86 protein-coding genes, 2 tRNA genes, 1 other RNA gene and 1 pseudogene (1 of these 90 cut by a window edge) are annotated in these 103,075 nt (G+C 40.7%); 40 read left to right on the top strand and 50 right to left on the bottom strand.

Annotation, left to right across the window (positions count from 1 at the left end; translation table 11 throughout):
* Nucleotides 1-573 precede the first annotated feature (573 nt).
* From ABDW32_RS17525 to ABDW32_RS17490, 8 genes are all read right to left on the bottom strand, one after another.
* Nucleotides 574-2,103 (bottom strand): peptide MFS transporter, encoded by a 1,530-nt coding sequence (locus ABDW32_RS17525; protein WP_343564706.1) that lies wholly within the window; start codon nt 2,101-2,103, stop codon nt 574-576.
* Between the two features lie 56 nt (nt 2,104-2,159).
* Complete coding sequence (locus ABDW32_RS17520; RefSeq protein WP_343564704.1) at nt 2,160-3,935, bottom strand: peptide MFS transporter; 1,776 nt, start codon at nt 3,933-3,935, stop codon at nt 2,160-2,162.
* 135 nt (nt 3,936-4,070) lie between these two features.
* Nucleotides 4,071-4,400 carry a helix-turn-helix transcriptional regulator gene (locus ABDW32_RS17515; RefSeq protein ID WP_070566095.1) on the bottom strand — a complete coding sequence of 110 codons (330 nt, stop codon included), beginning with the start codon at nt 4,398-4,400 and terminating at the stop codon, nt 4,071-4,073.
* A 65-nt stretch (nt 4,401-4,465) separates the two neighbouring features.
* Complete coding sequence (locus ABDW32_RS17510) at nt 4,466-5,836, bottom strand: Mur ligase domain-containing protein (RefSeq protein WP_343564702.1); 1,371 nt, start codon at nt 5,834-5,836, stop codon at nt 4,466-4,468.
* 7 nt (nt 5,837-5,843) lie between these two features.
* Nucleotides 5,844-6,683 (bottom strand): 50S ribosomal protein L11 methyltransferase, encoded by an 840-nt coding sequence (gene prmA / locus ABDW32_RS17505; protein ID WP_343564700.1) that lies wholly within the window; start codon nt 6,681-6,683, stop codon nt 5,844-5,846.
* 9 nt (nt 6,684-6,692) lie between these two features.
* A complete protein-coding gene (gene tpiA, locus ABDW32_RS17500) occupies nt 6,693-7,460 on the bottom strand; it encodes a triose-phosphate isomerase (RefSeq protein ID WP_077437476.1) in 768 nt (255 codons plus the stop codon).
* Nucleotides 7,461-7,472: 12 nt separating this feature from the next.
* Nucleotides 7,473-8,639 (bottom strand): putative sugar nucleotidyl transferase, encoded by a 1,167-nt coding sequence (locus ABDW32_RS17495; RefSeq protein WP_343564697.1) that lies wholly within the window; start codon nt 8,637-8,639, stop codon nt 7,473-7,475.
* A gap of 78 nt (nt 8,640-8,717) precedes the next feature.
* Nucleotides 8,718-8,966 (bottom strand): type B 50S ribosomal protein L31, encoded by a 249-nt coding sequence (locus tag ABDW32_RS17490; RefSeq protein ID WP_077437478.1) that lies wholly within the window; start codon nt 8,964-8,966, stop codon nt 8,718-8,720.
* Between the two features lie 227 nt (nt 8,967-9,193).
* Here ABDW32_RS17490 and ABDW32_RS17485 point away from each other — a divergent pair, with 227 nt between their 5' ends.
* Entirely contained in the window at nt 9,194-9,532 is a 339-nt protein-coding gene (locus ABDW32_RS17485) for a DUF2853 family protein (protein WP_077437479.1), read from the top strand.
* A gap of 26 nt (nt 9,533-9,558) precedes the next feature.
* Here ABDW32_RS17485 and ABDW32_RS17480 read toward each other — a convergent pair whose 3' ends face one another.
* Nucleotides 9,559-10,206, bottom strand: coding sequence for a carbohydrate-binding family 9-like protein (locus tag ABDW32_RS17480; RefSeq protein ID WP_343564694.1), 648 nt, complete (start codon nt 10,204-10,206; stop codon nt 9,559-9,561).
* Between the two features lie 73 nt (nt 10,207-10,279).
* On the bottom strand, nt 10,280-11,386 hold the full coding sequence (locus tag ABDW32_RS17475; RefSeq protein ID WP_077437481.1) for an aminoglycoside phosphotransferase family protein: 1,107 nt from the start codon (nt 11,384-11,386) through the stop codon (nt 10,280-10,282).
* Nucleotides 11,387-11,616: 230 nt separating this feature from the next.
* Between ABDW32_RS17475 and ABDW32_RS17470 the strand changes: the two genes are divergently transcribed.
* Both ABDW32_RS17470 and ABDW32_RS17465 read left to right on the top strand, forming a co-directional pair.
* Nucleotides 11,617-12,963, top strand: coding sequence for a Gfo/Idh/MocA family oxidoreductase (locus ABDW32_RS17470; protein WP_077437482.1), 1,347 nt, complete (start codon nt 11,617-11,619; stop codon nt 12,961-12,963).
* Between the two features lie 145 nt (nt 12,964-13,108).
* Nucleotides 13,109-14,401 carry a hemolysin family protein gene (locus ABDW32_RS17465; protein ID WP_343564688.1) on the top strand — a complete coding sequence of 431 codons (1,293 nt, stop codon included), beginning with the start codon at nt 13,109-13,111 and terminating at the stop codon, nt 14,399-14,401.
* Between the two features lie 86 nt (nt 14,402-14,487).
* Here ABDW32_RS17465 and ABDW32_RS17460 read toward each other — a convergent pair whose 3' ends face one another.
* The 8 genes from ABDW32_RS17460 to ABDW32_RS17425 all read right to left on the bottom strand — a co-directional run bounded on the left by ABDW32_RS17460 (nt 14,488) and on the right by ABDW32_RS17425 (nt 27,423).
* Complete coding sequence (locus tag ABDW32_RS17460) at nt 14,488-16,077, bottom strand: peptide MFS transporter (RefSeq protein WP_343564686.1); 1,590 nt, start codon at nt 16,075-16,077, stop codon at nt 14,488-14,490.
* An 83-nt stretch (nt 16,078-16,160) separates the two neighbouring features.
* Complete coding sequence (locus tag ABDW32_RS17455; RefSeq protein ID WP_343564684.1) at nt 16,161-17,735, bottom strand: peptide MFS transporter; 1,575 nt, start codon at nt 17,733-17,735, stop codon at nt 16,161-16,163.
* Between the two features lie 245 nt (nt 17,736-17,980).
* Nucleotides 17,981-18,871, bottom strand: coding sequence for a TIM barrel protein (locus ABDW32_RS17450; RefSeq protein WP_343564682.1), 891 nt, complete (start codon nt 18,869-18,871; stop codon nt 17,981-17,983).
* 23 nt (nt 18,872-18,894) lie between these two features.
* Nucleotides 18,895-19,623 (bottom strand): (Fe-S)-binding protein, encoded by a 729-nt coding sequence (locus ABDW32_RS17445; RefSeq protein ID WP_343564680.1) that lies wholly within the window; start codon nt 19,621-19,623, stop codon nt 18,895-18,897.
* A 20-nt stretch (nt 19,624-19,643) separates the two neighbouring features.
* Complete coding sequence (locus tag ABDW32_RS17440) at nt 19,644-20,942, bottom strand: MFS transporter (RefSeq protein ID WP_343564678.1); 1,299 nt, start codon at nt 20,940-20,942, stop codon at nt 19,644-19,646.
* Nucleotides 20,943-20,952: 10 nt separating this feature from the next.
* Nucleotides 20,953-22,272, bottom strand: coding sequence for a D-alanyl-D-alanine carboxypeptidase (locus ABDW32_RS17435; RefSeq protein ID WP_343564676.1), 1,320 nt, complete (start codon nt 22,270-22,272; stop codon nt 20,953-20,955).
* A gap of 123 nt (nt 22,273-22,395) precedes the next feature.
* Nucleotides 22,396-24,132, bottom strand: a complete 1,737-nt coding sequence (locus ABDW32_RS17430) for a RagB/SusD family nutrient uptake outer membrane protein (RefSeq protein ID WP_343564674.1) — start codon at nt 24,130-24,132, stop codon at nt 22,396-22,398.
* 21 nt (nt 24,133-24,153) lie between these two features.
* Nucleotides 24,154-27,423, bottom strand: a complete 3,270-nt coding sequence (locus ABDW32_RS17425; protein WP_343564672.1) for a TonB-dependent receptor — start codon at nt 27,421-27,423, stop codon at nt 24,154-24,156.
* Nucleotides 27,424-27,838: 415 nt separating this feature from the next.
* Here ABDW32_RS17425 and mqnC point away from each other — a divergent pair, with 415 nt between their 5' ends.
* The 3 genes from mqnC (at nt 27,839) to ABDW32_RS17410 (ending at nt 29,842) form a co-directional block, all read left to right on the top strand.
* Complete coding sequence (gene mqnC, locus ABDW32_RS17420; RefSeq protein WP_343564670.1) at nt 27,839-28,963, top strand: cyclic dehypoxanthinyl futalosine synthase; 1,125 nt, start codon at nt 27,839-27,841, stop codon at nt 28,961-28,963.
* 9 nt (nt 28,964-28,972) lie between these two features.
* Complete coding sequence (gene scpB / locus ABDW32_RS17415; protein WP_343564668.1) at nt 28,973-29,533, top strand: SMC-Scp complex subunit ScpB; 561 nt, start codon at nt 28,973-28,975, stop codon at nt 29,531-29,533.
* A 153-nt stretch (nt 29,534-29,686) separates the two neighbouring features.
* Complete coding sequence (locus ABDW32_RS17410; protein WP_175992081.1) at nt 29,687-29,842, top strand: hypothetical protein; 156 nt, start codon at nt 29,687-29,689, stop codon at nt 29,840-29,842.
* 96 nt (nt 29,843-29,938) lie between these two features.
* Here the strand turns inward: ABDW32_RS17410 and trxA are convergent, their stop codons facing one another.
* The 3 genes from trxA to ABDW32_RS17395 are packed head-to-tail and all read right to left on the bottom strand — an operon-like array spanning nt 29,939 to nt 31,824.
* Entirely contained in the window at nt 29,939-30,235 is a 297-nt protein-coding gene (gene trxA, locus ABDW32_RS17405) for a thioredoxin (protein WP_077437493.1), read from the bottom strand.
* A gap of 3 nt (nt 30,236-30,238) precedes the next feature.
* On the bottom strand, nt 30,239-30,967 hold the full coding sequence (locus ABDW32_RS17400) for a rhodanese-like domain-containing protein (RefSeq protein ID WP_343564664.1): 729 nt from the start codon (nt 30,965-30,967) through the stop codon (nt 30,239-30,241).
* Nucleotides 30,968-30,975: 8 nt separating this feature from the next.
* Nucleotides 30,976-31,824, bottom strand: coding sequence for a glycoside hydrolase family 25 protein (locus tag ABDW32_RS17395; protein ID WP_343564662.1), 849 nt, complete (start codon nt 31,822-31,824; stop codon nt 30,976-30,978).
* A 67-nt stretch (nt 31,825-31,891) separates the two neighbouring features.
* Between ABDW32_RS17395 and ABDW32_RS17390 the strand changes: the two genes are divergently transcribed.
* Both ABDW32_RS17390 and ABDW32_RS17385 read left to right on the top strand, forming a co-directional pair.
* Nucleotides 31,892-32,776, top strand: coding sequence for a bestrophin family ion channel (locus ABDW32_RS17390; RefSeq protein ID WP_343564661.1), 885 nt, complete (start codon nt 31,892-31,894; stop codon nt 32,774-32,776).
* Between the two features lie 93 nt (nt 32,777-32,869).
* Nucleotides 32,870-32,954, top strand: a tRNA-Ser gene (locus tag ABDW32_RS17385).
* A gap of 72 nt (nt 32,955-33,026) precedes the next feature.
* Here ABDW32_RS17385 and ABDW32_RS17380 read toward each other — a convergent pair.
* Nucleotides 33,027-33,389, bottom strand: coding sequence for a hypothetical protein (locus tag ABDW32_RS17380; RefSeq protein ID WP_343564659.1), 363 nt, complete (start codon nt 33,387-33,389; stop codon nt 33,027-33,029).
* Nucleotides 33,390-33,549: 160 nt separating this feature from the next.
* Between ABDW32_RS17380 and ABDW32_RS17375 the strand changes: the two genes are divergently transcribed.
* Together ABDW32_RS17375 and ABDW32_RS17370 are read left to right on the top strand one after the other, a co-directional pair.
* Nucleotides 33,550-33,634: transfer RNA gene (locus ABDW32_RS17375), tRNA-Ser, on the top strand.
* 209 nt (nt 33,635-33,843) lie between these two features.
* Complete coding sequence (locus ABDW32_RS17370) at nt 33,844-34,623, top strand: LuxR C-terminal-related transcriptional regulator (protein ID WP_343564657.1); 780 nt, start codon at nt 33,844-33,846, stop codon at nt 34,621-34,623.
* Between the two features lie 14 nt (nt 34,624-34,637).
* On the opposite strand, the pseudogene ABDW32_RS17365 reads toward ABDW32_RS17370, so the two are convergent.
* Nucleotides 34,638-35,153: pseudogene (locus ABDW32_RS17365) on the bottom strand (methylated-DNA--[protein]-cysteine S-methyltransferase).
* 381 nt (nt 35,154-35,534) lie between these two features.
* Here ABDW32_RS17365 and ABDW32_RS17360 point away from each other — a divergent pair.
* The gene (locus ABDW32_RS17360) at nt 35,535-36,071 is read left to right on the top strand and encodes a biopolymer transporter ExbD (RefSeq protein ID WP_343564655.1); all 537 of its coding nucleotides are present in this window, start codon (nt 35,535-35,537) and stop codon (nt 36,069-36,071) included.
* 240 nt (nt 36,072-36,311) lie between these two features.
* Here ABDW32_RS17360 and ABDW32_RS17355 read toward each other — a convergent pair whose 3' ends face one another.
* A complete protein-coding gene (locus tag ABDW32_RS17355) occupies nt 36,312-36,878 on the bottom strand; it encodes a hypothetical protein (protein ID WP_343564653.1) in 567 nt (188 codons plus the stop codon).
* 183 nt (nt 36,879-37,061) lie between these two features.
* Here ABDW32_RS17355 and ABDW32_RS17350 point away from each other — a divergent pair, with 183 nt between their 5' ends.
* From ABDW32_RS17350 to ABDW32_RS17340, 3 genes are all read left to right on the top strand, one after another.
* The gene (locus ABDW32_RS17350) at nt 37,062-37,454 is read left to right on the top strand and encodes a group III truncated hemoglobin (RefSeq protein ID WP_343564651.1); all 393 of its coding nucleotides are present in this window, start codon (nt 37,062-37,064) and stop codon (nt 37,452-37,454) included.
* 173 nt (nt 37,455-37,627) lie between these two features.
* The gene (locus ABDW32_RS17345; protein WP_343564649.1) at nt 37,628-38,002 is read left to right on the top strand and encodes a BlaI/MecI/CopY family transcriptional regulator; all 375 of its coding nucleotides are present in this window, start codon (nt 37,628-37,630) and stop codon (nt 38,000-38,002) included.
* Nucleotides 37,999-39,555, top strand: coding sequence for a M56 family metallopeptidase (locus tag ABDW32_RS17340; RefSeq protein ID WP_343564647.1), 1,557 nt, complete (start codon nt 37,999-38,001; stop codon nt 39,553-39,555). The genes ABDW32_RS17345 and ABDW32_RS17340 overlap by 4 nt, the downstream gene beginning before the upstream one ends.
* Nucleotides 39,556-39,781: 226 nt before the next feature.
* On the opposite strand, the gene ABDW32_RS17335 is transcribed toward ABDW32_RS17340, so the two are convergent.
* The 3 genes from ABDW32_RS17335 to ABDW32_RS17325 all read right to left on the bottom strand — a co-directional run bounded on the left by ABDW32_RS17335 (nt 39,782) and on the right by ABDW32_RS17325 (nt 45,026).
* Nucleotides 39,782-40,564 carry a LuxR C-terminal-related transcriptional regulator gene (locus ABDW32_RS17335; RefSeq protein WP_343564645.1) on the bottom strand — a complete coding sequence of 261 codons (783 nt, stop codon included), beginning with the start codon at nt 40,562-40,564 and terminating at the stop codon, nt 39,782-39,784.
* 613 nt (nt 40,565-41,177) lie between these two features.
* Nucleotides 41,178-43,712, bottom strand: a complete 2,535-nt coding sequence (locus ABDW32_RS17330; RefSeq protein WP_343564643.1) for a glycoside hydrolase family 95 protein — start codon at nt 43,710-43,712, stop codon at nt 41,178-41,180.
* A gap of 102 nt (nt 43,713-43,814) precedes the next feature.
* Nucleotides 43,815-45,026 carry an aminotransferase class I/II-fold pyridoxal phosphate-dependent enzyme gene (locus ABDW32_RS17325; RefSeq protein ID WP_343564641.1) on the bottom strand — a complete coding sequence of 404 codons (1,212 nt, stop codon included), beginning with the start codon at nt 45,024-45,026 and terminating at the stop codon, nt 43,815-43,817.
* Nucleotides 45,027-45,264: 238 nt separating this feature from the next.
* Between ABDW32_RS17325 and ABDW32_RS17320 the strand changes: the two genes are divergently transcribed.
* The gene (locus ABDW32_RS17320) at nt 45,265-45,723 is read left to right on the top strand and encodes an Lrp/AsnC family transcriptional regulator (RefSeq protein ID WP_343564639.1); all 459 of its coding nucleotides are present in this window, start codon (nt 45,265-45,267) and stop codon (nt 45,721-45,723) included.
* A 6-nt stretch (nt 45,724-45,729) separates the two neighbouring features.
* Here ABDW32_RS17320 and ABDW32_RS17315 read toward each other — a convergent pair whose 3' ends face one another.
* The 5 genes from ABDW32_RS17315 to fbaA form a co-directional block, all read right to left on the bottom strand.
* Nucleotides 45,730-46,752, bottom strand: a complete 1,023-nt coding sequence (locus tag ABDW32_RS17315; protein WP_343564638.1) for a bestrophin family ion channel — start codon at nt 46,750-46,752, stop codon at nt 45,730-45,732.
* Between the two features lie 534 nt (nt 46,753-47,286).
* Nucleotides 47,287-47,553: a PqqD family protein gene (locus ABDW32_RS17310; RefSeq protein WP_343564637.1), complete on the bottom strand. Its 267-nt coding sequence runs from the start codon at nt 47,551-47,553 to the stop codon at nt 47,287-47,289.
* Between the two features lie 640 nt (nt 47,554-48,193).
* Nucleotides 48,194-48,862, bottom strand: coding sequence for a sterol desaturase family protein (locus ABDW32_RS17305; RefSeq protein ID WP_343564636.1), 669 nt, complete (start codon nt 48,860-48,862; stop codon nt 48,194-48,196).
* 233 nt (nt 48,863-49,095) lie between these two features.
* On the bottom strand, nt 49,096-49,773 hold the full coding sequence (locus ABDW32_RS17300; RefSeq protein ID WP_343564634.1) for a head GIN domain-containing protein: 678 nt from the start codon (nt 49,771-49,773) through the stop codon (nt 49,096-49,098).
* Between the two features lie 216 nt (nt 49,774-49,989).
* Nucleotides 49,990-51,069 (bottom strand): class II fructose-bisphosphate aldolase, encoded by a 1,080-nt coding sequence (gene fbaA, locus ABDW32_RS17295; RefSeq protein WP_343564632.1) that lies wholly within the window; start codon nt 51,067-51,069, stop codon nt 49,990-49,992.
* Between the two features lie 378 nt (nt 51,070-51,447).
* On the opposite strand from fbaA, the gene ABDW32_RS17290 reads away from it, so the two are divergent.
* The 6 genes from ABDW32_RS17290 to ABDW32_RS17265 all read left to right on the top strand — a co-directional run bounded on the left by ABDW32_RS17290 (nt 51,448) and on the right by ABDW32_RS17265 (nt 57,480).
* Nucleotides 51,448-51,795, top strand: coding sequence for an ArsC family reductase (locus ABDW32_RS17290; RefSeq protein ID WP_343564630.1), 348 nt, complete (start codon nt 51,448-51,450; stop codon nt 51,793-51,795).
* Nucleotides 51,796-51,890: 95 nt separating this feature from the next.
* Complete coding sequence (locus ABDW32_RS17285) at nt 51,891-53,837, top strand: M1 family metallopeptidase (RefSeq protein ID WP_343564628.1); 1,947 nt, start codon at nt 51,891-51,893, stop codon at nt 53,835-53,837.
* 144 nt (nt 53,838-53,981) lie between these two features.
* Nucleotides 53,982-54,668: a hypothetical protein gene (locus ABDW32_RS17280; RefSeq protein ID WP_343564626.1), complete on the top strand. Its 687-nt coding sequence runs from the start codon at nt 53,982-53,984 to the stop codon at nt 54,666-54,668.
* A 116-nt stretch (nt 54,669-54,784) separates the two neighbouring features.
* The gene (locus ABDW32_RS17275; protein WP_343564625.1) at nt 54,785-55,198 is read left to right on the top strand and encodes an Rrf2 family transcriptional regulator; all 414 of its coding nucleotides are present in this window, start codon (nt 54,785-54,787) and stop codon (nt 55,196-55,198) included.
* Nucleotides 55,199-55,204: 6 nt separating this feature from the next.
* Nucleotides 55,205-55,852 carry an NAD(P)H-binding protein gene (locus ABDW32_RS17270; RefSeq protein ID WP_343564623.1) on the top strand — a complete coding sequence of 216 codons (648 nt, stop codon included), beginning with the start codon at nt 55,205-55,207 and terminating at the stop codon, nt 55,850-55,852.
* Between the two features lie 143 nt (nt 55,853-55,995).
* The gene (locus ABDW32_RS17265; protein WP_343564621.1) at nt 55,996-57,480 is read left to right on the top strand and encodes an amino acid permease; all 1,485 of its coding nucleotides are present in this window, start codon (nt 55,996-55,998) and stop codon (nt 57,478-57,480) included.
* A gap of 129 nt (nt 57,481-57,609) precedes the next feature.
* Here ABDW32_RS17265 and ABDW32_RS17260 read toward each other — a convergent pair whose 3' ends face one another.
* Nucleotides 57,610-58,152 carry a DUF1543 domain-containing protein gene (locus tag ABDW32_RS17260; protein WP_343564619.1) on the bottom strand — a complete coding sequence of 181 codons (543 nt, stop codon included), beginning with the start codon at nt 58,150-58,152 and terminating at the stop codon, nt 57,610-57,612.
* A gap of 244 nt (nt 58,153-58,396) precedes the next feature.
* Here ABDW32_RS17260 and ABDW32_RS17255 point away from each other — a divergent pair, with 244 nt between their 5' ends.
* Nucleotides 58,397-59,269, top strand: coding sequence for a serine hydrolase (locus tag ABDW32_RS17255; protein ID WP_343564617.1), 873 nt, complete (start codon nt 58,397-58,399; stop codon nt 59,267-59,269).
* A 325-nt stretch (nt 59,270-59,594) separates the two neighbouring features.
* On the opposite strand, the gene ABDW32_RS17250 is transcribed toward ABDW32_RS17255, so the two are convergent.
* The 4 genes from ABDW32_RS17250 to ABDW32_RS17235 all read right to left on the bottom strand — a co-directional run bounded on the left by ABDW32_RS17250 (nt 59,595) and on the right by ABDW32_RS17235 (nt 64,140).
* Nucleotides 59,595-60,104, bottom strand: coding sequence for a hypothetical protein (locus ABDW32_RS17250; protein ID WP_343564615.1), 510 nt, complete (start codon nt 60,102-60,104; stop codon nt 59,595-59,597).
* A gap of 150 nt (nt 60,105-60,254) precedes the next feature.
* Complete coding sequence (locus ABDW32_RS17245) at nt 60,255-61,142, bottom strand: tetrahydrofolate dehydrogenase/cyclohydrolase catalytic domain-containing protein (RefSeq protein ID WP_343564613.1); 888 nt, start codon at nt 61,140-61,142, stop codon at nt 60,255-60,257.
* Nucleotides 61,143-61,211: 69 nt separating this feature from the next.
* Nucleotides 61,212-63,002 carry a translation elongation factor 4 gene (gene lepA, locus ABDW32_RS17240; RefSeq protein WP_343564611.1) on the bottom strand — a complete coding sequence of 597 codons (1,791 nt, stop codon included), beginning with the start codon at nt 63,000-63,002 and terminating at the stop codon, nt 61,212-61,214.
* A 148-nt stretch (nt 63,003-63,150) separates the two neighbouring features.
* Nucleotides 63,151-64,140, bottom strand: a complete 990-nt coding sequence (locus tag ABDW32_RS17235; protein WP_343564609.1) for a cation diffusion facilitator family transporter — start codon at nt 64,138-64,140, stop codon at nt 63,151-63,153.
* A 212-nt stretch (nt 64,141-64,352) separates the two neighbouring features.
* Here ABDW32_RS17235 and ABDW32_RS17230 point away from each other — a divergent pair, with 212 nt between their 5' ends.
* Nucleotides 64,353-65,558 (top strand): pyridoxal phosphate-dependent aminotransferase, encoded by a 1,206-nt coding sequence (locus tag ABDW32_RS17230; RefSeq protein ID WP_343564607.1) that lies wholly within the window; start codon nt 64,353-64,355, stop codon nt 65,556-65,558.
* A gap of 110 nt (nt 65,559-65,668) precedes the next feature.
* Here the strand turns inward: ABDW32_RS17230 and ABDW32_RS17225 are convergent, their stop codons facing one another.
* Nucleotides 65,669-66,193: a hypothetical protein gene (locus tag ABDW32_RS17225; protein WP_343564605.1), complete on the bottom strand. Its 525-nt coding sequence runs from the start codon at nt 66,191-66,193 to the stop codon at nt 65,669-65,671.
* A 95-nt stretch (nt 66,194-66,288) separates the two neighbouring features.
* On the opposite strand from ABDW32_RS17225, the gene ABDW32_RS17220 reads away from it, so the two are divergent.
* Nucleotides 66,289-68,319: a M3 family metallopeptidase gene (locus tag ABDW32_RS17220; RefSeq protein ID WP_343564603.1), complete on the top strand. Its 2,031-nt coding sequence runs from the start codon at nt 66,289-66,291 to the stop codon at nt 68,317-68,319.
* Nucleotides 68,320-68,477: 158 nt separating this feature from the next.
* Nucleotides 68,478-68,845, top strand: a transfer-messenger RNA (tmRNA) gene (gene ssrA / locus ABDW32_RS17215).
* Between the two features lie 252 nt (nt 68,846-69,097).
* Here the strand turns inward: ssrA and ABDW32_RS17210 are convergent.
* The 3 genes from ABDW32_RS17210 to ABDW32_RS17200 form a co-directional block, all read right to left on the bottom strand.
* Nucleotides 69,098-69,523: a hypothetical protein gene (locus ABDW32_RS17210; protein WP_343564601.1), complete on the bottom strand. Its 426-nt coding sequence runs from the start codon at nt 69,521-69,523 to the stop codon at nt 69,098-69,100.
* Between the two features lie 19 nt (nt 69,524-69,542).
* Nucleotides 69,543-71,798 (bottom strand): hypothetical protein, encoded by a 2,256-nt coding sequence (locus tag ABDW32_RS17205; protein ID WP_343564599.1) that lies wholly within the window; start codon nt 71,796-71,798, stop codon nt 69,543-69,545.
* Between the two features lie 653 nt (nt 71,799-72,451).
* On the bottom strand, nt 72,452-73,300 hold the full coding sequence (locus ABDW32_RS17200; RefSeq protein ID WP_343564597.1) for an AraC family transcriptional regulator: 849 nt from the start codon (nt 73,298-73,300) through the stop codon (nt 72,452-72,454).
* A gap of 234 nt (nt 73,301-73,534) precedes the next feature.
* On the opposite strand from ABDW32_RS17200, the gene ABDW32_RS17195 reads away from it, so the two are divergent.
* The 4 genes from ABDW32_RS17195 (at nt 73,535) to ABDW32_RS17180 (ending at nt 78,083) form a co-directional block, all read left to right on the top strand.
* The gene (locus ABDW32_RS17195) at nt 73,535-75,214 is read left to right on the top strand and encodes a GMC family oxidoreductase (RefSeq protein WP_343564595.1); all 1,680 of its coding nucleotides are present in this window, start codon (nt 73,535-73,537) and stop codon (nt 75,212-75,214) included.
* Nucleotides 75,215-75,218: 4 nt separating this feature from the next.
* Nucleotides 75,219-75,785, top strand: coding sequence for a gluconate 2-dehydrogenase subunit 3 family protein (locus tag ABDW32_RS17190; protein ID WP_343564593.1), 567 nt, complete (start codon nt 75,219-75,221; stop codon nt 75,783-75,785).
* A 63-nt stretch (nt 75,786-75,848) separates the two neighbouring features.
* A complete protein-coding gene (locus tag ABDW32_RS17185) occupies nt 75,849-76,910 on the top strand; it encodes a sugar phosphate isomerase/epimerase (protein ID WP_343564591.1) in 1,062 nt (353 codons plus the stop codon).
* A 21-nt stretch (nt 76,911-76,931) separates the two neighbouring features.
* Nucleotides 76,932-78,083, top strand: coding sequence for a Gfo/Idh/MocA family oxidoreductase (locus tag ABDW32_RS17180; RefSeq protein ID WP_343564588.1), 1,152 nt, complete (start codon nt 76,932-76,934; stop codon nt 78,081-78,083).
* A 125-nt stretch (nt 78,084-78,208) separates the two neighbouring features.
* On the opposite strand, the gene ABDW32_RS17175 is transcribed toward ABDW32_RS17180, so the two are convergent.
* Both ABDW32_RS17175 and ABDW32_RS17170 read right to left on the bottom strand, forming a co-directional pair.
* On the bottom strand, nt 78,209-79,255 hold the full coding sequence (locus ABDW32_RS17175; RefSeq protein WP_343564586.1) for a glycoside hydrolase family 18 protein: 1,047 nt from the start codon (nt 79,253-79,255) through the stop codon (nt 78,209-78,211).
* Between the two features lie 106 nt (nt 79,256-79,361).
* Nucleotides 79,362-80,555 (bottom strand): DUF5009 domain-containing protein, encoded by a 1,194-nt coding sequence (locus tag ABDW32_RS17170; protein ID WP_343564584.1) that lies wholly within the window; start codon nt 80,553-80,555, stop codon nt 79,362-79,364.
* Nucleotides 80,556-80,915: 360 nt separating this feature from the next.
* On the opposite strand from ABDW32_RS17170, the gene ABDW32_RS17165 reads away from it, so the two are divergent.
* On the top strand, nt 80,916-81,431 hold the full coding sequence (locus ABDW32_RS17165) for an N-acetyltransferase family protein (RefSeq protein ID WP_343564582.1): 516 nt from the start codon (nt 80,916-80,918) through the stop codon (nt 81,429-81,431).
* A gap of 164 nt (nt 81,432-81,595) precedes the next feature.
* Here ABDW32_RS17165 and ABDW32_RS17160 read toward each other — a convergent pair whose 3' ends face one another.
* The gene (locus ABDW32_RS17160) at nt 81,596-82,414 is read right to left on the bottom strand and encodes a universal stress protein (protein ID WP_343564580.1); all 819 of its coding nucleotides are present in this window, start codon (nt 82,412-82,414) and stop codon (nt 81,596-81,598) included.
* Nucleotides 82,415-82,532: 118 nt separating this feature from the next.
* Nucleotides 82,533-83,420 (bottom strand): sugar phosphate isomerase/epimerase, encoded by an 888-nt coding sequence (locus tag ABDW32_RS17155; RefSeq protein ID WP_343564578.1) that lies wholly within the window; start codon nt 83,418-83,420, stop codon nt 82,533-82,535.
* A gap of 258 nt (nt 83,421-83,678) precedes the next feature.
* Between ABDW32_RS17155 and ABDW32_RS17150 the strand changes: the two genes are divergently transcribed.
* Nucleotides 83,679-83,861: a hypothetical protein gene (locus ABDW32_RS17150; RefSeq protein WP_343564576.1), complete on the top strand. Its 183-nt coding sequence runs from the start codon at nt 83,679-83,681 to the stop codon at nt 83,859-83,861.
* An 88-nt stretch (nt 83,862-83,949) separates the two neighbouring features.
* Here ABDW32_RS17150 and ABDW32_RS17145 read toward each other — a convergent pair whose 3' ends face one another.
* Together ABDW32_RS17145 and ABDW32_RS17140 are read right to left on the bottom strand one after the other, a co-directional pair.
* Complete coding sequence (locus ABDW32_RS17145; protein ID WP_343564574.1) at nt 83,950-85,044, bottom strand: hypothetical protein; 1,095 nt, start codon at nt 85,042-85,044, stop codon at nt 83,950-83,952.
* A gap of 17 nt (nt 85,045-85,061) precedes the next feature.
* Nucleotides 85,062-85,874: a hypothetical protein gene (locus ABDW32_RS17140; protein WP_343564572.1), complete on the bottom strand. Its 813-nt coding sequence runs from the start codon at nt 85,872-85,874 to the stop codon at nt 85,062-85,064.
* A gap of 2,004 nt (nt 85,875-87,878) precedes the next feature.
* Here ABDW32_RS17140 and ABDW32_RS17135 point away from each other — a divergent pair.
* Entirely contained in the window at nt 87,879-88,379 is a 501-nt protein-coding gene (locus tag ABDW32_RS17135; RefSeq protein ID WP_343564570.1) for a helix-turn-helix transcriptional regulator, read from the top strand.
* Here ABDW32_RS17135 and ABDW32_RS17130 read toward each other — a convergent pair.
* Nucleotides 88,351-89,397 (bottom strand): fatty acid desaturase, encoded by a 1,047-nt coding sequence (locus tag ABDW32_RS17130; protein ID WP_343564568.1) that lies wholly within the window; start codon nt 89,395-89,397, stop codon nt 88,351-88,353. The two genes, ABDW32_RS17135 and ABDW32_RS17130, sit on opposite strands and share 29 nt — an antisense overlap.
* A 184-nt stretch (nt 89,398-89,581) precedes the next feature.
* Here ABDW32_RS17130 and ABDW32_RS17125 point away from each other — a divergent pair, with 184 nt between their 5' ends.
* From ABDW32_RS17125 to ABDW32_RS17095, 7 genes are all read left to right on the top strand, one after another.
* Entirely contained in the window at nt 89,582-90,076 is a 495-nt protein-coding gene (locus ABDW32_RS17125) for a hypothetical protein (RefSeq protein ID WP_343564565.1), read from the top strand.
* Nucleotides 90,077-90,396: 320 nt separating this feature from the next.
* A complete protein-coding gene (locus tag ABDW32_RS17120; protein WP_343564563.1) occupies nt 90,397-90,933 on the top strand; it encodes an RNA polymerase sigma-70 factor in 537 nt (178 codons plus the stop codon).
* Between the two features lie 63 nt (nt 90,934-90,996).
* The gene (locus ABDW32_RS17115) at nt 90,997-92,169 is read left to right on the top strand and encodes a FecR domain-containing protein (RefSeq protein ID WP_343564561.1); all 1,173 of its coding nucleotides are present in this window, start codon (nt 90,997-90,999) and stop codon (nt 92,167-92,169) included.
* Nucleotides 92,170-92,375: 206 nt separating this feature from the next.
* Nucleotides 92,376-95,789, top strand: coding sequence for a TonB-dependent receptor (locus tag ABDW32_RS17110; protein WP_343564559.1), 3,414 nt, complete (start codon nt 92,376-92,378; stop codon nt 95,787-95,789).
* Between the two features lie 2 nt (nt 95,790-95,791).
* Nucleotides 95,792-97,486, top strand: coding sequence for a RagB/SusD family nutrient uptake outer membrane protein (locus ABDW32_RS17105; protein WP_343564557.1), 1,695 nt, complete (start codon nt 95,792-95,794; stop codon nt 97,484-97,486).
* 46 nt (nt 97,487-97,532) lie between these two features.
* Nucleotides 97,533-99,425 carry an alpha-L-fucosidase gene (locus ABDW32_RS17100; RefSeq protein ID WP_343564555.1) on the top strand — a complete coding sequence of 631 codons (1,893 nt, stop codon included), beginning with the start codon at nt 97,533-97,535 and terminating at the stop codon, nt 99,423-99,425.
* 347 nt (nt 99,426-99,772) lie between these two features.
* Nucleotides 99,773-100,435: a DUF6266 family protein gene (locus ABDW32_RS17095; RefSeq protein ID WP_343564553.1), complete on the top strand. Its 663-nt coding sequence runs from the start codon at nt 99,773-99,775 to the stop codon at nt 100,433-100,435.
* A gap of 70 nt (nt 100,436-100,505) precedes the next feature.
* Here the strand turns inward: ABDW32_RS17095 and ABDW32_RS17090 are convergent, their stop codons facing one another.
* Complete coding sequence (locus ABDW32_RS17090; RefSeq protein WP_343564551.1) at nt 100,506-101,243, bottom strand: hypothetical protein; 738 nt, start codon at nt 101,241-101,243, stop codon at nt 100,506-100,508.
* 81 nt (nt 101,244-101,324) lie between these two features.
* Nucleotides 101,325-102,644, bottom strand: a complete 1,320-nt coding sequence (locus ABDW32_RS17085) for a hypothetical protein (RefSeq protein WP_343564549.1) — start codon at nt 102,642-102,644, stop codon at nt 101,325-101,327.
* A 229-nt stretch (nt 102,645-102,873) separates the two neighbouring features.
* On the opposite strand from ABDW32_RS17085, the gene ABDW32_RS17080 reads away from it, so the two are divergent.
* Nucleotides 102,874-103,075, top strand: partial view of a PstS family phosphate ABC transporter substrate-binding protein gene (locus ABDW32_RS17080; protein ID WP_343564547.1) — the start only. The gene runs 650 nt beyond the window's last position; the window shows 202 of its 852 coding nt (coding positions 1-202); the start codon lies at nt 102,874-102,876; its stop codon lies beyond the right edge, outside the window.

The raw sequence follows: 103,075 nt of genomic DNA, 5'->3' as shown, positions 1-103,075 counted from the left end.
TTTATGATATATAAATAAAATACATTATTAAATTAAATAATAACATATAATCTGATATTAAAAACATCTATATTTATTTTCAGAACGGAGTCCGAGTATAATAGGAAATTCAGTTATCCTTCGCCTATCTAATGGTATCGTTTCGCCCCTTATTCGACCCTGAGAGCAGGTAAGAGCAGTATGCCGCCGGTATGTTTACACAGTAAGTCCGTGTTTGACTCGGACTCACCACGGACTCATGCTGCTCTCACCGTGGATGCATTTCGAAGCTGATACGATCATGTCCCGAAGCAGCTGCGGACAAGTAGCCTAGCCGCAGCGGACACCAAATGTTTGCATATACCTGTCGTTATCACTTTTCTCAGCGACCTACAAAGTATATCAAATCCCGGAAAGCCATAATGAAAAATTTGTTTACAGCAAGTCGTATAAAAAATGTACAAGCGTAACTTTAAAAAAAAGACGCAGATTCCTGATGAATCTGCGTCTTTTTTATTGCCCTTACTATAAAGGCTGGCTCAAACTGTAAAAACGCGCTATAAGATGCGTCTTCGGGGAATATTGTGTCAGGGATTATTTTACATTTCCCATTAATTTCCGAACAACTGGAGACAATGCGATAAGTACGACACCGGCAATTAAAGAATACAGTCCCAATTGCTTATAACTTTCTGTATAAGTCATTAAGTTATCCGCTAATGAGCTTCCCGCTTTTGCTTCAGCCATACTCGCACCGATCAAACCTGCAACATATTGTCCATACGCGCTTGCCAGGAACCACATTCCCATCATAATACCCTGCAACCTTGCCGGGGATAGTTTCGTCATGATGGAGAGTCCGATTGGAGAAAGGCACAATTCCCCAATGGTAATAACCAACAGTGCAAGCGTAAAGATATCCAATGAGGTCATGCCATCGTGGGAAAACAGGCGTGTAGCAAAAAGTACGTAATAACCTAAGCCCAGAAAAACAAAGCCCAGGCCAAACTTGATAATGGTATTCGGTTCAAGCTTACGTCTTCCAAGCCAGATCCAGAATAGACCGAATAATGGCGCCAGCGCGATAATAAATAATGCACCGCCAGAATTATTCACGCCATTAGGATCGAGCGTCATTACACCAAGTAGAGAATCATTCAGGTGCTCGGCAGCGAAGATACTCAGCGAACCGCCGCTTTGTTCATATATACCCCAAAAGATAATGGAAAATAGGATGAATACCAGCGCAGCAATTAATTTGTTGCGTTCTTCCTTGGTCACTCTTGACATTTCATAGAAAAGATATAAGAGTGTCAAGGGTCCTATGGTATACATAAAGTAGTCCGTATATTGCGTTTTGGAGACCATGATCTGAATGACAGGTATGAAGATCAGGGTCAGCGCATATACAGCATATTCAACCCATTTCGGCAGAGCTTTCGTCTTTACAATAGCATCCGGATGCCCGGGCTGAAGTCCGATAGGTCCCAAATGTCTTTTGGTAAAGTGAAAATTGATCAAACTTGCCAACATCCCTATTGCGGCTAATCCAAAAGCAACATTCCAGCGGTGAGGCTCGGAGATAAACGAACTCAGCATATAACCTTTACCAATGGCGACACAAACATATCCCCCCAAAAATGCACCTAGGTTAATTCCGGCATAGAATAAGGAAAAACCACCGTCACGACGGCTATCCCCATCCCGGTAAAGCTCTCCCACCATTGTAGAAATATTGGGTTTAAAGAAACCCGTACCAATAATAATAAATGAGAGGCCAAAAAAGAAATACTGATGTGGATCTGCTGCGAGGAAAAGACTCCCTACAATCATCAATAAACCACCCCAAAAAAGTGATTTTCTAAAACCTAAAATTTTATCGGCAAAAAGTCCGCCGATAAATGTAAACGCATAGACAAATGCCTGGGTAGCGCCATATTGTAAATTAGCCTCTTTCTTTGCAAAGTCTAGCTCATTAATCATAAAGAACACCAACATGCCCCGCATGCCATAAAAGCAAAACCGTTCCCACATTTCCGAGAAAAATAAGCTCCAGATCTGCCTTGGGTACTTTCCCTTAAAATTTTGAATCTCCTCTAACGATTCGCGTGTACTCGCCTCCATACTGTATTTATTATTAATCAAAAAAGCTTCTTTCGTAAAAGAAGCTTATATAGTTATTATTTAATTCCGTGCATCAATCTTTTGATCAGAGGATTGAATAGTATCACTAACAATCCCGCGAAAGCTGGAATAGCTGTAAATAAAAAGAAAAAATGGCTCAATGAATATTCCTGCTGAATTGTTTCCACCTGCCCTCCCAATACCGCAGCAACCTTTTGCGCGATAGCAATAGCCAGATACCAGATACCGAACATAAAAGCCAACATCCGTGCCGGCACTAGTTTAGAAACATAAGATAAGCCAACTGGCGAGATAAACAATTCCCCCAGTGTATGAAATAGGTAAGTCAAAACAAGAAATACCATGGAGATCTTCACACCCGGCGCTACTCCCCATGAGCCCAGTCCGATAATCAGGAATCCGATCGCAACTAAGATCAACCCAAATCCATATTTAAATGCAGCCGAGGGATTATATTTAGACTCCCATATCTTAGATACGGTAGATGCCAGCGCAATGATAAAAAATGAATTGAGAATTGAAAACCAGGATACTTTGATTTCCGAAGCTTCTTTATTAAATTCCTGATAAAGCATCCAAATTGCCGCACCCCAGATCAGTCCAAAACAGACAAACAATACGATGTTGGAAATAGCAATCTTGTCCCAGGTTACTTTGGCCAGTTTTATTAGAACCCAGCTGATAATTGATAAAGGAACAACCGTTAATAAACCATTGACCACATTAAATGTTGTCAATGCCGTGCCTGTAAGTGCTCTATCGATATTATCACGTGCCACAATCACCAAGGAAGTCGCTCCCTGTTCGAAACTCATGAAAAAGAAGATAAGGAAAAACGCCAAAAGCATTACGGCAAACATTCTGTCCCTAACGGTTTTGTCGTAACGCAAAATCCGCGAAACAATGAGATAAATAAATAGGATCAATGCAATAATGACCATAATATACTGCCCTCTCAAAAAAGATGTATCCAGTCTGGCAAAGACATCGATAATCCCATTTTTCGACAATGGATCATTAAAGGCATATACAAAACCTATTATCGATACAATACCGATCAGCACATAGTCCTTTATCGTAAATGGATTTTTGGTATCCGTATCGGTCACGGTGGCTGCTTTCTTTTCGCCTACAACAGACTTGTCCAAAATACCGAGGTTGCCCATAAGCGGTTTTGCGAAAACAAACTGTAATGTCCCGAGCAGCATAAAGATACCCGCCAGGCCAAATCCCCAATGCCAACCATAGGTTTCGGCAATATAACCGCAGAGCATCATTCCGAAGAAAGCCCCCGCATTGACGCCCATATAAAATATGGTGTATGCGCCATCCTTCTTTTCAGGAAGGTCTTTATACATTTCGCCAAGGATTGAAGGCATGTTTGGTTTGAAAAAACCTGTTCCGATCACCAGGCAGATCAATCCCAAGAAAAACATGATTGCCGTATCAAAAGCCATTGCAGCATGTCCCAATGTCATGATTGCCGAACCGATAATAACCGCTTTTCGGGATCCAATGTATTTATCGGCAATGATCCCACCAAGTATGGGAGTCAGATAGAGCATCATGGCGTATGTCCCATACAAGGCCCCAGCTTGTTGTGCTGTCCAGGCCCAACCAGAGAATGGGCTTCCCTGTATGACCGCTGCAGTTAAAAATTGCATCAATAGGACACGCATTCCATAGAATGAGAAGCGTTCCCACATCTCCGTAAAGAAAAGTACAAACAGCCCTGAGCGCTGCCCCAGTACATTTGATTTAAAAAAATCATTCGACGGGCTAGTAGTTATATCCCCGTTTAATCTCCCCATAAGTAATCAACCTTTATTTTTATAAAATACTTACAAAGAAACAAAAACAAAATCACTTTTGGCCAAAATAAAGTTGCATAAACAAAAAAAGACAATCCCTTTGGATTGCCTTTTCAGTAACATTTTTAATATGCCCTATCTTTTGTGCAATTGTTCGTAAAGATCAATGACCTTTTTCTGAAGTTCGATCACTTCGCCATCACGTTGTTGCAGCTTTTGCGTTAACGCATTGACTTCATTGACATACTCTTTATCTTCTTCTGAATCCGAAGTAGATAATAGTTGAACAACTGTCAAATTGAATAATTTTGAGATTTGATTCAGGCGTGACAGATTCACATCTGTAATTCCTGTTTCAATTTTTGAAAATGCTGGGATTGAGATATCCAATCGTTTTGCAACATCCTCTTGACTCCACCCCTTTTGGTGTCTAAGTAATCTAATTTTTTTTCCTAATGCATTCATCTGGTAGATATTTTAAACAAAAATAGCAAATAAAAATTAATTTACATTAAATTATAATATTTTCTTTAAAAATCCCTAAAAAAACGATCAGCAAGCACCGAGAGATTAACCCCATTATAATTATTTAAACTCATAAGTAGTAAATTATAACCCCTGGACTTAACCCCATCTAAAAATGAATACAGCCCATCCAAACTCACAACAACCTCTAAATCAGGGTTATTAAAGCTCCGTTTGATATTCTCAGGAACGCGTTCAATATCCTTGTTCATTTCCTTACATGAATTGATATTCACGTAGACTACAGAGACATCCGATTCCCGCATGGAGTCCGCATATTGTAACAAAAAGGATGAATCTAAGCTATCATACGAGTTTAATTCAATAATTGTGACCAATTTCTGATTAGGAAATTGTTCTTTTACGGCATGAATACTTGACCTGACTTTATCTGCATTGCAGGCATAATCCTGATAGACCACCGATCCTTCCGAACTTGCCACAAACTCGAGATAACGAATAGAAGTATTGAAACTCTTTATGGCATCAAAGAAATCTTTCTTTTTGATTCCCAACCATTCACAGACCGTATAAGCACCTGCAATATTGGACAGATTATGTTTTCCAAATACCTGCAAAGGAACATCTCCATCAGCAGTATTCAGATAGGTAACTCCTTTATTGATTGTATATTCGGGAATTTTATAACCATGTCTGTTGATCTTACAATCTTTGGTATCCTGCAAAACCTTTTGGAGAACGGCATCTTCTTTATTATAGATCAGTGTTCCTTTGGGAGGTATGGAATCAATAAAATCTTCAAATTGTTTAATATATTCCTCTTGAGATATTTTGGAATTAAATTCATTCCATACGATACCCGAGATTAGCGCAATATTGGGTTTATAATACAAGAATTTGGACTTGGAATCAATTTTGGACGAAACATATTCATCTCCCTCGATAATAATAATCTTATTATGCTTGGTAATATCCACAAGTTTATCAAAGCCTCTTAATTGCGCCCCGACCAGGTAATCAAAATCTTTACCTAAGAAGCGCATGACGTGCATGACCATACTCGTAATCGTGGTTTTCCCATAGCTACCTGCAATAACCACACGGATTTTATCCTGTGAAAGTTCTTGTATAAACTCAGGAAAAGAATAGATTTTCAGGCCTAATTCCTGCGCCCTTTTTAATTCGGGATTGTCTGCTTGCGCATGTGCTCCTAAAATAACCGCATCAATATCTTCTGTCACCTTATCCGCAAACCATCCCAATTGATCTGGCAATAATCCAGCTTCGATAAGATGGGAACGGGAGGGCTCCACAATCTGATCATCAGATCCAGTAATCTGGTGCCCCTGCTTTGCCAAAGAAATGGCAAGGTTGTGCATCACACTACCACCTATCGCTATAAAATGAATACGCATCGCTCTATTACCGTTTCACAAACTTGGCTGCACACCAATTATTTAAAACTTTATTGGAGATAAATTCAAAACCTAAAGACTCAGCTGTATCACGTAACATCGCCAAATCTTCCTGTTCATAGAATCCGCTTAAGTACAACTCTCCATTTATATTGATACTTAAAGCGTATTGGGGCAGTTGTTCCAATAGAATATTCCGATTGATATTTGCTAAGATAGTATCAAAAACACGGCCTTTTAAAACCTCAAAAGAGCCACAGATAGCCTCGATATTGGTTACTGTATTAAGCGCGCTATTTTCGATCACACTGTCCACGCAGATTTCATCGTAATCTACTGCCAATAAAGCATCAGCCCCTTTTTTTGAAGCCAGGATCGCCAGGATCCCCGTACCACAGCCCATGTCCAGGACCTGTTTACCCTCAAAATCATTTTCCAGAATATACTGTAGCATCATCGATGTCGTCTGATGGTGCCCTGTACCGAAGGACATTTTGGGGTCAATGATTATTTCATAGGGAAAATCAGGCCTTGCCTCATGAAATGTAGCACGAACATAGCATTGTCCACCGACTTCGATGGGATTAAAATTACTCTCCCAGAGCTTATTCCAATTCTGATTTTCAATTTCCTGGACTTTATAGCTTACTTCAAGTCCTTCATCAAGATGTAGCATTAATGTTTCTAATGCCTGCAAATCTAGATTTGCAGCTGGAATATAAGCTGCAAATCCAGATTCGGTATCTTCAAACGTATCAAAGCCGATGTCTGCCAAATCAGATACCAATAGATCTTTTTGCCATTCCTCGCCCGATAGCATTTGAAAGATAACCTCTATGTATTTCATTTCTAAAAATTAGCCGTTAAACACTTTGGCAATATCAATAAAATCTCTCGATTTCAAAGAAGCTCCTCCAATCAAACCACCATCGATATCTGCTTGTGCAAACAGATCTTTTGCATTACCCGGATTACAAGAACCACCATACAGAATACTTGTGTTATCCGCTGTTTCCTGGCCATATTTCTCTGCGACAACCTGACGGATAAATTGATGAACTTCCTGTGCCTGCTCCGGACTAGCCGTAAGACCCGTGCCGATCGCCCAAACTGGCTCATAAGCCAATACCACTGTAGCGAAAGCTTCATTGGACAGATGGAACAATCCAGCAGTCAATTGTGTTTTAATTATTTCAAAGAAATCACCGGACTCGCGCTCTTCTTTGGTTTCTCCAATACAAAATATCGGCGTCAGGCCATGTTTCAAAGCGATATCTACTTTCGCAGCCAACAAAGCGTCTGTTTCTCCAAAATAAGCACGTCTTTCAGAGTGACCTAAGATCACATGTGAAGCACCGACCGATTTTACCTGTCCTGCTGAAATCTCACCAGTGTAAGCTCCAGACTCCGCCTGATGAATATTTTGTGCACCGATATTCACGTTAGCCACATTCTTGGAAAGTTGCCCAAGACTTGACAAGTGAATGAAAGGGCTGCAAACAACCAGTTCCTGATTTCCAATAACTTCATCTTTGGCCATATTGATAATTTCAGAGAATAAACTTAATCCGGATTGATAGTCTAAATTCATTTTCCAATTACCAGCTACGATTTTCTTACGCATGATTTTTACGATTTAATTATATTTTTTGTTAAGTTGATTCAATTCCCTTGTGAGCCTTTCCGGCAGTTCCTCATTTTTGGACATATATAGCGTTTCCAGGTACTCCATAAACTTGTCAAAGTTATAGATCTGTGTATCCCCATTGAACAGCCAGGCAAACGACGGTACAAATTTAGCATAAAAACTTGTATCTGCCAGCATACTTGCAATTCCAATTACGGTTCCGGTATTAAAAGACGAGTTAATCCCCGTCCTTGTATAGTCACCTATAAAAACACCACACTTTAATAAGCCTGTATCCCTAAAGTCTTCGAGGCTATAATCATAAATTGATACCGTTTTTAGATTGTTTTTAAGATTCGAATTGGAGGTCCCGGCACCAAGATTACACCAGTCCCCTATGACCGAGCAGCCAAGATAACCATGATGTCCTTTTGCGGAAAAGTCCCCGATAACGGAATTTCCGACCTCACCTCCGACAACACTTTGTTTTCCCACGGACACATTGCCATAGATCGTTGCACCCATTTTTACGACAGCTCCTTTTCCCAGATAGAGTGGCCCCCGCAGATGAGCCCCCTCCATAATCGTGGCTCCCTCGTCAATGTAAATAGGACCAGTAGTCGAGTTGAGTGTCGCACATTCCATCGAGACCTGTTCAGCGACGTAAATATCTGTCCCCAGCAACTGGTTTGTGGGAGAGATAGCCTCAACGGCTGTCTTTTTTGCCAACAGGTTGAAATCATGTACAATTTCCGCTCCCGTTAATACAAAAAGATCCTCCACGCCTTTCAACAAAGAGATGCTATCATCTGCATCCTTTGACTTCAAAGCCCCCGCTGTATGATACCGCCAGGCAATGATCATTTCACCCTGTCGCAGGATATCGCCTTCCTCCATCGCCAATACAGCCTGTAACAGCAGCTCAGAAGGTACAACATGCTTGGTCACCCAAACAGCTCCTTCCTCACAACTATTGCCCTCGGCAAGCTCCAGATTGAACGCGGAAGCCAACCTATGCCATTTCTCCCTTAAGGTGAGAATACCGACACGTAAGTCTAGACAGGATTTAACGAAGGTAAAAGGATATAAACTCTTTTTATCAAAAGAAGTCAGCGGGAAAGTGAGCGTATCCAACGATCGGATAGCATCAAAACAATCTACAAAAAAGATTTTCACAAAATAAAAATAACAAAAAAAACCCGACAAATAACATTTATCGAGTTCTTAATATTGTAATATACAGATCTGCTACAATTATTTTTTGTTGTAACGGCTACGGAATTTGTCGATACGTCCAGCAGTATCAACCAATTTCATTTTACCTGTATAGAAAGGGTGTGATGTATGAGAAATCTCTAATTTTACAACTGGGTACTCATTACCATCTTCCCACTGAATAGTCTCTTTCGTGTCAACACAAGATTTAGTAATAAAAGCATAGTCGTTTGACATATCTTTAAATACAACTAATCTGTAATTTGAAGGATGCAAATCTTTTTTCATTATTATTATGATTACGTATATTCAATTATTGAGGTGCAAAGATAATTTATAAAAATGTAATTTGCAACAATTGCAAAGAATAATTCACTGAATTTTTCCACACTTTCAGTTATCGGCACTTAAACATTTACAAATGTAACAATCTTTATTTATCCCCCAAGAATTATTTTGTTTTCCAACTTTTTTCGCTTAACTTAACTTACTACAATTAAATCATTTACATAATTATGAGCAAATTAGATGAAAAAATTGCTGCATATACTGCAGAATCAAAAAAACTAGGGTTATCACTCGATGATGCGTTTATTGCAAAAGTGACAAAAGGGATGGGACCATCCATTTACAATGCAGATTCAGAAACTATTGCAGCGTCAGATCCCGAAGAGCTTAAACGTGTCAAGCAAAATTTTCTGATCAAAAAATTAGGGCTCAAAGATGGTCCTGATTTAGACAAAGCATTAGAAGAAGTTATTACCACTATTGGTAAATCCAATAAAAATAAATACCGTGTTTTGGTGTATGCTTTATTGGCAAAAAAATTCAAAAAAGAATCTGTTTACCAATAAGCAACAACATTTTATTAATCCAACTTCTATCCAAAAATCAGTTCGCCAAAAAACTGAGGTAAATGGAAATTAGGAGTTGGATTATCTACTTTACTCCAGGAGAGAAAATGGGGATTTTTTAGGTTATCTCCGCACTTGTAAAAGTTTCCATGTATTTTCTTCCCTTTCAGCTCACTTGTATCATTAAATTTAAAGACTGCCAATGGAATCACCTGGATCATGTTCCAGCGTCTGTCTGTACCACTATGCCGTTCGATCATGGAAAATACCTGTACCGTTTCAATCTCTGCTGCACTGAGTCTATTTCGCGTTGCTTTATCCGGTGATCCATAACCGATCAGTCCAGTCCCTATCAAATTAAACTCAATATTATAATAATGCTTAGGATCATCAAACGAAACGAAAAACTCTACGCAACTATCCTCCCAAACATTTTGATTCGTTTCCGCGTAATTTCCACGCAATTGCTCCTCAGCGACATCAAACTGTAACAACAAAGCATTTTGAGTGTAACCAATTTTAAATTGCACCTGCGGCTTATAAGGATACGACTCGCTCCAGTTACTATGCTCCAATATATTCCACTCCAAATCTTTTAAAAGATCCGAAAGCTGATTAAAATTGTGACTGCCGGTTAAATCTGATGCAATGGGCAGAATGGTTAGTTTATTCATATACAGTAAAGTTAAGAAAAAGAAGCTTCATCATCAGATGGAAGCTTCTCAACATATTAAAGGTATAAAATCGTTAAATACAATCAAAAATTACCTTTCGCATAAATTCTTCATTCTTTTCCATCTCTTCCACCAATTTTAGCTGCGTATTGGTACGTACCAAATTATGTTCGTCATATTTGGTTTTATAGTAATGGTCTCCCTCAATGTAATCGGTCAGGAAGCGTACACCTTGCATATAAGGTAATAAAAATGCGCCATCGACCAGCGTTTCTTTTTCCGCTGTGGTCAAAAACTCGTTTGCTTCTTCCAGATAGCCTTCTGCATAGGCCTTGTACAATGATAGGTTCAGCACGATTTTCGATATATCCTTTTCATCTTCGGCTACGGGATTAATAATGGTACGTATGGCATCTCCAAAATCATAGGCAACGTACCCTGGCATAACAGTATCCAGGTCGATCACACATTGCATTTTATCATGGACATCAAGTAATACATTATTAAATTTTGTATCGTTATGTGTGATACGCAAGGGCAATGCACCTTTATTTCCCAAATCCAGGATTGTCTTCATACGGTCTTCACGGCTAAAGATAAAATCCAGTTTATCCTTTACCTGTTCCACACGTTGGCAGACGTCTTGCGCAATCGCTTTTCGAAGATTATTAAGTCGGAATTCTACGTTATGAAAATTAGGCAGTACTTCAACAATACGGGAAGCATCCAGGTCAGAAAGCTGTTTCTGGAACAGTCCAAAAGCACGTCCACCTTCTGCCGCCTGCACTTCTGTTTCCACAATATCATAACTCTTTGTATCCTCAATCAGGATAAACATACGCCAGTAATTCCCCTCGCTGTCCTTCGTATATAACTTGCCTTCCAGTGTAGGAATAATCGTCAGGACATGGTCACTGACCCGCTTGCCTTCGGCAACTTTTACTTTTTTACTGAGATGTTTTGTTACGATTTCAATATTATGCATCAAGCCTTCAACATTTGGAAATACATGATGGTTAATGCGTTGCAATAAATGCGATATCCCGCTATTTATGGAGGTAGTTACACGATAAGTATCATTGATATGACCAGAACCAAAAGGCTGCACTGAAATGATATCTCCTTCTAATGTGAATTGTTTTGCTGCGTTCTCTACTACTAATTGGTTAAAATCAGACATTAAACTATGTTTTTAAATCATCAATGTGCTTGCAATATCACAAATTGAATTAATAAATGATAATTTTTATTTCAATCAAACGTTTGCATGAAATTTAATAAATTTAAACAATCGTTTGCACTTTCTTTTATAGCAAATGAAATAATATATTTGTTGATAAGAGCCAGCCACATAGCTGATTCTTCACTAAGATAAATAACTAATATACAAACTCCTCATATCTCAAAACAATGGATAGAAGAAATTTCATTAAGTCAACTGCCATCACTACCGCTGGACTAGGCGTTCTTTCAAGTACTGACTTATTCGCCCAAACAAACGGGAAAATCAAAATCGGCTTTATCGGGGTAGGTCTTCGTGGACGGAATCACGTTCAGATCGCCTTAAACAGAGACGATCTAGAAATTGTGGCCGTATGTGATACACAAGAAGAATCACTTGCGCAATGCCGTAAACAGTTCAATGCGAAAGGCACCAAACTTCCGAAAGAGTATACAGGAGGTGTCGATGCTTACAAAAAAATGTTGAGCAGCGAAAAATTAGATGCTGTTATCATCGCAACACCTTGGCAATTTCACAAAGACCAAGCTATTGATGCCATGAAAGCAGGTTTATATGTAGGCTGTGAAGTTATCGCCGGCTTAACCGTACAAGATCACTGGGATGTGGTAAAGGCTTCTGAAGAAACCGGAAAACCTTACATGACATTGGAAAATGTTGCTTTCCGCCGCGACGTACTTGCTGTACTAAATATGCACAGACAAGGTTTATTCGGTGAATTATTACACCTTGAAGGTGGTTACCAACATGATTTACGTGAAGTTTTATTCAATGATGGCAAGAGTTACTATGGCCATGGTGTTGAATACGGGCCTAAAGCCCTTTCTGAGGCGCAATGGCGTACACAGTTCAACATTGACCAGGATGGTGACCTTTATCCGACCCACGGCTTAGGCCCGATCATGCAGTTTGTTGATATCAACAAAGGCAATAGATTTACGCATATTACATCTTACTCAAGTAAAGCGCGTGGCCTAGCGGCTTATGTCAACAAAGTATCGCCTGGACACCCAAACAGTAAGTTAAACTATAAAAACGGGGATATCACTCAAACCATGCTGCAATGTGCAAATGGTGAAACCATGTTGTTAACACACGATACGCATTTGCCAAGACCCTATTCGATCGGTTTCCGTGTACAGGGAACGGAAGGTATCTGGATGGATGTCGCTAAAGGTATCCACATCGAAGGAAAATCAAAACCACATACATGGGATCCAGCAGACGAATGGGTTAAAAAATATGATCACCCGATCTGGAAAAAATACGAAGAATTAGCGACAGGTTCAGGCCACGGTGGTATGGACTGGTTTGTATTCAATGCATTTATCCAAGCTGTAAAACAAAAAGTTCAAACGCCAATTGACGTTTATGACTCAGTAACGATGAGTGCGGTATTCCCACTTTCTACGGAATCGATCAAAAAAGGTAATAAAACTTTGGAGTTTCCGGATTTCACAAAAGGAAAATGGAAAACAAAGAAAAACACCTTCATGCTTGACGATAGCGGCATGTAATCATAAAAAAGTATAAACCAAAGAAGCTGTATCCCGAAAAGATACAGCTTTTTTCGTTAGGCCATTTAATATAATCCCAATAGTTCTACCATTTAGGCCACCTTTTTCTTAAATTAGCTTTCACAAACAATTTTTCCATAACGTTATGCTCACCGAAGCAATTATAATCTTAGTACTCATCATCTTAAATGGAATCCTTTCTGCTTCCGAAATTTCAATCGTTTCCAGTAGAAAAGCCCGCTTACAGGCCGAGAGCGACAAGGACAATCCTGCCGCCAAGATTGCATTACATCTCAAAGAATCACCCAATAGTTTTCTATCGACCGTACAGATAGGCATCACCTTAATTGGCATCTTAACAGGTTTCTTTTCAGGCGGCAGCATTTCAACTTATCTGATTGAGGTTTTTAATCAATCGAGTATACTCGCCCCCTATAGCCAGCAGTTGGCCGTCATTTTGGTGGTATTCATCATAACTTATTTCTCGTTGGTTCTTGGCGAACTGGTACCAAAACGCATCGGAATGGCTATTCCCGAAAAATATGCCATGCTCATTGCTTACCCAATGAATTTGCTCAGCAAGATTGTCAGACCGTTTGTCTGGCTATTGAGTGCTTCTACAGAATTTATTGTCAAGATACTCAATATCAAAAGCACGGGAAACAGTGTAACCGAAGAAGAGATCAAGGCATTAGTGGATGAGGGGGTAGATAGTGGTGTGATTGAAGGCATTGAACATGATATCGTGGATCGTCTCCTCAGTCTGGGCGACAAGAAAGCCATCAATCTGATGACCCACCGCAAGAATATTGTTTTTCTTGATCTGGAAGACAGTTTTGAGGAAAATAGGCAGATTATCCTGGACAATGATCATTCCATTTACCCCGTCTGCGAAGGTGGGCTCGACAATATCAAAGGTGTAGTCCATGTCAAATCCTTGCTCAGACAATGTTTTGAAAACAAACCTTTCGACCTTCGGAAGCTCCTACTTCCGATCAAATTTGTCAATGAATTCAGCTCTTCCTATAGCATTATGAATACATTGCGAACATCTCAGGTACATCAGGCGGTTGTCATCGACGAATACGGCTCCCCACAGGGTATAATAACATTGCGTGATATTGTAGGCGATTTAGTTGGTAATATTACCGAAAGCGATATTAGCATACGTCCAACAATCCGTCAACTGGAAAGTGGCGATTATATTGTCGATGGGCAGTATCAGATCGAGGATCTTCTGGATGAATTTGAAATAGGCCTTTCGGAAGAAGACGAGGACGACATCAACAATGTCACGACTGTAGGTGGATTGGTTTTCTTACTCTTGGACCACGTCCCAGAGGAGGGCGAACGTGTACGCTTCAAAAACATGGTTTTTGAAGTATTGGATATGGATGGTAATCGTATTGATAAGCTTTTATTAAAAATAGAGGAATAAAAGAATGTTATCCGATTTCAGTTATACACAAAGGGCCGATCAGTACTGATCGGCCCTTTGTGTATAATTATTTTAGATGAGTTTATCTAATTGATACCATGCATCATCTTTTTCAAGATTGGATTGAAAACAATCAATAATAGTGCGGTCACGCCTGGAACAATGGCAAAAATCATAAAGAAATAAGCCATCGAGTGCTCAGCAGTAATTTTATCGATATACGAACCTAAAAATCCACCAATGAAATTAGCGATAGCTGAGGCACAAAACCAACAGCCAAAAAGCAAGCCTAAAAACTTCTTTGGCGAGAGTTTACTGACATAGGAAAGTCCTACCGGAGATAGACAAAGTTCTCCAGCTGAGTGGAAAAAATAGGCGATAACAAGCCAGATCATGCTAACTGAGGCAGTTTTCGCTCCCTGTGGAATATCACTTGCGCCATAAGCCAACGCAGCGAAGCCAATTCCGACCAAGATCAGGCCCAAAGCAAACTTCACCGGTCCTGAAGGGTTCCAGATTTTTTCCCAGAATTTACTGAAGGATGAGGCCAACGAAATAATAAAAAATGCATTCAATATCTGGAACCAGGAAGCGCCAACTTCGGAACCGGTTATACCAATCTCACGAAACACTTTCCACAGTCCCAAGCCCCAAATAATTCCAAAGGAAATCGCTGTGAACAAAATGGTCAAACGAAATTGTTTATAAATCTTTCTCGCAAGCGCGGTCAATACTATGGTTACAATAATAATGGGAGCGATCGTTAATATTGTATCTATCCATTTAAAGGCAACAGCTGAATCCCCCGACAACACACGTTGTGTATAATCTTTGGCAAAAATAGACATCGACCCTCCTGCCTGCTCAAAAGACAAAAAGAATACGATACTAGCGAGCATGAAAATTGTAACGACAACAAGACGGTCTCTCACAACATTTCTAGGGATAATCTCATCAACTTCCTCATTATTTTTAACCTTTGCGTCGTGATGCGCCTGTAGAGCCTTAGGTGTGTCGCCAATAATTCCAAATATTTTTTGACCAAAGTAGAATTGTAACATTCCAAAGAACATAAATACCCCCGCTAATCCAAATCCATAGTGCCAACCGATCTTCTCCCCAATATAACCGCACAAAAGCATCCCTAGAAATGAGCCAGCGTTAATACCCATATAGAAAATAGTATAACCCGCATCTTTCTTCGCACTTTTATCGGGGTATAAGTTTCCAACCATAGAAGAAATATTCGGTTTAAACATTCCATTTCCCAAGATCATCAAAAGCAGACCTAAGAAGAAGAAGCCTGAATTGACAGCCTCAAATGCCATAGATAAGTGACCTAGCGTCATAATTAAAGCACCGATCAGAATAGCCTTTTTAAAACCGGTCAATTTATCCGCAATCATACCACCGATCAACGGAGTCAAATAAACAAAACCTGTATATGCGCCATACAATTTCATGGCGCGTTCATTGCTCCATTCCCAGCCTCCGTCAGCGATCGTACTGATTAAGAACAACGTCAGCAACGCACGCATACCGTAATAGCTAAAACGCTCCCACATCTCCGTAAAGAATAGCACAAATAATCCGGCAGGATGCCCATTTACCATCTTGTCATCTATCCCCTGCTTGGCCAGATGTGCTACAAGAACTTGATCTTTTTCTTGATTCATATAATTTCAATAATTGTTTTATAACTCAGGTTTTGTTTTTAATTTGATAAAAATCGCTTGAAGATACACTATTTTTCTATGAATTAGTCAATACCATGCATCATCTTTTTTATTTTTTTATTTCCCAGCAGTAGAAATACAGCCGCTATCATAGGTATGATCGTAAACACGGCAAAGAAAAACGACATGGAATGTGATTCGGTGATCTTATCGATGTATGAGCCAATAAATCCACCAATAAAATTAGCGATGGCATTGGCACAAAACCAAAAGCCAAATAGCAGGCCCAGGAATTTCTTTGGCGACAATTTACTCACATACGATAAACCTACCGGACCAATACACAACTCTCCCACCGTATGGAAAAAGTAAGCTAAAACCAACCAGATCATACTGACCGAAGCGGTCTTCGCTCCCGTTGGAATCTCAGCACTACCTATTGCCAGGGCAGCAAAACCAACACCAACCAACGTTAGGCCCATCGCAAACTTAATCGGACCGGAAGGATTCCATACACGCTCCCAGATCTTGCTGAAAGAAGTGGCCAGTGTAATGATAAAGAACGAATTGAGCATTGGGAACCAAGAAACGGTCACTTCCGAATTCATACCATGATATTCACGGTAAACCTTCCATAAACACAAAGACCAGATCATCACAAATGAGATACTGGAGCAGAGTATGATCATAGGATACTTTCGGACTATTTTTTTCGCCAAGACAAATAACACGGCGGTAATCACAACAATAGGCACAATCGTTAACGCAGAATCTGCCCATTTGAAAATGGTCGCAGCCTCACCGCTTAATACGCGTTGGGTATAGTTTTTGGCAAATATGGTCATCGAACCTCCAGCCTGCTCAAAAGCCAAATGGAATACAATACTTGAAAACATAAAGATCGCGATAACCAATAGCCGGTCACGAACGATATGCTTTGGATGTTCGTCTTCCTGTCCCTGCTCCGCCAAAACTATATTTTCCTTTTCTGGTGTATTGCCTATTTTTCCGAAGATGCGTTGGGCAAAATAAAATTGCAACATCCCTAAAAACATAAATATACCCGCAAGTCCAAAACCATAGTGCCATCCGATTTTCTCACCGATGTAACCGCATAACATCATACCCAAGAAGGCTCCACCGTTGATCCCCATGTAAAAAATCGTATATCCAGCATCTTTTTTGCCACCTTTATCGGGATACAATTTCCCCACCATCGAAGAGATATTGGGTTTAAAAAGGCCATTTCCCAGAACAATAAGCACAAGTCCCCCGAGAAAGAAGTTTTTATTGAACCCCTCCATAGCCATAGCAATATGGCCTAAGGTCATAATGATCGCTCCCACCATAATGGACTTCTTATAGCCTGTCAGACGATCCGCAATAATTCCGCCGAATAAAGGTGTCAAAAAGACCATCCCTGTATAAAGCCCATACAACTTCATGGCCTCCGAATTTGTCCAGCCCCAGCCATGCTGCGCAATTGTCGAAACCAAGAAGTTTACCAATAATGCACGCATGCCATAGTAACTAAAGCGTTCCCACATCTCGGTAAAAAACAAGACAAATAACCCAGCGGGATGCCCTTTCACCAATACTCGTTCAGCGCCCACCTGGTTTAAGTGCGCTTCCAGAACAGCATCTTTTTCAAAATTCATGTTTTTCTAATCGTTATTTTTCAATATCAGGTAGTGTGATTTCAATTTATCCATTGTTTATCCAGACCAGATCGTCCTATGTTCATAGTTCGATAACGTAGATACTGCAATCAAATCGGTTGACAAAATAATATGGACAAAATTTAGATTTACCTCAATAGGATATCGCCTATCGATTAAATTTTCGGTTAAAAACAAAGTTCTTCCCAATAGCATGAAAAGAACTTTGTTGATATCCTCTTATATTAGATCAAGGGACGCAAGCGTTCCAATAATTTTTTGGTTGCGAAGATTCCTTCCTCTTCGCTCAGTTTACTTCCTTCGTATTCAATCCCAACATAACCTTTGAATTTCGCCTTTTTCACGATTTTTAACATGCGTTCGTAGTCAATCTGGGTTTCATTACCATTCGCATCAAAATCATGTGTTTTGGCACTTACACCATGCGCATAAGGCATCAGGTCTGTTACCCCCTGATAGCGGTCATATTCATAGAAATTACCCAGATCAGGTAAGCTACCACAATATTTACTTCCTACGGCTTTCAGTGTCTTGGCCAACCAGTCACCGTGGGAGGAAATACCACCATGGTTTTCGACAATGATACTGATACCTGCTTTCTTTCCAATATCGGCTAAAGTTGTTAAGCTCTCTACTACACGTTTGCTCACTTCATCAGGTGTACCTTTACCTGCCGCATTTACACGGATAGCATGGCAACCCAAAAAATTAGCGGCTGAAATCCACTTATAGTGGTTCTGTACAGCCTGTTTTCTTTTGGTTTCATCTTCGTCACCAAGATTTCCTTCACCATCAACCATAATTAACACATTCCTTACACCATTATCTTTTGCACGCATGTTCAATTCAGTCAGGTAATTGTTGTCGTTAGCTTTATCTTTGAAGAATTGATTTACATACTCTACGCCATAGATACCATATTTTTTGGCAGCTACAACCGGGAAATCCAAATTGTTCAGATCACCTTTAAACAAAGTTTTATGCAATGACCATTCCGCAAGGGAAATGTCAAACCAGTCTTTCTTTGCTGCTGCAAAGCTCTCCAACGAGGGGGCCAATGCTATACCGGCAGAGGCTAATGCAAGGTTTTTAAGAAAATCTCTTCTAGAATTCATGTGTTTAGATTTAAGTGTGTTATTTATATATTTCCCCATCCGGTAGTCAGTACATCCACGAGATGCATGGTCTGGATAGGTAATTTATGTTTATCAATATAAGCCTGCAACTGCAATAAACAGGACGAATCTGTCGAAATAATATAGTCAGCATTCAAAGCCATGGCATTTCGGACTTTCTGTTCCGCCATAGCGGCCGATATCCCTTCAAACTTAACGGCAAAACTTCCGCCAAAACCGCAACAGGTTTCGCTGTCTTTTACTTCCACCATTTCCAATCCCAGTACTTTGCTGAGCAGTTTTCTCGGTTCATCTTTGATCTTGCACTCACGCAGGGCTGAACAAGAGTCATGATATACCCCAACACCTTCCAATTCAGCGCCAAAATAATCCTTTTTCAATACATTGACCAAGAAATCGGAAATCTCCATCACCTGTTGTTGTATTTTATGACATTGATGAGAATCTGCAGAATTTGCGAACAGGTCGCTATAACTATTTCTGACCATACCGGTACAGGAGGCCGAAGGAGAGATAATGACCTGATCTCCGGAAAAATCTTCTAAAAACTTCTTTCCTACCTGCTTCGCATCGTCCCAAAACCCGGCATTGTAGGCCGGTTGCCCACAACAGGTCTGATTGGGATTATAACTCACCTCACACCCGACCTTCTCCAGTAAACGAATCGTGTTAAAAGCGGTCTCCGGATAAAGCTGATCTATAAAACAAGGAACAAAAAGTTCTACCTTCATATTTAATTCAATCAATAAAATTAAGATTTATTGGATACTAATATCCGCACCAAAAGTAACAATCCAATTACAAAAAATAAAGAGAGTACCAAGGCAGAATAGCGGATATTATGCGTGATCTGTTCTATCAGACCAAAGGAGAACAAGCCGATTACAATAGCTATTTTTTCTGTAACATCATAAAAAGAGAAAAAAGCCGTCGTATCCTTGATATCCGTTGGAATCAATTTGGAATAAGTTGATCTCGATAAGGACTGAATTCCGCCCATGACCAAGCCGACCAATGCGGCAATAATATAAAACTGCATCGGCGTGGATAGATAAAATGCGGCAATACAGATGGATATCCAGATCATGACCACCACGATCAGCACCTTAATATTGCCAAAAATCTTAGAGAGGGATGACATCAAAAATGCCCCTAAGATCGCCACAAGCTGGATTAAAAGAATTGTTGCAATCAGCCGCTCAGCGCCCAGATGGAGTATTTTCTCACCAAATGAAGAGGCCACGATCATTAGCGTCTGTACGCCGATGGCGTAGAAGAAAAAGGCCGGTAGAAACTGTTTTATCTCAGGTATACCTTTAATTTTATGGATTACATGGCTAAACTCATCGCGTACATTCTGCACAAAACTTTTGCCGATATTATTACCCGTGGCTTCAATTTTAGGTAAATATTTAAATGGAATCATGGAGAATCCCAACCACCAGAGTCCCACCATCAGAAAAGATATGCGGGCAGGTAGCGATGGATCTGTGATGCCAAACCAGTCCGGTTTCAACACCACAATAAAACAAAGTATCTGTAAAGTAACACAACCAATATAACCAAAAGCAAATCCCTGGGCGCTCACCCGGTCCTGTTGATCTACAGTCGCTAACAAGGGTAAATAGGAATTGTTGAACAAAACACCACCGATATATCCCATTGCTGCCAAAGCAAAACAGATAATACCAATCTCCAGTGTTTCGAGTTTAAAGAAAAACAGGCACATGCATGAAATTGCCCCCACATAGGTAAAAAATTTCATGATCTGCTTCTTTAGGCCTTTTGCATCTGCATAGGACGAGATAAAGGGCAAAGAAAATGACATCAACAAATAAGCGACAGCCAGTGCAAAATTAGAAAGCGCAGTATTGACAATCTTCAAACCAAAAAAATTAACAACGTCACCATGTTCCTTTGTCGTAGTAATTGCAGTATAATATACCGGGAATATGGTTGAGGTGATCACAAGGTTGTAAGCGGAATTGGCCCAATCAAACATCGCCCATGAGCGAATGAGTTTTTTATTGTTTTTTACAATTGCTTCCATTTAAATTGGCTTAATAAGTTTGACGAATATAAGTAATTATTTTAGCCATTTCTTTACGAATTTCACTTGCGCGATCGTCGATATAATTATTGTTCATAAAAGAGAAAGCGAGCCGTCTTCCCGACCTCGTAACCAGATAACCGCTCTGGTTATATACCGAAGTAATTGTCCCTGTTTTTGCAAAAACAAAAGCTTCGCCCAGATCTTTACTATAGGTTCTTTTTAATGTACCATCCACTCCACCAGCGGGAAATAGCCGAAAACGTACACGCTCATCCGGTATCTTATTTCTCAGAAGCACCAGCAGGTCAACATTATTTTGTGGTGTGACTTTGTTATAGGAAGACAGTCCCGAACCGTCAAAAATGGCCACCTCGCTCGAAAAAAATTTATAAACCTTATTTTTCATCCAGTCCCGAACCAGGTAGGTGTCAAATTGACCAAACTGCTTCCATGAGCACATCATTAAGAATTGTTCAGCGATAAAATTATCGCTGGGCAGCATCATTTCCCGAAGAAGGTTTTTGGTTTCTCCTGAATATAATATCTTGGTATCATTGGGCTTTTTATAGGTCGTCAGATTTACTTTTTTGCCCAGTGTGTCGGACAGCAACTTCACAAACAGACTATCAGAATAAATAAAGGGCACCTCATTGACATAATCGTTTGGTACTGGTCGTTTTGACATCCAAAAAACATTATTTCGAAATGAGCGTGAGAGCTCAAAATCGCCTACTTTGGGTTCAGGTAGAAAATCCAGGTCTTTTTGAAAAATCCCGGGAGAAGTATTTAAATGATTGTATCCTCTTTGACGGAAAGTGACCACATTGCCATAGATCGGAAAAGTGCTGATTTCGGGCTGATAGTATGCTTCGAAGTCTTCTATTGCCCAACCGTGGGCATAGAACTTATTTTTCATTGTTCCCGGCACAACGTAAATCGTTTTGTTCGTCCGTTTCAGAAAGTTGTAGACCACCCTGGTATCGAGTCTGTTATGCAAGAAAGTAGGGTCTCCCGTTCCCCAAATTAATAGGGAATCTCCCCTTTCGACATACTCCAGGCCTGGGATAGAATCTCCCAGCAGCTCCAGTGTAGCATAGGTTGTATACATTTTGGTATTCGAAGCTGGTGTAAAATGTTTATTGCCATTGATATCCAGTACAAACTTATTTGCGTTTAAATCATACAGTGAAAATCCGTAGAAATGATCATTTAATATTTTGGATTCCTGAAGCATCCGATAGACGTCTTCAAAATCCTGTGACTTAACAATAAGGGTAGAAAATGGGATAAGCCAAAGCAGGAATATCGTGCGCAAGAAATTTTTCATTGGTTCAAACATACAAAAAAGAGCAATAACTCCTTTTCTCTTATTGCCAAAATTCAGATACAAACTATTTAAAACGGCAAAAGGAGGACATTCATCCTCCTTTTGCTGTCTTTATATCAACGATTAATAACCTTGATTTTGTGTTAGGCTACCATTGCTTTTATTGATTTCTTCTTGTGGAATTGGGAAATAAGCATTTTTATCCGTGTATGCTTTGCTCTTAAAGACAGGGAGAATACCGCCCTCAAACTTTGCATAATTTGCGATAACCTCTTTTGCTATCCCCCAGCGTACCAAGTCAAAGAAACGGTGACCTTCCATAGCAAGTTCCAATCTTCGTTCAAAACGAACAGCTTTACGCGCCTGATCTGGGCTTGTGAATGCTAGATAAGGTTTAACCTCATATTTCGCTGCAGCAACTCCACCTCCGGTAGTCTTTGTGGGCAATTTTGCTGCGCGTAACCGAATAGAATTAACATATTTTAAAGCATTTGGGAGATTGCCAAGTTCGACCTCACACTCTGCTGCCATCAAAATTACATCCGCCAATCGAATAATATTCACATCCAAATCGGTCACATACGCCGCACCCGATTGTGTGTGTGAAGCATGCTGGCTTTTTGGAATCATGGTTTTAATACCTGTAAATGGGCCTCCATGTGGGCGGCTACCTTCTTCAGGACGCAACCAAGCATCACCAGGAAACTCTCCATAATCCAAGAAATTAACACCTCGACGTCCTACGGTGTAATCAAGGCGTGGATCAAATCTCAAATTCACATCCAATTTATAGTTCGCAATAGCAGTCTTGTCCGTCAACAAGATATCAGATGTATAAGGGTTAGTACGATAGGAATCATCTAACATTGGAAGTCCGTTTGCGTCTACCTTATAAGCGTTAACAAGATCTATGGACGGTTGATAGAAACCACAACAACCAACAGGGTTCGTGCCATTCAATCCGCTCAACATATCGCCGACATTGGCATTATCACCACCGCCGTCAGGATTTATAGCATGTTTCGCCACCAAAAGTGCCTCCGGACCATTTTCCTTATTCACATCGTAATTATCTTGGAAAGGCATTGTCGTGATATCTCGACTTCCAATGACGTCCTTAAATAAAACCAATGCTTCAGCATATTTTTTCTGATAAAGATATAGTTTTCCTAAATAGGCTTTTGCAATACGCTGATCCATACGTCCACCTTCACCATTGATCTTTTTATCTGGTAGATTTGCTATAGCAATCTTTAGATCGCTTTCGATCATCGGTTGTACATCCTTGTCATTTTTGACAACCTTTGCATCATCGATGCTTGTATTTTCATCTACATATGGAATATTTTTAAATATACGCCACAAAAAGAAGTAATAGTGGGCTCTTAACATTTTCGCTTCACCTTCAATTTCTTTTGCGCGTTCGGCTTTAATCGTTTTGCCACCATCTTGATCCTTCTTCAATAAGCGGAGCGTTGTATTTGCCCGAAGTATACCTTCATAATATACCTGCCACATTGTACTCAGATTGTCGTTGGAGGAAATCGTAGTAAAAGACTCGATCATATTCATGTTCGGCTGATCGGTGATGACCGATCCCTTGTGCGCATTGTCAGATGTAATCTCTCCGAAAATCCATTGGCTCGGTGCCGAACCATAGTTCCCCCAAGTACCACTGATATTACCGTTCATAATTCCATACGCACCGATCAAGGTAGCTTCTACCCCTTTCTTTCCCTCAATTTGTTCTTCAATCAATTCGCCTTGGGGATTCTTTTCTAAAAACCCTTTACTGCATCCAAACATGCTTAAAGTTGTCAGCCCCAGCAGGCTGTATAGTAGAATATTTTTCTTTTTCATTTTAATTGCTTTATAATTCCGTTAAAAACCTAAACTTACCCCCAACATATATTGTCTGGCTTGAGGATATACCCCAAAATCAACGCCCAATGCGGGATAATCCGATGGTGTTGCCGACACCTCCGGATCAAGACCCTCATATTTTGTAATTGTAAATAGATTTGTCACTCCGATATAGGCTCTTAATTTTTTCACGCCTGTATTCGTACCAAAGAGTTTGTCTGTAGAAAAATTATAACCAATTTGTAAATTCTTCATCTTGAAAAAACTCGCGTCCTGTACGAAATAGCTTGAAGAAGCATATTCATTGGCCGAAACTTCCTCTTTCGTTTGAGAAGGAATTAAACTACCTCTGTTATCAGGGCTCCAAGCATCTAGCACACGGACGCTCTTTTGGCCATCAAATACACCAAAATCCGTAAAGTATCGTGTTGCTTCATAGTTTTTGTTTCCTTCCGAACCATAGAAGTACATCATGAGGTCGAAGTTTCTGTAATTAGCATTGATATTAAGCGAATACGTAAAATCCGGATGTGGACTTCCGATTACAGTATTATCTTTCGCATCTATTATTCCATCACCATTTACATCTTCAAACCTAAAACCTCCCACACGGGCTTTTTCATACGAGGGATATTGCTTCAATTCGGCTTCGTTTTGATAAATTCCGGCAACTTTGAACCCATAAAAAGCACCGAAAGGCTGTCCTGTTCTCAGGATAGAAGTTTCCATACTTCTAAATGCGCCATAGACGACATCGTTAATACCCGGCGCTAAGGCAACAATAGTATTTTTGTTCCTTGAAATATTTGCTCCAATATCAAAGTTGAATTTGTTCGGATCACTCTCTTTATGGTGGTAATTCAGCGAGAACTCCACCCCTTTATTTTGCATATCTCCAATATTTACATAAGGAGAAGCCGCCCGGCCAACAGCTGTTGCTGGCAGTGGCAATGCAAATAACATGTCTGAAGTTTTCTTATTATACCAGTCAAAAGCACCATCAATCTTTCCTCCCAAAATAGAGAAGTCCAATCCAAGGTTTAATGAAGCAACCTGTTCCCATTTTACGTTCTCGTTTTGATAATCACTGATCCACAAACCGCTTACTAAATCACTATTTATTGGATAGGAAGCCGAATTAATAGAGGTTGCGTAACGTTTTAAATATTGATAAGATGGAATACGCTGATTACCTGTAATACCGTAACCCGCTCTCAATTTCAGGTCATTTAACCAGCTTACACCCTTCATAAACTCCTCTTGGGATACCCGCCATGCGCCACTCACCCCTGGAAAAGTACCATACTTGTTTTTGGAACCAAAATTTGATGAGCCATCCCTTCGGACTGTTCCACTTAAGATATAACGATCTTTATAGGAATAATCTACTTTTCCAAAAATGGAGAACAACGATCCCAGAGCACCTTCACTTGCTGCCGAATTTTTTGAAGCCTGACTGACATAAAAGAAATCCGTAGAATTTGTAATGAAGTAACCATTTCCATTCCCTTGAACCTGACGATACGTATTGTCAATGGCTTCCGTTCCTAATAATACATTCAAACTATGGGCATCATTAAAGTTAGCCTTATAGTTCAATGTATTTGTCCAGGTCCATTCTGTGTTATAACCGGAGGTTTCTGACGATGCGCTGTTTGCGCTACCCTCTGTAAACTCAAGGTTAGGATAGGTATAACTTAAATTGTAATAATTCTCATATTTGATACCAAAGCTTGTTCTAAATGTTAATCCTTTTAATATATCATATTCCCCAAAAGCATTACCGAAGAAGAAATTGCTTTTGTTCACATTATCTTTAGCGCGGTAAGCAATCGCTACGGGATTCTCACCATTTCCCCAGCCGCCTCTAGAGCCTGCAAAATTACCACCTTCATCATATACCGGAATAATATTCTTGATACGATACGCGAATCCAATCGCACTACCTTCTCCGATATAGTCACCAGCGGTATTTGTATTTACACCGATACCATGCCCTTTGGTCATGCTATACTGCATATTTTCACCAAAACGCAATTTTTTATTAAAAGCGGAAAAATTTGTATTTGAACGAACATTAAAACGCTCGAATCCCGTATGAATTACTGTTCCTTTTTGGCCTAAATATCCTCCTGAGACAGCATAAGATGCATTTTCACCTCCGCCTACAGCATTTAATTGGTAAGACTGTGTTGGCGCGTTCTGGCTCAGTTCTTTAAACCAGTCGGTACCAGCTTTATTCGCTTTGGTAATTTGATAAAATTCCTCTTTGTTATCCGCATAATTATATTTGGACATATCCGCATCGGCTGGTGTCACTTTGTTACCCGATACAGCGCCAGCCAACAGATAATCAGGTAGCGGATCTTTATTGCCATTTAGGTCATAAATCTGCTGTGGACTTAACATTTTTGGAAAACGGCCACTATTAGGAACTTGTACGCCATAGTAAGCATCAAAGTTAATTTGGGGTTTTCCAGACTTACCGGATTTGGTTGTAATAATAACAACACCATTATTTGCCCGTGAACCATAGATTGAAGCTGCCGATGCGTCTTTCAGCACTTGCATTGTTTCAATATCGTTCTGGTTCAACCAGCTCAATTTACCTTCAAATGGCACCCCGTCGATCACATAAAGCGGTTCGTTGTTATTAATTGTACTATAACCACGGATTTTAATCTGTGGTGTGGAACCCGGAGCACCATCTGTTACAACTTGTACCCCTGTTGCGCGACCTTGTAAAGACTCGACAGCACTTGCCGCTGGTGTTGTTTTCAATTGGTCTGTATTGACGACCGCAACAGATCCGGTCAAATCTTTCTTCCGTTGAGTAGAATAACCCGTTACAACAACTTCTTCTAAAGCGCCTTCGGTAGCATTTAATGAAATCGTTAGGTCAGCTTTTCCAGTGACTGTGACTTCGGAACTCGCGTAACCGATATAACTCACAATCAATACATCGCCGACTTTTCCCTGAACCGTAAATGCCCCATCAGCATCTGTTGAGGTACCTTTACTTGTGCCTTTGATTTTAACCGATACCCCGCTAATCACCTGGCCTGTCGCAGCATCTTTTACTACCCCCTTAATAGGTATCTCCTGTAAACCTTTCGTTTTCACTAGTGAAACGACTTCAACTCGGCCATGAGCGATAGCCCCTTTGGCAGACAGCTGAGCAGTCATTCCGCCTGCGATGAGAAGAGAACTCATCAGCAAGAACCTCTTATTGAACTTTTGGCCCAATATGAGATCAAAACAGCAATTTTTGTCCGTTTTTTTCATCATAATTTTAAATAGGTGGTTTAAAAAATTTATGTTTATTTATCTGTTTGTCTATGTTGGTAATGGTTATTTTAAGTTTTGGTCGCTTAGCTCTAGCAGAAACAACACGCGTTGCTACTGATTATGAGCCTTTTTGGTTATCATTTTCAATTTTTTTGGTTATTTACAGAAATGTTAAAATCTGTTAAATAAATGTAAAGAATAAAAAATATAAAAAAAAGAAAATTTACACTTTATATCACAAGAAACTATAAATCAGGTTATTGTAATTCATACACTAAGCCTATCATCTATACTTTTGTTACAAAAATAAAGTTTAGCGAATTGATGTTATTTACTTTTCACTCCTATGAAGCCAGAATGTCAAATATTCGCCAAATACATTTAAATACGCTAAAAGGTACTTATATTTGTTTTGATGAATGTAAGTAGTTTATTAGAACGGGCGCTCCGATTTGAGTTCCTTTCCAAGGAAGAGGGTGTTTTTTTATATCAAAATGCACCTACAGCTGATTTGACTTTCGTAGCCAATGAATTGCGCAAGATACAAGTACCACATGGTAAGGTAACCTGGCAGATTGACAGAAATGTCAATACCACCAATGTTTGTGTCGCAAACTGCAAGTTCTGTAATTTTTTTCGTCGTCCCGGTCATGAAGACAGTTACATCACTGATATCGAGAGTTATAAACAAAAGATCGAAGAGACCTTTAAATATGGTGGCGATCAACTTTTATTACAAGGAGGTCACCATCCAGATTTAGGTATTGAATTCTACAAAAACCTATACAAACAATTAAAGGAGCTTTACCCTACACTGAAACTCCACTCACTCGGTCCACCGGAAATTGCCCATATTTCGAAACTGGAAAATATGAGCCATATCGATGTACTGACCCAGCTGAAAGAAGCGGGGCTGGATTCCCTGCCGGGAGCCGGAGCTGAGATCCTTAATGATCGCGTGCGGCGTTTGATATCCAAAGGAAAATGTGGTGGTAAGGAATGGCTTGATGTCATGCGTGCGGCACATAAGATCAATTTGCCGACTTCGGCCACGATGATGTTCGGTCATATCGAAACCATAGAAGAGCGTTTCGAACATCTGGTTTGGATCAGAGAAGTACAAAATGAAAAACCCAAAGATGCTTATGGTTTTATTGCCTTTATTCCCTGGCCTTTCCAGGATGATGGCACACTATTAAAAAGACTTCGCGGCATCACCAACGACGTAACCAGTGAAGAATATATCCGTATGATTGCGCTAAGCCGGATCATGCTACCGAATATCAAAAATATCCAGGCCTCTTGGCTTACGGTTGGAAAACGTACTGCCCAGCTATGTTTGCACGCTGGAGCAAACGATTTTGGATCTATTATGATCGAAGAAAATGTCGTTTCGGCGGCGGGGGCGCCCCATAGGTTCACTTCCCGATCCATACAGGAAGCTATTTTAGAAGCTGGTTTCGAACCGCAGTTGAGAACACAAAAATATGATTTTAGAGAACTGCCTGCTCACATGATCGAACAGGTCATTAACTATTAATACCCTACATTGAAAGACGTCATTAGAAATATTGAAGCAATTATTTTTGCTTCTGCAGAAGGAATAGATCTTGCCGACATCAAACAGATTCTACAGGAGGCTTTGGCTATTGAAGTATCGAAAGAAGAGCTACGTGAATTGATTAAAAAGATAGAAGACAAATATCAGGATGAAGATCATGTATTGGAACTTCGGTATATCAATAATTCGTATCAGTTTCTGACCAAAGCGGTCTATCACGAGGCAATACAGCAATTACAAAATCATAACAACAAACGCAAGCTCAGTCAATCGGCCTTGGAAACACTTGCCATCATTGCCTATAGACAGCCAATTACCAAGCTGGAAGTCGAACAGATCAGAGGTGTCAGCTGTGATTATTCTATTCAGAGACTATTGGAAAAGAAATTGATCAAAATAGCCGGAAAGGCCGATAGCATAGGTAAACCACTGCTGTATGCGACCAGTCAACAATTTATGGATCACTTTGGAATTAACGGTGTTCGAGACCTTCCGCAACTAAAAGATATCGTTACGGAAGACAACGCAATTGGTGAAACAAATGAGTAAATAAAATAAAATAAATTTTTATTTTCAAAAAACAGTTCAACATATTGATTAGCAGAAAAATAAAGGGCAATATTTTTTTTAAAAAAAGTTTTAAAAAATAGTTTTCTTCTCTAATTTTACAACATTGAATAAAAAACAATAAAGCATTATTTTATGAACACGGCAATATTAGCTAACGAAGATCTTGAAGAAGTAAAATTCGCGTCTTTCAATGGACCTGATGACGATGATGATGATTTCGATAACGATGATTTCGAAATCTCGGAAATTGAAGGATTAGATGACTTCGATGATGACGATGAATTTTAATATTTGGTGCATATAACACTACCTATTAAATCCAGAGAATCATTAAAACAATAAGGCGTTCAATTTGATTGAACGCCTTATTGTTTTACCATCGCTTTACTTCGCTTGGTCTATCAGTTTATGCAGTTCCATCTTGGGGATCATCCCACTCTGACGCCATAGCTGCTGCCCATTTTTAAATAAAATAAAAGTAGGTACCCCACTCACTTTATAAATGGAGGCTATTTTTGGATTCTTATCCACATCTATTTTGATAATAGATAGATCCTCCTGATAAAATTCCTTTACCTCCTGTAACACCGGCGCCATCGTTTGGCATGGACCGCACCACGTTGCAAAAAAATCCACTAAAACCAGCGAATTTGATTGAATAATCTGGTCAAAAGTTGCCATTACTTAATTCTCCTTTATATCCTCTTTCAATGCCTTATATCCACCCTGAATATTGCATATATTTTTAAACCCCTTTGCACGCAAAATAGAAACAGCGACCGCGCTACGATATCCCGATTGACAATGTACATAAAGCGGCTTATTATCTTTTTCTAGCGTGTTACCAAAATTAGCGAAATCTACCAACGGAATGTTCATTGCATTGTCAATATGTCCTTTATCAAATTCTTTCACTGTCCTCACATCCACAATATGACCTGAACCTGATTTTTCTACAAATTTTCCTGCGCTCAGATTTGTGATTGAATCGGTAACTTCCTGTTTCTTCCAACCGTCTATCCCGCCAACCAATATTCCCATTGCACCGGTATATCCCAACTGCGATAAACGCTCAGCCACTGCGGAGCGATCCTGTTCCTCGGCAACAATGAGGAGCTTTTGTTTTTTATCAGGGAGAACCTGTTCCAAAAAAGTATCAAATGGCCCCTTAAAGCCGATATTGATAGACCCTGGAATAAAACCTTGTAGGAATTCATCCCCCGAACGTGTATCCAAAACAAGTACAGAATGCTGTTTGCGCAGTGTTTTAAATTGCTTTAAAGCAAGTAAGGGCAATTCAACCATGTTGTGATGTGCCTCTAGCCGCTTAATATTGAACTCTGCATTCGCTGGTAGAGCACCGGGACCTATCAACATCGCCCCTAGCAATACGGCTACTAAAATCCTATTCATCTTATTTACTATTTAAAGGGGATTAGCAATTTTTCCAATTCCACTATCTTTCCATTGTAGATATTTAAATCGACATTTCCACGGATACCGGTTACCGTGCCTTTCTCTGAGAACTGCCAAAATGCCCAATGTTCTTTCGGGTTTTCGATCCAAAAATTATAGTTCGCGATCCAGAGGGTATAGTTCGCGAATTCCTTTTCCAAAAAATCACTGTAGAATTTATCTCCGGAGTACAGAATGGGCTTGACTTTATAATGTGCTTCCACTTCATCGAGCCAGCGTTTTAATCCCACTTTCAAACTATCCATGGATTGCTGTTTCGGATGCTCCTCTATATCTAATACTGGGGGAAGATCACCCGGATGGAGCTGCACCTTACGGATAAAATTTTTGGCCTGCCTGACCGAATTTTCATTTGGTCGGAAATAATGGTAGGCGCCCCGTAAAATCGCCCGATTATGTATTTTGGACCAATTGCGGCTAAATTTATCATCTACCCCTTTCTCCCCCATTGTCGCTCGGATAAATACAAAATCGATAGGAAATTGGTCGTTGATCGTATTCACTTTCTGCCAGTCAATATCTTCCTGATAAGTCGAGACATCGATACCAAAGACCTTATCATCATGCTTACTCATAATTTCAATGTTTCGGATATCGTATTTAGCCTCCTTCGCCAGCGTTTTATTTTTAGATGTTGCTACACGGAAGTAGTAGATAATTCCAGCTTTATAATGCCAGGCAACAAGACCTAAGAAAAACACAAGCATTCCCACGATCATCCAGATCCATCTGGTCTCCTGAGGTTGCTGTTTCTTCCTAGGGGTTTTCGTTCGTTTCGATTGTTGTTGCGCCATACAGTGATGAAGTTACGGGAATCACAATTAACTCGCAAAATTTTCGTAACAATTTATATTTTTGTATATGATCGTATACAACCCTAAAGACTGGCTTTCAGCAACTTTCAAATTACATAAATCAGACACGTTTAAAAAGCTGTTACCGTTTCTTATTTTAATCGCTATCTACTCATGGGGTATTGCGTACCTTGAGCTGGAATACCTCAAATTAAGTGAACGGAGCTGGGTCAAGAATATTACGATTGTCCATAATCTATTGGGTTTCGTCATCTCTTTATTATTAGTCTTTAGGACCAACACGGCTTATGACCGTTGGTGGGAAGCCCGCAAGCAATGGGGCACGTTAACCAATGTCAGTCGGGCTTTTGCGTATAAGCTCAACGCCATTCTTCATGAAGAAGACAAGGTCAACCGCAGCTTCTTTCGAAAAAGTATCCCACTCTTCGCCGAAACCCTCTACGATTTTTTGCGATCTGACTACACCAAATTTATGCTCGATGAAAATGAGCATCCCGAACTTAAATCATTGGACAACAAGAAACATGGTCCGAATCAGGTTTCCAATATGATTTTTCAGAAGATAAACCAGCTCTATAAGGAAGGTATAGTCAGTGGAGACCAATTGATCATACTCAATGAAGAGATGGTGTCCATGACCAATGTTTGTGGCGCCTGTGAGCGGATTAAGAATACGCCAATACCATTAGCATATAGTGCATTTATTAAGAAGTTCATCATCTTCTATACAATGACACTTCCCGTAGGCTATGTTTTTTCGATCGGATATTTTGTTGTTGTTGCCGTTCCGTTTATCCTATATGTATTAGCTTCACTTGAACTGATCGGAGAATCCATCGAGGAGCCCTTTGGTATAGACCAGGACGATCTACCTATCGATAAAATAGCGGCGAATATCAAAAAACACTGCCATGAAATTATCCCGGCGTAATATTTTTAAAATAATCTAGCTCATTTTCAAACCATAAGAGATCGCCACAAAAATAAGTTTTGCAAATCTATTCAGAATTTCTACTTTTGTCGCGGAGAGTTGGCAGAGTGGTCGAATGCGGCGGTCTTGAAAACCGTTAACTGTCACAGGTTCGGGGGTTCGAATCCCTCACTCTCCGCAGAAAAAGCCTTTCAGCAATGAAAGGCTTTTTTCGTTGTTTTTGGATTCGAACATCTATCATCCGCACTTCTTATTCATAATCCGATATATTTTTCCCTAAGGTAATATCGCGCTTAGTTAGTTGTATCCCCGCTTCTACTAAGGGCTGTACGATCCCTGGACCTCCACGATCTTCTAAGGCCTTGCGTGGCTCAGTAGTCAGCAGTGCATCATCATCAAAAAAATACTCATCAAGATAATACCCGTTCTTATCAGGTTCCTTAATGGTTATATGAATATGCTCAGGTTCTCCCTTATCCGAATAGGCGGCAGGTCGAAAAGTATAAACGGTATACTTACCATCTTTTCCGGCTTTCACCCAACCTCTATATATACCATGTCGCTTTGCCCAACCAGTCGCACTGCTATTGGTCTCGTAAATCTCTAATATCAACTGCCATGCTCACTATACCCAACTATACCAAAAAGCTATCAGGTTATAAAAACCTGATAGCCAGAAACATTTTCAATGCATATCGTCCCAAGGCTACATTAAACAAAGAAAAATGTAAAATAAGTTTTGTAAATCTGTGCAGAATTTCTACTTTTGTCGCGGAGAGTTGGCAGAGTGGTCGAATGCGGCGGTCTTGAAAACCGTTAACTGTCACAGGTTCGGGGGTTCGAATCCCTCACTCTCCGCAGAACAAGCCTTTCAGCAATGAAAGGCTTTTTTCGTTGCATCCGGATTCGAACCAGAAGCGCTGGCAGGGGTTCGAACGTTATCATCGCAGATTATTGCATGGAGATGTGGGAAGCAATAACTCCCTTTTTTAAAAAAAAATCAGCGTTTTTCCCTTTAGGTATTCTTGTACTTTTTGTAGTTTTATGCCATTAACCGATTAACTTTTATGGAATCATCCCAGTCCAAATATTACCTGACCGCAAAGAAGTTCTGGAAGACAGTTGTGGACATCGAGAAAACAGCAGATACCTCACAATTACAACAGCAAATCGAATTTCATAAACGCTTATTAAATATATTTCAAGCGGGTAGCTTCTATTATTTAGTATTCAATATGTATACAGGGGAGGTGGAGTTAATAAGCGAAGAATGTGAAAACCTGATCGGGTATAAACCCGATGAACTTTCCATTCCATTCCTTATGGAGCGTATCCATCCTGACGACAAACCTTACTTTCTCAACTTTGAGTATAAAGTTGTAGCGTTTTTTAAGAGTTTACCTTATGAAAAAATAAAAAGCTATAAGGTCCAGTACGACTTCAGGTTCAAAAGAAAAGATGGACATTATATCAGGATCCTGCATCAAGCTATTCAGATAGATTATGACGAAAATAACTTCTACCGTACCCTCTCGCTGCATACTGACATATCCCATATAAAACAAGAAGGAAAACCATGCTTCTCGCTTATTGGGCTTGACGACGAACCCTCTTTTTTCAATATTCAACTCGATCAAGCATTCACAAAATCCTATGATATATTTACAAGGCGAGAACGGGAAATTTTAAAATGTATTGTTGAGGGCAAGATGAGCAAATCTATCGCTGACGAACTATGCATAAGTCTTCACACCGTGAATTCTCATCGGAAAAATATTCTTGCAAAAGCTGGAGTAAAGACACCTGTAGATCTGATAGCCAAGGCAATAAAGGAAGGCTGGCTTTAGACAGAGGACTACCTTCAGTCAAACAGTGTCGGAGCTCGATCTTTCATTTCTAGGTCAAGGAGGATGGACTTATTGTTCAGTCCTCCGGCAAAACCGACAAGTTTACCAGATCCCCCGATGATCCGATGACAGGGTACAATAATGGATATCGGGTTCTTGTTCAATGCCCCACCTACTGCCCGGACAGCTTTTATGTCACCTAGTTAACGTGCCAGATCGCCATAGGTTTTTGTATGGCCGTAAGGAATAGTTAACAAGGCTTCCCATACTTTAAGTTGGAAAGGGGTTCCCTGCATATCCAGCGGCAGATCAAACACTGTACGCTTGCGATCGAAATACTCCAAAAGTTGCTGTTGCGCGAGTAAAAGTAAAGGTGCTTGATCATCTCTATCCGGCATGGACAACTTTGTACGGGTATAGCCCTCACCTTTCCACAGTACGGCCGCAAGACCGCGTGTAGTTGCCACAAGCCTGATATTGCCTACTGCTGATACAATATCGGTATAAACAAGTCCATTATCCTGCGTCATGTTTTTTATTGGCAAGTTACTAATCTTTTTGATTTCTTTTCCCGCACCGAAAACATGTTTCTAGCCAAGCTGCCACAGCTACCTGTCCGCATTACATAACAACTACAATGATTTGATCATTGCCTCAACTTTTTGTGATATCCGCACTAGAGAAGGTAAATTACCAACTATAGTAGGTGCTATCATTATAAAACGGTTACCACCAGCGGATTTTAGTCTTTCGTCTTCTATTAGACAATTCTTTAACCTATTGTAATTGAACGCTCTGAAAGAAATCAAAGAAAAAATGGTTCCTATTGTCAAAAAAACTATGGAATAGTTCTCTCTCCGGCATCATATCAATGAGTATGAACGAGAGTTATAACCTAGAAACAAAACATCATGGCAGAACTAAATCAAAAAACACAAGACAGCGGAAAGAAAAAAATTAGAACCCGTAAAATGGCTCCGAAGGTAGATCTGACAGCGATGGTAGACCTTGCTTTTCTTTTGATTACCTTTTTCATGCTGACCACGACCCTAAACAAACCGGCAGCAATGGATATTGCCATGCCAGACAAAACAAAGGGCGAGGCTACTCCACCAGTACTTATCGACGAAAACCGGACAGCGACGTTGATCCTTGGAGATGGAAAATTTATGTGGTACCACGGCGATTTCAAGAAGCCGATTGCCTTTTCGGAAAAACCAGGTGATATAGAAAAAACATTGTCACAGGTTATCGCCCAGTTGAAAACCAAGATCAGTCTCATGCCCAATAGCAAAGATATGATTGTACTGATCAAGCCCAGCAAAGAAGCCCGGACAAAAGACCTGATACGTACAATTGACGAACTCAAACATCAAAATATCACACGCTATGTTATCGGCAAAACACAGGATGAAGAAGAAAAACAACTATTGGCCTCCATCCGCTAAAATGCCTAAGCGTAAAAATAGGTCATAAAATAAAACAAGTACTACCACAATTTTACAGTCAGAAGAGGAAGAAGGCTATTAAAAAATGAAAGGAAGTTTAGTTGCTAAGCAATAAAAGCAGTACTTCGGCTTTAATACTAAAAATAAGAATAGGAAAAGACATATCACCCCATAAAAGGAAATAGAGACAATTCAGTCTTTCGATCGTCACTATTTCCTTTTATGTAAGGTGATAATCTATTATCTTTTGTCCAGGTTTTCCCAATACCTTTCCACATTTTCTTTTACCTCCGCAGGCAAAGAAGCATAGTTGTCTGAATAGGAAGTCTTTTTATACCCGTCCTCCGCTTCCGCACGCATCCGATAAAATTGTCCCTTATATAAAATCAACGCAATACAGCTCAATTGTTTTTCGACATCCGCTTTGGGATGTCTGGAATAAATAAACAGCGCATCCAATTTTCCATCTTTATCCGCATCAAAAAAGGCTTTCCGCGATTCCCAGACCGAAGTAATAATTCCGTCTTCTTGAATAGTTTCTTCTACTATTGGTACCCACATACCATCTCTTCGCTGAAATTGCTGTACATACAGTTTGTCCGGATCTGCTCCGCGCTCCTCTTTGGAAAAAATGATATAATTATCTTCCTTTGCAGTCTGAATATGTTCAACCTGCAGAACCCGTTTACCTTTAAACGGAAAGCCCGAAGATTGAAAGTTTTCTTTATTGACTGAAATATCGGTGATCTGTGCCTGTGCAATGGAACATCCCATCAGAAACAGGATAAAAAGTGTGTATTTTCCCATGTGTTCTCCCTAAATTATGTAATCAAATTACTGACAATAAAAGAAAAATACAACAATTTCAACCCGCATCTTTACACCAACCTGATTCTATTCTCCATTATTCTCACTAAATTTATACGATTATTCAAACTGAAGCGGCTTCCGATCAGGTAGCTGTTTCACAAAAAATAGGCAGACAATCCGATGAAGCAGGACATCCAAACCATTGCGGATATTAAAATATTAGTTGATCAGTTTTACACTACTGTTCGCGCAGATAGTCTCATTGGCCCCATTTTTCGAGAGCGTATCCAGGACAATTGGAGCGTACATTTGGAAAAGATGTATCGCTTTTGGCAGACTATTCTATTGGATGAACATACTTATTTCGGCAGCCCGTTTCCTCCTCATATCCCCCTTGCCATCGAGGCAAAACATTTTGACCAATGGCTCCTGCTATTTGAAGCTACAGTCGATCGCTTATATAAAGGCGAAAAAGCAGAGGAAGCCAAATGGCGTGCGCAAAAAATGGCGCAAATGTTCCAGTTTAAAAAAGAATATTTCAACGCCAACCCTAAAAAGAAACCTTTAATATAAAAAACGCATTCAATAGCATTTCCGTTCCCCCTCTTTTTTATTTTGTATTCAAGCTTATTTCACGCAAGCTGCAAACACAAAGTAAAAAACTGCAAATCAACACAATACATTAGAATAACAAATTTTAACATTTCGTATTCTACATTATGTAGAATATATTCTATATTTGTAGTATGAATAAATTATCAGCGACTGAAGAACAATTGATGGGGTACATCTGGGACATGAAAAAGGCCTTTATGAAAGATATTATGGACGCTTATCCTGAACCCAAACCTGCTCCGACGACCATTGCGACCTTACTAAAACGGATGACCGAAAAAGGTGCCATATCGTATGTATTATATGGTAATTCGCGGGAGTATTACCCTTTGTTCGACAAAGACAATTATTATCTCGCACACGTCAATGATATTGTTGAAACATATTTTGATAATTCAGCTTTAAAATTTGCTTCTTTTTTCACAAAGCAATCGCAGTTGACCAAAGAGCAATTGGAGGAACTGAAAAAAATAATTGATTCAGAAATTAAAAACAAAGCGACATGATTATCTATTTGGGAAAATTGATCGCCTGTTCGGGCTTACTGTATCTCGTATACATTTTTCTTCTACAACAGCAAAAGCTTCTGGTCTTTAACCGATTTTATTTGCTTACCATTATCCCGATCGCACTTTTTGCACCATTGCTGCAAACTGCCTTACCATCTTTTATTCCTGATTTTTTTTATTTTAATGGCCTACGGCCAGAAGTAGTTCCAGAGAATTCGGAGGCCGCCATCACAGCTCCTGCTGCCGTTCCACAACAACCGATAATATCGACCTACACGGTTATTTTCCTTGTTTATCTATCGATCACGATTGTACTTTTGATTAAGTATATCTTGAGCTATAAAAAGTTCTTAACTTATATTGACCGCGCAACTGTAACTGACAATCCTTCAATTTATAGCATTCATGGCCTCAAAACACCCTTCTCATTTTTAAGCCGGATCTATGTTCCCCGTAGAGCGTATTTACAAGGTGAGATTGAGGCTTCGATTATTGCGCACGAGCAGGCACATGTAGACCAGCGGCATTCCATAGATGTGGTGGTCATGCAGTTCATACGTGTTATCCTATGGTTTAATCCCTTAGTTTACCTGATTGACAGAGCCGTCCGACAAAACCACGAGTACTTGGCAGACGATGCCGTCGTACAGGTTTATGAACGTACCAGTTACCAACATCTGATTATCCAGTGGAGCTTGGTCTCCCCCGATATAAACGCATTACCGGCCAGTAATTTTAATTATTTAACAACAAAAAAACGATTAATTATGTTACAGAAAAGAACCAACAGCGGTAAGCTCTTGCTGATGCCTGCGCTTACCCTCTTGCTGACAACAGCAATCAGTCTGCTGTTTTCGACTCCTGTCGAAGCGCAGAAAACAACTCCGGCCAAAACAGAAAAAACTGAACCGGCAAAACCGGCGATGACTCCACCTGCTACCAGACAACCTGGTGCGCCAAAAGCAGTATCCAAAAGACCTGATCCTCCAAAAGCAGAACGACTGCCAGCTGCTGAACCCATGAAAAATGCTGCTCAAAAAAAAGAAACAATACACTTCCAAGAGCCCAAAAAGACAGGTAGAAATGGTAAGAAAACAATGAAAAATAGGCCGCCGATGCTCGAAGAAGTAAAAGTTGCCCCTAAAATCGAAGAAGTGGTTTTGGAAGATGTGCAAATTAAGGAACCTAAGCGGATCAATGTAAACGGAAATAAGAATGGAAATTCAATCGGAAATGGCAATGCAAACGAAAACGTAAAATTTAAGGAAGCTAAAAAGGTATCTTCTCATGTGGACTTCGCAACATCTGTGAAAGCAAACAATGTCCAAGTAAATAATCCTAAAACTGTTTCGATCGTAAGAACGGGAACAGCTACACCTGGATCGGCAAAGGTATCAGAAATTAGGTCGACAGAACCAAATACGATAACAAATGTAAACGTGAGTTCTGCTAGTACCATCGGTTCTGAAGCAAAGGGAAACAGTGGGAAGCGCGCTGCTAAAATTGTACTTAGAGGTCAGCCCGCAAAAAAAGAGGTTACTTCGAACTAAGTAGGATTTACGTCAATTGACATCGAAATTCCATCTCAAATCAAAAAACCGGAGGAAAGACTACTCCTCCGGTTTTCCAGCCAAGCTAACATACGAAAAAATCACTTAATCCCTGTACTGTCATACCATTTCAAAATCTATTGCATCCGTACTGCTTAAATCACTTTTGGCGCAGCTGTCAGGTAGTTCCTAAAGCCTTCTTATCATCTTTTACCGCTTTACCGCGCTAAACCCAACCTTCCTCAATTGTTTTTTTGATCAACTGTAAGGGAGTCTTAACTCCCGCCTTCACTAAGATATTTTTACGATGCGTATTGATTGTATGAATACTTAGGTACAAACGGTCGGCGATCTCCTGACTATTCATGCCCTCAACTATTCCTTTGAGCACCTCTGTTTCCCGCTCAGTGAAAAGCTTCGTCCCAACAGATACAGCTATTGCATCGGGAATATTATACAATGAGGGCTCTCCATATAATCCGATGATCGAACAAGTTGGTTTGCCCCGCTTTTGCAAATGTGTGATGTCTGTATGCACATGCAAACTATGGTAAAGATTATTCTCATCGTAGTCGATGATCACATATTGAAGTAAAATACGGAGATAATTACCATCCTTTTTCTTTATTCGCAAGTCATACTGGAATTTATAATGAGTTATTTTTTCCATTGGAACAGTATTGAGGAATGAGGTAATGTACTGTTCGAAATTCATAAAATAAGGCATGTCAGCTGGATGAATACTATCCATAAAAAGGCGTAAATCCATCTCTTCGGGGCTATACCCCAGCATCGCACTCATTTCGGGCCCCGCCTCGGCAATGTCTCCATTATAAATATCGAAGAGCAAAAAATAATAATCTCCGGCCTGAAATATATTGAACAGCTTTCTATAAACCTCCAGCTGCTGGTGAAGTGTTAAAGGATCAATAGTTTTCCCCTGCTGGGCGACAGTCTTCCAGTATTTTCGCACCTCTAGATAGAAAGGCGCATTAAAATCAGTTTTCATAGTTCAGTTGTATATGGTTGTTTTTTTCGGTAGCTCTACGTTTCCAAGAGAAAATCGTTATTTCGGCTTTATTTCTGATTAACAAATAGGCTATTCAATTGTTTAGCCTATTTTTTCCGATTTTACACCCCATCGCATTATTTATTTATTAGCAATTTAAGAATGATAAACCCGAAAAAATACGCTATCATAAACTTCGTTATTTCTTTGTTTTATCACAAATCATTTATTTAAAATTGTGTGAATGTACAGTTGCTATCCCACAGATATTTTTGTGGTTTTAAGCATACATTAGTGAAAGTTTATCGGGAGCGAGATGGATCAAGAAAGCCGTACAAACGGGAATTTGCTGCGGCTTCACACTAACCTATAAAAAACATTTACTTTATGAAAAGTACCTATATATGACGGTTGAGGAAAAATGCACTACGTGCTGACTAACAAAATAGGCCGCCAGTATATCGGATACGCTGCGGCCTAAAACATCAATTAATACGAATAAGAATTTATATCGTGTATCCCCTCCATTAAACTTCGATACACTACTTAATAAGACGCCCCCGCGAACAAATAGTCCCAATAGAAAAACAAAAAAATCATAACTAGCTGGCTATTAAAATAAATCAGCGCCAATATTGATCTGACCTTTGCCATCCGATTTGAGCTGGATCGTCTTATCGCGATAACGAACTACAACATTTCCGTTATATTTCGGTTTTAAGACAGCCTGCTTTAGCTGACCATTTTCCCAAGTGATATCCACTTCTACATTTCCCCTGGCCTTCAATCCTTTTATCATTCCGTCGGGCATTTTATTTCCCAGTGCAGGCAACAGTTCAATAATATAATTTCCTTCCTTATCCTTCACATGACTCTGCAGGAACATTTCCGCGAGCGCAGCCGTAGCACCAAAATTGCCATCAATCTGAAATGGTGGATGATTGTCAAAAAGATTAGGCAATGTCTTGTCACTGATCAGATGCTGAAAAAGCAGATACGAATGATTGCCATCATGCAGCCTGTTCCACATATTTATCTTCCAGGCCAAGCTCCATCCTGTCGCGCCATCGCCTCGGCTCACAAGGGTCTTCTTCGCCGCTTCTGCAAGCGCAGGTGTCTGTAGCATCGAAATTTCGCTGCTCGGATATAAGCCATAGAGATGGGATACATGCCGGTGTTGTACCTCCGTCTCGGCATAATCTTCTATCCACTCCATCACACGTCCGGTTTTGGCGCTAATTTGTGTCGGGATTAATTTCGCTAGGACATCCCGGCAGCGATTACCTAATTGTTGATCAACCTTCAAAATCTCGGTCATCTCAATATAATGTTGCAGCAATTCGCGGATAATCTGTGTGTCCATCGTGGCACCATAGGTAAAACTAGAAACCTCTCCGTTGGGCAATATAAAGCTATTTTCTGGTGAATGCGAGGGGTTTGTTGTCCAATAACCTTCAAACTTTTTACCTACAGGGACTTTCACCATAAAGTCAAGTATAAATTCAACCGACCCTTTAACGATTGGATAAGCGCTATTCCGTAAAAATTCAACATCTTTCGTATAGGCATAGTGTTCCCAGGGATGGCGTGCCAGCCAGGCTCCGCCCATAGGCCAGATCCCCTGCACTCCATCCGCGGGTGCCGTAAAACCCCAGGCATCCGTCAGATGATGTACTACCCATCCCTTAGCACCATAGGTTACCTGTGCGGTTTTTTGCCCCGATGGAATCAATGCTTTTGTTAAATCAAACAGCGGCATATGCAGTTCCGAAAGATTTGTGGACTCTGCAGCCCAATAGTTCATCTGGAGATTGATATTCGTATGGAAATCGGCATTCCATGGCGGGTTCATCTGCCAGGCCCAGAGTCCTTGTAAATTAGCAGGCATTCCCCCCATCCTCGAACTGGAGATCAATAAGTAGCGTCCAAACTGAAAGTATTTTGCAATCAGGCTCGCTGGTACTATTTTAGAAGATTTCGTTAAACGGATCAACGAATCTGTTGGCAAGTTTTGCTCCTGCGCAGACAGTGGTTTCAAGCTGAGTTGCACACGGTTGAAATAGCGCTGATAGTCCTGAATATGCTGCTGTTTGATCGTCTCAACCGACATCCCTTCGCTGGCGGCCAATATCTTCCGACAGCTTTCCAGTGGATCAATACCAGAATTAACTTTGCCTGTCGCCATATTGGCCAAACCCGGATAATCTGTTGCACAGCTAACCAGCAAAGTAATCTCGTCAGCATCGCTGATCTCCATGCGGCCATTTTCATTTTTCAGTGTTCCACCTTTTTGAAGCACTTTGGCTATACCCGCAAAGCGAAGGCCCTTCTCTCCGGAATGTTGAAATTCTGCCGCGATCTGGCCTTTTAACACAATACTATTTGGATCTTCCGAAGAAGTTTCGACAGTATAGTCCTGTGCTCTTTTCCATGTAAAATTGAGATCCAGTGCTTTCTTACGGCTCGCAGTATAATGGATAACCAGTATATTCCGCGGGGCAGAAATAAAATATTCCCGTGTAAAACGAACACCATCCTGTTCATATTCCACATGGGAAACAGCATTTTCCAAATCCAATACACGTCGATATTTAGCAGCTTTGAGATGCGGCATGTCCAGCCAGAGCTCACCAAAAGACTGGTAAGGCTTAATCCGCCGGGGAATCCCCATCAAGGTACTATCCGCGATCTGGACGGCCTCTTTGTTATTTCCCGCAAATAACAATTGCTGGATTTTTGGCAGGGCTTCCTTTCCTCTTGGATTAGCAGCCTCCATGCGGGATCCCGCCCATAGGGTATTTTCATTCAATTGTATACGTTCATCAGCTACCCCTCCGAATACCATTGCACCCATCCTCCCATTCCCCAAGGGTAAGGCTTCTTCCCATACTGCAGCGGGTTGTCGATACCAGATCTGCAATGCTGCATTCTTAACCGACGAAACAGAAACTATAGAAGCGCGATCCTTCCAGTTGGCATCTATCTTTTGCAGTCGCTGGCTGGCCGGCATAGTCAAGAGGCTATCCAAAGCTGCAATCTTAGTTTTGCCCTGAGTTGCTGGCACAGCGGAAGCAGTTGCTTGCATGTACCAACAGCTCAGTACCGTAAAAGGTAATACAACAAATAGCCCTATAAAGTGTCTTTTCATTTGATATCGTTTAAACAGAAATTATTCTTGGTTAGAATCTATTCTTCTATTATACCATAAAAGACGCTCAAATAGCGCAATTGTCCTGAACTAATTTTGTAACTATCTTGTTATTAACATTCCTGTCTTTATCATGCAGGCTTTCATCCGCTGATAAGTACGGTCGATATCATGATCCAGTCCGATCGAAAAACGAATCAATCCATCGGAGATTCCCATGCTCAGGCGTTCTTCTTCCGGAATTTCTGATGAAGTCGAACTTCCCGAACACGAAAATAAAGTTTTATAGAATCCAAGACTTACGGCCAAGTATCCCAGATTTTCCGTTTGCATCAGTTCCATAAGTTCATTGGCCTTTGCTGTCGTTCCGGCATCCAGTGTCAATATCCCTCCAAAGCCATATTCCGAATGCATCATATTCTTCAGCAATTCATGATGTCTGTGAGAGGGCAATCCAGGGTATGAAACTTTTAGCCCATCCTGTTCAAAACGCTCTGCGAGATAATGTGCATTGTGACTATGTTGCTTCATACGGATATGGAGCGTCCTTAGATTCTTAAGAATACTGGCTGAGCGCAAGCTGTCCATCGTCGGACCGAGCAGCATACAAGCACCAGAATTTACATTTTTAGTAGCATCAATAAATTCCTGTGTTCCGCAGTAAACTCCACCCACTGTATCACTGCTACCATTGATAAACTTGGTCAGGCTGTGGATCACGATATCCGCGCCGAATAAAGCGGGTGAAATTGATAAGGGTGAAAACGTATTGTCCACAACAAGTTTTAGATTATACTTTTTACAGATCGTAGCCAACTTCCTTAAATCCGCTACTTCCAATAAAGGATTACTGACACTTTCACAATAGATTATCTTCGTCTTGGGACCTATAGCCTGCTCAATCGCTTCAAAATTGCTGATATTAACAAAGCTTGTTTCAATATGAAATGGAGGCAAAAAATTCTTCAGGAAAGCATAGGTTCCCCCATAGATGGTCCGGCTGGAAATAATATGGTCACCACTTTTACATAATTGCAGCAAGACAGTGGTAATAGCCCCCATCCCCGAAGCAGTAACATTGGCTGCAGCCGTATTCTCCAATTTGGCCAGCGCCTGTGCAAGATACAGATTCATCGGTGAGGAATGCCGGGAGTATAAATAGCAACCCTCTGCATTTCCTTCAAAGGTATCGAACATCGTTTTGGCCGAAAGAAAAGTATAAGTGGAGCTATCCGAAATTGAGGGATTTACCCCACCGAATTCCCCGAAATATTGCAAATCCTGTATTTCATTTGCTGCATTAAAATCTTTCATCTGCATATAATTTGGTTTTAAGGGTTATAAAAGGCATCCGATTTATTTGGTAAGCATGTACAATTTTGCTTCTTAATAAACCGAGACCTTCCTATTTTTTATTTATAAAATTGGATTTTTTCAAGCTTTATTACAACAATTTTTAGGTATATTAGATTATAAATCTAATATTTACGGCTACAAAGGAAAATAGATCTAAAACAACTAAACATTTAGCCTTTTAACCAAAAAATTATCTATGCAGTTTGATGAAACAGATAAAAAATTATTACAATTTCTCCAGGAGGACGCAAAACAGACCAGCAAAGAGCTGGCTCATAGATTAGGCTTATCTGTTACAGCGGTCTACGAACGTGTGCGAAAGCTTGAAAATACCGGCGTAATCTCCAAATATGTTGCGCTGCTCAATAAGCACAAGATTGTCAAAAATTTTATGGTACTGTGCCATGTCAAACTTACGCAGCATAAAAAAGAGTATATTCAGCAGTTCGAACGGGAGGTGATGGGTTTACTGGAGGTTACGGAGTGCTTTCATGTCAGTGGTGACTATGACTATATCCTAAAGATCTGCGTACGTGATATGGAAGATTACCGGCATTTTATGTTGACTAAACTAACATCCTTACAACATATCGCCAGCACGCATAGCTCTTTTATGATCGCAGAAGTCAAAAACACCATGACTATTCTGGTTTAGTTAGCACTAAACCAGAACACCATTTTTCGATGCAATCGGATCAGGCAGATTATCTTCGCCTGCCATTTGCAATAGGTCTATCTCAATCGTACGACAGATGGACAGCATCGGAATGTCAAACATTAGTCCGCCAAAAGGGTTTTCGGTATAGTCCCCCACAAGTTCCATGACGATATAAATCCATCCGATAACCACACAAAAGGGAATACTTGTCCAGATACCCCAATGTCCCAACTTAGCAAATTCATTGACCAGCCCCAAGGGTAATAGGAGAATCAAAATCACATTAAAGACAAATGCCGTGCTCGCGAATTGCCTTGGCGAAGGGAATTTCTTGATCCGTTCGGCCTGCCCCTGGTAATCATAAAATTGGTTGAGGCAGGTCTGCAATTGCGTTTGATTAAAATCAGAGATATGCCCATCGTTTTTGAGGGCATTGACATCCTTAGCCTGTTTAGAGTTTAGATAAGTTGCAAAGTTTTTATAGGTTGACTGCTGCGCAAATTCTTCTGCTGTAAGATATTTATGCAAAAAAATAGGCGTCCGGCTATAATCTGGAAAACCTGCCTTGATTAATCGATGTCGCTTCACATTCAAGGCACCAATATGTCTTTTTAGGCTGATATGTTCCCATTCGGTCGGAACAAGCAGTTGCTCGCGAAATTGATAGAGCCAGGCAATATGCCGATAGGTTATTTTTTTTCTGATTTCATCCAGATGCTGTTGATCCCCCTGTTCGGTATTAAAGGCGTAAAGCATGGATACAAAAGAGCGACTGGAATTAACAATTCCGCCCCATATCTTTCGGGCTTCCCACAACCTGTCATACGCCTGATTATTTTTAAAACCTACATAAAAAGCCTCCGCTGTACCGATCAATGCTAATGGAACCCAAGGGATAATCATCCATTCCCATTGAAAAAAATAATAGACAAGAGCAACCAAACAACACCAAGCTGTCAACCAGATCAAGTGAACACCAGCCAGATTAAAAATCTGTTTGTAATTAAAATATTTTGTTGTTATCATAAAAATATAGCCTTTAACAATATATTCGCTATGTCGCAAAAATCAACCTTTCATCCAGAATGCCATCGGACTTTTGAACCAAAAGTTATCTGTAGTTGAATGTACAATTTTAAATGTATATAGTCCAAAATCCCTTTCGATTTTTATACGAAAATATATTTCGCCTCACAGTCTTTTCCATGTCCTACCTAGGTCAGGGCAATTCCGACAGAACCATGGAACCCTACCATGAAAGGAATAGTATTAAGACTTCTACCGAGCAACCTGATAGATTCAAACAATCAGTACAGCTGCTTCAAAGTGATACAAATCAAAGTCCGAAAAGGTTTTACAGCTTTTTTCCAGTAAATAGTCTTTATAAAGAAGACGGTCGATGAAGCCATTTGTTACTAAAAAAACGAAAATATTGGAAATAAATCCTATTTTGAACTTCCTAAGTCAATAAAGATTAGAAATTATGAATGTGATAAAATTGATAAAAATAGAAAGAACAGCGAACGCGTTAATATCCGCTGTGTGTAGGAGAGATTATAATCAGATCAAAAAACCCTGATTTTCAAATTGCTTCACTAATTTTTCGGCATCCCTTTCTGCCTCGCTTTCCTCTACCTCATAATTATCCAACAAAACAGCTGTTACGCTTTCGACATTAAATTCTTTTCCCTGCAGTTCCAACCAAATCTGTACAGCAGTCTCATTAAATGTATACACTTTCGACATATCCAGTTGATCTTGTCCTGGATAGATTAGTATATGATCATCGCCCAATTTGCGTAATTGTAAATCTCCTCTAAGTTTCATTTGGCTATTCCTCCGATTATCTCTATGACATTAAAACCATTGATCTGGTTTGGTATATTACAAAAAATACTTCTGATGGATTCGAATGGCTAATTCTTCTCCACATTGCTTCCTATCAAAAATACAAAAGTCAGGGGAAAATACAGCACTTGATTTTTTTTATTATCAGGTGCATATCATAAAAAATAACTGAAGGTATCTATTTATATCTAATTCTATTTTAATACTTCGGAAAAGAGCAATAAGTAGCAGGCAAAAACTCAAGGGACTCTCCTCCCTAATCAACTTCTCACAAAGCAGAAACTCGTTCCCGCCGATAAATTTTGGGCAGAAATTTTTTCTCCCTCTCTTCCACCTTAATTTTGTGCATTTGTCAATATTCGCGCTGATCCGTTGTCAATAATATTCAGATTTGATAATTTGAAAATGGCAATCTGTATATGGCTGCAAAAAAAAGCGTCATCAAAATGCTTGATTTACAAATTAATATTCATAATGATAGTATTGAATGAGATTGGTCCCAATATAATACGTACTTGCGACGTCAATTAAATTAAGATAGCTTACGAATAAAAAAATCCGCTTTCAAAGGGAAGCGGATTTTTTTATTGTCTTATCCTAAATTAACGATTCGTAAAGCTTATGCTTTTTCTTCTTTTAGTGTAGATGATTCTTTTTTGGGCTCTTTTTCCTCAAAACCTGAACGTAGGATTTCATCCCATAGCGATGAACTCACGCCGAATCCTTTTTCAGGATCCGAATAGTGATGCAACATATGGTGTTGCTTAATCCGTTTGAAAATACCACTCTTAAAGTTAGCATGATGCATGGCATAATGACATTCATCATAGATTAGGTATCCAACCATAAATCCGGAGAAAAAGCACGCTAGGATAAATTCGTTTGAAAAGAACAATGTAAATCCAAAATAAACCAGCGCCGCCAAGGGAATACTTGCCGATAAAGGCATGACCAAACGCATCCGGTCTCTTGGGTAATCATGATGTACGCCATGAAAAATAAAAGCAATTCGTTTACCCCATTCTGATGTCGGATGGAAATGGAATACCCAACGGTGGAGCGCATACTCAAATGCTGTCCAAAATGCCAAACCGAAAATAAAGTATCCAATATATGTCAATAGGGAAACCTCTCCCCAAACCAGAGCTTTGTACGAAAAGAAAATCACTACGGGTACATAGAAAATCAAAGGTACACTCCAATGCACTTTCGTCAAAGACTCTAAAAAGTCATTTTTGAACATGCGCGTAGATTCCGTAGAATTTGAAACATAATTACGCTTTGCCATAATACTATTTTTATTATTCCCTCACAAAAATAAGTATTTTAAGCACAAATGAAGAAGGTCGCAGCCTATAAAAACAAAATATTTGACCTTTTCAACAAAAAGGTTAAACACGCACTCTAAGTGATTTTGTCTAAAACCTTTTATTTGATCTCTTAACTTAAACTTTCAGAGTCAATTTACCCAAACGGTGTGCAAATCCGCCTTGGTAAAATTGACAAAATCAAGACAGTTGATTATTTAAAAATGACTGTTCCACCCGCCATTTTCCTCTCTACACGTTGTTCGGGCTTACCATATACATCTATTGTACCGCCGCCACGTGTTTTCGTTTCAATAGAATCTATCGCATTGACCTCTGCTTTTCCACCTCCATTTACGGTTACAATAGTAGTCTTGGTTTTAAAATCTTTTCCCTCATATTTACCCCCAAAATTGGAGATAACCTCCTGTCTGTCTGCTTTCCCATAAAGTGCAACGGTTGCTCCTGAAGTCACTTTTACTGTCGCATTTTTTGTATCAGCATATACATCCACCAATCCGCCTTCAGCGGCATAGAGTTTTAGCTGGTCTGATGACACGGTATTATTTGATGTAGCAAATACTTTAGCTCCTTTTTTAGCTTCTATATTTTTTAGATTTTTATAATACACTTTAACAGAGATATTGCCGCCCTGCAACATATTCAGGGTATTCATTTTTAAGACCAAAGCGCCGTTGGTATTAACGACCTTTACATTCTCGTAATTCTGCCCTTCAAAAATCACCAGCGACTCGTTGGACTTGATCAATTCAACCTGGATTTTATCTGTAGCGGCAACCGAACTGAAATCGCCTACATTTTGTTTTGTCTGTCCGAAACCTACTTGGGTCATTAATAAAAGAAATGCACTGATTCCTAAAAACTTCATCATGATATTCGCTATATTATTTTCACTTTTTGATATACATTCCCTACAATATTCCGACTTGTAATTGCCTATAGGGATAGTATATTCATTCTAAACTTATTTAAGTTCTTGATGTCAAAAAACACGCCAATCAAGCTGAATATTCCCGTTTTTTAACCTATTTTGACAAAAAAAGGTGTCCTGATCCAGGACACCTTTATAGCATATATTTTATTCAGCTTACAATTTGCTGTTTACATCTACTGCATTCAAATCAGCAAAAGCTTCTTTCAAGCGAGCAACAAATGCTTCTTCGCCTTTACGTAACCATACACGTGGATCGTAATATTTTTTGTTCGGAGAATCTGCACCTTCAGGGTTACCGATCTGTCCTTGCAAATAGTCGTGGTTTTTAGCTTCATAACCTCTTACACCATCCCAGAAAGCCCATTGCATATCTGTATCGATGTTCATTTTGATTGCACCGTAAGAGATCGCTTCAGCAATTTCCTCTGGAGAAGAGCCAGATCCACCATGGAATACAAAATTCACCGGCTTTTCAGCTGCAAGATTATATTTTTCGCGAATATATTCCTGAGAATTGTGTAAGATTACTGGCTGTAATTTGACGTTACCTGGTTTATATACACCGTGTACGTTACCGAAAGCCGCAGCAACGGTAAATTTGTCAGATACTTTCGACAATTCTTCGTATGCATAAGCAACTTCTTCCGGTTGTGTATATAATTTAGAGCTGTCAACATCCGAGTTATCAACACCGTCTTCTTCTCCACCTGTAACACCCAATTCGATCTCAACAGTCATACCTAGTGGTTTCATACGCGCTAAGTATTTTGCAGAAATTTCAATATTCTCCTCAATTGGCTCTTCAGATAGATCCAACATGTGTGAAGAGAACAATGGCTTACCGTGTTGTGCGAAGAATTTCTCACCAGCATCCAACAAACCGTCGATCCAAGGTAAAAGTTTTTTAGCTGCGTGATCGGTGTGCAAAATTACCGCAACACCATAGTGCTCTGCCAATAAATGCACATGTTGTGCTGCAGATACCGCACCTAATACACAAGCTTGCAAGTTGTCATTATTTAATGTTTTACCTGCATAGAATTGTGCACCACCATTTGACAATTGAATAATTACTGGAGAGTTTACTGCTTTAGCAGTTTCCATTACCGCATTGATAGAATTTGTTCCGATAATGTTCACCGCAGGCAAAGCAAACTTATGTTTCTTTGCAACTTCAAACAACTCTTGTACTTGATCTCCTGTCAATACACCTTTAAAATCTTTTAGGCTCATATTACTGTTATTGATTTATTTTAATCTTTATTAACTCTTGAAGCTACTAAATTATTAAAAATAATTATTACTTCCTAATTTTTATAGTGTACTAAATACACTATCAATTATTTGTTACCGTATTCTTTCAACCGCAAGGTACAATCACTTTCAGCCCACTGGAAGTATTAAACCAATCCAGCTTCGAAGGAAGCTATCCTTAGGGCGCCGGTTTTCACAGGGAATAATAATTAAACAGATCTTATCCGACACATAGGATGACAGGCTGCGCTGTTTTATCCCACGGAGGCCCTATACTCCATCAAAAAAAATACGTTTAACAACACTTAAATACATCGCGGATTGTTTAAATTTGAGCTCACTAATATTGTAATCATTATGCTGCAGGTATACGGTATCAAGAATTGTAACACAGTAAAAAAAGCCTTAACATGGTTAGAGGACAATCAGATTGCCTATCAATTTCATGACTTCAAAAAAGAAGGTGTCAGTGACCAAAAATTGAGCGAATGGGAAGAAAAAGTAGACTGGCAGTCACTCGTCAACAAAAAAGGTACTACCTGGAAAAAACTGACCGCAGAGGAACAAGCTGGGGTTGTTGATGCAAAAAGTGCCAACCAAGTTTTAAAAGAGCATACCAGTATGATCAAGCGTCCTGTGATCGAATACGGTAAAGGTATCTTGCTCGGATTCAATGAAGATGATTATAACAGCAACTTAAAATAATTGTTACAAGCTCCTTTAAAAAGGAGCTTTTTTTTTTCTTATGTACTTTTCATTGTATATTGGGACCAATAAACATAATTTTAATACAAACAGCTATGATGAAAAGACTTGCATTGGCTTCTTTGAGCCTTGTCGCATTGAGCTATGCTTTTCCGTCCTTTTCCCAGGAAAAAACATCCAACTATAGTTATACTGAAGCTTTTGCACCATTGTTTTTTAAAAACAATGGAAACGATTATCGCTCCGCGGCCGGTAAGCCCGGCGTGGGATATTGGCAAAATTCTGCAGACTACAAGATACAGGCCTCATTAAACGACCAAAATGATCAGGTGACCGGTGCCGTGGAGATTACCTATAGTAACAACAGCCCGGACAATATGGATTACCTTTGGCTTCAGTTGGACCAAAACATGTTTTCACAACATGGTCGCGGTCAATTAATTTCGCCGTTGACCAATAGCCGATATGGTGATGGAAATTCAAAATTTGACGGCGGTTACCAGATTCAGTCTGTCACTGATGCCAATGGCAAAACCATAGAACACATCATTGATGATACACGTATGCAGCTGCGACTGCCCACCGCGTTAAAAAGTAAGGGTGGAAAAATTACTTTTAAGATTACCTACCAATATACCGTGCCACAATATGGCGCAGACCGTACCGGTATACTCGATACTAAAAACGGAAAAATCTATGCCATTGCCCAGTGGTTTCCCAGACTCTGTGTATATGACGATATCCGAGGCTGGAATACCTTACCTTATACAGGTCCAGGAGAATTCTACCGCGAATTTGGCAATTACCAGGTTGAGATCACAGCGCCGGCCAATCATATCGTTGTACTTGGAGGGGAACTCTTAAATCCCCAAGAAGTATTTACAGCCGATCAGCTCAAAAGATATCAGCTCGCCTTACGTAGCGATGAAACTGTACTGATTCGCTCCGCTGAAGAAGTGACCGCCAAAAATTCCAGACCGAACAAAAAGACGCTAACCTGGAAATATCAGCTCAACAATGCACAGGACATTGCATGGGCTTCCTCTACCGCCTTTATACTGGATGGCGCCAAGATCAATCTACCCAGTGGCAAAAAAGCCCTTGCCCTATCAGCTTATCCGGTGGAAAGTAACAGCAACAATGCCTGGGAGCGTTCGACAGAATACACCAAAGCTGCCATCGAAATTTATTCCAAAAACTGGTTTGAATACCCCTACCCTGTGGCCGTAAATGTCGCTTCTAATGTGGGTGGTATGGAATATCCGGCCCTGTCATTCTGTGGTAATCAAGCCAAGGCCGGTTCGCTTTGGGGAGTGACCAACCACGAATTTGGCCACAACTGGTTCCCAATGATCGTAGCCTCCAACGAACGTGAACATGGCTGGATGGATGAAGGTTTCAACACCTTTATCAATGAGTTGGCAACACAGGAATTTAATAATGGCGAATATTATCGTGCTCAGGCGAGTCGGTCATATATTTTTACGTCACAGAATCTTGAGCCGATTATGAGTACCCCACAAAATATGAAGGAACGCAATATCGGTGCCCTCGTTTATTACAAACCAGCCTATGGACTAAAATTGTTGCGCAATGAGATTATCGGCAAAGAACGCTTCGATTATGCTTTTAAAAAGTACATCCAGGAATGGGCATTTAAACATCCAACACCAGAAGACTTCTTTAAAGCGATCGAAAACGGAACCGGCGAAAACCTGAATTGGTTTTGGCGGGGCTGGTTTGTCAACAACTGGCAAATGGATCAGGCGATCAAGTCCGTGTCCTATGTCAACAATCAACCTATGCTCGGCGCCTTGGTTACGGTAGAGAATCTGGAAAAATTACCGATGCCTACTATCGTTGAGGCAACTACAGTATCCGGCAAAAAAATAAGAAAAAAACTACCCGTGGAGATCTGGGAAAGAAACAATGTATGGCAATTTAAAATGGAAACAAAAGAAGCGTTACAGTCTGTTCAGTTAGATCCCGATGATGTGATGCCGGATAAGAATCCAGACAATAATACATGGAAGGCAAATTAACACAATAATTCAAAATCTATTCGTTATTTTTGATAAGGAAATGCGACGTCATGAAACCATTATGAACCAAAAAAATTGTTCATAATGGTTTCATTGCAATAAATAAAAGGCAACAAGCTCATTAATGTATATAATTATATCCCCATGAAAGTAATACAAACGATTCTAAGCTGCTTATTGATGATCTTGATCTCTGGACAACTATTAGCACAGGAAAAAACCAAAGGTATTATTATGGAGCTTGTCAGCGGAGAAAAAATAGAAGCTGCGCAGATCCAGAATTTACGGAGCAAAGTGGAAGTTCAGACCAACCGCGATGGATCATTTGCTATTGATGCCAATATTAATGATCTCTTACTGATCAAAGCGAACGGGTATGAACAGGATACGGTATTCATTTATGATTCAAGTCTACGAAGAATCTATTTGAACAGAATAAACACTCCTATTGAATTAAGCCAGGTCGTCGTAGAACGGATGACCGATAGTAGACTCGCAGCGGAAATCCAACGGGAAAAAGAAGCCGGGAAATATTCAGATGTCAGTAAAAACCGTGGTGGGATCCGTATCTCTCCAAGCCGTATATTTAGCAAAGAAGGAAAACAGGCTCGCTCAAACTATAAACTTCTCGTAGCAGAAATGGAAAAAAGAGCCGTTGACCGGAAATTTACAGACAACCTCATCAAGGAGCTGACTCCATTGAATGCCGCCGAACTAGCACTATTTAAAGAAAGGTTTAGACCTTCTTATCAGTTTATTCAAAATAGCAGCCTTGAAACACTGCGGGTCTATATCATGGATAGTTACAAAAAATTTAACGAGAAAAAATAAAAAAAAGGACTTTTTATCACGTGATTGTCAGAAGGCTTTAAACTGTAATATTTTTTATTTCAGTTTAAAGCCTTTTCTATTACCTTTGTATTATCAAATTAAAAATCAGCAACGGAATGTTACACAACTTGAGATTTGCAACAGCTTTACATATCATGGTCTTAGCACAATTGGAGGAATCCGGACAGTGGCTCTCTTCCGAATACATCGCATCGAGCATCCAGATAAATGCTGCTGTAGTTCGCAAGGAAATCGCTTCCCTTAAAACGGCTGCCTTATTAATCAGTAAAGAGGGCAAAGGCGGCGGGATTCGCATAAACGATGGAAAAGAACGAATTACCCTTGCAGACATCTATCTCAGTACAAAACAACATGAGCTATTGGGCAAATTCAACAATCCCAATCCGGCTTGTGTGGTAGGTAAAAACATCAATGCCAAATTGCAGGATCTTTATCAGGAAGTCGACACTGATATTGTAGGCCGTTTGGAAAAGATAACGCTAGCTGATTTTAGCAAAACATTTAATTAAAAACACATGAAAGTAGCAGTAATTGGATCCACAGGATATGTAGGAACACATCTTGTCAAAGAGTTGGCTGACCGAAACTACGAAGTTATCGCAATCGCCCGCCATACAGAAAGCATTCCTTCGAATGGCAATATCACAAAAGTAGAAGCTGACATCAATAATCACGAACAATTGATAAATGCATTAACAGGTGCAGATGTTGTAATTTCAGCTTTTAATGCAGGTTGGACCAACCCCAACCTTTATGAAGATTTTACAAAGGGAGCCTTAGCTATTCAACAGGCTGTAAAAGATGCCGGCGTTAAACGTTTTATTGTTGTCGGTGGAGCAGGCAGTTTGCTAATAGACGGCAATCGTTTGGTCGATTCACCTGAATTTCCACAGGAAATTAAACCTGGAGCATTAGCCGCAGCAGATTACCTTGATACCATTCGCAAGGAAAATCAGCTTGAATGGACAATGATCAGCCCTGCCATCGAAATGAATCCGCATGCAGGAGGCACACGGACTGGCCAATACCGTACAGGACTGGATAGCCCTGTATTTGATCAAGAAGGCCGTTCTAGGCTATCTGTTGAGGATCTTGCCGTCGCTATTGTTGACGAGATCGCTAATAAACAATTTATCAACAAACGTTTTACAGCAGCATACTAACGGCTATACAATCGATTGATTTATATTTAATACAAAATTTTATTACAAAAGGGAAGCGCAATCTTCCCTTTTGTCGTTGATATCATTTATATTTGACATTAATTAAACAATTAGAAGCTAAATAATCGTAAAGAATTAATCCTATGCTATTTAAAAAATCGATTCCTCAACTGATCGCTGAGGCAAATGAAAATGGTGAACATACGCTAAAGAGAACGCTTTCAAGCACCGGCCTTATTGCCTTGGGTGTTGGAGCCATCATCGGCGCAGGACTATTTTCCTTAACCGGAATTGCCGCCGCTGAAAACGCTGGTCCTGCTGTTATCCTATCTTTTATTATCGCCGCTGTTGGTTGTGCTTTTGCAGGTCTTTGTTATGCCGAATTTGCTTCCATGATTCCGGTCGCTGGAAGTGCCTACACCTACTCTTATGCGACCATGGGAGAATTTGTAGCCTGGATCATCGGTTGGGATCTTGTACTGGAATATGCGCTAGCTGGGGCTACTGTAGCCGTCAGTTGGTCACAATACTTTAATCAGCTCCTGATGATATTCCATATCCATTTACCCGACATACTGCTCAAGGGCCCTTGGGAAGGCGGGATGGTAAATTTACCTGCAATCATCATCGTTTGCCTGCTTTCGCTGCTACTGATGAGAGGAACACAGGAATCCTCGACCGTAAATAACGTATTGGTTATTTTGAAAGTAGGGGTTGTATTGATTTTTATCGCATTGGGATGGAGCTTTATCAACCCTGCGAACCACGATCCTTTTATCCCTGCAAATGCCGGTGAGGAAATGGTGAAAAATGGACAGCAAAGCCTATGGACGTTTCTAAAGAGTGATGATTTTGGCCATTTTGGAATCAGCGGCGTATTACGTGCCGCGGGTGTTGTGTTTTTTGCTTTCATTGGTTTTGACGCAGTCAGTACTGCTGCACAGGAAGCGAAAAACCCGAAAAAAGGAATGCCAATTGGTATCATCGGATCATTGATTATCTGTACGCTTCTTTATGTATTGTTTTCCTATGTCATGACCGGTATTGAGAACTACACGATGTTTAAAGGCGATGCCAAACCAGTAGCAACAGCATTTGCAAAAACAGGCTATCATTTTCTGAATACAGCTTTGATTATTACGATTATTGCAGGTTATACTTCCGTTATTCTTGTCATGTTACTCGGCCAAAGCCGTGTATTCTACTCGATGAGTAAAGATGGATTACTCCCCAAAATATTTTCTGACCTTTCCAAAAGACAGACTCCTTGGAAAACAAATGCAATCTTTATGGTGTTTGTAAGTATCTTCGCTGGATTCGTTCCGGTCTCTGACTTGGGTCACATGGTTAGTATAGGTACCCTATTTGCCTTTACATTGGTATGTGTAGGTATATTGGTGCTTCGCAAAACCGATCCGAATTTAGAACGTCCATTCAAAACACCTTTAGTGCCTTTCGTACCGATTATGGGTATCATTGTCTGTGTACTCATGATGGCCTCACTCCCTATTGAAAGCTGGGAGCGTCTAGCGATCTGGTTGGCTTTAGGCCTATTGATCTACTTCGTTTATGGTAAAAAGCATAGTGTTATCCGTAAACAGCATAGGGATCAGCAGAGTATACAATAACAGAGGGCAACAGCAGCCTTTGGAAATCCTTAATTCTCTATAAAAATAGCGGGCTTCAAAAAATGAAGCCCGCTATTTTTATACCGACAATACCTTTTTTTGAATTGATACTAGACCCTATCCGATCGTTTAGAGAGCACTTAGTTTGAAATAGCCATTTGCGACCACATCTTCTTTCAATCCTGCTTTAGGAACAATCTGAATTTGGTACTTCGCTTTGTCCACATCAAGCAACAGATCTTCTATTTCATAAATATCATCTACATCCAATCCATATTTGTCATCAATATGGGCTGTACTATGGTGTTTCCAAAAAACAGTACGCTTGGCCTTCTCCGTTGCTTTAGCCAAATTAGGGGCAACAATCAGTTCTTTATAATGGAATTCATCGAACTCATTCGGCTTATAGCCCCCCAAGTTGACAAAAAATAATTTCAATTCCGTATTTGGCAGTGTAGCATTATTTTTTTCCTGTACCGTGATCTCATACTCCCCGATCTTATTGACCACACGATAGGCATCAATATGAATTTTGCCATCAGCATCAGGCCAAAACTCTTTAATAGGTTCTATGAAATCCTTTAGCTCATTGCCGATTCCAAAAAAAATATCGTGCTGTTCGGTGCGTCTATTTTTCGGTTTACAACCGATCAAAATCATAAATAATTTCATCTGTATAAATTTGTTTATTCATTAGTCCATTTTCCCATTAAGGCAATATCCATAAGATTCATTTGCACCGGTATTTATGAGCTTGGTTGATGCGGCCTTTGGCGGTTCTAACGTTCCATGTGGAATATTCAGGCTATTTTAATTTATAGTGTGCTTTCCAATCACGGATATTTCATAACTTAAGCCCATTAAACAATAAAAATAACGATTATTCATCACATTTAATACAGATAAACACCTGATTATGAGTAAAATTTTCCTATCATTTACGTTACTTTTTCTTTCTTTATGCTCTTTTGGACAAAAACGAAGCACAGATAAAAAACTTGAAAAACAGATCAAACAGCTTATTCAGGGTTTTCAGGGCGAAGTCGGTATTTATGTACATGACCTTAGGAAGCACAAAGAAGTTAACATCGGGGCCGACAGTATCTTTCCGACCGCAAGTGTCGTCAAGATCCCCATTTTAGTGGGTGTCTTCGATAAAATTGAAAAAGGACAATTGCATCTGGATCAGGAGTATATCTATCGTGAAAGTCAAAAATATGGTGGGTCGGGACTGATGCAATTTTTTAAGGACAGCAGCAGGGTTGATCTTAAAACCCTGATCGCCCTCATGCTCTCCTATAGCGATAATGTCACCAGTATTTGGAACCAAAAGCTCGCCGGAGGCGGAATAGCCATCAACAAGTTGATGGCCGACCTGCAATTGACTCATACCCGCGTCAACTCACAGACAGAAGGAAGAAAAGCCGATTGGGAAAAGTATGGCTGGGGACAGACCACGCCCAAAGAGATGGCCGATCTCCTGACCTTGATCCGTCAGGGAAAAGTAGTTTCAGCAAAATCCGCTGACCGGATGTATCGCTTTCTGGGGAATATGTTCTACGACGAAAGAGGGCTTTCGCAGATTCCTGCCACCGTCAAAGCAGCATCTAAAACAGGATCCCTGGACGACGTACGCAACGAAGTCATCTTGGTCAACGCCCCAAAAGGCGACTATGTATTCAGTATATTCACCAAAAACAATCAAGACAAGAGCTGGGGTAAAACCAATGCTGCCGAAGTGTTGACACGCGATCTCTCCAAATTGTTATGGGATTACTACAATAGATAAAATTTCGGCCCGCCTGCATTTAACTCGTATCTCCCGGACTACGACAATATAGACATTTGTTAATGTTAATGGTATTCAAAAGAGGGCATACCTGTTGTCGATTATTGTTGGGATTTTCATGCTGATTATTGCATCCAAAAATGTAAGCGCTTCCTAATGGCCTGGGCTATCCAGCTGAAATGTCGATCAAGGTTCCTCGTGCTAGGGCATATCGGTAATACGGGAGGCGAAATTCAAATATGAATAGCTCTCAATGCAGATAAAAGGACATAAAAAAACGGAGGCTGTTTTAGTCTCCGTTTTTTTATGTTTTCAACTAAGCGAATTAATTTTTCAACGCTTCACCTACATTTTTGGCTTTGCGGCTGATGTCTTCACCTACTTTTTTAGACGCATCTTTCACATCTTTAGCAGCTTCTTTTGTGCCGTCAGCAACATCTTTCGCTACATCCTTCGTTTTATCCACAGCCGTATTCGCTGCATCTACGGTAGCATCTTTTGCGTCATTCAATCCTTCTTTCACATCCTGGCCAGCATCACGCAACGCTGCTTTGGTTTTTTCCCAAGCTGTATTAGCCTCTTCGGAAGCAGCACGTGCTTTTTCTTCAGCAGCTTTATCACCTTTGGCGATTGCTTCGTCTAAAGCTTTTTTAGCTTCCTCCGCTTTCAGACGCGCGCTTTCTTCGGCATTCTTTAAATCTGCTATTGCTGCATCCACATGCTCACCTACAGTTTGCGCAGTATCTGTCGAGTCTGACGCTTTTTTCTCCGAATTATTGCAGGAAGACATTACCAATGCTCCCGCTACTACTGCTAAAAGTGCAATTTTTTTCATTAGAATAATTGTTTTTTAATGGCAAGAAGTCATCAAGAATTTATATTTGTCCCTTTTGGACGCCTATCAACTGCTTGACGTTTTCATGTAAGTTTGTAATTTATGATTAACTAGACTTCAATTTACAACTTCTATGCCAAATAGAAAAACTTACGCTTTCGGATAAATAGTTCCCTTCGCCGCTTCCAATGTATTTTTCAATAATCCGACGATGGTCATCAAGCCCACACCGCCTGGTACCGGAGTGATCCAGGAAGCCTTTGGCGCAACATGCTCAAAATCTACGTCCCCATATAATTTAAATCCAGATTTAGTTTCCGTAGATGTTTCTCTATTGATACCCACATCAATTACAACAGCGCCTTCTTTGACCATATCTGCAGTAACAAAATTCTTCCGACCGATAGCTGCGACGACGATATCAGCCCGTAAAACCTCAGTTTTAAGATCTTGCGTACGGCTGTGCGTCAATGTAACAGTACAGTTTCCGGGAGTAGCGTTACGTGCCAACAGGATACTCATGGGCGAACCAACGATATTACTACGGCCTACAACCACGGCATGTTTGCCCGCTGTCTCGATCTTGTAATAATCCAACATCAACATAATACCATAAGGTGTCGCTGGGATGAAACATGGAAGATTACGCTGCATGCGGCCAAGGTTAACCGGATGAAATCCATCCACATCTTTACGGTAATCTATCGCTTCGGTAATCTTGTCCGGATCAATATGTTTTGGTAAGGGCAATTGCACGATCAGACCATCGATGGAATCATCTTTATTGATTTCCTGAACCTTGGCGATTAATTCCTCTTCAGTGATTGTCTCATCATAACGGATGTTTGTCGATTCGAAGCCGACCAATTGGCAATTACGCATTTTGCTCGCCACATAAGTCTCGCTACCACCGTCGTTACCAACTAGGATAGCTACCAAATGTGGTTTCCGACCCGTTTGAGTTGTAAATTCAGCCGCATCCAAAGCAATCTGCTCTTTAATTTTTTCGGAAACTAGTTTACCATCTAATAGATTCATGTTTAGGAGATTTGATTGTATTTAAAAGGAGCCCAAGAGCTCCTTTATCTTATATAATTTAAAATGTTATTAATCCAATTTCAATACCGCCATAAATGCAGATTGCGGAATTTCTACATTCCCAACCTGACGCATGCGTTTTTTACCTTTTTTCTGTTTTTCCAACAATTTACGTTTACGCGAGATATCACCACCGTAACATTTTGCCGTTACATCCTTACGCAATGCGGAGATCGTCTCCCGGGCAATGATTTTTGCTCCAATAGAAGCCTGTATACGGATTTCAAACTGTTGGCGCGGAAGAAGTTCCTTCAGTTTCTCACAGATTTTCTTACCAAAATCGTAGGCATTGCTTCGGTGGATCAAAGAAGAAAGGGCATCGACAGGCTCATCATTCAATCGGATATCGAGTTTAACCAGATCCGAAGTACGGTAACCGATCTGGTGATAGTCAAACGAAGCGTAACCTTTTGAAATCGTTTTTAACTTGTCATAGAAGTCAAATACGATCTCTCCCATCGGCATTTCAAAAACTAATTCCACACGATCCGAAGTCAGGTAATGCTGGTTCATGATCGTACCGCGTTTTTGAATACACAAGGACATGATCGGTCCAACGAAATCCGATTTGGTAATGATATTCGCTTTGATATAAGGTTCTTCAATCGAATCCAATTTGCTTGGATCAGGTAAATCCGAAGGGTTGTGTACGATTACTTCTTCCTTATCCTTCGTCATATATGCTTTGTAGGACACGTTGGGAACCGTAGTGATTACCGTCATGTCAAACTCTCTTTCCAGACGTTCCTGAATAATTTCCATGTGTAGCATTCCCAAGAAACCACAACGGAAACCAAAACCTAAGGCCGCTGAGGACTCTGGTTCAAAGACCAAAGAAGCGTCGTTCAACTGCAGACGGTGCATTGATTCACGTAGTTCCTCGTAATCTTCTGTATCTACCGGATAGATACCGGCAAAGACCATTGGTTTTACTTCCTCAAATCCTTGGATTGCCTCAGCACAAGGGCGGTCTTTATGGGTAATGGTATCCCCTACCTTCACTTCACGTGCTTCCTTGATACCAGAAATAATATAGCCTACATCCCCTGTTTTGATAACCTCTTTTGGCACCTGATTAAGTTTCAACGTACCGATTTCGTCTGCAAAATACTCTTTACCCGTCGCCACGAATTTTACGCGATCCCCTTTACGGATCTCACCATTTTCAACTTTGAAATAAGCCATGATCCCACGGAACGAATTGAATACCGAGTCAAAGATCAACGCCTGTAATGGGGCATCCGCATCCCCTACAGGATGAGGAATACGTTCAACAATGGCTTCTAGGATATCCGGAACTCCGAGCCCGGTCTTTCCAGATGCAGGGATAATCGCATCACGGTCACCACCGATCAGATCAACGATTTGGTCTTTCACCTCTTCGGGCATTGCTCCCGGAAGGTCCATCTTATTTAAAATAGGGATGATCTCCAGGTCATGCTCCAACGCCAAATATAAATTGGAGATTGTCTGTGCCTGAATACCCTGTGATGCATCCACAATCAACAGCGCCCCTTCACAGGCAGCTATAGAACGGGATACTTCGTATGAAAAGTCAACGTGTCCGGGCGTATCAATCAGGTTCAAGATATATTCCTGACCATCTTTTTTATAATTCATTTGGATGGCGTGACTCTTGATCGTAATACCACGTTCACGTTCCAAATCCATATTATCAAGTAATTGTGCCTGTGCTTCGCGCTGACTGATGGTATTGGTATACTCTAAAAGGCGATCTGCCAAAGTACTTTTGCCATGGTCAATATGCGCAATAATACAGAAATTACGAATGTGCTTCATATAGGATTTTTAAACTCTTTTGCTAAAAGGCAAAGATACCTTTTTTTATACATATTTATAGAATCAAGTATATTTTTCGTTTGTGGGCGAGGGCAGGAAGAAAAGATTTGCTATAGTTATGAGACACAAGAGGAAAGCTTTCTTATTTTTAGTCCGCCAAGGCATAGGAAAAATGCTTCTGATTGCGGGTTACTTTATCCATATCCCAAGCGATCTTCCCTTTGAACTGTTCCGAACGGATGGGGCAGTCCGCCACCTGGCAATAACGGCAACATTGCGGGAGACAAGGATCCGCATGGACAAAAAACTCTGTACGCACAGACATTTCCTTGTTAACAATCTTATCGACAGCCGAAATCTCATCATGAACTTTCACCAGATCCAGGTAGTTTGGTAAAGTGAGGTGACAATCCACATGCAGTTCGTTGCCATAACGCTGTACCCGAAGATTATGCACATCAATCCACTCGGCCTTACGATTACGTTCCAAAATCGCTACCACATCCTGCACAAGTTCGGTATCCGACTCGTCCATCAGTCCACCGATAGACTGTCGCAATAATTTGTAACCATTAAACAGGATAAAAAGTCCCAATATAATAGAGATTACCACATCGATCCATTGGAACCCCGTGAGTTTCATCAGTAACAAGCCCAAGATTAAGCCTATGGTACTGTAAGCATCCACCTGCAGATGTTTGCCATCAGCCACCAAGGTAATGGACCCCAGTGCGCGTCCCCTCTTCATAATATAAAATCCGATCGCAAAGTTGATCAGCGAAGTGGCACCTATCAAATAGATTCCTTGTTCGAGATGCGTAATTTCTGCGGGGAAAAAGATCGTGTAACAGGCTTTTGCTAAAATAATCGCACCAGCGATAAAGATCAGTCCCCCTTCGAGAAAAACAGAGAAAAACTCAACCTTACCATGTCCGTACGGATGATTTTCATCTTTCGGTTGTGCTGCAAGATAAATACTGTAGAAAGCGAAACCAGAGGCGATCACATTGACAATACTTTCGGCGGCATCTGTGAAGATGGCGCTTGAACCTGTTAAAAAATAGGCAACAAACTTAATGAGCATTAAGCCTATTCCCGTAAACAGCGATAATAAAACCAATCTTGTTTGTCTCGACATGACCTGTATTTTGTAGGGCAAAGGTAAAGATATAACGCTAAATCAACCGGATTAGTTTTGCACATCAATTGCACAAAGATGTCAATATTGACGGGTTAAATCGCATCAATCGCTTTTTGTTAGCAAAGCCCCAACAAAAACAGCCTTTTTCTTTGTAAATTTTCAAAAATAAAGACAATTATTTGCAACGTATATAATATCTTTGTCTTACCATGAGCACATCATCATACTTATCAGACAGGATAAATAATTTGTCCGAATCGGCTACACTTAAAATGACCAAGTTGGGCCGCGAATTAGCAGCAAAAGGCGTTAATGTAATCAGCCTTAGCGTAGGTGAACCTGATTTTAACACGCCTGAACATGTAAAGGATGCAGCAAAGAAGGCCTTGGATGAAAACTGGACACGTTATTCGCCAGTACCAGGATACCCTGAATTGCGTCAGGCGATCGTAAATAAATTGAAGACAGAGAACAATCTCGATTATGATATTTCGCAGATCGTTGTTTCAACAGGTGCGAAACAATCCCTGTCCAATGTGATCTTAACATTGATCAATCCCGGTGATGAGGTGATTATACCCACACCATACTGGGTATCCTATTCAGAAATGGTTGTTTTAGCAGAGGGAAAATCAGTATTTATCAATACCGAGATCGACAATAACTTTAAGATTACCCCAGAGCAGCTGGAAGCGGCCATTACGCCAAAAACCAAATTGTTTATGTTCTCTTCACCAAACAATCCAACTGGAACGGTTTATAGTAAAGATGAACTAGCGGCATTGGCTAAAGTTTTTGAAAAACATCCACAGGTATTTATACTATCTGATGAAATCTATGAACACATCAACTTTGTAGATAAACACGAATCCATCGCGCAGTTTGACAGCATCAAGGACCGCGTTATTATCATCAACGGTTTTTCAAAAGCCTTTGCGATGACAGGCTGGCGTTTGGGGTATATTGCGGCTAACAAAACTATCGCGGCAGCAAATGATAAATTACAGGGCCAGACAACATCGGGTACCTGCTCGATTTCACAACGTGCGGGTATCGTCGCGTACGAACAAGGATTGGAATCGGTCAATAAAATGAAAGAAGCCTTTGCGCGTCGTCGTCAATTGGTTTACGATCTATTGAGTGATATCCCAGGTGTACGCACCAACCTTCCGGAAGGTGCTTTCTATTTCTTCCCAGAAATTTCATCCTTCTTTGGCAAGAAAGACCAAGATGGCAATATCATCAAAAACTCAGCTGACCTGGCTTTATATTTACTGAATGTTGGTCACGTCGCAACCGTAGGCGGTGACTCTTTTGGTAATGACAACTACATTCGTTTATCTTATGCGGCTTCAGACGAAAGTCTGATCGAAGCATTAAAGCGAATTAAAGAAGCATTAGGCAAATTAGCATAATCAATACACAGGATACAGAATGGGCTATCCAAAATTGGATAGCCTATTTTTTTATCTCGATTGGCTCATCCAACTGTATTTTGTACAGTGGTAAAATCAGGTATAGGCCTTTATTTAATATGTTCCATCACCTCGATGAATTTCTTACCCTTATTCTTCGGATCAAACAGCATTTTTTCCATCTTCTCAAGTTCAAGAGCCGTCAAATTTTCCGGCAACATACTATCTCGCATTAGCTTCGTTATTTGTTCCCAATCCGCACGATTGATCTTGTGTTGGATCAATCCCATCAACTGAACAGCATTGTGATACGCTTTGCTAGCTTTCAGTTCCGCCACCATATCCATCCAGTCACCGTAAGTAAAAAGCCTATCTTTGACACGTTGTAGGTGTAAAGCCCGCATCTTGATCACTTCATAGCCCAGCAGCATCTCCGTGACGGAATCAATCTCCATGCAAGCAGCGATCTTAGCATAATCTTTTGGGAACTCCAGCCGCGCATCGTCATCCAGCAGCTTACAGAATGTAGGTATCTCCTTTTTGAGGGAATCACAGTTTTGCTGCCCCTGCACAGCAGTCGTTATGAAGACAAGTACAATAGCGGATATCCACGGATAAAAAGAGTTTAATTTCATGCTTCCAAGATACCCATTTTTGGGAAATATCATCCCCAGCACATAATTTACATTGATTTTAGCGCTTCAGATAAATATTTATTACATTTACCTTTATGAGTATTTTAACAGAAAAATTCAAAACGAAGCATGATACAGCTCCGTTTTCACAGATAAAAAACGAAGATTATATCCCTGCCTTTGACGCAGCAATCCAAAAAACAAAAGATGAAGTTGACGCCATCGTCAACAATCCCGAAGCAGCTACATTTGACAATACCATTGCAGCGATGTCTTACTCCGGACAGACCTTAGATAGATTGTCCAGTATCTTTTTCAACCTGCATTCCGCGGAGACCAATGATGAACTGGAAAAGATCGCACAGGATGTTGCGCCTAAATTATCCGCTTTGGGTAACGACATTACCTTAAACTTTGACTTGTTCAAACGTGTAAAAGCGGTTTACGATCAAAGAGACCAACTCTCGCTTACAGCAGAACAAACAACGTTATTGGAAAAATCATATAAGGATTTTGTCCGCAATGGAGCGCTATTGAACGATGAGCAGAAAGAGCAGCTGCGTGCAATTGATGCTGAACTATCGCTTTTAAAATTAAAATTCGGTGAGAATGTCCTTGCGGAAACCAATGCTTATCAACTGCTGGTTACTGAGGAAAAAGATTTGGCTGGACTTCCTGATGGAGCGATTGAGGCTGCCCATGCATTGGCCAAAGCCAATGAAAAAGAAGGTTGGTTGTTTACCCTGGATTTCCCAAGTTATCTACCTTTCGTCACCTATGCCGACAACCGCGAATTACGTCGGGAAATCACCTTGGCCGCAGGACGCAAGGCTTTTCAGGACAATGAATATAATAACGTTGAAAACGTATTGAAAATCGTAAAACTACGTTTTGAACGCGCCAAATTATTAGGTTACGCAACACATGCCGACTTTGTGCTAGCGGAGCGTATGGCACAAAATCCAACAAAGGTAACCGAGTTTCTGAACGATCTGCTCGCGAAGGCGAAACCAGCCGCCCAGCGTGAATTTGCTGAATTAAGTGCTTTTGCTAAGAAACTGGACGGCATCGAACAGCTAGAGAAATGGGATGGAGCATACTATGCGGAAAAACTAAAACAAGAACGTTTTAATCTGGATGACGAGAAGCTTAAACCCTATTTCAAACTCGAAAATGTATTGCATGGTGCGTTTGAAGTTGCCCACCGTTTATTTGGAATCAATTTCAAAGAAGTCAAGGATATTGAAACCTACCATGAAGAGGTACAGACCTTTGAAGTCACCAAAGATAATGGCGAATTGGTCGCTATTTTCTATGCCGATTTCTTTCCACGCAAAGGCAAACGCAATGGGGCCTGGATGACTTCCTTCAAGCCACAGTATGTACAGGACGGAAAGCAAGAGCGTCCGCATGTATCCATTGTATGCAACTTCACCCGTCCGACGGCAACGAAACCATCCTTATTGACCTTTCAGGAGGTAACAACACTATTTCATGAATTCGGTCATGCCCTACATGGCATGCTGGCTGACACGATTTATCCAACTTTATCCGGCACCTCTGTGTATTGGGATTTTGTTGAATTGCCAAGTCAGGTCATGGAAAACTGGTGCTACGAAAAAGAGGCGCTGGAATTGTTTGCCAAACATTATGAAACCGGCGAAGTGATCCCCATGGAGCTGGTTGAAAAAATACGTGAAAGTGCATCTTTTCTGGAAGGAATGGCCACGATGCGTCAATTGAGCTTTGGCTTATTGGACATGGGCTGGCATGGACAGGACCCGAGCGCCATTGCTGACTTAAAAGCATTCGAAGATGAACAATTCGCATCCACAAAATTGTATCCCGATGTAAAAGAGAATGCAATGAGTACGGCCTTTTCCCATATTTTCAATGGTGGCTATTCTTCAGGCTACTACAGCTACAAATGGGCCGAAGTACTGGATGCAGATGCGTTTGATTATTTCAAACAAAATGGCATTTTCAACACCGAAATTGCCCATAAATTCCAAGATAATATCTTATCCAAAGGCGGAACTGAACATCCAATGCTGCTCTATAAACGATTTAGAGGGCAGGAACCGTCTGTTGAGCCTTTACTCAAACGGGCAGGCTTACTGAAATAAGCAGCACGGAACTTTTATAAAGCCCCAGAAGATAAAAATCTGGGGCTTTCTTGTAATGTGTATCCGGTTCAACAGCCTCGTTCTCCTCAATTGATCGGCTAGAAAGAACCTGCAGTTGATTTATTATCAAAAATGTTGTATCTTTGTAAGACATAATTGGGGTTGACCGGAATTGACAGGATGGAGACGGTTATGTAAGCATGTAGTGCGTTGTTAGTAGAGCACTTTAATCTGAACTTTCAGAATTATAACTGGCGAAGAAAACTACGCCTTAGCTGCTTAAGTTAGACTTAACATAGCTATTTGTCCCGTTAGATCCTGTTCTTTGGTTTAACATTCGGGGCATCGAACAATAGAACTGGCAAGTGTGATGTTGCTAAGCACTTGTGAGAAACAGCAACTACGGCGTACGGTATAGGTAAGCGACTCACCTTCCCTCGCCCGACAATCAAAGAGAAGCTAAACATGTAGAAAGCGTATACAGTACCATGACTGGACGAGAGTTCGAATCTCTCCAGCTCCACTTAAGGAGACACTTCATAAAAGTGTCTCCTTTTTTTATACCCCTAAAAAACTATGAACCAACCTGTTAAATAACGTTCATTTAGCGTTCGAAAATTTTAAAAAAATTGCGTGTCCCCAGCGGATGCAGGGACAGGCATTTGCCTCCAATGATAGCATGAAGCATTTTCAGTAATCATATAGCTACTTCAGTCCCTACAAACACAATAGTATACATCCCAGCCATATATCTTGCCCCACATTTATTTTATACGAGTTATCTTTTTTTATAGGTATCTATATAATCAACTGTGTTTGAGCCTTTCCATTTGACCTTCAAAGTCGTTTTATCCAACAATAATATCTCTTCGGTAAATCCACCCGAACCATAACTGATGATATTACCCGATTTTGACCATTTAAAATCCTGTCCTTTATCTTCACAGCTTTTATCATAATCATAAGACCTTCCTGTTCCATCTAATCTAAACTCTTCATAGTCTTTTTTAGTGGGGCAATCAGGCACTATATCGGTTGAGAAAGTTTCTACTCCATTCGTAAATCCTGACGTATGTATAAGTTCCCATTGGCCTATGATATTATCACCATCTTCATTTTTAGTATTATACCCTTCGACCAATGAATCTTCATTGCAGGAAACCAAAAGTCCAAAAATTGCTGCCGTTATTATAACTAATTTCATAATTATCGCTTTTAAAAGTTTACCAAAGTTTTCCTTGTCTAATGATTTTAACCGAAAAATAATCTTGATCAGCGAACGTAAACGCATTAGGATATTGAATATTTCCAGCTACGGGATAATTTTTACTGTATGTCCCTTCCACTATGATTTCGCTTTCTATATTAGTACTTAAACTAAAGGACATTGTCGGCTTGTCATGCTTGGCAAATGTAAATCGTTCAAAATATATTCCCGGTTTTACCCATGATTCACGTCCGTGACGGCGCCAATGTAACATAGGGCCGCCACCATAGCGCAACACATGGTAATTGTATTTTCCTTCCCTTACTTCATCGGTGGTCGTAGCTCCACCGGACTGGGCATCTTTATCAGCAGTTTTGTCCCCAACACGGTTATACCAGCCAAAATCAGCAAAGAATTTAAATTTAGTCTGCGATTTATACCAGAACCGCAAACCGCCCTCTACCCCGGTTGCGATGTTTGTGCCACTGGTTCCTTTTGAAAAAGCATTGATGCCTATTGACACAAGAGGACGAACATGGAGATTTACGGGTTTATTGTTGAGAAATTCCAAATTTAATCCAACATAAACAAGTGGGTAGCTTATCTTATCCGCATACGAGGCCGGAGCCGAATACGAATTATTTTGATTCGTTATTATAGGTGTTTGCTCATAACCTAATCCTACCTGAATTTTACCGGAGGCCACTTTGTTGGTATATTGATCATTAATCCATGACATGATACCTATCGCCCCTGAGGCTAAACTGGTATAGGCCAAATCTTCATCTGCATCCCGTTTTTCCTGAATAGCTAACCTTTCTTGTCTTGCAGCCGTTCGTTTAGCTTCATATGCCTGATTGTATTTTTGAGACGCAATCTGTTTTTGCGCATCATTCATGGCTATATTTTGTGCCTGCGAATAGAGGCTCATTGCACTGTCATAATTCCCGTCGCTGTAGGCCTGGTCGCCTTGGCTTATATAACTGTCAAAACGATTTTGTTGTTCTTCAGCGCGACGCTGTTCTTCCTGTTGTTTACTTAATTGTTCATCTTTTTGTTTTTCCTCCTCTTGATCTAGCGTTCTTAATCTGGCTATCTCATTTTTTAGTGTATTTATATCTTGTTGTAAACTACTTGGCAAATGCACTCCTGAAAGGCAAAGATCTTCGTTCACTTGACTGCGCTGGCCGGATTTCTTAACAAGTGCACCAAGCTCGTTACAAAGTTCATTTCTTTGTTTTTCCAGGTCTTGTTGAGTTGCATGCTGGGGCGCAACTCTTTTTTGTTGTTGCAGTTCCTGTTCCAATGCACTGACCTCATTTTTTAATTGGTTTATATCATTTTCAACATAACTCTTATTCATATTTCTACAAATCTGGTCAAATACTGCATTCTGTCTATTACCAAGTATGGTACTTAATTCCTGGCACAACTCATACCTTCTCTTTTTTAATGACAGCAGTTCCTCTTCTACAGACGTCCCACATACCGGTTTTCCTGTAGAAACATAAATGAGTTTTTCCAAACGGTATGATTTGATGCGGACATTATTTTGCATTTTATGCTCAAATTGAATCGTTTGGCCTGGATTTACGGTATGAGTATCCCCAAAATGAACACGGCCATTCGCGTCTAACAATTGAAACACAAATGAAACTGTCTTATCATTATTGTTTTTTACCTCGAAAAAATCAGTCTGTCCCCCCCATCCATTCCCTCCATGCAGAACCTTATATTGTATATTCGTATTGCAATCGGGACCTGTGAAAGTTTCCCATCCCCCCCATTCGGGTTTGGCATAGGCTCTTTCTCCACGCTCAATCCTAAAGCCTCCGACTTTAGGTAGTACGTCCTTACCTACGGTAATACATTCAATAGTTCTTTGATATTCCCGCCCCGCTCCCAAATCCATAAAAGTAGCTGTAGGATTAGAGGGAAAAACCATTGGCCAACCGTCATAAGCTCGAGTTATTGGATTGCTGCAATCAGGCGCTTTATAATCGCTCCCCATAATTTGTATATAGGAATCTCTAAAGGTGGCCAGTTCAGGAGTATTATTTTTAACTTTGATCGTGACATAATATATATTTATTTGTCCCTCACAAGTTCCATATCCACTGGACCCCATATGATCCTTGCTTTTTTGAGTTCTCCAAAGTTTGTAGGAATAACTAAATACAATTCCACCTTTCTCGTCAATTAGCCCTCCTCCTTGCCCAAAACAAAGCGAACTACTTAGTAACACCATCAACAAAATGTAAATTCTTTCCATAATTATATTGTGTTTTATTTGATGAATAATTTAAACCTTTCAAATATTCTGTTCACTAAAAAAGGTTAGCTAAGGCAGGTATTCCCTCTTATGGCTTCATACTGATGAGACAAATCTATCTAAGCAAAAAGCAAAAAAAAATACCTAGCTCTAGGTATTTTCTATTTTAATCTTCGATCATTTTTATATCCATCCCTCGCTTACGGACTGGCTTATAAGCTCTAAAGAAGAATGTGCCTGCGCTTTTTTTTAAAATGTTTTTCTTGTGTGTATCAACCGTAAAAAGCTAAGAAATAGCTTATCGATAATTTGCCTAATGTCGTTCGCAGTGATATCACGAAAAGATCGACTCTCACCGGTGACCTATGCGTTGTCCCTTGGTCTGATTTAGGTATTATTGAATTTAGTAATGTTATCAGGATCATCTATTTATCCTATTATCCATATTTATGATTTTGAACTAATAAGAACAAGGTAGTTGGATGTTCTATTATTCTAAATCTCTATAAGAAGTCTTTCTTAGATAGAATTCAAAGAGAAGCTAAACATGTAGAAAGCGTATACAGTACCATAACTGAATGAGAGTTCGAATCTCTCCAGCTCCACTAGAAAAGCCATATTCAACATTGAGTATGGCTTTTCTTCTTAAACTGCTATCCCACGCGAAATTGTTTTCTATATTTTAAGGGCGACACCTTTGTCACCACCTTAAATTGTTTGCTAAAATGCGCCCAGCTATTATAGCCACTATTATAACAGATATCAAGAATAGGGCGGTCTGTATCGCGCAGCAGTTTACAGGCATGACCGATCCGGAGTTCCTTGATAAAATCAAAGTAGCTCTTTTTAATATTCTTTTTGAAAAAGCGGCAAAATGAAGAAACGGACATATTCGTACCGGAGGCAACCTCCTCCAGTGAAATAGGATTTAAAAAATTCTTAAAGGAATAATCTATTATTGCTTCGATAACCATGTTTTCCTCTCTACCTGCGATGGAATCGAAAGCCATCGTAATCACCTTCTGCTCATCTGAAGATCCGATCCGTTCCATACAGTTTAATAATAACTGAATCCGTTCAAGCCCCTCTGTATTTTCTATTTGCCGGATTATAAGATCAATTTCCTTTGAAAGATTGCCCATCAGCTGGATTCCTGTACTGTCATTTTTCAGCAATCCGGCGATCACATGCATCTCGGGCAGCGCCAGAAATCCCGCGCCCCAAAAGTCTTTAAGGAAATGAACCACAATAGCACTTCCCACGGCATCCGACTTGGATTTACGAAACCAATGCGGCAGATCCGACCCGAGAAAAAACACATCCCCCTGCTTGTAATCACCTATATAATCACCAATAAGTGCTGTTCCATTACCTTCTGTGATCAGGATCAGCTCACATTCGGGATGCCGATGCCAGGCCGTTTCAAAAGTCGGCGTCCTATAGGTACGACAGGCAAAAGAATACTGTTCTTCAACATGTATTTTCTGGATCAGGGTTTTCATGATAAAATTTCTATTAGCGAATACATCTGCTATCTGCACACATAATATACGATTATAAACCTAAGAAATAGCAAGATAGCATATTTTTTCACCCAAATAGCAGTTGAAAGATGCTTGAACGATCCAGTAAATTTATCTTACGCTACGGAAATATGGTTTAAACTGTAGGCGGGTATGGCAATACCCTATAAACCCAATAACTAATTATGAACACAACTCCAATAACGATCAAGTATGGAAACGAATAGGTATGACGCTATTGTCGTAGGTTCGGGTATCAGTGGCGGATGGGCGGCAAAAGAGCTTTGTGAAAGAGGACTAAAAGTCCTTATGCTGGAGCGTGGCGGTCCTTATGAACATATTAAAGATTATACGTCTGCCCTGAAAAATCCTTGGGATCTTCCGCACCGGGGAAGAACTACGCTCGAACAGCAAAAAAAATATCCTGTTATCCACCGTGGTTGGGCCGCATCCGAAGCAGTAATGGATGGTTGGGTCAACGAAGAAGATTGTCCCTATACCGAAGTGAAGCCATTTACCTGGTGGCGCAGCTACCGTATGGGCGGGCGCTCCACACTATGGGGCCGGCAATCCTATAGACTGAGCCAGATGGATTTTGAAGCCAATGAACGTGACGGAATCGCAGTGCCCTGGCCCATTGGTTACAAGGATCTTGCCCCCTGGTATGATCATGTCGAAAAATTTGCAGGAATCAGCGGTTCAATAGAAAATATCCCGCATCTGCCGGATGGACATTTCTTGCCCCCCATGGAACTCAATTGTGTGGAAAAAGATGTGGCTAAACGCATCAAGCAAGTCTATGGCGGAAAACGTCATCTCATTATCGGCAGAACAGCGAATCTAACCGCCATGATCCCCGGTCGCACAAAATGTCAATTTAGAAACCGTTGCTGGGAAGGTTGTCCTTATGGAGGCTATTTCAGCACGCAGTCTTCTACCTTACCTGCGGCGATGAAGACCGGTAACCTCACAGTACGCCCCTACTCTTTGGTCAAACAGGTATTATACGACAAAGATACCAAAAAGGCCACTGGCGTTGAGGTTTTAGATACCGAGACCAATCAAACTTATGAGTTCAAAAGTAAGGTGGTCTTTCTATGCGCATCATCCCTCAATAGCACCTGGGTTTTGTTTAACTCCGCCACGGATATCTGGCCTGAAGGTCTCGGTAGCAGTAGCGGAGAATTAGGCCATAATGTGATGGACCATCATTACAATATCGGCGCTTCCGGAACAATCGACGGCTTCGAAGACCGTTATATATCCGGCCAAAGGGCCAATGGCTTTTATATCCCGCGATTCGTCAATATCGGCGAGGATAAAAGAGATTACCTGCGCGGTTTTGGCTATCAGGGCAGCGCAAGCAGGGAGGGTTGGGGCAGACATATCGCCGAACTGAATATCGGTGGTGATTTCAAAGATGCAATCTGTGAGCCCGGCCAGTGGACCATCGGTGCTACAGCCTTTGGCGAGATGCTTCCCTACCATGAAAATAAAATCTCATTGGATAAAAACAAAAAGGACAAATGGGGCTTACCTGTATTAGCAATGGATGCCGAACTGAAAGAAAATGAGCTAAAGATGCGGAAGGACATGCTCGAAGAGACAAAAGCAATGCTCGCAGCCTTAGGAGTCAAAAATATTTCCGGCTGGGACAGCGGACACGCTGTTGGCCATGGCATCCACGAAATGGGAACGGCAAGAATGGGCCTCGATCCCAAATCTTCGGTGCTAAACAAGTGGAACCAAGTTTGGGACTGTCCCAATGTATTTGTTACAGATGGCGCCTGCATGACCTCCTCCGCCTGCCAAAACCCCTCGTTGACCTATATGGCATTGACAGCGAGAGCCGTCGACTATGCGGTCCATGAATTGAAAAAAAACAATATTTAAGGCAATGGAAAGAAGAACACTTTTAAAGATGATTGCCCTGCTTACCGGAGGAGCAGTTATTGGCGGCAATGCCTTGTTGACTAGCTGCAATTCAAACAAAACATCCGATCAAAAAAATACCCTTGCTTTTGAACCGGAACAGGTGGCATTCTTAGATGAAGTAGCTGAAACCATCCTTCCCACTACGCAAAATAGCCCAGGAGCAAAGGCTGCCAAGGTAGGCTCATTGATGACCGTTATCGTCAATGACTGCTATGAGTCTATGGATCAGCAAGCTTTTTTGGAAGGCATCAATAAACTGGACGAAGCCTGCAAAAAAATGCACAAACTAGACTTCATGAAAGCCAGCCCCGAACAGCGGTTTGAATTATTGACTGCGATCAACAAAGAAGCAAAAGATTTTACGGCAAAAAAGGGAGAATCCCATTATTTCACGATGTTTCATCAGCTGACCCTCTTGGGCTATTTTTCTTCCCAAATCGGCTACACCAAAGCGCGGCGCTACAATGTCGCTCCAGGCTGGTATAGTGGTGATGTACCCTATAAAAAAGGGGATAAAGCCTGGGCTTAAAACAACGAACAGAAAAATAATAGGTCGCTCCTGGGGGCAGCCTTTTTCACTTAAAAAAAAATTATGACAACAATTAAAGGACCGGCTATCTTTTTGGCTCAATTTGCCGGCGACAACGCACCTTTCAATACATTGGACAGTATCTGTGCATGGGCAGCCTCCATCGGGTACAAGGGAATTCAGATACCCACTTGGGACGCGCGATTGATCAATCTACAGAAAGCTGCGGAAGACAAAGACTATGCACTACAGCTTAAGGCCACCGTGCAATCCTACGGACTGGAGATCACCGAACTTTCCACACATCTTCAGGGGCAGCTGATCGCCGTAAATCCCTCTTTTGACCCACTATTCGAATCATTCGCCCCACAAGAGCTGCATAATAATCCCAAAGAACGGCAACAATGGGCTGTACAGCAGCTCCATTATGCAATCAAAGCTTCCCATCATTTAGGATTGAAAGCCCTCGCAACCTTTAGCGGCGCATTTCTTTGGCCTTACGTATATCCTTGGCCACAACGTCCGGAGAATCTGATCGAAACAGGGTTCACCGAGCTCGCCAACATGTGGCTTCCCATACTGGATATCTGTGAACAATACGATGTGGATCTCTGCTATGAGCTCCATCCGGGGGAAGACCTGCACGACGGCATCACCTTCGACATGTTCCTGGCGAAGGTCAATTATCATAAACGGGCAAATATTCTGTACGATCCCTCTCATTTTGTACTGCAATGCCTCGATTATCTACAATTCATCGATATCTATCATGAACGCATCAAAATGTTCCATGTCAAAGATGCCGAATTCAACCCATCCGGTCGGCAAGGCGTCTACGGTGGCTACCAGGACTGGCAGGCACGGGCCGGACGATTTCGTTCTATCGGCGATGGGCAGGTGAATTTCAAAGCAATCTTCACCAAACTCACACAATATAACTTTCAGGGCTGGGCGGTGTTGGAGTGGGAATGTGCCTTTAAAAATTCTGAGGACGGGGCACGCGAGGGAGCCCAGCATATCAAGGAATACATTATCCGGGTAAGTGATCAGGCATTTGACAATTTTGCTTCTGCCGGCAGCGACAATAACCTGAACCGTAAATTGATTGGTTTATCAGACGAGTAATAGCCTAAAAATACAAGTAACATGGAAATCAGAAAAATCAGAATGGGCATGGTAGGCGGCGGTAAAAATGCTTTTATCGGCGCCGTGCACCGTATGGCCGCAGGTATAGATGGACAGGTCGAACTATGTTGCGGGGCGCTAAGTTCCGATCCTACCAAAGCAAAAGAATCCGGTCAATTACTTTCGCTTCCTGAAGATCGGATCTATACAGATTTTCGGGAAATGATCCTGCGCGAAAGTGAGTTAGCAGCTGATCAAAGGATGCATTTTGTAAGTATCGTAACTCCAAATGTCGCCCATTTCGAACCCGCGATGCTCGCCCTCGAACACGGTTTTCATGTATTGCTCGAAAAGCCCATGACATTCACCCTGAAAGAAGCGGAATTATTAAAGCAGAAAGTCAATGAAACGGGACTGCTGCTTTGCGTTACCTATACCTATTCAGCCTATCCCATGGTCAAACAGGCACGTCAGCTGGTGCGTGAAGGCGCGCTCGGCAACATCCGCATAATTATGGTCGAATATCCACAGGGCTGGCTCAGCACCCTGATCGAGACCGAATCTCCTTTGGCCGCCTGGCGTACAGACCCCGCAAAAGGAGGCCTAAGTAGCTGTATGGGAGACATTGGCACACATGCAGCCCATTTAGCGGAATACATTTCCGGTTTAAAAATAACCAAAGTATGTGCCGATCTCCGAACAGTTGTAGCAGGAAGACGACTGGAAGATGACGGCAATGTATTGCTGGGATTTGAAAATGAAGCTACGGGCGTGCTCTCGGCCTCACAGGTGGCTGCTGGCGAAGAAAATGCGTTAAAAATCAGGATATACGGAGAAAAAGCCGGTTTGGAATGGAATCAGCAGGATCCCAACACACTCCTATTGAAACCACTGAATGCCCCGGCCCAGCTGTTCCGTGCAGGACAACAGTATCTCAGCCCGCTCGCGAAACACAACAGCCGCCTTCCCGCAGGACATCCGGAAGGGTACGTTGAAGCATTTGCCAATATCTATCGGAACTTTTCGGGCACCATTCTCGCGAAACTAAACGGTACTACCCCTTCTGAGGCCCAATTGGATTTTCCTACTGTGGAGGATGGAACGCGGGGTATGAAATTTATCGAAACAGTGATCGCTTCAGGGCAGTCCAGTCAAAAATGGACAGCATTCTGACCGCAGGCAAAATAAGACAGACTGCTAAGAACCCACAGCCTTACCGGAATCACTGCTTGTCAATCAAACAGCCCGACAGACAAGCCAGTGATTCCGGTTTTTCATTGCTATCCTTAGCAAATCTTTTATCTGATGATCCCCCGATATACCGCATCCCGTAATATTCCCCCTTCCGTATCACCGGCATATTCCCAATACATCGCTCCCAGCAGGCCCAGCTCATGTACATAAGCACATTTCAGCGCAATGGATTCCGGTGTTTCATAAGTCAGTACCAATGTTCCCTGGGCGTTGACCAGATAATGCGCCTTTGCAACATCATCCCATTTCTGTTCAAAACCCTGCAAATTCAGGAGATCCTTATAATCTATAAATCCTTTGATATCCGTTTTATTCCCCCGTCCATAAAATGGAATACCGAGCACCAGTTTTTCGGCAGGCATACCAGCGGCGATATGGGCTTTGACAGCTTCAGCACAGGTGGTGCGCCCCGATAGCGGTGAACGGTGCAAGCTTGCATGATGGTAGGGTGGATTTCCGGAATCATAAGTCATGATATTCACAAAATCCACATCGTTTTTAATTTGACCAAAGGCAATATATTGACCACTTGATACCGAAGCTAGTGTCAATAGCTTTTTCTTACCGATAGTTTTCCGGATATCCCGCATCAGCAGGGTGAAATTCTCCGTATCCGCCTCCCCTGCGGAAATACCCGCAGAAGAGTTGGTCGGGTATTCCCAATCGATATCGATGCCATCAAGTTTAAACTCTTTCACAACCCGTGCACAATCTTTGGCAAATTTCTCCCGGTGAACGACATCAGCAGCCATTTCACTAAAACGGCCACTTCCCCAGCCACCGATCGACAGCAGGACTTTCAGGTGCGGATGTTTCTTCTTTAGGTCAGTAATGCTTTTTAATCTCGTTTCATTATCAATACGAACGCCGTCGAAGCTATCGTTTACATGCCCAAAAGCATAGTTGATATGGGTCAGATACGCGGGATCCGGCATGACAGTTGACCAGGATGTCACATAAGCAATCACTACCTTATTATTTTTTTCTACCGCCCAGCTCCGTTGCGGACCTACGGCCATTAACCATAAGCTGATCACCATTAAGCCAATGTGTAGTAACCTGCATGGATTTACAAGATTTTTAGGTTTCATATATATCATGATTATAATTTAGCTAATAAACAGAACTGATCCTGAATCTATAAATGAATACCCTCTTCCAGTTAACATGAAAAACGAGTAAGGATCTGATTCATGTTTAAAGTTTTAAATAGATATTTATCTTTTTCAATAAAATGGCATACCAGAGCATCGCAAAAGCCCATACCAGCGAACCACCGACAGCCAGCAGCATATTACCCGTTTGCTTGTAGAAAAACAAAGGAATCTGCAATCCCCAACAGATGAAATAAATTAAATCCGGTGCAAGATAGGTTGTCAAAGAATTTTTTCCAGCCTCTTCAAAGACAAATATTCCTTTATGATATTTCCGGATATCGATTATATAATAGATCACAAGCAATAACAGCAGGCTGATACCACAACAGAGTAATGCCCAGCTTGGTGTGCCTTGAATTTTGGAGAATATAAACCAGGAGCGCAGTATAAATCCGCCGCTCAACCATAGTAGTCCGATAATCAGCATCCACGGTAAAAGTAGTTTAGGTGTGGCAGCATAGCGTTTTATCAATATACCAATGATTGTTCCCGCCAACACGATACAAGGTACATTCCCCGATAGCAGTACCCCTAGGTAGTCGCCAATGATCGGAATATGCACTTTGAGCGCCGTCTGAGACAGTATATTCAGAACGAGAAACGATAACCAAAAGCAGACTACAATAGAGAGCTTCCCCCGGCCCAACACAAAGGTCGTGGCTGCAGCAAAATAGCCCCATCCGATCAATCCCAAGATGCCCCACCAACCGATCTCCAAGCCTTTGCCCTCGGCAGCTTTAAAGCAATAAACCAGATAACAGATCCCCAAGACTCCGAGCAAACGCAGACCTTTAAATAGGGCCTGACTGCCCGATGCTGTTGGATATTTATTCCAGATCAAAAACACACAAAGGTACAGGAGACCCAACCACAAAAAGCTGGACATACCCGTCAATGAAGCATCCACACGCCCACCGTTAAGAATCAAGACACCGATAAGGATTAAACTTGCCGTGCGGGTAATAACATGCAGATATATCAACCGGGTAGATTCCCCCAGCTTCTCACGGGCAGCCACTGCGTATGGCACAGCCATTCCGACCATAAAAAGAAATCCCGGAAACACCCAGTCTGCCAGTCCCATGCCATCGACATCCGCTTTGGTATGCAGTAGCCATTGCGGGACACCAGGCGCGAATAGATCGTTGACAAATAACATCAGAAATAGCGTCATACCCCGCATGACATCCATTGAGCGGATTCGGATTGACTGTTTAGCTTGGTGTTGATCCATAATGATACGATAAATCAAAGAAATAATTGTGACAGCCCAAAACGTCCCGTTTATCCAATTTTGTCACGGACGACTCAGTTACTTTAAGATTTATAAAATGCGCGGCTCGGTCACTTAAAATATGTTCACACGATTCCGTTTGCATTCAGGTTTATAATTATAGCGAATAGAACGACTATTTGCTTACACTAAGATGAACATATTATATCATATTCAGGAGAAATAATTGTTCAAATTAGTGTAATATTTGTTTTTATCACCTATTTCCTGAAATGTAAAACAAAAGAAAAACTTGATCAACATACAGGAACTATAAGGTAAAACCAATATTTTTGACCTAAGTTCTAAACAGCATATAACATGAGCCAGTTAAGATTTCGTGACGCCAGACAAGAAGATTTACCTCGTATCGTATCGATATACAATACCACCATTGCCTCCAGAATGGTCACTGCAGACACCAGTCCGGTATCGGTGGAAAGCAGACAGAAATGGTTTGACGACCATAGCCCGTCCAAGAGGCCACTATGGCTGGTAGAGGATCAGGATAATATTGTCGGCTGGGTCAGCTTCCAATCTTTTTACGGTCGCCCGGCATACGATGCTACGGTAGAGATAAGCATCTACCTAGATGAGCAGCAGCGGGGCCGTGGACTGGGCAAGCAAATTCTACAATACTGCATAGACAAAGCTCCAGGTTTGGGCGTACATACCTTATTGGGGTTTATCTTTGCGCACAACCTACCCAGCATCAGCCTATTTGAAAAAATGGGATTCCGGGAATGGGCGAACCTTCCCGATATTGCTACACTGGATGGTGTGGAACGAAGTTTAAAGATATTGGGAAAAAGAATAGACTCTACGGATCGCGAGTAACATTTATAGTTCGTACAATAAAATACCGTAATAGACAAAGAAAGCCTGTCAAAAATATATGGACAGACTTTCGTTTATTTGGGGAATAGCGATCAAAAAAAATGCTATCCTTCAGCGTCTTTCACAACAATTTTAGTAGCGCTATAAAAATAGTGGAACCTCAGCTATATGGATATTGTTAACAAGGGAACATCGAGGCCAGAGGCCATCATGCGTGTTTTGCTACGATGAGTCAAGGAGCTCCAGAAACCATATTTATAAGGGATCATGACCAAAAGATCTGTGTGGCTTTCTTTGACTTCATCACGGATGGCCTTCACCACTTCATTTGACGTTACGTTTTTATAGTAGTAGCTGACGATTCCCATTACATCGCTGATAGCTTCACGGGTTGCATTGCCTTTTTCTTCGTTAAGCTGTTCTACGGTTTTACGGATATTGAGTACTTCCAATACAGCGTTGAAGTCCGCAGCAAAATCTTTCACTTTTTCGAGGATCTCTTTTTGAACCCCACGGACAACATCACAGGCGAATAGAATATGTTTAAGGCCGGTAAATTGTGCACCTAATGGTACGGAGAGAATAGGAATTTTTAGTCTACTGATGGCAGCTGTCGTCGTATTGCCCAGCATATCCTGATCAAACGACCGTTTTGCCATACCCATGACCAATAGGTCGGCACCTGTTTCCTGAATACATTTTGTCATCTGATCATAGAACAGACCCGTAGCTAGGTAAGGGATGACCGGTACCCCTTTCTGTTGGGTAATAGCCTCTGCTTTATGTTGTAAGATCCTGTTTTGGTGTTCAAAGATTTTGAACATAGAATCGGGAGAAAGACGTGCATTCATCGCATGGATGGAAGGATTCTGAAGAGAAAATAACACAATCTCATATTCTTTACCTGCAAAAACTTCCATGATAAAACTCAAGGCATGTTCGGCCTCTTCCGCATAGTCTGTAGCAACAATAATCCGTTTCATATGATCCGATTTAATACTATTAAACAATTCCTTAATGATCGTATTAAGTTACCGAAAAATAATAAATCTATCAACCGGACAATTGTCTCAGCATCGTCAATTTTCTCCCGATTCAGGGCTATTTTGAATAGCTGGCTTTTACAAATGGAGCCTTTTTGAGGTAGTCTATACTTTGCTCAAGCCCTGTGTAAATATCATTGCGTGTATCTTCCAATTCAACGAACAAATATTCAAGTCCACCTGCTTTGGTATTGTTAAAGATCGCATCAAATCCGACCATTCCACTTTGACCGATTTCGCGGTGATCTTTGATATGTAAGGCTTTGAATCTGCCTGCATACTTATTGAAATAATCCACAGGACTCACATCGCCGATTACTGCCCAGTAGACATCCATTTCAAAAAATACATTTTCGGGCTTGGTATGCTCCAACATGTAGTCGTACATCACCTGATCTTCGACCTTTTTAAATTCATGTGCGTGGTTGTGGTATCCATACAGAATTCCCTGTTGGCGGCATTTTGCACCCACGGCATCCAGGTAGCGGCATTGTGTTTCAAGATCTTTAAGCGTCTTGGGCACATCCATCCAAGGGGTCACAATATATTTCATACCGGCAGCTTTGTGGGCGGCGATACATTCGTCCCACCACTTCAGGGATTCAGCGAAATCTCCGGAGGCAAGTTCCTGTGCGGACAGTGTTTTTGTCGCGTGGGAAGACAAAACCTTCATTCCTGTTTTTTCCACTTTTGCTTTAAATTCCTGTGGGCTAAGGTTGTAGAATTTACCCGCTTTATAGCCAGCGGCTTCTACTCCTGTGTACCCCAGTGCAGCAATCTTTTGCAGAATTTGATCGAAATTCGGGTTCTTACTGATTTCTTCACGTACAGAGTATAACTGTAGGCCAATTTCTTTTTTTGCGGATTTTTGTTGCGCAAAAGTCGGATTGATGGCCAATAGCATACAGCTCGCCATTAAAGATCCGATAAGTGTTCTTCTTTTCATGAGTTTTATTTATTCATAGACCTATCCAACACGAAAGCTATGGTAAACATTAGTTTACGCGCTGTTTAGGTTTATTCGTGTTAAGTGCAGCTGCAATGTATGCAAATCCGTTAAAAAACACAACGTTTTGAATTTTTATTTATTCACATCGCTGCGATTCTCAGCCTTAACGACGACCTGCGCTGAACCCGAAAATCGAACATTTTAAACGATTTGCTGTCCAAACTTGTTCTAGGGGTAGAGACAACACTTAAAAAGATGGAAAATCAATTTAACAACCCAGAACATAGTCATGAGAAGCAGGATGAAAAATTGCCTCCTGTAGCCGTTGAAGAAAAAGACGATGCACCTGCTGGTCGCAATATCAAACGAACGATTATTATTGCCGTTTGTGTGCTGATCGTATTTTATTTGATCTATTATTTTATGAGTGAACATTAATTTCGGGTACTATTATTCATGGAATTAACGGCTATATATCAGGGATAATTAGCTTTATCAGATTTCAGGCAGATAAAACTGCTAAAAATTATTCCACAATAACGTTAATTCCTACCATTTTAGCTTTGTATTTGATTTTTTCGATCAGGCCATAATAGCTCCAGTTGCGCAATAAAAACTCATCGTCTTTGGCCAGTTCCTCTTTATTGGATTGGTTGATCAATAAAAGCGTTCCGGCCTGTGTTTTGACACATAGCTCAATCAATCGTCGGCTATAAAGGTGGAGTTTACTGTCCACATAATTTTTCTCTTTATCGTTATAATGTTCAAGGCTTTTCATTTTCCGCTTTCGTCCCCTTCCCCCTTTATTGAAAGCGGAGGATTTTTGCAATCTATGCCGGGCAGCCTGGATGGCCATTCGGCGGTAGAGAAACTCCTCTTTGTTGCCGATCTGAAAGGACTCTTTGCCGACGGTAACCGATATGGGGTGTTCAATAGCCAGGGAAGCTTCTGCGATGACATTTTCTTTCAGTTCTTGAATTTTCTTTGGAAGTTCGAGCGCCAGGAGCAAAAATATTTTGCCTTTAACAATTTTGATCGCGCTGCTGCAGACTTTGATCTGTCCGACCAATGCCCGTTGGAGCAGCACTCTTTTATCCGATCGGTCTTTGCCAAGGTAAGTTCGAAACGGTATTTTGAATAGTGTGAATCTAAAGTCTCTATTATTCTCATCTTTGCTAAAATTAATTTGCTTACCCGAAAAAGGGATCGGCATATCCTTTTTATAGTTGCGGAGCGATTTCTCCCCTTTCCAATAAGCTAGGCGGTCAGCCTGAAAATACTTGATCAGGGCCGTATTTATGTGCGACAGGATATCCGTTGGCACCCGCCCTTTAAAGTGAGTAGATAGCAGGCGGTAGGTGGTATTCATGCGGGAGGTATTGAAAATGCCCGCCTCATCTTTGGCCTGATCGGCCAGTTTTACTTTAACATCCTCTTGCAGGTAGATCAGATCTTTTAGATTTTCCTGTATATATTGATGTGTGATCACCATATTGGCACCACGGAAAACCACGTCCTGCCATTCGAAGAGCTGTTTAAAATATTCCGATCGTTTTTCTTTATCCTCGCAGTCCACAAATACCTGGATTTTGCGGGTCAGTACCATTGTATCAGTAGCCATATCTTTAGTTTACTTGGTTATGCTGTTTTCTTGGGGGATTTGATTTTCGCGTGGGCATTGATAAATAGGGAACGCACCTGTCCACCATCCAGTTGCAGTGCTTCGGAGATCTGGTCAAAAGAGTACTGCAGTTCGTAGCGCATGCGGAATACTTCGGCCTCTTCGTCGGTCATTTCATTGTTTAGTTTAAACGTTGCGGGTTTTGCGATCAATTGCATTTTTTCTTTGCTGTTAAAGATGGTGCGGAGGAATTCGATGGTTTTTTCGACGCGGAGGCTGACCTCATAATCCGATATACCACCCATGTAGTAGGCGATACGTTCGTAGTTAAAGCTGTATTTGAGGCAGAGGCGAATAAAAAGCTGTTGGTCATTGTTGAGGTTTGGCAGAATCTCGTTGAGCTGATCCAGTTTCTTTTTTTTGTCCTGTTCGAGTTGTTCCAGGTAGACCGTATCTTCTTCCTGTTCTTCTTCGATTTCGTAGCCCAGCATAAATTCCTGATAGTCTGCTATGCTATCCAGCCGGAGGAGGCTACGTTGGAATCTATTGCGGGATTTGTTATAGAATGTATGGATTGCGGCTTTCACCTGAGATTTTAAAAATTCGAACACTTCGGTTTCGGAGTCCACATTTTCGCGGAATAGCCAGAGGCGGAGAAATGCTTCCTGCGCGATACTTTCGCCGGCACATTCATCATCTGTTGCACGGTGGGCACGAAAGAATAAGTGGTCATAAAATTTATGGTAGAAGAATTTCAATCCATTTTCATTGCCTTTTTGAAGATTCTGGAGCGCGTTTTTAGCCTCCTGCTTATGTACAAGAAGTTTCATAATTACGTTTTATGGTTAGTAAAAAGCTTACCAACGCCCCAGCGATTCTGGCGGATTATCTGGGGAACTGGGGCTAGGTAAGTGTAGGATAGTATGGTAAAAGCTTATTGGTATTGAGTATGGGAAGATTAGCGATGGAAATGGCTTTTATTTCTGCTTGGATATAACGAAGGGGGCCAGAATAACTTCTAAGCTCGTTTTAGATAGCTCATATTTCATAGCATCTAACAACCATAGAAGCCCTATCCTATTTCAGCGAGAGGTTGTAGATACCCAACATTTCATAGCCTCTAACAACTACCCAACCCTATCTTACTATAAACCAACATATAGCGAAAATAATTAGGCAAAAAATTCCGTTGTTAGTATATTTTATATCTTTATTAAAAAGGGTATTTAGTGAGTCATCTTTATGCTCACCCTACGGCATAACAAGATGCCTCTATATAATTTTATTATTGATTTTGGAAATGCTCATTCGTATAAATCGAGGCAAATCGTAGTAGATGCGGACTATAACTCCCAGATCAAAAGAAAAGAAAAAGTGCCTTTAGTCGTTTATACCTTAATATTATCGTCTTTTACAACTATGAATTTAACCACTCGGCTCCGGGTAATTGTAAATACTCTACATCTCACGATACCTAAAAAACTATGGCAGATTAACTAACACAAATAGTGCTAATACTCCCAATTTCGTAGCACCTAACAATGCGAAGTCCTAATTCCACAAAGACTGACGTTGTCAATACCCTACATTTCATAGCCGCTAACAACCTACCCAACCCTATCTCACTTATAAACCAACATATAGCGAAAATAATCAGGCAAAAAATTCCGTTGTTAGTATATTTTATATCTTATATTAAAAAGGGTATTTAGTGAGTCGCCTTTGCGCTCACCCTACTGCTTAACAAGAAGCCTCATCTCATCAAACCGATCATCAAAAACCTGATCAGCCTATATTTTAATCCTCCTTTTTCAATACCAATAAGTCAAAGAACGTTCGATAGCTCGCACAAAATAATATATTAAAAACATCAACTTATTTCTGCTCAAAGCTTAGAATACTCAAAATCGAGTTTATCCTAATTCTTTAAGTCATTTACTTATTTTTATTCCTATGCGTTGAGCGGGCGATTTTACGATATTTTTAAAAGATAATTTTTTCATTAATTGGTCTTTAACAAGTACACGACGTGCAACCCTTATCCAAGCTGCTTTCGCTGCGATTCATATTTAGTTATTGGTCTTTGTTAAAACAAACATAAACAGAATAATTTATTTTCGCAAATAATGTATCAAAATTTAATTCGTAAAATGCGCAAAAAAATATTCCTGATGTATGCGACTGTCTTTAAATTCAGTTCTTTTTCCTTACCCAGAACTGTTACTACTTCGACCAAGTAAGGATAACAATTCGAACAAAAACAATAACCTTGCGAGCCATCTGGAGATTATTACACGAAGGAACACGCAAATATGAAAAACATAAAGTAACGGAATACAGAAAAAGAAACGAGTGACTTACCGCAGCCCCAGCTGAAATTGACGGATTTTATGGAAAACCGGAGCTGGGCAAGTCTATATGAAACAGTAGTGTACATTTGTTGAATTTTTCAAACAACTTGCCACAGCCCCGGCGGAAATTGACGGATTTGGTGGAAAACCGAAGCTGGGCAAGTCGAGTTTTTAATTATCTGTTTTTCATTTGGGATGCACTAGATCGGCCTAGCGCAGGTAGATAGGGTCATTTTGCAATTTTTTAAACATATTGACAAAAACAAAATACAGTATTAACCACCTATCAACAAAAGAATAAATATTTATAATTAACACAAAAACTAAACAAAATGATTAAATAATATTCACAAAGAACAATTTCGACATAAAATATTCTTTTAAATCTATGTCATAACGAATTTAAAGAAAAAAAATATAATAGCAAATTTTTAAACAAAAAAATAAACTAATTTTTGCACAAATTGTTATTCTATTCGTTACATGACGGATAATAACAAACTTAGATTGGAATGGATTGGCCTACGCTTTCGCACAAGACGTAATGAACTATATTATTCTTTGAGAGATGTATCAAACCTGACAGGCATTTCAACAGGAACATTAAATGGCATCGAAAAAGGCAGGGATCTCACCATGACCAATTTCCTGCTATTGTGCCATAGCCTTGAAATTCAACCCAAAGATTTTTTTCAGGACGACATCACGTTCAACCCACCGTATTCCCTCTCCCCGGACGTTCAAGAAAGAATCTCGATCAATAAGAAACTGGATCAACTGGTTTACCACTCTGATTTCTTTCATCAGCCCAAACGGGTCGCAGAGGTTCTACACAAATTGGAAATTGATAAAACTTATAGCAACAAGTTCTCGGTCTATCTATCCGCTTACTGCGAAGAAGGGACACTAGCATACGAGCAACAAGGCAACTATAAAGAGTACCGAAAAAGTGACCCTACTTTGAAAAGTCCCGAAAACGGTTAGCCCTTTTGAACGTACCCAGATCATTGAAGCGGACACCATACTTTCGCAGCACCGCCTGTGCTTTCTTGCGGCCTATATGACGCACATAAAAGGTTTCATTGACGACAAAATGATGAATGCTATGTGTCCAGCCAAAAAAGAAACAGAATAACTGCATTGGATAAGTCCACCAGATATTGAGCACCTGCGTCTGTTCGATCACATTTCCTTCCTCCACATCACCAAAATAATGCATGTTCGAGGTAATAAAATGTAAGCAAAACTGCCGCAGCAAATTAGGCAAAAGGATTGTATAAATAATCACATGCAGACTTATCAACATGTTATCAACATAGTGTGGAAAACTAAAATCTAACACAGATCGTCCATTTAACCAGTCCAGTAGTGCGTCCGCAAAAAAGAAATATAAGATAACATGTGCAAAAATCGTCACCGGCACTATACTTAGAAACATGATCTTTTTTAATTTGGATGATGTCTCTACCTTCAGGTTTCCATTCTTTACTTCCCGATCCATATCACTAAACATACGATGCAGACGCAGTAGCCCTCCCAAAACAACGTCCGGTGTTGTCAACAGCCGTTTGATTGTCCATCGTTCACCATTGGTTACGCTACGCTCCTCCACATCGTGTAACGTTCCCGAAAATTTATGATGATGGTGATGTAAGGTACGCCGGATCCAGGGGTTTACTGTCAATGGACGTAAGATCCAAACAGTGAAAAGCATAAAATGATGTATGGTTTTCTGCTTCTTAAAATATAGCCAGTGAATAAGATCATGCTCGATCTCATGCAGCACGCCCATAAAAAATGCATTCGCAACAATCATCAGCCAAGTGGGAACAACGGCCTTGTACCAACCTATCGATACCGCAACGATCGCAACAATAGCCACTAAAAATATCAACAGTCCAATACTGTTCTGAAGTTTTAATATGGGATAAGCCCTTTTCAGCTGCTGATAGGACAGATTGATCTCCTTTCTGATCCGGCTCGACTTTTCTTGATGTGTCAATGTAATGTGATTTTGAATACAAAAATACGTTTTTTTTAACGTACATTATTACCTATCCCATTAGAATTAAGGATCACCCTAAACGAGGTATCAAATTAAGTATCACATTTTTTCAATTAAAACTGTAACATAATTCCCCGACCCCATACTAATATGAAAAATAAACATATTAAACTGAACAGTTATGGAAAAGAGATCTATTTACAACTGGAAAAATAATTTATTGGGGAATAAATCAAAGTTATATAAACAGGATACTCTGATTGGCTCATTGGAATCCAATGACTGGACACTAGATGCCAATGTTTCTATCCACTCAGACCAATATCGTTTCATCAACAAAGGACTTTTTAATCCATATACTGAAATACGGAATAAATATGGTGAATTGATCGGTGATATCGAATACAATAATTGGACAGGCGGGGCAACCATCAGTCTTGTTGATAGGAAATACAAATGGAGTACACGTAATATGTGGATGTCGTCCTGGAAACTCGAAGATGAACAGGGAGAACTTGTTGAAATCAATCCTTCAGTCATGGGCAATGGCGGCACAATAGCGAGTATAGCGAATAATGAGCTCTTGTTATCGATCAGTCTGTATCTCCAAAAAAGAAATACCGTCATGTATTCAATGATTGCCCTTATCCCAGTCTTCACAATACTCCTATTTTAACCGATCTTTATAAGATTCATTACGATATCCTATAAAACAGGCGAAATGCCTGTTTTTTTTGCATTAAAATTTCATTTACACGCACTTCTGATAAAAGCGAACGGAGATTAAAACAGGAATCCAAGCCAAGAAACCTGCTCCATAAACGCCAGGAAAATAATATCAGTTTTCTTGGGACATTTGTTGATCTCATTCGTCTTTGTTATATTGAGGCCGACATGTTATAAGATGTCTATTTTTGCGATGCAGGAGCGAAAATAAAATACGACATTTGTACCTAAGGGAACCCAATTTGAATACCAATGATGAAATCCAGCGCTATGAAGTCATCCATTGAACAACTTTTTACAGACTATTTTGTACGGCTTTGTGTATTTGTATACCCAATGGTCGGCTCAGAAGAACTAGCAAAAGATATTGTTCATGATGCTTTTGTTGTATTATTGGACCATCCCGACCTGCTGACAAAGGACACGGCTGTATTGAAGAGCTTCTTATACTCGACGGTCAAAAATATGGCTATGAACCAATTACGCAAAGCCAAAGTCATTAACAAATACACGATGTCTTCGATACATAGTGAGTTGGACGACATAGATCTACTGACATCGCTTATTAAGGCGGAAGTCATTCATGAATTGCATAGAGAACTGGAACTTTTACCAAATGGCTGTCAACATGTGTGCCGGTTGATTTACTTGGAAGGGATGAAATACGAAGAAGTTGCTAAGGAGTTGAACATCTCCATCAATACCGTCAAATCGCAGCGGAAATTAGCCTTAAAAATGCTTCGCCAGAAGTTTACGTCCTTATCTATTATAAGTTTAATAAACTTACTACCAATACTATACAAATAAATAGACAAATTCCACCTTTGTCACCCACCCTTTTTCCTTACTTAAGTTACTTAGTATTAAATTATGATAGAATCCGATAAAATAGTATTGGCTGAGCTGATAGCTCTTAAGGCTAAAGGTATCGTCCTTTCTCAAAAACAAGAGGAGGAGATCGCACACTTATTGGAAAAATACCCGGCATCCAAATCTTTCATCGAAGATATTTTTAAAAATGGAAAAATAGAAACTCCATTTGACATACGCAAGATCAAGATGGAAGATGAATTAGCTCGTTTTCAGGCTACAATTACATCCGATCAATTGCCTTGGCGCCGTTCTAAAAAAATATACACATGGGCAGCTGTGCTGGTGGCTGCATCACTATTAATCGTCATCGGAATAAAGTGGACTCAAACTCCGACCAATCCAAAGTATATTGTTAAGGATAATACCTATGGACAAAAAAATGACGTACTCGCTGGGGACACCTTCGCAAAACTGGCCATAGCGGGGCAGGATACCATCTTTTTGTCATCCAACCCAAAACAACAGCTACAGGCTGACCTAACCGTTTCCAACAATTTTCTCATCTACAAAAAAGCGAAGTATACCGGTTCCGCCCTTGCAAAACATGCATTGATCGTCCCCAAACGTGCAACCTATCAGGTAGAGCTTAGTGATGGCACAAAAGTGTGGCTAAAACCGGATTCCCGTCTTGAATATGCTGTAAATTTTAGTTCAAATGAAAGACGGGTCAGATTACAGGGCGAAGCTTTCTTTGCCATTGCTAAAGATCCGGATCGGCCATTCTTTGTTAACATTCATGGAATGGAAGTGAAAGCACTCGGAACACAATTTAATGTCAGTTCCTATGACGGATCTACACCAATTGTTCAATTGACCGAAGGAAGAATAAAAGTGAACGGAAAGGGAAAAGATCTGACCATCGAAGCAGGACATCAGGTGCTCATGCAGCAACAGGGACTCGCTACATTACCGCTCCCCGATACTGAAGAGGCTACCTCATGGAAAGACGGTTTCTTTTCGTTTAAAAATAAAGACATGAAGCAGATCATGAATGAAATCAGTCGATGGTATGGTGTTCACCTACAAATAGACTGTGTATTGGATAATAAACAATATGAAGGTGGGATCAATAAGAATGCATCTCTAGCACAGGTCTGCAGCACATTAAAAGACCTTACCGGTTACAATTTTAAAATCGACAACAATACGTTAATAATCAAAAAAACATAAAAAGGAGAAGATAAATTATGAAATAAAAATACACAACCAATTATACATGATGAAAAAGCAGAGGTACTACGAATACCTCTACTTTTAAGAATGAATTAACACTTTGTCAACCATTAATTCTTTACCAAATTATGAATAAAAATTTTTATTCAAAAAACTTTCTGTGCCCAACGGATGGGAATAGATTTTTAAAAAACCTGATTAAGATGAAATTAACTGGATTTCTCATTGCGGCTTCTACCTTAGGTGCATCCGCTTCCACTTTCGCTCAGGTAACCGTCAATGCACGGAATGAAAAAATAGAGGCTGTGCTCAAAAACATCACCAAACAAACGGGGGTACGTTTTGTCTATGAAGAGGGCCTTCTAAAGGATCAGAAAACAACCTTGCAGGTTGCCAACGCCACACTGAGCACGTCTCTGGACAAACTGTTCGGCAATAGCAGCTATTCATACGTGATTCATGGAGAAACCGTTGTCATTAAAGCAGACAATACGGACGGCATACAGAACTTGACTTTCACCGGTAAGGTCATTGACGAAAAAGGAGCGCCCTTGGTCAATGTTACCGTACAGGAGGTAGGCGCGTCTTCCGGAACCCAAACTGATGAAAACGGAAATTTCTCGTTAAAAGTATCAAGCAGTTCGGCTAAAATCCGAATCAACAGCCTGGGCTATACCAGCCAGATCATTCCATACTCAAATTCAGCGGTTACAGTTTCTTTGATTGCGACCGCAAGCGTCATGGAGGAAGTGGTTGTCGTCGGTTATGGTTCTCAAAAGAAAATCAACCTGACGGGTGCAGTAAGCAGCGTAGGATCGGATGTTTTTGAAAATAGAATGATTACCAGTGTAGGCGCTGGTTTACAGGGGGCTATTCCAAATCTCAATATCGGAATAGGTGATGGAAGACCGGGCTCCGGTGCTTCATTCAATATTCGCGGATACACCTCATTAAACGGAGGTGGACCATTGGTATTGATCGATGGGGTACAGATGGATCCAAACCAGTTAAATCCGCAGGATGTTGAAAGCGTAACGGTATTAAAAGATGCTGCGGCAGCGGCTATCTATGGTGGACGCGCCGCCTATGGAGTTGTATTGATTACCACAAAATCCGGCAAATTCAATAGTAAAACAACCTTTAATTATTCGTTTAATCAGGCTTTTTCCAGACCAATAATTATTCCCAATACAGTTAACTCACTGGAATATGTGGAAGCATACAATTATGCCGACCGTAGCGGCAACCTTTCCGGCAGTAACCGCGGTTCGGATGTATGGACAGATCGGGATATTGAGGGAATTAAGCGTTACATGGAAAACCCAATTCCCGAAAATGCCGTTTACATTGACCCAACCAATCCGTCGCGCTATCGTTACACAGGCAATACCAACTGGTGGAAAGAAATGTTTCCGGGATGGGCTCCCTTCAATGAACACAATTTAAGCTTTACTGGAGGAAGCGAAAAAATCCGGTATAATACTTCCTTAGGTTACCTGGGACAAAAAGGCCTATTTAAGGCAGCAAATCAGAAATTCGAGCGCTATAATGCAAACCTAGGTCTAGAGGCCAAAGTAACATCTTGGCTGGACTTAAACACAAAACTGCGCTTTAACCGCAAGGAGGATGACAGACCCGCGCCTACCGGTGCAATAAGTTCAATCTTTGGTGATCGTATCTCTGCTGATTTAAGGCCAATTATGCCGATCCGGCATCCCGATGGCCATTATGCCGGACAAGGAAACTTTACCAATCCTTTTGCGATGAACGAGTTCAATGGACGCAACACCTATGATTCGGATGACATTTGGCTCACTGGTGGTTTTAAGATCTCGCCTATTAAGAATTTCAGAGTTATTGGTGACCTGACCTGGAACGCATACCATTATAATAATAAGATCAATGTGAAATCATTTTTGGAGTACGGGGCAGTCCCAGCCGGAAAAGATATCACCAATCCGGATAACGCAATTTTACTAGGCCCCTACCCACATAACAAGACCCCTTTTGTCTACGAGGGTAATTCGAAGGATATTTACTCCGCAATCAACCTCTATGCTGAATACGAAAATACTTTTGCGGAAAAGCATTATTTAAAGGCCATGATAGGATATAATCAGGAGTCTAAATCCTACAACTTCTTTTCGGCACAGGCTAAGAACCTGATCAATCAGGATTTCCCCTACTTAGGTTTGAACAATGATGACAAACCCATCGTTAATTCAAGACCTTTGGATTGGGCATTAATTGGTCAGTTTTTCCGGTTCAACTATATCTTTGATGAGCGTTATCTGATCGAGGTGAATGGGCGCTATGACGGATCTTCCCGTTTCGCCGCAAAAGACCGCTATGTCTTTAGTCCATCGGCAAGTATTGCTTGGCGCTTATCCAATGAAAGCTTTATGAGCTTTGCCAAACCTGTGGTTAATGAATTAAAAATCAGAGCTTCATACGGAACTTTACCCAATCAGGTCATCGAGGCTGACAATCCCTCCATTGCAAACCTATATCCCTATATCGCAACTATGCCCAAGGGGTTGACGTCTTATATTTTCGGGACAGCAACACAGGCCTACGTAACAGCTCCGGGCCTTGTCAGTTCGCTCTTTACCTGGGAAAAAGTGACCTCCAAGAATTTGGGTTTGGATTTCGTTCTGTTTAACAATCAACTGAGCGGCTCCTTTGATCTGTACCGACGGGATACGAAAGACATGCTTGTACCAGGTCAGCCGCTTCCCGCTATTCTGGGGGTGGGTGCTCCAAAACGCAATGCAGCCGACTTAAAAACAACGGGCTGGGAATTTGAAATTAAATACAGTAACTATAAACACGACTTTAAATATTTTGCAAGTTTTAATCTAGCCGATAACAAAGCCGAAATTACCAAATATGACCTAAACCCGACGGGGCAGCTTGCTGACCAGTACGTCGGAAAGAAAATTGATGAAATCTGGGGGTATACATCGAATGGCCTCTATCAGAGTGATGCAGAGGCAGATGATGGACTAGATAAATCGCGTATATTTCCGGGTAAGTGGCTAGCTGGTGATATCAGGTTTGAAGATCTCAACGGAGACAATAAGATCAACAATGGAAGCAATACGCTCGCTGACCCGGGTGATCAGCGCATTATTGGCAACAGAACAGCGCGTTATTCCTATGGTATCCGCCTGGGGGGAGAATACAAAAATTTCGATCTTTCCTTGTTTTTACAGGGTGTAGGAAAACGGGATGCGGCCTTATCTGGCTCTTACTTTTACGCTTTCGGCGGAAGCGAGTGGGATGTTCCAACAAAAAATCAGCTGGATTATTGGACCCCCGAAAATACAGACGCCTATTTTCCGAGGGTACGTTTTGGCAGTGGCGGATTTGGCGTAAACTCAACGCGCTATCTGCAAAATGCGGCCTACCTCCGTCTTAAGAATGCGACACTTGGTTATACATTGCCTGCCGCATGGACCGAAAGAATTAAGGTACAACAGGTGCGCTTTTTCTTCTCAGCTGAAAATATCCTAACATTCACCAAGATGTTTGGAAATTTTGATCCAGAACAACTGGACCGAAACTCCTACCCACTTAGTAAAAATATTTCATTTGGTGCACAAATCAGATTTTAATCATGAAAAAGATAACTAATATACGCCATATAACGCTTGTCTTCGGTGCCTTGCTCGCATTGTCTAGTTGTAAAAACGATGGCTTCCTCGATCGTTTTCCACAGAGTGAATTCAGCGAACCGACCTACTTCAAAACCGAAAATGACCTAAAGCTCTACGCAAACACATTTTATAATAATTTGCCTCAGGTAAATGACTATAGATCGGATAATAATTCAGACAACATGTTGCCTTCTACCTCGAATGATCTTTTGGGTGGCACCTATGCCATACCTGCATCTGGAGGGGGATGGGATGCTGGCGCCTGGTTAAATATCCGCCGCTGTAATTATTTCCTCAAACGTTATGAAAATGCGCAGACCAGTAATCAGGCACTTTATGCTGCTGAAGTCCGTTTTTTTCGGGCACTGTTCTATTGGCAAAAGGTAAGGGATTTTGGGGACGTCCCTTTGGTTCTGACAGACCTGGAAGACAATTCCGAAGAACTTTATGGGCCACGTGTAAACCGCAATCTGGTCATGGACCAAGTGATCACAGATCTGGAATTTGCCGTGCAAAATTTACCTAATAAAGGTAGTGAAGAGACAGGCCGTCTGAATAAAGATAATGCCAATGCACTTTTATCACGGCTTGCTTTATGGGAAGGAACATTTCGAAAATATCATAAACTTGGTAACGAAATTCCGATGTTACAAAAATCGCTCGCTGCCTCTGAAGCACTGATCAATTCAGGACGATATAAGCTATATACAACAGGCAATCCTGATAAGGACTACTATAATCTATTTGTCCAACAGGATCTTAAAAACAATCCAGAGTCCATCATGCATTGGGCATATATCATTGGGACAACAACGCAAAATTACACCCGCCAATCTGGAGAAAGTAATACTGGAGCGACCAAGGACCTAGCGGACTCCTATCTGTTTAAAGATGGAAAACCTATTGGTTTGACTTCCTATTCCTATGATGATGGAACTCCTGCCAATGAAGTAAAAAATAGAGATCCCCGTTACGGACAGACTATTGCGACACCGGGATTTGTATACAACACCAACCCCGTACTCACGTATGGATTGCCCAATATCGGAACATCTCAAACCTCAAGTGGTTATTGGTTGATTAAAGGCCGGTCAAGCGATCCTGCGCAAATTGTTGCCAACCAATCCGACATAGACGCATTTATCTTTCGCTATGCGGAAGTACTGTTGAACTTTGCCGAAGCGAAATATGAAATTGCTGGCACGATTGCACAGGCGGATCTGGACAAGAGCATCAATCTATTACGCAGCCGGGTAGGTATGCCAGCGCTAACAACGTCGGTACAGGCCGATCCAAATGCATTGAATTATGGTTATGCTGTTGCTCCTTTGCTCTATGAAATCCGGAGAGAGCGACGCATTGAACTGATAGGCGAAGGATTTCGTTTTAACGATATCAAGCGATGGAAAGCAGGTAAATTAGTCGAAGGGATTAAAACTGTTCGCGGAATGAAGCTCAATGCCAGTTTACGCAGTCAATATACCTATGATGTAAGCAAAATTGCCACTGACAATAACGCGCTCATCATCGTAAACACAAATTTTACCAACGGCCGCCAATGGAACGATAAGTATTATTATTTACCTCTGCCACTGGATCAGATTACATTGACACAGGGCAAGCCCGGAGCATATAAACAGAATCCTGGCTGGTAATCAGTAAGCAATAACACTTTGGAATTTCAATAAATTTAGAAAAATAATGAATACACGAAATAAAAGATTGTTAGGGTGTTTTTTGAGTTTGATCGTGCCGTCCATATCGTTTGCACAGGAAGCGCCCAAACCCTATGGTGTGCTTCCTACGGAAAGACAGTTGCTTTGGCAGGAGATGGAAATGTATTGCCTGATCCATTACACCCCAACAACATTCCAAAATAAGGAATGGGGTTTTGGCGATGCGGATCCATCGATTTTCAATCCGGCCAAATTTGATGCCCAACAGATTGTAAGTGCTGCCGCAGCAGGCGGATTTAAAGGTATTATTTCCGTGGCAAAACACCACGATGGATTTTGCCTATGGCCTACGACAACAACATCATACAGCATAAAAAGTTCTCCCTGGAAAGGTGGCAAAGGAGATATGGTCAAAGAGTTTATGCTAGCGACCCAGCAGCAGGGCTTAAAATTTGGACTCTATTTATCCGCCTGGGATAGACATGATACACGTTATGGTACAGCGGCATATGCAGATGCTTATCGGGCACAATTGACAGAATTGATGAGCAATTATGGGGATCTATTCACCTCCTGGCATGATGGTGCCAACGGTGGTGACGGGTACTACGGTGGTAAGAATGAGAAACGCAAAATTGATCGGGCCACCTATTATGCCTGGCATGAAAAAACATGGCCTATTGTTCGAAAAAAGCAACCTTTGGCGGTCATATTTTCAGACATTGGGCCTGACATCCGTTGGGTAGGAAATGAAAGTGGATTTGCAGCTGAAACAAGCTGGGCGACTTTTTCTCCCAAAGGAGTAGACGGACACCAGGCTGTTCCGGGACAAGTGGACTACAAAGAGTCTCCATCGGGCACAAGAAACGGCCAATATTGGATTCCTGCAGAATGTGATGTGCCCCTAAGGCATGGTTGGTTTTACCATAAAACCGAAGACAACCAGGTAAAAACACCGGATCAATTGTTTTCTATTTACCTGAAATCAGTGGGGCGAGGTGCCGCTCTGGACCTCGGGTTAGCACCTATGCCAGAGGGCCAATTGCACGAGAACGATGTCAAATCATTACAGGCTTTCGGAAAAAAACTGAGAGAAACCTTCAAAACAAACCTTGCAAAGGAGGCTACCGTAAAAGCATCCAATCTACGTGCAAACGCGAAGAAGTTTGCCGCTAACCTCATTTTGGACGACGACCGATACAGCTATTATGCTTCTGATGATGCTGTTCTAACTCCCGAATTGGAAATCACCTTGGCGGGAGCCAAAGAGTTTGACCTGATTCGCTTAAGGGAAAATATCAAATTGGGGCAACGGTTAGATAGCGTCGTCATCAAGAGGGAAGTAAATGGTCAGTGGGAACGCTTAGCCACAGCGACCAGTATCGGTGGTAATCGCTTGATTAAACTGGAACACCCAGTAAAAGCGACAAAATTAAAAATTAGTCTTTATGCGCCTGTTGCTCCTACCTTAAGTGACTTCGGCTTATTCAAGGAATTTACCGAACCCTTTGCTTTTGAAAATACAGCTGCCGATTATACAAGATTAGCAAGCAGTGACATCAAAATCATTCCAAAAATGCCCAAGAGCATAGATACAGACCCAAAGTCAATAGAACTCTTTGAGGGGTCTAAGGAAGCTGTTATATTTGAATCAAAACAAACCATCACTGCATTGGGATATCTCCCCCGCCAGGACGGAAAGTCCAAGGGAATGGTGCTGAAATATGAGATAGCTACCAGTCCTGATGGAAAAAAATGGACTACGCTCAATACAGGCGAGTTTTCCAATATCCAAGCCAATCCAGTTGAGCAGATTATTCATTTAACGACACCGATTCGAGAAAAATACATTCGATTCACCCCCAAAGAAACGGTCGGACAATCATTTTCTGTTGCGGAGTTTAGTTTGTATAAATAGGCTCCAGTGACACGGTAAAAACTATAATAAGCAGAAAACCTCAACTACTTACAATTTTAAAAACAGGCGAAATGCCTGTTTTTTTTGCGAGATCAGCAGGAGCACACTATAAATTTTCCAAATGAAAGATGGCGAACATGGAGGATTCAACTGGGGCCTTTCTTGTAATTTAATAGGGACTTTATTCGGACATAATAGGGACCTCATTCGGACCTTATTCGGATAAGGGCGTATAAACTCCCTATTACACCCCTATTTTGTATCAATTAAATTACAATGAATCTAGGAGTTAAAGCAAACCTTTCCCCCACTTGTCTGTTAACAGCTTCAAACCAATTATAAAAGTTATGGCACGAGTAAATAATGGAGCAAACGGTGCCCCCTCCGGAAAAGTTGGCGCTGTCGTATTTTGCAAATGGAAGGATATCACCTATGTACGTTCCCTTCCTAAAGTCAGAAAAAAAAGAAAACTATCGGACAGTGAGGAAAAAAACAGGGGTAAATTTGGCTTTACACAAACTTTTCTGGCCCCATTTACAAAATTTTTCCGCTTAGGTTTTCAGCATTATGCAGAAAACATGACCGCTTTTAATGCGGCTATGTCCTATCATCTTGAACATGCCGTCTTCATGGGGGCACAGGGGCCTGCCATCAATTATGAAAAATTTGCGATCAGTAGAGGATTGGACGATCTTATTGTTTCCACATCCACCGAGATCGTAGACCATAAACTCGAAATCAAATGGGAACCCAAAATAACTAAGGAACTGCTGAACCATGAATTAACTGACTTTAGGGCCATGGTGCTCTTACTACCTGAAAATTCAATGGATCAATCAAATGGACTGCTATTGGGTAATAGCATCGAACACCGATCCCAGTTGATCGATCTACCTAAGATCAGTGAAAGCTCAATTTTTCATGTCTATTTGGGTTTCGCAGCGACAGATGGCAGCAATCGTAGTATGAACAGCGTTTATGTCGGCAAAATTACTGCAGAAAAAGAATGATTTTTTGTAACAGGAAACCTTCTCTATCAAAGCAATGAAACAAATGCCGTATAGTAGTAAATAGAATTTTTTACTCCCGTTTCGCTGAGGTAAATGATTCATAGCTTTTTTGTATATAGCGATATAGATCATATGTATTCCATGATTGCACCTGCTCAAAAGTCGGTCTATACACTTCTATAAAAGTCATCAAATCCTCATCTTTTATGGAAGTACTCATTTTAACAACATTTTTATTAAATACACTGTCTATTTTGCTTTCCTTAATCGCAAGTTGGATATTCTTCTCCATCGCTCTAGCTCGTTTTCCATTCTTACTAAAAAGTTCGTAAAAAAAAGTGATCGGTTTCCCGCCGAAAGGATTTAGGAGCGCGATGGGCGGTCTTCCACCATAATAGATACCAGCTTTCTTATTCTTTTCCTTCTGTATATCCTCGAGTCCATCAATTTCTTTAATGCGCCGATTTCTGGTAATTACAATTTCGTCAAGAACAATAGACCGTTTCCTTAGAAAGATAGAATCTGTCAGCTTGTCGCCAAAAACCCGCTTCGTTTCCCAGTGATCATGTCTGAATTCAAGCGTATCGCCAAATTTATAATCCAGCGCAAAATTTCCATATGCATCAGACGCATTACGTTCTTTTGAGTTCAAATTTAAAATGTTGATGCCCCGTAGCAATAAACTGGTATCCGAAGAAAAAACAGTTCCACTATAAACGGCTCGTTTTTGGCCATAAGCCAAAGTGCAGTAACTAAACCCAACGATCAACAACAAACCTAAAGATCTAACAGAAGCACTTATCCTCATAATAATTCAAATGATAGCTATACCAGATCCATGATGCCCATCCATTTTTTTAATCCTTTTTAATAAATAATCTAACAAAAGTTATTTCATTAATTCCTGAAAAGAAGTAAATACGCCGCTTTTGTTCAATAACCACATTCCCAGACGCTCATAGGCAATCCCGTCACTGATTTTATAGGTAAAAAAGGGTAAGCCCTCATGGTCTTTCTCAATATTCAGTCTTTTAAAACTAATGTTACTCAGCCCTTTTAGCTTTTCAGCCAACTCTGCAATATGGGAAGATACAATCGCGAATGGCCCATCAATTACAGTAAAGAATTTCATCACTTCAAATATTGCCAGTGAAGCATCTTCGTTATTCGTTCCCTTAAACAGCTCGTCCAGGATGATCAGGGCATTTGACTTAGGCTGTAGCTGATCTGCGATTTCTTTAAGCCGAATCCCTTCATTATAAAAATGACTGTAGCCCAAATCTATATTATCGTTTATATTGATTGAAGTGAATAATCCATCCAGTACATCCGTTTCCATGGCGAGGCCGGGGACAGGAAAACCGATATGGGCTAAGTAAACAGCTATTGCTATCGACTTGATTAAGGAGGATTTACCAGCCATATTGGCTCCTGTAAGAAACCAGACCTTCTCTGAGCGCGCCATAAAAATATCGTTGGGTATTGGCTTCGAGTGAAAAAGATGGTATAATCCCGCAATACAGAGTTTCCCCGTTTCCCCCTTTTTGGTAAAAACCGGAAAACAATGGACTTTGTCCCTGAAGGATTTTGCAATTGCTAAATAGGCGTCAGTTTCGTACAAAAAGCCCAAAATGGATTTAAGTTCCTTCAATAAATCACAGCGAATAATATGGTTATAAATATCAAAGTTAAAATGAGTGACATGAAGTTTAGCGCTACGGAAATTATCGGTTTTTAATATCTTCTTTAAACAGTATTTAGATTTTTCGAAATATTCGGCAATATCCGCATCGTCATTTACCTGCATTACCACAGCTAAAAATCGATGAAAGTTAAGTAATACATCAACGATTTCGATCATCGATCGCTTGGTATAAAAATACGTTGGAGAACTTACTCTGAATACGTTCAGCACATAAAGGAAAGACTTCGCGTTGGGAGTTGGGACCAAAAACTTTTCCAGGTCCAAAAGTATGGATTTATCAAAATAAAAGGAATGATCCACGAATGGCAACATACGTTTTATCTTACTATGCCTTTCCGAAATCAGGTTTAGATTGGTCGTCGGGGATAAAAAAAAACTTTGCAATACCCGACTTCCTCCGTCCGTCGTTGTGTTGCTGAAAAAGTCAAGAACACTCCGTCCAAAAGTACTGCTGAGTTGCAGGTCTTTTTTTGTCTGTTCGTCAATTAGAAATCTGTTAGCCATTTTTTATATCTCAGGTCAGCTTTCGCAATGATCGATGCTTATCCTGTTCGTTTATTTTTGATTATACCCTCAGAAAAAACCTCGCTGAGTGGCTCTACCTAAATTAACTAAAAATATGGCGAATACATCAACGTAAAAATATATTTACGGAATATTACTTCATAATAAGATAACATTGTGCTAACACAAAATCCTTGTTGTTCTGTTTAACTTAGTAAGAATGAATGACATGGCTTTGAATCGCATTATTTATACGGTAGTTATTAGTTTCAGCCTCCTGTTATGGTCCTGTGGCAATACAGATCATACCATTAAAATGAAAGGTTCGGATACGGAGGTCAATCTTGCCGTTAATCTTGCGGAAGCATACAACAGGACCGATCCAAGCTTCAGCATGGCTATTTCAGGTGGGGGCTCTGGGCTCGGCATTA

This window comes from Sphingobacterium sp. (genome assembly GCF_039596235.1).
Classification (GTDB): Bacteria; Bacteroidota; Bacteroidia; order Sphingobacteriales; family Sphingobacteriaceae; genus Sphingobacterium.
The sequence above is the reverse complement of the archived record's forward strand: the minus strand, read 5'-3'. Positions and strand labels throughout refer to the sequence as shown.

Bases quoted from the DNA above. Each gene is read 5' to 3' on its own strand.
- ABDW32_RS17475 (WP_077437481.1), bottom strand. From the start codon at position 11,386: ATGTCTGATTTTAACCAATTAGTAGTAGAGAACGCAGCAAAACAATTC.
- ABDW32_RS17460 (WP_343564686.1), bottom strand. From the start codon at position 16,077: ATGAATCAAGAAAAAGATCAAGTTCTTGTAGCACATCTGGCCAAGCAG.
- ABDW32_RS17300 (WP_343564634.1), bottom strand. From the start codon at position 49,773: ATGATGAAGTTTTTAGGAATCAGTGCATTTCTTTTATTAATGACCCAA.
- ABDW32_RS17425 (WP_343564672.1), bottom strand. From the start codon at position 27,423: ATGATGAAAAAAACGGACAAAAATTGCTGTTTTGATCTCATATTGGGC.
- ABDW32_RS17360 (WP_343564655.1), top strand. From the start codon at position 35,535: ATGGCAGAACTAAATCAAAAAACACAAGACAGCGGAAAGAAAAAAATT.
- ABDW32_RS17525 (WP_343564706.1), bottom strand. From the start codon at position 2,103: ATGGAGGCGAGTACACGCGAATCGTTAGAGGAGATTCAAAATTTTAAG.
- ABDW32_RS17115 (WP_343564561.1), top strand. From the start codon at position 90,997: ATGATAGAATCCGATAAAATAGTATTGGCTGAGCTGATAGCTCTTAAG.
- ABDW32_RS17235 (WP_343564609.1), bottom strand. From the start codon at position 64,140: ATGTCGAGACAAACAAGATTGGTTTTATTATCGCTGTTTACGGGAATA.
- ABDW32_RS17250 (WP_343564615.1), bottom strand. From the start codon at position 60,104: ATGAAAAAAATTGCACTTTTAGCAGTAGTAGCGGGAGCATTGGTAATG.
- ABDW32_RS17200 (WP_343564597.1), bottom strand. From the start codon at position 73,300: ATGAAAACCCTGATCCAGAAAATACATGTTGAAGAACAGTATTCTTTT.
- ABDW32_RS17120 (WP_343564563.1), top strand. From the start codon at position 90,397: ATGAAGTCATCCATTGAACAACTTTTTACAGACTATTTTGTACGGCTT.
- ABDW32_RS17210 (WP_343564601.1), bottom strand. From the start codon at position 69,523: ATGAAATTAGTTATAATAACGGCAGCAATTTTTGGACTTTTGGTTTCC.
- ABDW32_RS17445 (WP_343564680.1), bottom strand. From the start codon at position 19,623: ATGAAGGTAGAACTTTTTGTTCCTTGTTTTATAGATCAGCTTTATCCG.
- ABDW32_RS17125 (WP_343564565.1), top strand. From the start codon at position 89,582: ATGGAAAAGAGATCTATTTACAACTGGAAAAATAATTTATTGGGGAAT.
- ABDW32_RS17105 (WP_343564557.1), top strand. From the start codon at position 95,792: ATGAAAAAGATAACTAATATACGCCATATAACGCTTGTCTTCGGTGCC.
- ABDW32_RS17440 (WP_343564678.1), bottom strand. From the start codon at position 20,942: ATGGAAGCAATTGTAAAAAACAATAAAAAACTCATTCGCTCATGGGCG.
- ABDW32_RS17340 (WP_343564647.1), top strand. From the start codon at position 37,999: ATGATTATCTATTTGGGAAAATTGATCGCCTGTTCGGGCTTACTGTAT.
- ABDW32_RS17335 (WP_343564645.1), bottom strand. From the start codon at position 40,564: ATGAAAACTGATTTTAATGCGCCTTTCTATCTAGAGGTGCGAAAATAC.
- ABDW32_RS17400 (WP_343564664.1), bottom strand. From the start codon at position 30,967: ATGAATAGGATTTTAGTAGCCGTATTGCTAGGGGCGATGTTGATAGGT.
- ABDW32_RS17355 (WP_343564653.1), bottom strand. From the start codon at position 36,878: ATGGGAAAATACACACTTTTTATCCTGTTTCTGATGGGATGTTCCATT.
- ABDW32_RS17260 (WP_343564619.1), bottom strand. From the start codon at position 58,152: ATGAAATTATTTATGATTTTGATCGGTTGTAAACCGAAAAATAGACGC.
- ABDW32_RS17195 (WP_343564595.1), top strand. From the start codon at position 73,535: ATGGAAACGAATAGGTATGACGCTATTGTCGTAGGTTCGGGTATCAGT.
- ABDW32_RS17290 (WP_343564630.1), top strand. From the start codon at position 51,448: ATGCTGCAGGTATACGGTATCAAGAATTGTAACACAGTAAAAAAAGCC.
- ABDW32_RS17175 (WP_343564586.1), bottom strand. From the start codon at position 79,255: ATGAAACCTAAAAATCTTGTAAATCCATGCAGGTTACTACACATTGGC.
- ABDW32_RS17330 (WP_343564643.1), bottom strand. From the start codon at position 43,712: ATGAAAAGACACTTTATAGGGCTATTTGTTGTATTACCTTTTACGGTA.
- ABDW32_RS17255 (WP_343564617.1), top strand. From the start codon at position 58,397: ATGAGTAAAATTTTCCTATCATTTACGTTACTTTTTCTTTCTTTATGC.
- ABDW32_RS17345 (WP_343564649.1), top strand. From the start codon at position 37,628: ATGAATAAATTATCAGCGACTGAAGAACAATTGATGGGGTACATCTGG.
- ABDW32_RS17520 (WP_343564704.1), bottom strand. From the start codon at position 3,935: ATGGGGAGATTAAACGGGGATATAACTACTAGCCCGTCGAATGATTTT.
- ABDW32_RS17465 (WP_343564688.1), top strand. From the start codon at position 13,109: ATGCTCACCGAAGCAATTATAATCTTAGTACTCATCATCTTAAATGGA.
- ABDW32_RS17220 (WP_343564603.1), top strand. From the start codon at position 66,289: ATGAGTATTTTAACAGAAAAATTCAAAACGAAGCATGATACAGCTCCG.
- ABDW32_RS17190 (WP_343564593.1), top strand. From the start codon at position 75,219: ATGGAAAGAAGAACACTTTTAAAGATGATTGCCCTGCTTACCGGAGGA.
- ABDW32_RS17100 (WP_343564555.1), top strand. From the start codon at position 97,533: ATGAATACACGAAATAAAAGATTGTTAGGGTGTTTTTTGAGTTTGATC.
- ABDW32_RS17285 (WP_343564628.1), top strand. From the start codon at position 51,891: ATGATGAAAAGACTTGCATTGGCTTCTTTGAGCCTTGTCGCATTGAGC.
- ABDW32_RS17320 (WP_343564639.1), top strand. From the start codon at position 45,265: ATGCAGTTTGATGAAACAGATAAAAAATTATTACAATTTCTCCAGGAG.
- fbaA (WP_343564632.1), bottom strand. From the start codon at position 51,069: ATGAGCCTAAAAGATTTTAAAGGTGTATTGACAGGAGATCAAGTACAA.
- ABDW32_RS17485 (WP_077437479.1), top strand. From the start codon at position 9,194: ATGAGCAAATTAGATGAAAAAATTGCTGCATATACTGCAGAATCAAAA.
- ABDW32_RS17275 (WP_343564625.1), top strand. From the start codon at position 54,785: ATGTTACACAACTTGAGATTTGCAACAGCTTTACATATCATGGTCTTA.
- mqnC (WP_343564670.1), top strand. From the start codon at position 27,839: ATGAATGTAAGTAGTTTATTAGAACGGGCGCTCCGATTTGAGTTCCTT.
- ABDW32_RS17350 (WP_343564651.1), top strand. From the start codon at position 37,062: ATGAAGCAGGACATCCAAACCATTGCGGATATTAAAATATTAGTTGAT.
- ABDW32_RS17095 (WP_343564553.1), top strand. From the start codon at position 99,773: ATGGCACGAGTAAATAATGGAGCAAACGGTGCCCCCTCCGGAAAAGTT.
- ABDW32_RS17515 (WP_070566095.1), bottom strand. From the start codon at position 4,400: ATGAATGCATTAGGAAAAAAAATTAGATTACTTAGACACCAAAAGGGG.
- ABDW32_RS17135 (WP_343564570.1), top strand. From the start codon at position 87,879: ATGACGGATAATAACAAACTTAGATTGGAATGGATTGGCCTACGCTTT.
- ABDW32_RS17325 (WP_343564641.1), bottom strand. From the start codon at position 45,026: ATGAAAGATTTTAATGCAGCAAATGAAATACAGGATTTGCAATATTTC.
- prmA (WP_343564700.1), bottom strand. From the start codon at position 6,683: ATGAAATACATAGAGGTTATCTTTCAAATGCTATCGGGCGAGGAATGG.
- ABDW32_RS17305 (WP_343564636.1), bottom strand. From the start codon at position 48,862: ATGGCAAAGCGTAATTATGTTTCAAATTCTACGGAATCTACGCGCATG.
- ABDW32_RS17205 (WP_343564599.1), bottom strand. From the start codon at position 71,798: ATGGAAAGAATTTACATTTTGTTGATGGTGTTACTAAGTAGTTCGCTT.
- ABDW32_RS17110 (WP_343564559.1), top strand. From the start codon at position 92,376: ATGAAATTAACTGGATTTCTCATTGCGGCTTCTACCTTAGGTGCATCC.
- ABDW32_RS17410 (WP_175992081.1), top strand. From the start codon at position 29,687: ATGAACACGGCAATATTAGCTAACGAAGATCTTGAAGAAGTAAAATTC.
- ABDW32_RS17370 (WP_343564657.1), top strand. From the start codon at position 33,844: ATGGAATCATCCCAGTCCAAATATTACCTGACCGCAAAGAAGTTCTGG.
- ABDW32_RS17155 (WP_343564578.1), bottom strand. From the start codon at position 83,420: ATGAAAAGAAGAACACTTATCGGATCTTTAATGGCGAGCTGTATGCTA.
- ABDW32_RS17160 (WP_343564580.1), bottom strand. From the start codon at position 82,414: ATGAAACGGATTATTGTTGCTACAGACTATGCGGAAGAGGCCGAACAT.
- ABDW32_RS17430 (WP_343564674.1), bottom strand. From the start codon at position 24,132: ATGAAAAAGAAAAATATTCTACTATACAGCCTGCTGGGGCTGACAACT.
- ABDW32_RS17270 (WP_343564623.1), top strand. From the start codon at position 55,205: ATGAAAGTAGCAGTAATTGGATCCACAGGATATGTAGGAACACATCTT.
- ABDW32_RS17510 (WP_343564702.1), bottom strand. From the start codon at position 5,836: ATGCGTATTCATTTTATAGCGATAGGTGGTAGTGTGATGCACAACCTT.
- trxA (WP_077437493.1), bottom strand. From the start codon at position 30,235: ATGGCAACTTTTGACCAGATTATTCAATCAAATTCGCTGGTTTTAGTG.
- ABDW32_RS17085 (WP_343564549.1), bottom strand. From the start codon at position 102,644: ATGGCTAACAGATTTCTAATTGACGAACAGACAAAAAAAGACCTGCAA.
- tpiA (WP_077437476.1), bottom strand. From the start codon at position 7,460: ATGCGTAAGAAAATCGTAGCTGGTAATTGGAAAATGAATTTAGACTAT.
- ABDW32_RS17265 (WP_343564621.1), top strand. From the start codon at position 55,996: ATGCTATTTAAAAAATCGATTCCTCAACTGATCGCTGAGGCAAATGAA.
- ABDW32_RS17455 (WP_343564684.1), bottom strand. From the start codon at position 17,735: ATGAATTTTGAAAAAGATGCTGTTCTGGAAGCGCACTTAAACCAGGTG.
- ABDW32_RS17170 (WP_343564584.1), bottom strand. From the start codon at position 80,555: ATGGATCAACACCAAGCTAAACAGTCAATCCGAATCCGCTCAATGGAT.
- ABDW32_RS17480 (WP_343564694.1), bottom strand. From the start codon at position 10,206: ATGAATAAACTAACCATTCTGCCCATTGCATCAGATTTAACCGGCAGT.
- ABDW32_RS17090 (WP_343564551.1), bottom strand. From the start codon at position 101,243: ATGAGGATAAGTGCTTCTGTTAGATCTTTAGGTTTGTTGTTGATCGTT.
- ABDW32_RS17185 (WP_343564591.1), top strand. From the start codon at position 75,849: ATGACAACAATTAAAGGACCGGCTATCTTTTTGGCTCAATTTGCCGGC.
- ABDW32_RS17145 (WP_343564574.1), bottom strand. From the start codon at position 85,044: ATGGCTACTGATACAATGGTACTGACCCGCAAAATCCAGGTATTTGTG.
- ABDW32_RS17490 (WP_077437478.1), bottom strand. From the start codon at position 8,966: ATGAAAAAAGATTTGCATCCTTCAAATTACAGATTAGTTGTATTTAAA.
- ABDW32_RS17280 (WP_343564626.1), top strand. From the start codon at position 53,982: ATGAAAGTAATACAAACGATTCTAAGCTGCTTATTGATGATCTTGATC.
- ABDW32_RS17165 (WP_343564582.1), top strand. From the start codon at position 80,916: ATGAGCCAGTTAAGATTTCGTGACGCCAGACAAGAAGATTTACCTCGT.
- ABDW32_RS17310 (WP_343564637.1), bottom strand. From the start codon at position 47,553: ATGAAACTTAGAGGAGATTTACAATTACGCAAATTGGGCGATGATCAT.
- ABDW32_RS17230 (WP_343564607.1), top strand. From the start codon at position 64,353: ATGAGCACATCATCATACTTATCAGACAGGATAAATAATTTGTCCGAA.
- ABDW32_RS17450 (WP_343564682.1), bottom strand. From the start codon at position 18,871: ATGAATTCTAGAAGAGATTTTCTTAAAAACCTTGCATTAGCCTCTGCC.
- ABDW32_RS17140 (WP_343564572.1), bottom strand. From the start codon at position 85,874: ATGAAACTTCTTGTACATAAGCAGGAGGCTAAAAACGCGCTCCAGAAT.
- ABDW32_RS17435 (WP_343564676.1), bottom strand. From the start codon at position 22,272: ATGAAAAATTTCTTGCGCACGATATTCCTGCTTTGGCTTATCCCATTT.
- lepA (WP_343564611.1), bottom strand. From the start codon at position 63,002: ATGAAGCACATTCGTAATTTCTGTATTATTGCGCATATTGACCATGGC.
- ABDW32_RS17150 (WP_343564576.1), top strand. From the start codon at position 83,679: ATGGAAAATCAATTTAACAACCCAGAACATAGTCATGAGAAGCAGGAT.
- ABDW32_RS17390 (WP_343564661.1), top strand. From the start codon at position 31,892: ATGATCGTATACAACCCTAAAGACTGGCTTTCAGCAACTTTCAAATTA.
- ABDW32_RS17225 (WP_343564605.1), bottom strand. From the start codon at position 66,193: ATGAAATTAAACTCTTTTTATCCGTGGATATCCGCTATTGTACTTGTC.
- ABDW32_RS17245 (WP_343564613.1), bottom strand. From the start codon at position 61,142: ATGAATCTATTAGATGGTAAACTAGTTTCCGAAAAAATTAAAGAGCAG.
- ABDW32_RS17180 (WP_343564588.1), top strand. From the start codon at position 76,932: ATGGAAATCAGAAAAATCAGAATGGGCATGGTAGGCGGCGGTAAAAAT.
- ABDW32_RS17470 (WP_077437482.1), top strand. From the start codon at position 11,617: ATGGATAGAAGAAATTTCATTAAGTCAACTGCCATCACTACCGCTGGA.
- ABDW32_RS17395 (WP_343564662.1), bottom strand. From the start codon at position 31,824: ATGGCGCAACAACAATCGAAACGAACGAAAACCCCTAGGAAGAAACAG.
- ABDW32_RS17315 (WP_343564638.1), bottom strand. From the start codon at position 46,752: ATGATAACAACAAAATATTTTAATTACAAACAGATTTTTAATCTGGCT.